The 101,995-nt window shown below is 60.3% G+C and carries 98 protein-coding genes, 3 tRNA genes and 9 pseudogenes; 50 read left to right on the top strand and 60 right to left on the bottom strand.

What is annotated here, in order from left to right; translation table 11 throughout:
• Positions 1 to 31 precede the first annotated feature (31 nt).
• From tnpB (KPG66_RS05820) to KPG66_RS05810, 3 genes are read left to right on the top strand one after another with little or no spacing between them, the layout of a single operon-like run.
• Positions 32 to 250, top strand: a complete 219-nt coding sequence (gene tnpB, locus KPG66_RS05820) for an IS66 family insertion sequence element accessory protein TnpB (RefSeq protein ID WP_442929412.1) — start codon at positions 32 to 34, stop codon at positions 248 to 250.
• A 32-nt stretch (positions 251 to 282) separates the two neighbouring features.
• Positions 283 to 1,848, top strand: a complete 1,566-nt coding sequence (gene tnpC / locus KPG66_RS05815) for an IS66 family transposase (RefSeq protein WP_237070241.1) — start codon at positions 283 to 285, stop codon at positions 1,846 to 1,848.
• A gap of 11 nt (positions 1,849 to 1,859) precedes the next feature.
• The gene (locus KPG66_RS05810; protein ID WP_049786369.1) at positions 1,860 to 2,453 is read left to right on the top strand and encodes a plasmid pRiA4b ORF-3 family protein; all 594 of its coding nucleotides are present in this window, start codon (positions 1,860 to 1,862) and stop codon (positions 2,451 to 2,453) included.
• A gap of 479 nt (positions 2,454 to 2,932) precedes the next feature.
• On the opposite strand, the gene KPG66_RS05805 is transcribed toward KPG66_RS05810, so the two are convergent.
• Complete coding sequence (locus tag KPG66_RS05805; protein WP_237070240.1) at positions 2,933 to 3,229, bottom strand: addiction module antidote protein; 297 nt, start codon at positions 3,227 to 3,229, stop codon at positions 2,933 to 2,935.
• Positions 3,230 to 3,613: 384 nt separating this feature from the next.
• Positions 3,614 to 3,877 (bottom strand): hypothetical protein, encoded by a 264-nt coding sequence (locus KPG66_RS05800; protein WP_237070239.1) that lies wholly within the window; start codon positions 3,875 to 3,877, stop codon positions 3,614 to 3,616.
• Between the two features lie 667 nt (positions 3,878 to 4,544).
• On the opposite strand from KPG66_RS05800, the gene KPG66_RS05795 reads away from it, so the two are divergent.
• The 4 genes from KPG66_RS05795 to KPG66_RS05780 all read left to right on the top strand — a co-directional run bounded on the left by KPG66_RS05795 (position 4,545) and on the right by KPG66_RS05780 (position 9,115).
• Entirely contained in the window at positions 4,545 to 4,697 is a 153-nt protein-coding gene (locus KPG66_RS05795) for a burhizin family lasso peptide (RefSeq protein ID WP_237070238.1), read from the top strand.
• A 124-nt stretch (positions 4,698 to 4,821) separates the two neighbouring features.
• Complete coding sequence (locus tag KPG66_RS05790; protein ID WP_237070237.1) at positions 4,822 to 5,562, top strand: lasso peptide biosynthesis B2 protein; 741 nt, start codon at positions 4,822 to 4,824, stop codon at positions 5,560 to 5,562.
• 65 nt (positions 5,563 to 5,627) lie between these two features.
• Positions 5,628 to 7,301 (top strand): asparagine synthase-related protein, encoded by a 1,674-nt coding sequence (locus KPG66_RS05785; RefSeq protein WP_237070236.1) that lies wholly within the window; start codon positions 5,628 to 5,630, stop codon positions 7,299 to 7,301.
• A 17-nt stretch (positions 7,302 to 7,318) separates the two neighbouring features.
• A complete protein-coding gene (locus KPG66_RS05780) occupies positions 7,319 to 9,115 on the top strand; it encodes an ABC transporter ATP-binding protein (RefSeq protein WP_237070235.1) in 1,797 nt (598 codons plus the stop codon).
• A 66-nt stretch (positions 9,116 to 9,181) separates the two neighbouring features.
• Here KPG66_RS05780 and KPG66_RS05775 read toward each other — a convergent pair.
• Positions 9,182 to 9,409, bottom strand: a pseudogene (locus KPG66_RS05775) (integrase core domain-containing protein); the annotation flags it as partial.
• A 104-nt stretch (positions 9,410 to 9,513) separates the two neighbouring features.
• Here KPG66_RS05775 and istA point away from each other — a divergent pair.
• The 4 genes from istA to KPG66_RS05755 all read left to right on the top strand — a co-directional run bounded on the left by istA (position 9,514) and on the right by KPG66_RS05755 (position 12,174).
• Entirely contained in the window at positions 9,514 to 10,548 is a 1,035-nt protein-coding gene (gene istA / locus KPG66_RS05770) for an IS21 family transposase (RefSeq protein WP_332415808.1), read from the top strand.
• Complete coding sequence (gene istB, locus KPG66_RS05765; protein ID WP_013435048.1) at positions 10,545 to 11,318, top strand: IS21-like element helper ATPase IstB; 774 nt, start codon at positions 10,545 to 10,547, stop codon at positions 11,316 to 11,318. The genes istA and istB overlap by 4 nt, the downstream gene beginning before the upstream one ends.
• A gap of 222 nt (positions 11,319 to 11,540) precedes the next feature.
• Entirely contained in the window at positions 11,541 to 11,960 is a 420-nt protein-coding gene (tnpB, locus tag KPG66_RS05760; RefSeq protein WP_442929411.1) for an IS66 family insertion sequence element accessory protein TnpB, read from the top strand.
• Entirely contained in the window at positions 11,920 to 12,174 is a 255-nt protein-coding gene (locus KPG66_RS05755) for a transposase (protein WP_237070234.1), read from the top strand. Before tnpB (KPG66_RS05760) ends, KPG66_RS05755 begins: the two co-directional genes overlap by 41 nt.
• Here KPG66_RS05755 and KPG66_RS05750 read toward each other — a convergent pair.
• Positions 12,163 to 12,238, bottom strand: a tRNA-Ala gene (locus KPG66_RS05750). The genes KPG66_RS05755 and KPG66_RS05750 overlap by 12 nt on opposite strands.
• Before the next feature lie 72 nt (positions 12,239 to 12,310).
• Positions 12,311 to 13,711, bottom strand: coding sequence for a glutamate--tRNA ligase (gene gltX, locus KPG66_RS05745; RefSeq protein ID WP_237070233.1), 1,401 nt, complete (start codon positions 13,709 to 13,711; stop codon positions 12,311 to 12,313).
• Positions 13,712 to 13,869: 158 nt separating this feature from the next.
• On the opposite strand from gltX, the gene KPG66_RS05740 reads away from it, so the two are divergent.
• Entirely contained in the window at positions 13,870 to 14,865 is a 996-nt protein-coding gene (locus tag KPG66_RS05740) for a patatin-like phospholipase family protein (RefSeq protein ID WP_157864356.1), read from the top strand.
• 43 nt (positions 14,866 to 14,908) lie between these two features.
• On the opposite strand, the gene KPG66_RS05735 is transcribed toward KPG66_RS05740, so the two are convergent.
• The 6 genes from KPG66_RS05735 to KPG66_RS05710 form a co-directional block, all read right to left on the bottom strand.
• On the bottom strand, positions 14,909 to 15,592 hold the full coding sequence (locus tag KPG66_RS05735) for a C40 family peptidase (RefSeq protein ID WP_013435042.1): 684 nt from the start codon (positions 15,590 to 15,592) through the stop codon (positions 14,909 to 14,911).
• A gap of 137 nt (positions 15,593 to 15,729) precedes the next feature.
• Positions 15,730 to 17,391, bottom strand: a complete 1,662-nt coding sequence (locus KPG66_RS05730; protein ID WP_237070232.1) for an ABC transporter ATP-binding protein — start codon at positions 17,389 to 17,391, stop codon at positions 15,730 to 15,732.
• Between the two features lie 72 nt (positions 17,392 to 17,463).
• A complete protein-coding gene (locus tag KPG66_RS05725) occupies positions 17,464 to 18,537 on the bottom strand; it encodes an ABC transporter permease (RefSeq protein WP_041754205.1) in 1,074 nt (357 codons plus the stop codon).
• Between the two features lie 46 nt (positions 18,538 to 18,583).
• Positions 18,584 to 19,624 (bottom strand): microcin C ABC transporter permease YejB, encoded by a 1,041-nt coding sequence (locus KPG66_RS05720; RefSeq protein WP_013435039.1) that lies wholly within the window; start codon positions 19,622 to 19,624, stop codon positions 18,584 to 18,586.
• Positions 19,625 to 19,630: 6 nt separating this feature from the next.
• Entirely contained in the window at positions 19,631 to 21,508 is a 1,878-nt protein-coding gene (locus KPG66_RS05715) for an extracellular solute-binding protein (RefSeq protein WP_013435038.1), read from the bottom strand.
• On the bottom strand, positions 21,505 to 21,645 hold the full coding sequence (locus KPG66_RS05710; RefSeq protein ID WP_237070231.1) for a hypothetical protein: 141 nt from the start codon (positions 21,643 to 21,645) through the stop codon (positions 21,505 to 21,507). The genes KPG66_RS05715 and KPG66_RS05710 overlap by 4 nt, the downstream gene beginning before the upstream one ends.
• Here KPG66_RS05710 and fabI point away from each other — a divergent pair.
• Positions 21,644 to 22,435: an enoyl-ACP reductase FabI gene (gene fabI / locus KPG66_RS05705; RefSeq protein WP_013435036.1), complete on the top strand. Its 792-nt coding sequence runs from the start codon at positions 21,644 to 21,646 to the stop codon at positions 22,433 to 22,435. The genes KPG66_RS05710 and fabI overlap by 2 nt on opposite strands.
• Before the next feature lie 208 nt (positions 22,436 to 22,643).
• Here fabI and KPG66_RS05700 read toward each other — a convergent pair whose 3' ends face one another.
• Positions 22,644 to 23,633 carry a LysR family transcriptional regulator gene (locus KPG66_RS05700; protein ID WP_013435035.1) on the bottom strand — a complete coding sequence of 330 codons (990 nt, stop codon included), beginning with the start codon at positions 23,631 to 23,633 and terminating at the stop codon, positions 22,644 to 22,646.
• A 126-nt stretch (positions 23,634 to 23,759) separates the two neighbouring features.
• Here KPG66_RS05700 and KPG66_RS05695 point away from each other — a divergent pair, with 126 nt between their 5' ends.
• The 4 genes and pseudogenes from KPG66_RS05695 to hemP all read left to right on the top strand — a co-directional run bounded on the left by KPG66_RS05695 (position 23,760) and on the right by hemP (position 26,003).
• Positions 23,760 to 24,677 (top strand): pirin family protein, encoded by a 918-nt coding sequence (locus KPG66_RS05695; RefSeq protein ID WP_237070230.1) that lies wholly within the window; start codon positions 23,760 to 23,762, stop codon positions 24,675 to 24,677.
• A gap of 61 nt (positions 24,678 to 24,738) precedes the next feature.
• Positions 24,739 to 25,062 (top strand): annotated as a pseudogene (locus tag KPG66_RS05690) (OsmC family protein); the annotation flags it as partial.
• A 65-nt stretch (positions 25,063 to 25,127) separates the two neighbouring features.
• A complete protein-coding gene (locus KPG66_RS05685; RefSeq protein WP_041754201.1) occupies positions 25,128 to 25,613 on the top strand; it encodes an SRPBCC family protein in 486 nt (161 codons plus the stop codon).
• Between the two features lie 120 nt (positions 25,614 to 25,733).
• The gene (hemP, locus tag KPG66_RS05680; RefSeq protein WP_013435031.1) at positions 25,734 to 26,003 is read left to right on the top strand and encodes a hemin uptake protein HemP; all 270 of its coding nucleotides are present in this window, start codon (positions 25,734 to 25,736) and stop codon (positions 26,001 to 26,003) included.
• Positions 26,004 to 26,503: 500 nt separating this feature from the next.
• Here hemP and KPG66_RS05675 read toward each other — a convergent pair whose 3' ends face one another.
• From KPG66_RS05675 to uvrB, 5 genes are all read right to left on the bottom strand, one after another.
• Positions 26,504 to 27,919 carry a 4Fe-4S binding protein gene (locus KPG66_RS05675; RefSeq protein WP_237070229.1) on the bottom strand — a complete coding sequence of 472 codons (1,416 nt, stop codon included), beginning with the start codon at positions 27,917 to 27,919 and terminating at the stop codon, positions 26,504 to 26,506.
• On the bottom strand, positions 27,916 to 28,761 hold the full coding sequence (locus tag KPG66_RS05670) for an FTR1 family iron permease (RefSeq protein ID WP_013435029.1): 846 nt from the start codon (positions 28,759 to 28,761) through the stop codon (positions 27,916 to 27,918). The genes KPG66_RS05675 and KPG66_RS05670 overlap by 4 nt, the downstream gene beginning before the upstream one ends.
• Positions 28,762 to 28,792: 31 nt before the next feature.
• Entirely contained in the window at positions 28,793 to 29,137 is a 345-nt protein-coding gene (locus KPG66_RS05665; protein WP_013435028.1) for a cupredoxin domain-containing protein, read from the bottom strand.
• 3 nt (positions 29,138 to 29,140) lie between these two features.
• A complete protein-coding gene (locus KPG66_RS05660; protein WP_041753392.1) occupies positions 29,141 to 29,707 on the bottom strand; it encodes an iron transporter in 567 nt (188 codons plus the stop codon).
• Between the two features lie 169 nt (positions 29,708 to 29,876).
• Entirely contained in the window at positions 29,877 to 31,967 is a 2,091-nt protein-coding gene (uvrB, locus tag KPG66_RS05655; RefSeq protein WP_041753389.1) for an excinuclease ABC subunit UvrB, read from the bottom strand.
• Between the two features lie 459 nt (positions 31,968 to 32,426).
• On the opposite strand from uvrB, the gene KPG66_RS05650 reads away from it, so the two are divergent.
• Positions 32,427 to 33,626, top strand: coding sequence for an amino acid aminotransferase (locus tag KPG66_RS05650; protein ID WP_237070244.1), 1,200 nt, complete (start codon positions 32,427 to 32,429; stop codon positions 33,624 to 33,626).
• A 269-nt stretch (positions 33,627 to 33,895) separates the two neighbouring features.
• The gene (locus tag KPG66_RS05645) at positions 33,896 to 34,741 is read left to right on the top strand and encodes a 23S rRNA (adenine(2030)-N(6))-methyltransferase RlmJ (RefSeq protein WP_013435022.1); all 846 of its coding nucleotides are present in this window, start codon (positions 33,896 to 33,898) and stop codon (positions 34,739 to 34,741) included.
• A gap of 441 nt (positions 34,742 to 35,182) precedes the next feature.
• On the opposite strand, the gene KPG66_RS05640 is transcribed toward KPG66_RS05645, so the two are convergent.
• Together KPG66_RS05640 and cueR are read right to left on the bottom strand one after the other, a co-directional pair.
• Positions 35,183 to 35,332 carry a DUF3563 family protein gene (locus KPG66_RS05640; protein WP_083813437.1) on the bottom strand — a complete coding sequence of 50 codons (150 nt, stop codon included), beginning with the start codon at positions 35,330 to 35,332 and terminating at the stop codon, positions 35,183 to 35,185.
• Positions 35,333 to 35,750: 418 nt separating this feature from the next.
• Positions 35,751 to 36,158, bottom strand: a pseudogene (gene cueR, locus KPG66_RS05635) (Cu(I)-responsive transcriptional regulator); the annotation flags it as partial.
• 352 nt (positions 36,159 to 36,510) lie between these two features.
• Between cueR and KPG66_RS05630 the strand changes: the two are divergent.
• Both KPG66_RS05630 and KPG66_RS05625 read left to right on the top strand, forming a co-directional pair.
• Positions 36,511 to 37,767: an MFS transporter gene (locus KPG66_RS05630; RefSeq protein WP_237070228.1), complete on the top strand. Its 1,257-nt coding sequence runs from the start codon at positions 36,511 to 36,513 to the stop codon at positions 37,765 to 37,767.
• Between the two features lie 339 nt (positions 37,768 to 38,106).
• The gene (locus KPG66_RS05625; protein WP_041753384.1) at positions 38,107 to 38,802 is read left to right on the top strand and encodes a phosphatase PAP2 family protein; all 696 of its coding nucleotides are present in this window, start codon (positions 38,107 to 38,109) and stop codon (positions 38,800 to 38,802) included.
• A gap of 39 nt (positions 38,803 to 38,841) precedes the next feature.
• Here KPG66_RS05625 and KPG66_RS05620 read toward each other — a convergent pair whose 3' ends face one another.
• The gene (locus KPG66_RS05620) at positions 38,842 to 39,093 is read right to left on the bottom strand and encodes a hypothetical protein (RefSeq protein WP_237070227.1); all 252 of its coding nucleotides are present in this window, start codon (positions 39,091 to 39,093) and stop codon (positions 38,842 to 38,844) included.
• Between the two features lie 391 nt (positions 39,094 to 39,484).
• Here KPG66_RS05620 and KPG66_RS05615 point away from each other — a divergent pair, with 391 nt between their 5' ends.
• From KPG66_RS05615 to KPG66_RS05600, 4 genes are all read left to right on the top strand, one after another.
• Entirely contained in the window at positions 39,485 to 39,937 is a 453-nt protein-coding gene (locus KPG66_RS05615; RefSeq protein WP_013435012.1) for an HU family DNA-binding protein, read from the top strand.
• Positions 39,938 to 40,193: 256 nt separating this feature from the next.
• Positions 40,194 to 40,988 carry an SDR family NAD(P)-dependent oxidoreductase gene (locus KPG66_RS05610; protein ID WP_041753382.1) on the top strand — a complete coding sequence of 265 codons (795 nt, stop codon included), beginning with the start codon at positions 40,194 to 40,196 and terminating at the stop codon, positions 40,986 to 40,988.
• Between the two features lie 189 nt (positions 40,989 to 41,177).
• Positions 41,178 to 41,615 (top strand): MbcA/ParS/Xre antitoxin family protein, encoded by a 438-nt coding sequence (locus KPG66_RS05605; RefSeq protein ID WP_237070226.1) that lies wholly within the window; start codon positions 41,178 to 41,180, stop codon positions 41,613 to 41,615.
• A 95-nt stretch (positions 41,616 to 41,710) separates the two neighbouring features.
• Positions 41,711 to 42,382: an RES family NAD+ phosphorylase gene (locus KPG66_RS05600; RefSeq protein WP_237070243.1), complete on the top strand. Its 672-nt coding sequence runs from the start codon at positions 41,711 to 41,713 to the stop codon at positions 42,380 to 42,382.
• Here the strand turns inward: KPG66_RS05600 and KPG66_RS05595 are convergent.
• Both KPG66_RS05595 and KPG66_RS05590 read right to left on the bottom strand, forming a co-directional pair.
• Positions 42,379 to 43,125, bottom strand: a complete 747-nt coding sequence (locus KPG66_RS05595) for a metallophosphoesterase (protein WP_041754193.1) — start codon at positions 43,123 to 43,125, stop codon at positions 42,379 to 42,381. The genes KPG66_RS05600 and KPG66_RS05595 overlap by 4 nt on opposite strands.
• A gap of 197 nt (positions 43,126 to 43,322) precedes the next feature.
• Entirely contained in the window at positions 43,323 to 44,105 is a 783-nt protein-coding gene (locus KPG66_RS05590) for a sensor histidine kinase (RefSeq protein ID WP_083813435.1), read from the bottom strand.
• 232 nt (positions 44,106 to 44,337) lie between these two features.
• On the opposite strand from KPG66_RS05590, the gene KPG66_RS05585 reads away from it, so the two are divergent.
• Complete coding sequence (locus KPG66_RS05585; RefSeq protein ID WP_041753377.1) at positions 44,338 to 44,679, top strand: FKBP-type peptidyl-prolyl cis-trans isomerase; 342 nt, start codon at positions 44,338 to 44,340, stop codon at positions 44,677 to 44,679.
• Positions 44,680 to 44,732: 53 nt separating this feature from the next.
• Here KPG66_RS05585 and KPG66_RS05580 read toward each other — a convergent pair whose 3' ends face one another.
• Positions 44,733 to 45,818 (bottom strand): chitosanase, encoded by a 1,086-nt coding sequence (locus tag KPG66_RS05580; protein WP_237070225.1) that lies wholly within the window; start codon positions 45,816 to 45,818, stop codon positions 44,733 to 44,735.
• A 386-nt stretch (positions 45,819 to 46,204) separates the two neighbouring features.
• The gene (locus KPG66_RS05575) at positions 46,205 to 46,672 is read right to left on the bottom strand and encodes a MarR family winged helix-turn-helix transcriptional regulator (protein ID WP_237070224.1); all 468 of its coding nucleotides are present in this window, start codon (positions 46,670 to 46,672) and stop codon (positions 46,205 to 46,207) included.
• Between the two features lie 302 nt (positions 46,673 to 46,974).
• Here KPG66_RS05575 and KPG66_RS05570 point away from each other — a divergent pair, with 302 nt between their 5' ends.
• The 4 genes from KPG66_RS05570 to KPG66_RS05555 all read left to right on the top strand — a co-directional run bounded on the left by KPG66_RS05570 (position 46,975) and on the right by KPG66_RS05555 (position 49,995).
• Positions 46,975 to 47,745: a class II aldolase/adducin family protein gene (locus tag KPG66_RS05570; RefSeq protein ID WP_013435003.1), complete on the top strand. Its 771-nt coding sequence runs from the start codon at positions 46,975 to 46,977 to the stop codon at positions 47,743 to 47,745.
• Positions 47,746 to 47,752: 7 nt separating this feature from the next.
• Positions 47,753 to 48,751, top strand: a complete 999-nt coding sequence (locus tag KPG66_RS05565) for a 2-dehydropantoate 2-reductase (protein WP_041753374.1) — start codon at positions 47,753 to 47,755, stop codon at positions 48,749 to 48,751.
• Between the two features lie 15 nt (positions 48,752 to 48,766).
• Positions 48,767 to 49,075: a hypothetical protein gene (locus tag KPG66_RS05560; RefSeq protein ID WP_237070223.1), complete on the top strand. Its 309-nt coding sequence runs from the start codon at positions 48,767 to 48,769 to the stop codon at positions 49,073 to 49,075.
• 134 nt (positions 49,076 to 49,209) lie between these two features.
• Positions 49,210 to 49,995: an ABC transporter substrate-binding protein gene (locus KPG66_RS05555; protein ID WP_237070222.1), complete on the top strand. Its 786-nt coding sequence runs from the start codon at positions 49,210 to 49,212 to the stop codon at positions 49,993 to 49,995.
• A 79-nt stretch (positions 49,996 to 50,074) separates the two neighbouring features.
• On the opposite strand, the gene KPG66_RS05550 is transcribed toward KPG66_RS05555, so the two are convergent.
• From KPG66_RS05550 to KPG66_RS05540, 3 genes and pseudogenes are all read right to left on the bottom strand, one after another.
• A complete protein-coding gene (locus KPG66_RS05550) occupies positions 50,075 to 51,553 on the bottom strand; it encodes an RNA polymerase factor sigma-54 (RefSeq protein WP_237070221.1) in 1,479 nt (492 codons plus the stop codon).
• A gap of 633 nt (positions 51,554 to 52,186) precedes the next feature.
• Positions 52,187 to 53,080, bottom strand: a pseudogene (gene ligD, locus KPG66_RS05545) (non-homologous end-joining DNA ligase); the annotation flags it as partial.
• Positions 53,081 to 53,126: 46 nt separating this feature from the next.
• Positions 53,127 to 53,288, bottom strand: coding sequence for a DUF1328 domain-containing protein (locus tag KPG66_RS05540; protein WP_041753371.1), 162 nt, complete (start codon positions 53,286 to 53,288; stop codon positions 53,127 to 53,129).
• Positions 53,289 to 53,679: 391 nt separating this feature from the next.
• Here KPG66_RS05540 and KPG66_RS05535 point away from each other — a divergent pair, with 391 nt between their 5' ends.
• The 3 genes from KPG66_RS05535 (at position 53,680) to KPG66_RS05525 (ending at position 57,453) form a co-directional block, all read left to right on the top strand.
• Positions 53,680 to 54,060 carry a DUF3175 domain-containing protein gene (locus KPG66_RS05535; RefSeq protein ID WP_041753368.1) on the top strand — a complete coding sequence of 127 codons (381 nt, stop codon included), beginning with the start codon at positions 53,680 to 53,682 and terminating at the stop codon, positions 54,058 to 54,060.
• A gap of 45 nt (positions 54,061 to 54,105) precedes the next feature.
• A complete protein-coding gene (locus KPG66_RS05530) occupies positions 54,106 to 55,422 on the top strand; it encodes a cation:proton antiporter (protein WP_237070220.1) in 1,317 nt (438 codons plus the stop codon).
• Positions 55,423 to 55,527: 105 nt separating this feature from the next.
• A complete protein-coding gene (locus KPG66_RS05525) occupies positions 55,528 to 57,453 on the top strand; it encodes a PAS domain-containing hybrid sensor histidine kinase/response regulator (protein ID WP_049786367.1) in 1,926 nt (641 codons plus the stop codon).
• A gap of 209 nt (positions 57,454 to 57,662) precedes the next feature.
• On the opposite strand, the gene KPG66_RS05520 is transcribed toward KPG66_RS05525, so the two are convergent.
• Entirely contained in the window at positions 57,663 to 58,775 is a 1,113-nt protein-coding gene (locus KPG66_RS05520; RefSeq protein ID WP_237070219.1) for a porin, read from the bottom strand.
• A gap of 391 nt (positions 58,776 to 59,166) precedes the next feature.
• On the opposite strand from KPG66_RS05520, the gene KPG66_RS05515 reads away from it, so the two are divergent.
• Positions 59,167 to 59,243: transfer RNA gene (locus tag KPG66_RS05515), tRNA-Pro, on the top strand.
• Between the two features lie 233 nt (positions 59,244 to 59,476).
• Here KPG66_RS05515 and KPG66_RS05510 read toward each other — a convergent pair.
• From KPG66_RS05510 to KPG66_RS05495, 4 genes and pseudogenes are all read right to left on the bottom strand, one after another.
• Positions 59,477 to 59,554 (bottom strand): annotated as a pseudogene (locus KPG66_RS05510) (lysis system i-spanin subunit Rz); the annotation flags it as partial.
• A 55-nt stretch (positions 59,555 to 59,609) separates the two neighbouring features.
• Entirely contained in the window at positions 59,610 to 59,945 is a 336-nt protein-coding gene (locus KPG66_RS05505; protein ID WP_237070218.1) for a BrnA antitoxin family protein, read from the bottom strand.
• Positions 59,932 to 60,198, bottom strand: coding sequence for a BrnT family toxin (locus KPG66_RS05500; protein WP_237070242.1), 267 nt, complete (start codon positions 60,196 to 60,198; stop codon positions 59,932 to 59,934). Before KPG66_RS05500 ends, KPG66_RS05505 begins: the two co-directional genes overlap by 14 nt.
• Before the next feature lie 79 nt (positions 60,199 to 60,277).
• Positions 60,278 to 60,493: pseudogene (locus KPG66_RS05495) on the bottom strand (lysis system i-spanin subunit Rz); the annotation flags it as partial.
• 524 nt (positions 60,494 to 61,017) lie between these two features.
• Here KPG66_RS05495 and KPG66_RS05490 point away from each other — a divergent pair.
• Positions 61,018 to 61,656, top strand: a complete 639-nt coding sequence (locus KPG66_RS05490) for an HD domain-containing protein (RefSeq protein WP_237070217.1) — start codon at positions 61,018 to 61,020, stop codon at positions 61,654 to 61,656.
• A gap of 86 nt (positions 61,657 to 61,742) precedes the next feature.
• Here the strand turns inward: KPG66_RS05490 and KPG66_RS05485 are convergent, their stop codons facing one another.
• The 9 genes from KPG66_RS05485 to KPG66_RS05445 all read right to left on the bottom strand — a co-directional run bounded on the left by KPG66_RS05485 (position 61,743) and on the right by KPG66_RS05445 (position 69,941).
• The gene (locus KPG66_RS05485; protein WP_041753364.1) at positions 61,743 to 62,153 is read right to left on the bottom strand and encodes a MerR family transcriptional regulator; all 411 of its coding nucleotides are present in this window, start codon (positions 62,151 to 62,153) and stop codon (positions 61,743 to 61,745) included.
• Between the two features lie 76 nt (positions 62,154 to 62,229).
• Complete coding sequence (locus KPG66_RS05480) at positions 62,230 to 62,631, bottom strand: integration host factor subunit alpha (protein ID WP_041753362.1); 402 nt, start codon at positions 62,629 to 62,631, stop codon at positions 62,230 to 62,232.
• A 57-nt stretch (positions 62,632 to 62,688) separates the two neighbouring features.
• Positions 62,689 to 65,157 carry a phenylalanine--tRNA ligase subunit beta gene (gene pheT / locus KPG66_RS05475; protein ID WP_237070216.1) on the bottom strand — a complete coding sequence of 823 codons (2,469 nt, stop codon included), beginning with the start codon at positions 65,155 to 65,157 and terminating at the stop codon, positions 62,689 to 62,691.
• 24 nt (positions 65,158 to 65,181) lie between these two features.
• Positions 65,182 to 66,204 (bottom strand): phenylalanine--tRNA ligase subunit alpha, encoded by a 1,023-nt coding sequence (gene pheS, locus KPG66_RS05470; protein WP_041754189.1) that lies wholly within the window; start codon positions 66,202 to 66,204, stop codon positions 65,182 to 65,184.
• Between the two features lie 145 nt (positions 66,205 to 66,349).
• Positions 66,350 to 66,709 carry a 50S ribosomal protein L20 gene (rplT, locus tag KPG66_RS05465; protein WP_013434982.1) on the bottom strand — a complete coding sequence of 120 codons (360 nt, stop codon included), beginning with the start codon at positions 66,707 to 66,709 and terminating at the stop codon, positions 66,350 to 66,352.
• Positions 66,710 to 66,737: 28 nt separating this feature from the next.
• Positions 66,738 to 66,935: a 50S ribosomal protein L35 gene (gene rpmI / locus KPG66_RS05460; RefSeq protein ID WP_041753359.1), complete on the bottom strand. Its 198-nt coding sequence runs from the start codon at positions 66,933 to 66,935 to the stop codon at positions 66,738 to 66,740.
• Positions 66,936 to 67,138: 203 nt separating this feature from the next.
• Positions 67,139 to 67,663 (bottom strand): translation initiation factor IF-3, encoded by a 525-nt coding sequence (gene infC / locus KPG66_RS05455; protein WP_083813434.1) that lies wholly within the window; start codon positions 67,661 to 67,663, stop codon positions 67,139 to 67,141.
• A 47-nt stretch (positions 67,664 to 67,710) separates the two neighbouring features.
• Positions 67,711 to 69,618: a threonine--tRNA ligase gene (thrS, locus tag KPG66_RS05450; RefSeq protein ID WP_237070215.1), complete on the bottom strand. Its 1,908-nt coding sequence runs from the start codon at positions 69,616 to 69,618 to the stop codon at positions 67,711 to 67,713.
• A 246-nt stretch (positions 69,619 to 69,864) separates the two neighbouring features.
• A tRNA-Val gene (locus tag KPG66_RS05445) sits at positions 69,865 to 69,941 on the bottom strand.
• Positions 69,942 to 70,482: 541 nt separating this feature from the next.
• Here KPG66_RS05445 and KPG66_RS05440 point away from each other — a divergent pair.
• Positions 70,483 to 71,850 (top strand): F-box domain-containing protein, encoded by a 1,368-nt coding sequence (locus KPG66_RS05440; protein WP_237070214.1) that lies wholly within the window; start codon positions 70,483 to 70,485, stop codon positions 71,848 to 71,850.
• A 227-nt stretch (positions 71,851 to 72,077) separates the two neighbouring features.
• Positions 72,078 to 73,412, top strand: coding sequence for a hypothetical protein (locus KPG66_RS05435; protein ID WP_237070213.1), 1,335 nt, complete (start codon positions 72,078 to 72,080; stop codon positions 73,410 to 73,412).
• A 164-nt stretch (positions 73,413 to 73,576) separates the two neighbouring features.
• On the opposite strand, the gene KPG66_RS17550 is transcribed toward KPG66_RS05435, so the two are convergent.
• From KPG66_RS17550 to KPG66_RS05410, 6 genes are all read right to left on the bottom strand, one after another.
• A complete protein-coding gene (locus KPG66_RS17550) occupies positions 73,577 to 73,711 on the bottom strand; it encodes a transposase family protein (protein WP_162145547.1) in 135 nt (44 codons plus the stop codon).
• 236 nt (positions 73,712 to 73,947) lie between these two features.
• Positions 73,948 to 76,173 (bottom strand): RelA/SpoT family protein, encoded by a 2,226-nt coding sequence (locus KPG66_RS05430; RefSeq protein WP_237070212.1) that lies wholly within the window; start codon positions 76,171 to 76,173, stop codon positions 73,948 to 73,950.
• A gap of 57 nt (positions 76,174 to 76,230) precedes the next feature.
• Positions 76,231 to 76,584: a RidA family protein gene (locus tag KPG66_RS05425; RefSeq protein WP_013434974.1), complete on the bottom strand. Its 354-nt coding sequence runs from the start codon at positions 76,582 to 76,584 to the stop codon at positions 76,231 to 76,233.
• 53 nt (positions 76,585 to 76,637) lie between these two features.
• Positions 76,638 to 77,570, bottom strand: a complete 933-nt coding sequence (locus KPG66_RS05420) for an alpha/beta fold hydrolase (protein WP_237070211.1) — start codon at positions 77,568 to 77,570, stop codon at positions 76,638 to 76,640.
• A gap of 168 nt (positions 77,571 to 77,738) precedes the next feature.
• Positions 77,739 to 78,380 carry a CoA transferase subunit B gene (locus KPG66_RS05415; RefSeq protein ID WP_041753355.1) on the bottom strand — a complete coding sequence of 214 codons (642 nt, stop codon included), beginning with the start codon at positions 78,378 to 78,380 and terminating at the stop codon, positions 77,739 to 77,741.
• A 19-nt stretch (positions 78,381 to 78,399) separates the two neighbouring features.
• Positions 78,400 to 79,098 (bottom strand): CoA transferase subunit A, encoded by a 699-nt coding sequence (locus tag KPG66_RS05410; protein WP_013434970.1) that lies wholly within the window; start codon positions 79,096 to 79,098, stop codon positions 78,400 to 78,402.
• 328 nt (positions 79,099 to 79,426) lie between these two features.
• Here KPG66_RS05410 and KPG66_RS17875 point away from each other — a divergent pair.
• A pseudogene (locus tag KPG66_RS17875) lies at positions 79,427 to 79,665 on the top strand (LuxR C-terminal-related transcriptional regulator); the annotation flags it as partial.
• A 108-nt stretch (positions 79,666 to 79,773) separates the two neighbouring features.
• Here KPG66_RS17875 and KPG66_RS05400 read toward each other — a convergent pair.
• Both KPG66_RS05400 and KPG66_RS05395 read right to left on the bottom strand, forming a co-directional pair.
• Complete coding sequence (locus KPG66_RS05400) at positions 79,774 to 80,187, bottom strand: acyl-CoA thioesterase (protein WP_013434967.1); 414 nt, start codon at positions 80,185 to 80,187, stop codon at positions 79,774 to 79,776.
• On the bottom strand, positions 80,187 to 80,969 hold the full coding sequence (locus KPG66_RS05395) for an SDR family oxidoreductase (protein WP_041753353.1): 783 nt from the start codon (positions 80,967 to 80,969) through the stop codon (positions 80,187 to 80,189). Before KPG66_RS05395 ends, KPG66_RS05400 begins: the two co-directional genes overlap by 1 nt.
• A 166-nt stretch (positions 80,970 to 81,135) precedes the next feature.
• On the opposite strand from KPG66_RS05395, the gene KPG66_RS05390 reads away from it, so the two are divergent.
• Positions 81,136 to 82,809: an electron transfer flavoprotein-ubiquinone oxidoreductase gene (locus tag KPG66_RS05390; RefSeq protein ID WP_237070210.1), complete on the top strand. Its 1,674-nt coding sequence runs from the start codon at positions 81,136 to 81,138 to the stop codon at positions 82,807 to 82,809.
• A 54-nt stretch (positions 82,810 to 82,863) separates the two neighbouring features.
• Here the strand turns inward: KPG66_RS05390 and aroC are convergent, their stop codons facing one another.
• From aroC to KPG66_RS17545, 3 genes are all read right to left on the bottom strand, one after another.
• A complete protein-coding gene (gene aroC / locus KPG66_RS05385) occupies positions 82,864 to 83,970 on the bottom strand; it encodes a chorismate synthase (RefSeq protein WP_041753350.1) in 1,107 nt (368 codons plus the stop codon).
• An 81-nt stretch (positions 83,971 to 84,051) separates the two neighbouring features.
• Entirely contained in the window at positions 84,052 to 84,510 is a 459-nt protein-coding gene (locus KPG66_RS05380) for a CBS domain-containing protein (RefSeq protein WP_041754186.1), read from the bottom strand.
• A gap of 128 nt (positions 84,511 to 84,638) precedes the next feature.
• Positions 84,639 to 84,761, bottom strand: a complete 123-nt coding sequence (locus tag KPG66_RS17545; RefSeq protein ID WP_013434962.1) for a hypothetical protein — start codon at positions 84,759 to 84,761, stop codon at positions 84,639 to 84,641.
• On the opposite strand from KPG66_RS17545, the pseudogene KPG66_RS05375 reads away from it, so the two are divergent.
• A pseudogene (locus KPG66_RS05375) lies at positions 84,708 to 84,841 on the top strand (alpha/beta fold hydrolase); the annotation flags it as partial. The gene KPG66_RS17545 and the pseudogene KPG66_RS05375 sit on opposite strands and share 54 nt — an antisense overlap.
• 2 nt (positions 84,842 to 84,843) lie before the next feature.
• On the opposite strand, the gene KPG66_RS05370 reads toward KPG66_RS05375, so the two are convergent.
• Positions 84,844 to 86,193, bottom strand: coding sequence for a YihY family inner membrane protein (locus KPG66_RS05370; RefSeq protein WP_041753348.1), 1,350 nt, complete (start codon positions 86,191 to 86,193; stop codon positions 84,844 to 84,846).
• Between the two features lie 49 nt (positions 86,194 to 86,242).
• Between KPG66_RS05370 and wrbA the strand changes: the two genes are divergently transcribed.
• Genes wrbA through KPG66_RS05355 form a run of 3 tightly spaced genes read left to right on the top strand, consistent with a single transcriptional unit; the run spans position 86,243 to position 88,715 of the window.
• Positions 86,243 to 86,851 (top strand): NAD(P)H:quinone oxidoreductase, encoded by a 609-nt coding sequence (gene wrbA / locus KPG66_RS05365; protein WP_013434960.1) that lies wholly within the window; start codon positions 86,243 to 86,245, stop codon positions 86,849 to 86,851.
• Complete coding sequence (locus tag KPG66_RS05360) at positions 86,848 to 87,273, top strand: DUF2069 domain-containing protein (protein WP_013434959.1); 426 nt, start codon at positions 86,848 to 86,850, stop codon at positions 87,271 to 87,273. Before wrbA ends, KPG66_RS05360 begins: the two co-directional genes overlap by 4 nt.
• Positions 87,270 to 88,715 carry an FAD-binding oxidoreductase gene (locus KPG66_RS05355; RefSeq protein WP_013434958.1) on the top strand — a complete coding sequence of 482 codons (1,446 nt, stop codon included), beginning with the start codon at positions 87,270 to 87,272 and terminating at the stop codon, positions 88,713 to 88,715. The genes KPG66_RS05360 and KPG66_RS05355 overlap by 4 nt, the downstream gene beginning before the upstream one ends.
• Here the strand turns inward: KPG66_RS05355 and KPG66_RS05350 are convergent, their stop codons facing one another.
• Complete coding sequence (locus KPG66_RS05350) at positions 88,716 to 89,657, bottom strand: LysR family transcriptional regulator (RefSeq protein WP_041753346.1); 942 nt, start codon at positions 89,655 to 89,657, stop codon at positions 88,716 to 88,718.
• Positions 89,658 to 89,815: 158 nt separating this feature from the next.
• On the opposite strand from KPG66_RS05350, the gene KPG66_RS05345 reads away from it, so the two are divergent.
• The 7 genes and pseudogenes from KPG66_RS05345 to KPG66_RS05315 form a co-directional block, all read left to right on the top strand.
• The gene (locus KPG66_RS05345) at positions 89,816 to 91,321 is read left to right on the top strand and encodes an efflux transporter outer membrane subunit (protein ID WP_013434956.1); all 1,506 of its coding nucleotides are present in this window, start codon (positions 89,816 to 89,818) and stop codon (positions 91,319 to 91,321) included.
• Positions 91,318 to 93,525 (top strand): FUSC family protein, encoded by a 2,208-nt coding sequence (locus tag KPG66_RS05340; protein WP_013434955.1) that lies wholly within the window; start codon positions 91,318 to 91,320, stop codon positions 93,523 to 93,525. The genes KPG66_RS05345 and KPG66_RS05340 overlap by 4 nt, the downstream gene beginning before the upstream one ends.
• The gene (locus tag KPG66_RS05335; protein ID WP_013434954.1) at positions 93,515 to 93,715 is read left to right on the top strand and encodes a DUF1656 domain-containing protein; all 201 of its coding nucleotides are present in this window, start codon (positions 93,515 to 93,517) and stop codon (positions 93,713 to 93,715) included. Before KPG66_RS05340 ends, KPG66_RS05335 begins: the two co-directional genes overlap by 11 nt.
• A 16-nt stretch (positions 93,716 to 93,731) precedes the next feature.
• Positions 93,732 to 94,619: an efflux RND transporter periplasmic adaptor subunit gene (locus tag KPG66_RS05330; protein ID WP_013434953.1), complete on the top strand. Its 888-nt coding sequence runs from the start codon at positions 93,732 to 93,734 to the stop codon at positions 94,617 to 94,619.
• A gap of 174 nt (positions 94,620 to 94,793) precedes the next feature.
• Positions 94,794 to 95,009 (top strand): hypothetical protein, encoded by a 216-nt coding sequence (locus tag KPG66_RS05325; RefSeq protein WP_041753344.1) that lies wholly within the window; start codon positions 94,794 to 94,796, stop codon positions 95,007 to 95,009.
• A gap of 270 nt (positions 95,010 to 95,279) precedes the next feature.
• Complete coding sequence (locus tag KPG66_RS05320; protein WP_041753341.1) at positions 95,280 to 96,644, top strand: hypothetical protein; 1,365 nt, start codon at positions 95,280 to 95,282, stop codon at positions 96,642 to 96,644.
• 328 nt (positions 96,645 to 96,972) lie between these two features.
• Positions 96,973 to 97,205 (top strand): annotated as a pseudogene (locus KPG66_RS05315) (transposase); the annotation flags it as partial.
• 85 nt (positions 97,206 to 97,290) lie between these two features.
• Here the strand turns inward: KPG66_RS05315 and KPG66_RS05310 are convergent.
• The 6 genes from KPG66_RS05310 to KPG66_RS05285 all read right to left on the bottom strand — a co-directional run.
• Positions 97,291 to 97,668 (bottom strand): hypothetical protein, encoded by a 378-nt coding sequence (locus tag KPG66_RS05310; RefSeq protein WP_013434948.1) that lies wholly within the window; start codon positions 97,666 to 97,668, stop codon positions 97,291 to 97,293.
• Positions 97,665 to 98,051, bottom strand: a complete 387-nt coding sequence (locus KPG66_RS05305) for a putative holin (protein ID WP_013434947.1) — start codon at positions 98,049 to 98,051, stop codon at positions 97,665 to 97,667. Before KPG66_RS05305 ends, KPG66_RS05310 begins: the two co-directional genes overlap by 4 nt.
• Positions 98,052 to 98,265: 214 nt before the next feature.
• Positions 98,266 to 98,841 (bottom strand): lysis system i-spanin subunit Rz, encoded by a 576-nt coding sequence (locus KPG66_RS05300; protein WP_013434946.1) that lies wholly within the window; start codon positions 98,839 to 98,841, stop codon positions 98,266 to 98,268.
• 406 nt (positions 98,842 to 99,247) lie between these two features.
• Positions 99,248 to 99,787, bottom strand: coding sequence for a glycoside hydrolase family 108 protein (locus KPG66_RS05295; protein WP_013434944.1), 540 nt, complete (start codon positions 99,785 to 99,787; stop codon positions 99,248 to 99,250).
• Positions 99,788 to 100,615: 828 nt separating this feature from the next.
• Positions 100,616 to 101,512 carry a hypothetical protein gene (locus KPG66_RS05290; protein WP_237070209.1) on the bottom strand — a complete coding sequence of 299 codons (897 nt, stop codon included), beginning with the start codon at positions 101,510 to 101,512 and terminating at the stop codon, positions 100,616 to 100,618.
• Positions 101,513 to 101,702: 190 nt separating this feature from the next.
• The coding region (locus tag KPG66_RS05285; protein ID WP_237070208.1) for a hypothetical protein at positions 101,703 to 101,995 on the bottom strand (293 nt) is incomplete at its 5' end.

Here is a 101,995-nt window from a genome sequence, read left to right as displayed (position 1 = left end):
GGATACGCGATGATCGCCACTTGCAAACGGTATGTTGAATGTCGTGTGGCTCGGTGACCTTATCAAAGTCCTATGGTGGAGCGGTGACGGCATGAACCTGTATGCGAAGCGTCTGGAGCGAGGACGCTTTGTATGGCCTCAATCGAGTTCGGGCAGCGTCCACCTCTCACCAGCCCAACTCTCCATGCTTCTGGAGGGCATCGATTGGCGACATCCCGAACGAACGTGGCAGCCCACACGCGCCGCATGAGGCGGTGCTCCGGCACTCACAAGTACACGAGCATGCTTTACACTGCCGAGCATGCCGGCCATCTGCCCGATGACATTGACGCACTGAAGCGCATCATCGCCTCGCGCGACGAAACCATTGCGCGACTGCTGTCCGAAATCGCACGCCTGAAACGCTGGCAGTACGGGCGTTCATCCAAGCGCGTAGCGGAATTGATGAGTCAGCTGCAGCTCGCACTCTGCGATCTGCCGATACCCGAACAAGACTTTGACGTTCCTGCCGCGGCAAAGTTGTCTGACGAAGACGCAGGCCTTGAGGCAACGGGCACACCAAAGGTTATTTCCCTGCGCCGCAAACCAAGGCAATTGCCCGCCCATCTGCCGCGCGAAACGATCGTGCATGCGCCGACGAATTGCGGCTGCCTGAAGTGCGGCGCAAAGATGCGCGCGCTCGGCGAGGACGTGTCCGAAATGCTCGACTACGTGCCGGACTACTTTAAAGTCCTGCGGCACGTACGGCCAAAGCTAAGTTGCTCACGTTGTGCGATGGTGGTTCAGGAGGCTGCTCCTTCAAGGCCGATCACACGAGGCATGGCTGGTGCTGGACTACTCGCCCAGGTGGTCACCGCCAAGTACGCTGATCACACTGCGTTGTATCGGCAAGCGGGTATCTATCGACGTGCCGGCATTGAACTGAATCGTGCAACCCTGGCCTCGTGGGTACGCGAGGCGGCTGAGTTGCTACAGCCGTTGGCTGATACACTGGGACGCTACGTGCGCGAAGGCGAAAAGATTCATACCGACGACACGCCCTTGCCTGTGCTGGAGCCGGGGCGCGGAAAAATGCGCACAGCACGATTGTGGACCTACGTGAGGGACGAGCGTTCCGCCGCAAGTCGCGCCCCGCCCGCCGTTTGGTATCGGTACTCTGCTGACCGCAAGGGTGAGAGACCACGCGAACATCTGATGGGCTACAGCGGAATCTTGCAAGCAGATGCCTATAGCGGGTATGACGCGCTGTATCGCGACGGCACGATCGTCGAGGCTGCGTGTTGGGCGCACGCTCGTCGTAAGTTCTACGATCTGTACGAGTTAGACCATTCTACGATCGCCGAGCAAGCGCTGCGCCGAATCGGCGCCTTGTACGCCGTTGGGCGCGAAATTCGCGGCCAGACACCTGACGAACGTCTATCGGTTCGTCAGCAACGCTGCGAGTTTTTGCTCCTCAGCCTGAAGGCCTGGCTCGAACATACACTGTCGCAAATCTCGGTGAAGTCAGGTCTGGCCAAGGTGATCAAGTACTCGCTGACGCATTGGCGAGCGCTCACGCGGTACTGCGAAGACGGACGCATCGAAGTGGACAATAATACCGCTGAGCGAGCTATCCGGCCACTCGTGCTCGGCAGGCGCAACTATTTGTTCGCGGGCTCGCACGCAGGAGGCCACAGCGCGGCGGTGATCTATAGCTTGATCGGAACGGCACGCCTGAACGGTGTCGAGCCATTTGCCTACCTGCGCGCGGTGTTCGAGCGCGTCGCCGATCATCCCATCAACCACATCGACGAGTTACTTCCATGGCGCGTGGTGCCCACGGAGCACGTCGAGCAGCAAGCCGCATGAGAGCGACTCCAATGGCCCCATCCCGCAAAAGCGCCTTACGTTCCATCACCTCGCCAGCCCCCGACTATGTGCTGCGTGTCGAGCTACAGCACATCAAACCGGCAATCTGGCGGCAAATCGTGGTGCCCGGTTCAATTAGGCTACGAAAGCTTCACGTCATATTGCTACTAGCGATGGGATGGGAAGGCGGCCATGCGCATGAATTCGTGTTCCGCAATACCCACTACGGCGAACCGGACCCCGACTACCCGAGCGATCCGCCGATGCTGGATGAAGCCAGGGTCACGCTAGTCAAAGCGTTGGGCGCGCTGAAGTCATTCACCTACATTTACGACTACGGCGACAACTGGCAGCATCGCATCAAGGTCGAAAAGGCGTTGCCCGCCAATGCGCAACTTCGCTCGCCTTTGTGCCTAGACGGACGCAACGCATGCCCGCCGGAGGACGTCGGCGGAGCCCCCGGATACATCGACTTCCTCGATGCAATCATCGATCCCTCGCATGAGGAACATAACCACTTCCTCAAGTGGTGCGGCGGGAGCTTCGATCCCGATGCGTTCGATCTCGACCTCGCAAATCAACGGCTTTTCGAAGTCAAATTCTGAACGTCAATGCGGCCTTGGGACGACGCTTACGGAGAAACGCCAACGAGAACGGAATCAAAAGGCGGTGTTGGAACTTATTAAGGCGGAACGGCTTGATGCAGTTCCTACGGAACAATGGGAAAAAGCGCTACCGCAGATCAAAACGCTTTTGGTCGTCCATTCTGCGCAGCCGGCAGAGCCGGTATAGTCTCTTTAGACGGCCCCAGTTGGAGAGCAAGCAGACGAGATTAGCGCACAATGTGTTTTTGCGCAGATTCACAGGCCTCATAGTCGTTGACTGCAATGCAAAAAAAATGGCAAGAGCCGGTGAATCCGGGCACGCGACATGATCCGCGCTGATGAGGTGTTCGGCGGCTAAAGCTAAGTTAGTGTAAATCGCACTTATCGCCACCTAGCTGCATCATGCACAAAGCCAAGCTCGGCGCGTGTTGCGCCGATTCCTTTGCGGGCGTGCAAGCTAGAAAGATACCGAATCGATATCAAGCATAATCGTAGGCAGGCGTGACGGTGATTTTCAGCCCAAGCGCACGCACGACACTTAGAATGGTCGCGAATTCTGGATTGCCTTGCTCATCCAGTGCCTTATACAAGCTTTCACGGCTGACCCCCGCCGCGCGCGCAATTTGCGTCATGCCACGCGCACGCGCGACGGTACCGATGGCCTCTTGAATGTCAGCCGCGTCGCCCGTTTCGAACGAGACGCGAAGATACTCAGATTGCGCTTCGGGCACGTCAAGGTAATCAGCCGCATCGAAAGGTGTCGTCTTGACTCCCATGCTAATCCCTCAATTTAGCAGGAAGCATCAAGGCTCGCTTAATGTCCCGTTGTTGCATCGACTTGTCGCCACCGCATAACAGTATGATGAGCGCTGGGATACAAAAAACCGAATCCGTACCTTAGCCATGCAAGGCGATGTGCCACCTGCCCTTGCTATCCTGAACCGGCTGGATCACTAGGCTGAGAGCCAGCACGCGGTACGGCGACCCATTGGGTATGCGTTGCTGGTTAAATCGAAACTACACTTTTCGGCCCGCACGGTAAGCTGCCGACGTAGCGTCTTGATCCACCCGGCCTGCTGCCGGACCTGTTCGGTGAGCGCCTCAGCGCGCTGGCGTCAATCTGCTAGCGCACCGCACCGTTTTGCACTTTGAGAAACTGCTCAGTGGCGGCCAGCCGGTGTCAACGCTTGCGCCGCGTGTTGGCCTGCGTCGATGGTCGCACGCAATGGCGCGACGTGCGCGTCGAGCGCGTGCTGGGCCGCTTGCGCCATGCCCTCGGTCTGCCCCAACTGCTGCTGCAACGCTTGATTGTCCTGCTCTAGCTGCTGCATACGCCGATACGCGTCGGCCAGCGCCTGCTCGGCGGTCTGCAAGCGCAATTTCAGTTGAATGTCGGCCGCCGGCTCGGTTGAGGGCACTGCCACCTTGCGCGGCGCCCACGGGCGCCGCGGGTAACACAACCCACGCCCGCACGTGCTCGATCACACGCTGGATCGTCGCGGTACTCGGCTGTCTAGCAATACCGGCGGCCGCATCTAGCCGCTGATAGGTACGCATGCCGTGCATGTCTACCGGTCACCGCGTATGCGGCGCGTAGAAACTGTGCCGGTGCGGGGCATCGGCGGCTCACGATAGGGCGAGGAGCGGTGTCTGGCCGACGAGAGCACGGAGCGTGTGATTGGTTGGGATCGCTTTCACCTTTTCTACGCTGTCGAGCCCGCACTTCTATCTTTGCGCGAGTTGGAACGCACGGCCGGATCTTGGTCAGCCCCGTACTGTCCTTTGCGCCACCTTTCTTATACCAGTAGAAAACCCCGTGGGCCTGTACGGAAAAATGGTCTTTAACGCAAAGCCCTCACAACATCCTTTCGTCTTGCCGATTGGCCGAGCGGGTCGTGATACCCCTCTGTCATTTTTGTTCTATTCCGCCTAAAAAGACGGACAGTCGGAAAAAAAATACCCCCGACCCTTTACTTAACTTCGCTTTCATTTTAGTTTTAAGTCACTGATGTCAGCTTGAACGACATCAGTTGAGGGGTCGCCTGCTGACTCGGCGGGCGGCTTTTTTCACGACGGAATCAAGGAGATGCTATGAACCAGCAACAACAAGAGTCGGGCCTGCTGTTGGCCGAGGAATCGCTGATGGAGCTGTGCGCGTCGTCAGAGACGCTGGGCGGTGCGGGACAGTACAAGGAAGTGGGCGTTGGCCGCTGGAGTGATCGCATTGACTCCGACGACGAATAAATAAACGTCGGCACCCAGCAACGGTCCGTCTGCGGTGCAGCATGGCGCTTGGAGACAAAGTCAGCTATGCGAGGCCATTACTGGGTGTTTTCCGAGCGCCACGAGATACAACTATCATACCCACATGCCGCATCATTTGATGCCCCATGTATTTGGGGCCTGTTTTGCTCAGCAGATTATCTTACTCGATGTGGTGCGCGATCGGTATGCGGTGCTCACCGAGCGGCAATCGGCAGCCTTGGCCCAGCAGCTTGGGCTAAGTAATGCGCGCTTTGCTCGAGTCGAGGCGGTTCAGTCGGCCTCTATTCTGGAAAAATTAAAGCGGGCGCAGTGGATCAGCGTCACTTCCTTTGCCGAGGCGGACGCGAAGCTGAACATGTTGAGCCCGTCTCCGACAACGGGTGGAATGTCGGCCAATGGCTGGAAGTTGCCTGAGGATGCGTTCGCGCGTCGCCCCGCCTGGACCCGCATCGTCAAAGCGCTGTTCCTCTTGCGATCCGTGCACCGATGCGCCGCGCGGCAGGGACTGGCTGGGTTATTGCAACTGTGCCATCAGGCGCACCGCGAGGCCAGCCTGCGTACCGGTCTGCCCGATGATTATGCGCCCTTCGTGGACGCGCTCAATTGGGCTTGTCTGTTTTACCCCCGCTCGACCAAGTGTTTAGAGTGGTCCGTCGCGCTGACCGTGTTGTGCGCGCGTGCCGGTTTGGCGCTGAAATTGGTGATTGGCGTGCAATCCTTTCCGTTTTATGCACACGCCTGGTCGGAAGCCGGCGGGGCGGTGATTGGCGATAGCCCGCTCAGACGCAAAGAGCTCGCCGTAATTCTGGAATGTCCCCATCCGCTGCTTGACCTGTCCGTATGACTCTACTCGGTGTCGCCTATCCCCAAGCGCAGGATGATTGGGCACAAAAACAGGATTGGACGCTCGTGCGCGATCCGTCCCATCGGACTGCGGGCGCGCTGTGGCATCAATCCGAGCCGTCCACACGCGTTCTATGCGGGCGCTTGGGCACGAGCGCCTACTACTTTTATGGTTCGGCGTTTTCGAAACAAGACCATCGCGAAATCCAGGAAGACGAGCTCCAAGCGATGGTGGCCGAAGGCCCAGCGCGTCTCATGGCGCAATGCTGGGGAAGATATCTCTTTATCAGCTTCGATCTGGCGGCCAAAAAACTGATCTGTTGCAGTGATCCGAGTAACCAATGGCCGTTATATTGGGCCTGGTCTAGCCGCGACGGCCTGCTTTTTTCGGATACGATCACGTGTTTGCATCAAACTTTGGTGGAACGCGGCGAGCAGCCCGCCTGGAATCACGCTTTTTTTACGACATGGTTACGTACGGGCACCATGCAAAGTGGCGAGCTGCCGTTCGATCGGATCCGAGAGCTTCCGGTAGGTTGCGCGCTGTCTTATACGGAAGGCCGTCAGCCGCAGATCGTGACCGTCTGGGATCCGCTCAAGCACGCGGTTAAGGATGGCACGCAAACCCCATTCGATATTTTAAGGCATTATCTAAACCGGTTCGTCTCCTTGGACGATCGGCCCGTGCTGGAACTCTCCGGTGGTCTGGAATCCAGCGCGGTGCTGCTGGCGATGCGCGCCGTCGCCTCGGAGGGCCAGCCGCTGTCTTGCGCGCATTATTACCATGCCGATGTGGCTTCGTCCAACGAGCTGGACCATGCCCGTCAAGTGGCACAGCATACCTACGCTCGCCTCCAGGAGGTCAATGAGAAGGCCTTAACGTTTGCTCCTGTTCAGTCGGAGCCGCCACGCATGGCGAAACCGAGTCTGCAGTATAGCGTGCTTGCGCGTGGTCAATATTGTGCCAGTCAATTTGAGCGGCAGGAGCACACCCCGCTGATCAGCGGGCATGGTGGCGATGCGCTCTTTTTGGCGCCGCCGCCTTGTAGCGTACTGGTCGATGCGGCACTCACCGGGCAATGGCGACGGCTCAGGCGCATGGCGATGGATCTGGCGCTCATGCACCGAGCGCCGCTGTTTCGCGTGGCCAAGCGCGCGGCGCGGTCGTTGTTTGCTAGCGATCCTTCCGACCATGTCAACGGCACATTCAAGTTGCTCTCTGAGGATGCACAGCACGTACCGTTTGATCGACGCGCGTGCCTACATCCGCTCTTCCAGCACACCCAGGTTCGCCTACCCGGCAAGCTTTATCAGCTGTTTATGGCTTTTTTGTCGCTCGATGATGTTAGGCTTCCAACCTATCCCTTTACCCAACCTAAGCATTATCCGTTTCTGTGCCAGCCAATGGTTGAGTTCGCGCTGTCAACGCCCAGCTACGATCATTTCGAAGGCGCGCACAATCGCATTGTGCTGAGAAAATCGGTCGCGGCCGCCACCGGCTACCCGAACCTATGGCGACGCAACAAAGGCGAGACATCGGGCATCGATTTGTTGGGTCTTCGAGACCACCGGGAGCATGTCATGGCAGTCTGTCTCGAGGGATGGTTGGCCAAAGCAGGCTACATCGACGTAGCGCGCACCCATGACGCGATTCAGCAGAGCAGTAAGGGGAACAGTAAACATTTCATGGACCTCCTTCACCTCTATGCTGCCGAGCTGTTTATTCAAAGTTGGCAATAACCTGTGGGTGAGGCGCGATGCGGCACGGTCTTTTTAAGACGATCTTTTTTCTGCTGGGTTGTTTGTGGACGCGCGAATGGAGAACGCGTCTTCAGCTCATCGCCGCCATTGGCTGTACCGGATGCTCGGTCGGGCTAACTATTGTCTCTCCGATGCTGCTCAAGTGGCTCATCGATGGTTTGTCCGGCGCGTCGCTCTCGGCGACGAGCGTTTATCTGCTCTGCGTAGCGTACGGCGGGGCATGGTTCCTGTCGCAAGCGACGCACCGTTGCGAAGAGTATCTGTTCGTGGTGGTCAATGAGCGGATCAAACGCACGATTACGCTGAACTACGTCAGCCGAGTGCTCGGTCAGCCCGCTGCGGCATTGAGTGCTCACCAAACGGGCGCCTCCGTGAGCGAGCTCACGCGCGTACAAGACAGTGCGATGCGGGCAATTATCGGACTCTTTTGGAGCCTCGCGCCGATTTGCGTCGAAATCGTGGTCGTCGGCATCGTCGTTTGTTCGTTGTTTGGCTGGGTTTATGCAGCAGTCTTGCTGGGAATTTTGACCCTTTATCTTTACTTGAGCGTCGCGACGGCGAAGCGCTGCGAAGTGCTGCAACGCAAGAAAAACCGGGCGTCGGATCGCGCTTCGACACGACTCGTCGATACGCTCACGCATGCCGACACGGTCAAAGCGTTTTCGAATGAAGCCAGCGAACTCGCGCGGCTCAACCGTGTGTTCAAAATGCGGGCCTGGGCGAGTATCCATATCGCGCGCAAGATGGAAATCGTCGGCGCTGCGCAATTACTGATTGTCGGTATCGGGTTGACTGCGCTCACGGCGCTGGCGGGACGGGATATTTTGGCGCACCGGCTCACCATCGGCGATTTCGTGCTGTTGAACAGCTACCTGCTGCGATTTACGCTGCCGCTTAGCACGTTCGGCTATATGTTGCGGGGCATCCAGATCGGTTTATTCAATCTGTCGGAATTGCTGCATACCATCTGTGTCAGATGGCGCTTCGACCCCTTGGGTCAGCCTTTGTTCGAGCAGGCGCCGTCAATCGAATTTCGCAACGCCAGCTTTTGTCATCCGTGCGGTAGACGGGTATTGCGCCACGCGAATTTTTCGATTCCTGCCGGCGCTTTCTGTGCGCTGGTGGGCTCGAGCGGCGCGGGTAAGTCCACGCTCATCAAACTGTTACTGCGCCTATATAAGCTCGATGAGGGGCAAATCCTCATCGAAGGTCAACCGATCGAATCGTTTTCCGAATCGCAATTGCGTCAGTCGATCGGTTACGTGACACAAGAGGCGCATTTGTTGGATCGCTCAATCCGAGAAAACATTTGTTTTGCCTATCCGCAAGCTTCCGACTCGGAGCTTGAAAGCGTTATTCAGACCTGCGCGTTAACACCGGTCATCGCGGCGGCAAGCCAGGGCCTAGATACGTCGATTGGCGAGCGAGGCAACAAATTGTCAGGCGGTGAACGGCAACGTGTGGGGCTAGCTCGCGCTTTATTGCGCAATAGTCCTTTACTGTTGCTGGACGAACCGACTGCCGCACTCGATGCACACACCGAAGCGGATATCTTCAAACATCTCTATGAGCGTTATCGCCACACCACACGGCTCGTGATTGCACACCGGCTTGCCGCGATTCAGCAGGCAGACCTCATCTTGGTCATGCAAGAGGGGGCGATCGTGGAAACTGGCACGCATCGGAGTTTGCTGGCGCAACAGGGCGTTTATGCCAATCTGTGGCATAAACAAGCTCATTCATCGGCAGCACGACCTGACCGCATCGATTCGGCAGAAACAGTCGATGCGTAGATGAAGTCTAGCGATATGCCTAAAGCGAGGCGCAGCATTGTTGAATCGCCCCGGTTTTTGTGGAGGCTATGGCAAGGAAGTAAAGGTTGAGGGATTGGACTTTTGCATGAGTTGCCGATAGTAGTTTGCCTCAGCTTTATCTGGCGGAATATAGCCCAGCGATTCCTGCAATCGATGATGGTTGAACCAGGCGATTCATTCGAGCGTGGCTAATTCGGCGTCAGCTTTGGTTTTCCAAGGTCCGCGTTTATGGATCAATTCTGCTTTGTAGAGGCCATTGATGGTTTCGGCCAAGAGGCCACGCTTTTGCAGTGTTGCGCGCAAAGTAAAAATGAGCCACTTCGCGCAAAGTAAATGTGAACCACCTTTCAGTACAGTCAGCCTTTTTCGCGCGAAGGCTGGCGATGCTTCAGAAGGAACAGTGGATGCAAGTCCATGTACTCAAAGCCCAAGGGTTGTCGTTGCGAGAGATCGCGCGGCGCCTGGGCGTGTCTCGCAACACTGTGACGCGTTACTTGGCGTCGCAGGACGTGCCTCGCTACAAGCAGCGTGAACCACGGCCGAGCAAGCTTGATCAGTTTCAGGCGTACATTCTTGAGAGGATGCAAGCGGCCTGGCCCGAGACGATCGCCGCTCCAGCGTTGCTGCGTGAACTGCGCGCGCTGGGCTATGAAGGGCAGCTGCGCAGTATTCAAGCTTTTATGAAGGCGCACAAACCTGTGCCGGCACCTGATCCGCTCGTGCGCTTCGAGACCGAGCCGGAGCGACAGATGCAATGCGACTTCGTCGTATTTCGTCGCGGCGCTGATCCGCTGTACGCGTTCACCGCCACGCTCGGTTTTAGCCGTTGGCGCTGGGCACGCTTTGCCACCAACGAGAAGGCCGAAACGCTGATTGCTTGCCATCACGCTTTATTTGAAACGCTCGGCGGGGTGCCTTGCGAGATCCTGTACGACAACGCCAAGACGATCGTGCTCGAGCGTGATGCGTACGGTAAGGGTGAACATCGATGGCATCCAGGTCTACTCGATCTGGCTAAGCGCTACGGCTTCATGCCCAGACTCTGCCAGCCCTATCGCGCGCGCACGAAGGGCAAGGTCGAGCGCTTCCATCGGTATCTGCGCGGCAACTTTTATGTGCCGCTGTCCAGTTGGCTCAAGCAGTCGGGTATGGTACTGGACGTCGATACGGCCAACGCCGAGGTAGGCAAATGGCTGCGAGACGTTGCAAACCAACGGGTGCACCCGGTCACGGGAGCGCCACCAGCAACGCTTCTCGAAGAGCGCGAACGAGACACGCTGCGCAGCTTGCCCGCGTTTGCAACACAGCTATGGGTAACCACGCCGGTCGGCAGACCGTCGGCACCTTCAGCCATATCGTTGCAGCATCCCTTGTCGGTCTACCAGCAATTGCTGACCGAGGTGCATGCATGAATCTGCAGCAAGAACGTATCGACGATCACTGCCAGAGTTTAAAACTTGAAGGGCTCATGCAACGCTATGTCGCGCTGGCCAGCGACGCCGCGGCCAAGCAGTGGAGCTTCCTCGACTTTCTTGAGCACGTGCTGGCACATGAACGCGAGATACGGCAGGTTCGATCGCGACAGACACTGGTACGCATGGCGGCATTTCCGGCGATCAAGACGCTGGACGATTACGACTACAGTTTCGCTGTGGGCGCTCCGCGCAAGGCCATTGACGAATTAGCCACGCTGCGCTTTATCGAACGTGGTGAGAACGCCGTGTTGCTTGGTCCATCCGGTGTCGGCAAAACGCACCTGGCGATTGCAATCGGATACGCCGCAACACAAGCGGGTATCAAGACCAAGTTCATCACGGCGGCCGATCTCATGTTGCAACTCGAAGCAGCACGGCGCCAGGAACGCTACGACGCCGTACTTCGACACAACGTCCTCGGCCCAAGACTGCTCATTGTCGATGAAATCGGATACTTGCCCCTCTCGGAAGACCAAGCCAGCCACTTCTTCCAGATCGTGGCAAAGCGATACGAGCGCGGTTCAATGATCCTCACCAGTAACCTTCCGTTCACCCAATGGGACGAAACATTCGGGCGCAATGCAACGCTAACTGCGGCCATGCTTGACCGCATCCTGCACCACGCCCATATCATTCAGATCAAAGGAGACAGCTACCGACTTAAACAACAACGAAAGGCCGGCCACGTCCTGGCACCAAAAATGTAACGATTGGCTCACTTTTACTTTGCGCGATCACGCGCGAAATGGCTCAAATTTCAGATGCGCTTGACAGCAGCCTGACCAAACGTTTATTCCTGTGCAGTTGCCGGTGCCTGCACCGGCAACATCGGCCCTGGTAGTCGAGAGTGGCAGTGTTCGGGTTCGCTTTGATGGACCGCTGGACCTAGGCGTGCTCAGGACGGTGCTTTCGACGTTACGTTCAGCACCGTGATCAGCCTTCCCACAAGAACGCGCGTGTGGCTGGCCGCGGGCGTAACTGATATGCGGCGTGGAATGGATGGCCTGGCTGCGCTGGTCCAATCAACGCTCGAGCATGATCCCTTCGCCGGGCATGTGTTCGTGTTTCGCGGACGCCGCGGTGACCTTATCAAAGTCCTATGGTGGAGCGGCGACGGCATGAACCTGTATGCGAAGCGTCTGGAGCGAGGACGCTTTGTATGGACGCAAGCGAATCGGGCAGCGTCCACCTCTCGCCAGTCCAACTCTGCATGCTTCTGGAGGGCATCGATTGGCGACACCCTGAAAGAACGTGGCAGCCCACACGCGCCGCATGAGGCGGTGCGCCGGCACTCACAAGTACACGAGCATGCTTTACGCGGCCGAGCATGCCAGCCATCTGCCCGATAACATCGACGCACTGAAGCGTATCGTCGCCTCGCGCGACGATACCATTGCGCGACTGCTGGCCGAAATCGCACGCCTGAAACGCTGGCAGTACGGGCGTTCATCCGAGCGCGTAGCGGAGGGGAATGTAGGAACCGTAAAATTAGAAAAAGCCTTGATTTCCCAAGGCTTTCTGGACTACTTCGGCTTTCTGTTGACTATGTCTTGGTGGAGGTAAGCGGGATCGAACCGCTGACCTCTTGCATGCCATGCAAGCGCTCTCCCAGCTGAGCTATACCCCCGACAGAGAACGAGATTCTAGGGACAAACCGACCATTTGTAAAGCCCCTTTACTCAAAATTTTGTCACCGCGCTCAAGACAGCACCGCCCTCAGCCGCTCGAGCACCGTCTCGCGACCGAACAGATGCAACACCGCATCGATCGACGGCGTATGCGTCGTCCCAGCGACCAGCAGACGTACCGGCATCGCCAGCTGAGGCATCTTCAGCTTGTGGGCTGCCAGCACCGCCTTCAACGCCGCCCCGATCGCGTCCTTCGTCCAGTCGATCCCCGCAAGGGCTTCGATGAACTCCTCAAGCGCGGGACGCACGGCATCCGTCAGATGTTGCTCAAGCTCCTGCGCTGCCGGCGCCGGCGTCCGGTAAAACATCACCGCGCTCTCGGCGATCTCCTTGACGGTGTTCGCACGGTCCTTGAACAGCGCGACGACGCCGTCCAACGGCGCCCCCCGCGTCGCATCGACACCAAGCGCGGCCAGCATCGGCAGCGCGAGTGATGCCAGCCGCGCGTTGTCGGCTTCCTTCAGATAATGGTTATTAAGCCATTTCAGCTTATTGGCATCGTACTGCGCCGGCGACTTGCCCAGGTGCTCGAGGTCGAACCATTCGACAAACTGCTCGCGCGAGAAGATTTCCGCATCGCCGTGCGCCCAACCAAGCCGAGCAAGATAATTCAACACCGCCTCGGGCAGGTAGCCCTCATCGCGATACCCCGTCACGCTCATTGCACCGTTGCGCTTGCTCATCTTCTCGCCTTGCTCGTTGAGCACCGTGGGCAAATGCGCATACACGGGAGGCGTGCCGCCCAGCGCACGCAGGATATTGATCTGGCGCGGCGTGTTGTTCACATGGTCGTCGCCACGGATCACGTGCGTGATCGCCATGTCCAGGTCGTCGACCACCACGCAGAAGTTATACGTGGGTGTGCCGTCGGGCCGTGCGATGACCAGATCGTCAAGCTCGTCGTTCGAAATCTCGATGCGCCCTTTGACCGCATCGTCCCATGCTACCGTGCCGCTCAGCGGATTCTTAAAGCGCACGACGGGCTGCACGCCGGCGGGCGGCATCGGCAGCACCTTGCCCGGTTCGGGCCGCCAGGTGCCGTCATAGCGCGGCTTTAAGCCCGCCTCGCGCTGCCGTTCGCGCAGTGCATCCAGTTCCTCGGGCGACATGTAGCACGGATACGCGAGGCCCTGCTCGAGCAGTTGCTTGATCACGTCGCGATAGCGGTCCATCCGCTGCATCTGGTAGTACGGCCCTTCGTCGAAATCGAGCCCGAGCCACTGCATGCCATCGAGGATCGCCTGCGTGGCCGCGTCGGTCGAGCGCTCGACGTCAGTATCCTCGATGCGCAGAATGAACGTGCCGTGATGTTTGCGGGCGAACGCCCACGGATAGAGCGCGGAGCGAATGTTGCCAAGATGGATGAAGCCGGTCGGGCTCGGCGCGAAACGGGTACGTACGGAGGTGGTCATTGCAGATCGGATAGTTCGAGGCAAGGCCCGCGATTCGAGGCAAGACTCGCGGTTCAAGGCAAGACTTGCGGACCGGGCAAGCCGTCATTATACCGGTGCGGCCGCGACGCCCCGGGCAATGTCAGGGCAATGCGCCTAGTCAAGGTAATGCGCCTATAATGCGCGCGGGGCACCGTCGTTGCCGTGTCACGGCAACACCGACCTGTGCGCCCATCGTGCTGGAGATTTCGTTGAAGCTGTCCGCTGTTTCGCCCGCCCGCCGCCGCTTGCTCGGTGCCGCGACGGCCGCGCTGCTTGCCGCATGCACCGGCCCTAAGACCCGCTCCAATATGGCCGCCCCTTCGCTGCCGCCCGCCGCGCCGGCCCGCCCGCTAAAGATCGGGCTGGCGCTCGGCGCAGGCGCGGCGCGCGGTTTCGCCCACATCGGTGTCATTAAGGCGCTCGAGGCGCGCGGCATCGATGCCGATATTGTTGTCGGCACCAGCGCCGGCTCAGTCATCGCAGCCTTGTACGCGTCCGGTATGACCGGCCTGCAGATGAACAAGCTTGCGTTGACGATGAACGAGGCGGCGATCAGCGACTGGGCGCTGCCCTTGCGCTCACGCGGCTTCCTCAAGGGCGTCGCACTGCAGAACTATATCAACACCACGCTGAACAACCGGCCGATCGAAAAGATGGCCCGTCCACTGGGCATCGTGGCCACCGACCTGAAAAGCGGTCAGCCGATCCTGTTTCAGCGGGGCAATACCGGCATCGCGGTACGTGCTTCGTGCAGCGTGCCGTCGATATTCGAGCCGGTGCGCATCGGTGATCGCGAATATGTTGACGGTGGCCTGGTCAGCCCGGTGCCGGCCGTGTTCGCCCGCAAGATGGGGGCCGATTTCGTGATCGCCATCGACATCTCGCAGCGCCCGGAAAACGGTCTGACACACAGCTCGTTCGACGTGCTGATGCAGACTTTCACGATCATGGGACAGTCGATCAAAGCCTACGAACTCGACAAATATGCGGATGTCGTAGTCCATCCCAATCTCGCCGCGATGAGCGGCAGCGATTTCGGCCAGCGGAACGCGGCAATTCTCGCCGGAGAAGAGGCCGTCAATCGGATCTTTCCGCAATTGCAGCAAAAGCTGGCGCTGGCCCGCCCGCAGTAACGCACAGGCATGTGTCACCCGGCCGGCGCGCGGCCGGGAGCGTTCAGTCCGACGTCGATGCGCTGACGCGTTGCCGCAACGCGTCGGCCTTCGGATAAGCGGCGTCAAGCCGACGCGCGCCGGTAAACCGTTTCTCCCAGTATCCGCTATCCAGTTCATCGACGCGAATCGTACTGCCGGTCGACGGCGAATGCACGAACTTGTTGTCGCCGATATAGATGCCCACGTGCGAGAACGTGCGACGCATCGTGTTGAAGAACACCAAGTCGCCCGGCTTCAATTCGCTCATCTTGACCTTCTCGCCGACGCGGCTCATTTCCTCCGCACGACGCGGCAACGTCAGGCCAAGCGTGTCTTGGAACACGTAACGGACAAAGCCGCTGCAATCGAGACCCGAACTGGGCGAGTCACCCCCCCAGCGATAACGCACCCCGATCATGTTAAGCGCGCCGACCACCACGTCACCGGCCTTGGCGGCCATGCCGGAAAGAAATGAATGGGTGTTTGAAGAAAAAGTCTGGCTTGCGCTTTGGTGGGATTCCTGGGCACCGCCCTGCGTCGTGCCGTTTTGTGCCGCCAACGGCTGTAAACCTAGCCCTATGTTGACGTTTTGCTTGCGGCTACCTGTTTCGTCGGCGTACGCCCCACTTACTCCAGCCATCAGCGCGCCGAGGAACACGCTAGCAACAATTCGAGCGCAAGCTTGCTTCAAGTTGATATGCTGCATCGGGTCGGTAGTATTTTCTGGGAAGCCCTGAAAAATCAGGGGGATGCGGAAAAGTTGGGACGATACTAACCAGTGTTTATTACGCTGTCAAAGAAAATAGACAATTTCAATTATTCTTATATGTTTATTAGTTTCCACTAGTCCGACTGCGCATCAAACTTGGCAGCTTTCAATAATTTACGGGTGTAAGGATGAGTCGGCCCATGCAGCAACGCGTCGGTGGGCGCGGTTTCGACAATCATGCCGCCCTGGATGAAGACAACCCGGTGTGCGATCGCTGCGATAACCTCCAAATCGTGTGAGATAAACATATAGCCGAGGTTGTACTTTTGTTGCAACCGAGACAGCAAATGCAGCACCTGCTGCTGAATTGACACGTCAAGCGCACTAGTCGGCTCGTCCAGCACCAGGACCTGCGGCTCGACGATGAGGGCGCGCGCAATAGCGATCCGCTGACGCTGCCCGCCGGAGAATTCATGCGGATAGCGTAACAATGCGGTGCGATCGATGCCAACCTCCCGCAATGTGGCGATCACCTTTGCGCGCCGTGCGGCCTCGTCCAGGCCTGGCGCATGCAGCGCAAGTCCTTCGCCGACGATTTGCTCAACTGTCTGGTGCGGCGAAAGCGAATTGAACGGATCTTGAAAGACGACCTGAATCTGCGCACGCAACGCACGCCGCTCGCGTCCACGGAACGAGCCCAGCGGTCGGCCGCGGAACTCAATCGTGCCGGTATCGATGTGCTGCAGGCCAAGCAACGCCATCGCCAACGTCGTTTTTCCGGAGCCGGATTCGCCCACCACGCCTAGCGTCTCACCCTGGCGCACGGCGACGCTGGCGCCATCTAGCGCCACGAAACGGCGCGGCGCGAACCACTCGGCGATGGTGCGACGCCGCTTGGGGAACGACACGCGAATGTCGCGCGCCTCCAGCAGCACCGGCGCGATCGGCAACACCGGCAAGATGTTGCGCACTGGCCGACTCGCCAGCAACCGCTGCGTGTACGGATGCTGCGGCGCGGAGAAAATTTGCTCGACAGCGCCCGTCTCCACGAGTCTGCCCTGCTCCATTACCGCAACGCGCTGCGCAAAGCGTCGCACCAGATTCAGGTCATGGGTGATCAGTAGCACCGCCATGCCGTGGGGATGAATGTCGCGTGTCTGCTGCAACTCGAGTAGCAACTTTACGATCTGGCCACGAATGGTCACATCCAGTGCCGTAGTCGGCTCGTCCGCGAGCAGCAACTGGGGCCGGCACGCGAGCGCCATCGCGATCATTGCCCGCTGCCGCTGGCCGCCGGAGAGCTGGTGCGGGTAGTCGTCCACCCGCCGAGGCGCGTCGTCGATGCCGGTACGGGCGAGCAACGCGATCGCTCGGCGCCGCGCCTGGCGCTCGTCCACGCCGTCATGCCATCGGATCGATTCGATGATTTGCTTGCCGATCGTATACAACGGATTGAGCGCGCTCATCGGCTCCTGAAAAATCATCGCGATCTGGGCACCGCGCACACCGCGCATGCGCCTTTCGCTCAACGTAAGCAGATCTTCGCCAGCGAAACGGATGGCGCCGTCCAGTTGCGCGTCGTGCAGCAGACGCAACACAGACAGCGCGGTCACGGTCTTGCCCGATCCGGATTCGCCGACCAACGCGACCCGCTCCCCCCGGCCAATGGCCAGGCTTAGGTCATGAACGGCGATCGAGTCGCCGAAACGCACCTGCAAGTGCTCGATCGACAGCAGCGGCTGCGACTGAACCGACGGAGCGGCCACCTCGCCTGTCGGCGGGAATGTTTGCGTCATTGTGATCGTAGGGTTCATTTCATCAGGCCGCTACCCGGGCAGCGCGACGACACGGCGCCGGCGGGCACCACGTCACTGCCCGCCCGCCACGCCCAGCGCATCGGCCAGCCGGGCATCGAGCGCATTGCGCAACGCATCGCCCATGAACGTGAGTAGCGTCAGCGTCAGCACCAGGACACCGAACGTCGACATTGAGATCCACCATGCGTCCAGGTTCGCCTTGCCTTGCGCAAGCAACTCACCGAGGCTGGGCGTGGGTGACGGCACGCCAAGACCGAGGAAGTCCAGGCTCGTCAACGCCAAGATCGACGCGCTCATGCGGAACGGCAGGAACGTGATGACCGGCGTCATGCTGTTGGGCATCACGTGCCGGCGGATGATTTGCCAGTGCGACAGCCCCATCGCGCGCGCCGCCTTCACATAGTCGAGCGTGCGGTTGCGCAGGAACTCTGCGCGCACGTAGGCGGCCAGCCCCATCCATCCGAACAGCGACAGCAGTACCAGCAGCAGCGTGAGGCTGGGTTCGAAAATCGAGGCGAAGATGATCAGCAAATACAGCTCCGGCAACGAACCCCAAATCTCGGTCAGCCGCTGCCCCGCCAAATCGATGCGTCCGCCGAAGTACCCCTGCAGTGCTCCGATTACGATGCCCAGCAGCGTACCGATCGCCGTCAGTGCCAGTCCAAACGATACCGACACAGCAAAGCCGTACAGTAGGCGCGCGAATACATCGCGCCCCTGGCCGTCGGTCCCGAGCCAGTTCTCGCGCGACGGCGGCGCGGGATTGGGCACTGGCGAAAAATAATTCAGCGTATCGTACGAGTAGTGGTTCAGTGGATAGAGGGCGAAATGACCTGGTTGCTCGAAACGCGCGCGAATATACGGGTCAAGATAATCGGTCGGGGTGGGAAACTGCCCGCCAAACGTGGTTTCCGGATACGTCTGAAACAATGGGAAATACAGTGCATGCTGATAGCGCACGATCAAAGGCCGGTCGTTCGACACGAAAAAGCCGCACAGGCTAAATGCATACAGCGCGACGAAGACAACCCAACTCCAATAGCCGATGCGGTTGCGCTTGAAGCGGCGCCACAGCCGCTGGTAAGGCGACGGCGACGCGAGCGCCGGCACGGCGCCGCGCACCATCGCATCCGGGCCGGCCCCGTGGCCAGACTTTGCACGCAATCTCACGTCAACGCTCCAGATTGTCAAATTGGATCCTTGGGTCAACCAGCACGTAGCACAGGTCGGAAATCAGCTGCGTGATGAGCCCAATTAGCGTAAAGAGATACAGCGTGCCGAGTACCACCGGGTAGTCGCGCCGCAGCACCGATTCATAGGACAGCAACCCCAGGCCATCGAGCGAGAACAGCGTCTCGATCAACAAGCTGCCAGTAAAGAATGCGCCAATGAATGCTGCGGGAAAGCCGACGACGAGCGGCAGCATCGCGTTGCGCAGCACGTGCGTGAACAGCACGCGGCGCTCGGGCAGGCCCTTGGCACGCGCCGTCAGCACGTACTGGCGACGGATCTGGTCAAGAAAAGCGTTCTTGGTCAACATCGTGACCACCGCAAAACTGCCGACCACCGACGCGGTCACCGGCAGCGCGATATGCCACAGGTAGTCAGCGATCTTACCCAACATGCTGAGCTGCGACCAGTTGTCCGATGTCAGCCCGCGCAACGGAAACCACTGCAAGAACGTGCCACCGCCGAACAACACCAGCAGCAGCACACCGAGCACAAAGCCGGGAATCGCGTAGCCAACCAGCACGACGATACTGGTCCACAGATCAAAGCGCGAACCGTTGCGCACTGCCTTCGCAATGCCCAGCGGCACCGATATCAGATAGGTCAACAAGAACGTCCATAGCCCGATGCTGATCGACACCGGCAGCTTGGAGACCACCAGCGACCAGACGCTTTGATGCCGGAAGTAGCTGTCACCGAGATCGAATCGCGCGTAACGCGATAGCATCAACGCGTAGCGCTCCAGAGGTGGCTTGTCGAAACCATATAGCTTCTTCAATTGCGCGATCTGTTGCGCGTCGACGCCGGCGTGCGCCCTCATGCCGAACGGCGCGACGCCCTGCTCCTGCCCCTTGCGCAACTCGCGCACGGTCTGCTCGACCGGGCCGCCGGGCACGAACTGGATCACGACAAAGGTCAGCGTCAAGACGCCGAACAGCGTCGGGATCATCAACAACAGGCGCTTCAGGATGTAGCTCCACATGCCGGTTCAGGGTGCGTCATTCGAGGATGGGCGGTCCTGCGGCGCCTGCCACCACAGCGAGCGGACCCACTCCTCGGCGGTGTAGTTAGGCGGCCCGCTCCGGGGATACGCTAGCGTGCGGCGATAGGCGATCCGGTGTACCGAACTGTACCATTGCGGCACCACGTAATAGCCGTGCAACAGCACGCGGTCCAGCGCGCGGCTTGCCGCCACCAGCTCATCCATCGTGCGCGCGGCCAGCAGCGCGTGCAAGATGGCATCGATCGCAGGCGATTTCAGGCCGAACAAATTGTCCGAGCCCGGCTCGTCAGCCGCATGGCTGCCAAAACGCGCTAGTTGCTCCGAGCCCGGCACCGCGACATCTGGATAGCGCAACGCGGTCATGTCGAAATCGAATGCGTCCAGCCGCTTCTGCAGCACCGCATAGTCCAGCTGCCGGTACGTGACCCGGATGCCGAGCTTTTGCAGGTTGCGGATATACGGCGCCGCGACCTGTGCCATGCCGCCGCCCGAATCGTCAATGATCTCGAATTCGAACGGCGTGCCGTCGCGTGCGCGCAATGCACCGTCGCGGTACGTCCAGCCCACCTGGGCGAGCAGTTCACGCGCCTGAAGCAAATTGGCCCGTAGCGAGTGGGGAGGCGGCGCGGTGACCGGCTGCGCCGGCAAAGGCCCGAACACGGCCGGATCGAGTTGCGCGCGCAACGGCGCGAGGATGGCCAGCTCGGCCGCATCCGGCGTGCCGCGCGCGGCCAGCACACCATTGGCAAAATAACTGTTCAACCGGGTGTACTGTCCATAAAACAGTTGCCGGTTCAGCCATTCGAAGTCAAGCGCCAGATCGAGCGCGCGCCGCACCCGCACATCGCGGAACAGCGCACGCCGCGTGTTGACCACGAAACCCTGCATGCCCGCACTATTGTGATGGCGGAACTCGCGCTTGACCAACTCACCGCTGCGCAACCGCTTGCCGACATAGCCGCGCACCCATTGGCGGGCAATGTACTCGACATTTACGTCAAATTCTCCGGCCTTGAAGGCTTCGAGCTTGGCGACGTTATCCGCATAGAGCTTGTATGTGATCCGCTCGAAGTTGTACATGCCGCGCCGCACCGGCAGCCCAGCTGCCCAATAGTGCGGGTCCCGCTTTAACGTGATGGTGCGGCCATTGTCGTAGCGCTCGATCAGGTACGGGCCGCTGGCGATCGGTGGCTCGAACGCCAGCTGGTCAAATGGAATACGCGAGCCATCCACGCGCAGTCCCCACTTACGCGAGAACACGGGCACACTGCCGGCCAGCAGCGGCAATTCCCGATTCGGACGCTTGAACTCGAACCGGACCGTCGCGGCGTCGACCACCACCGCGCGCGTGATATCGCCGAACACTGCGGCAAATTGCGGGGCGGCCAACGGGCTCTTGAGCGTATCGAACGAAAACTTGACGTCCTCCGCCTGCACCGGGTCGCCGTTCGAGAAGCGCGCCTTCGGATTCAAATGGAACGTCGCACACAGCCGGTCCGGCGCAATCTGCACGTTATCGGCCAGCAGGCCGTAGGCCGACGCTAACTCGTCCGCGCTGCCGGTCATCAGCGTCTCGAACATCAAGTCGATGCCGGGCGCGACGTTGCCGCGCAGCGTGAACGGATTGAACTTGTCGAAACTCGTGAGCCGGTTCGGGTTGGCCAACGTCAGCGTGCCACCCTTCGGGGCGTCGGGATTGACGTAGTCAAAGTGCGAAAAACCCTGTGCATACTTCGGCTCGCCGTACTGTGCGATCGCATAGGCACCCTGCGCGGCGGGCGCGGCCAGTCCAGAGGTGACCAGTAAAGCGGCGATGAGACAAGACTGCAATCGACGATGGAGCCATCGCGGGCCAAGGGTCATGGAAACGGTCCAGGGTTGCGCTGTGCGACAATTCTATAGAAAATCGGGCGCCGCACCGGCATCGGGCACTGCTCACCGTTGCGCGACATGCCGCCGACGGCCCCGATCGGCATACGATTGACATAGGGAGTATTCATGGGTTTTCTGGCTGGCAAACGCATCCTCATCACAGGTCTGCTGTCGAACCGCTCGATCGCGTACGGTATTGCTCAGGCTGCGCACCGCGAAGGCGCCGAGCTTGCGTTCACCTACGTGGACGAACGCTTCAAGGAGCGCATCACCGAGTTCGCCGCCGGATTCGGCAGCGAGTTGGTCTTGCCTTGCGATGTGGCCGACGACGCACAGATCAACGCGCTGTTCGCGTCGCTGAAGCAGCACTGGGACAGCCTGGACGGGCTCGTGCACTCGATCGGCTTCGCGCCGCGCGAGGCGATCGCGGGCGATTTCCTGGACGGCCTGTCGCGCGAAGGGTTCCGCATCGCGCATGACATTTCCGCCTACAGCTTCCCAGCCATGGTCAAGGCTGCTGCGCCGATGCTGGCGGACACCGCGTCATTGCTGACGTTGACGTACCTGGGCGCCGAGCGCGTGGTGCCGCACTACAACACAATGGGACTTGCCAAGGCCTCGCTGGAAGCCAGCGTGCGCTACCTGGCGGCCTCGCTCGGGCCGCGCGGCGTGCGCGTCAACGGTATCTCGGCGGGTCCGATCAAAACGCTGGCGGCCAGCGGCATCAAGGACTTCGGCAAGATCCTGCAATTCGTCGAGCATAACGCGCCGCTGCGCCGGAATGTGACTACCGAGGAGGTCGGCAACGTGGCCGCGTTCCTGCTCTCGGAGCTGTCCTCCGGGATTACTGCCGAGATCACCTATGTTGACAGCGGCTTCAACGCGGTGGCCGGTGGGTTGCCCAGCGCAGGCGAATGAGCTGAGTCACGTGAACCGCACGCGTGGCGCCTAGGCGCCCGGCGAAACAAGAACCGCCGGGTCCTTGAACCCAATACCGGGATCCGCCGATCGGCGCGACATGGAGCGGTCGCGGCCCCCCCACGAGGAGGGCCTTGCGCTTACGGCGCCTTCGGGCAGTGGGGCATGACGTCGCTCGATCGCAAATGCGTGCTTCAATGCCGACGCGCTAACCCTCGGCCGCACGCTCCCGATCATGTCGCGTCGAATCTAGGTACAGCGCGTCAGCCGGGCCATCATGCGGCGTCCCCGTGCCATTCTCAATCATTTCGACCAGGAAATCGATGAACGCGCGCACCGCCGGCAGCAATCCCTGCCGGGACAGGAACACCGCGTACAGCTGCGGCGGCGGCAATGTCCAGCCGGGCATCACCGGCGACAATTGCCCGGCATTCATCGCCGCCTGGTAGATATTGTCCGGCAGCACCGCAATACCCACACCGGCCAATACCGCCTGGTGGATCATCAGCAAGTCGGCGGTCACTAGCCGCGGTTCATGCTCGTAGTCGTGATGCGAGCCATCCGGCGCAATCAGCTTGAACACGTACCGGCCGTCGGCACTGGGCACCGACAGCGTCGCATAGCGCGCCAGGTCAGCCGGCACCATCGGCGGATGGTTCGCGTCCAGCAGGCTCGGCGAGCCGACCAGCATCTGCTCCCTACGCCATAGCGGCCGCACGACGATATTCGCGTTCGCGTGCGGCTCCGAGCGCACCCGCAGCGCGACGTCGATCTCGTCCTCGAACAAGTCAATCACACGGTTCGTGACGTGTACCACCACTTTCACGTCTGGATAGCGGCGCAGGAACTCTGGCATCCAATGCGCCAGCATCGTTTGGGAGACAGTCATCGGCACGCTGACACGCACCGTGCCGCGCGGTGTCGAGCCAAGCTGGTGAACCGCATCCAGCGCGGCCCGCGCTTCGCCGAGCATCGCCACGCAATGCCGATGGAACAGCGCACCCGCCTCAGTCAGCGCGAGCTTGCGCGTCGAGCGTTGCAACAACCGCACCCCGAGCGCCGCCTCCAGGTCGGACAACCGTCGTGACAAACGCGATTTGGAAATACCCAACGCGCGCTCAGCAGCAGAAAAACCACCGTATTCGACCACCTGCGAAAAGTACAGCAGGTCGTTCAGATCATGATGACCTAGGTTCACGTCGTCGTTCCATCAGTAGAACAATTCGTTGCAGCACGGCCCACTGGCAGCCAACGATACCCTGCCTATAATCATCTCATGTTGCATAGATGCTGCAAATAGCGCAATTGAATCACGGAGATTCTGATGATCGATCACCCCAGCCATACCATCGCGGCAGCACGCTCGCAGGACGTGAGAGCCCGCGCAGTCCAGCAAGTGGTTCCCGCGCAGCGCACCGTGGAGGGTGCGGGATTTGTCGTGCACCGGCCGTTTCCGACGCGGACGCTGACGGACTTCGATCCGTTCTTGCTGCTCGATGAGATGGGCCCGGTTGACTACGCGCCGGGCCAGGCCGTCGGCGCACCCGCGCACCCCCATCGCGGCTTTGAGACGGTCACGTATATGCTGGAAGGCGAGTTCGCTCATCGGGACTCCGCAGGCCACGCCGGTACACTTGGTCCGGGCGACGTCCAGTGGATGACGGCCGGCGTCGGCGTGGTCCATAGCGAAATGCCGGCCGCATCGCTGCTCGAACACGGCGGGCGCTCGCACGGCTTCCAATTGTGGGTCAATCTGCCGCGCCGTGACAAAATGATGGCACCTCGCTACCAAGAATTGCCCGGCGCGCGCATTCCGGTTGCACGCACGCCGGACGGGCACATCGACGTCAAGGTCATCGCCGGGGAGGCACTCGGGGTGAGCGCTGCAATTCAGACGCGCACCCCGATCCTATTCCAGCATTTCCGGATGCAGCCTGGTGCAACCCTGGTGCATCCGGTACCGGATGGCTTTCGCATGTTCGCCTATGCGCTTGACAATGGTGGTCGCTATGGCGCCCAGCAAACAGCGGCCGGCGCACGGCAGATGGTAGTGTTTGACAACATCGGCGATACGATCATGATCAGCGCCACCGACCGGCCACTGCAATTTCTGCTGATCGGCGGCGTGCCACTCAATGAACCTATCGTGCGCTACGGCCCGTTCGTAATGAACACCGAGGACGAGATCCGCCAAGCCGTCGCGGACTACCGCGACGGCAAGTTTGGACACATCGCTGCCTGAGCAGTGGGCGGCGAACGCCCTACGGCACCGTTCACGCATAACGGCCAAGACGTGATGACGGCTGGCGGACGAGCTGGCGTCAGCCGGCGGCGGCAACCGCGGGCCCACGCCCGTGTCGCTGCTGCTGTCCAGCCTGGGCGCGTGCACATCGATCACGCTGAAGATGTACGCGCAGCGCAAGCAATGGCCCCTAGCCGATGTCGATGTTTCGCTTGATATCGAGCAGAACGACGAGGGGACCACTATCCGCAGCACGATCGTGCTGCACGGCGAGCTGGATGACGAGCAGCGGGAACGCTTGTTGCAAATCGCCAGTACGTGCCCAGTCCATCAGCTGTTGACGCATCCGGTCGCCATTCAAAGTGGACTGGCGGTGGCCGCGTGAACCGGCGCCGATCCGCGCTATCATCACGGCGCACGGCACCTTGCCTGTTGGAGGACACTGCTGCTTTGAACTTTGAACACCTGATCCAGGTCAACGACCCGCTGAACCCGTTGACCACTACGCTGACCCGCGACGAACTGTGGGCCGGCCTTGTGCTGCGTGCTGAACAGCCGCAGTTGTTCGTGCTCGGCCTGGACAGCTGCACGATCCTGTCGCGCCACGGCGATACGTTGGAACGCGAATTGCACTATGGACCGGCCACCGTGCGTGATCGCGTGACGCTAAGCCCCGGGCATCAAGTCCGGTATGACATCGAGGCAACCGAGGCCCACGTCGGCGGATCGCTGACGATGACGATCGAGCAGCCAGACCCGGTGCAATTGTTTGTGCGTTTCGAGTACCGCACCACGCTGCCAAGCGCCGTGCAAGGTTCCGATGATGAGCAAATGACTGAAATCGTCAAGTCGGCCTATCGCGAGGCGGATCTCGATACTGTACGGCTGATCCGCGAATACGCGGGCAACGGTCGGCTGTCTACACACGTGCATTGACACACTGCACTGACCCGCGGCATGGGCTATCGACTTGCTGCGGTGATTAATAGACGCAATTGCAAATAAGAATAATTATCATTTAAACTCGTTGTCAACGATCAACACACCGCATCTTCGATGACGACCGCAAACCGCTCTCTCAGCACCCTGCGCCTGCCTTCCGGGATGGCCCGCCCGATGCGCAGTTCCGCTGCCCAGCCCGGGGACCGGCGTGCTGCGCCGGCGCTCGCCACGCCGACCCCGCAGCCGATGGGCACGACCCATGCCGCGCATGCGTTGCAAAGCGACGACTTGCTGCAAGGTCGCACGCACGTGAGCATTCTGCACAACGGTGAAACGTATCAGCTGCGCGCAACGCGGCTGGGCAAGCTGATCCTGACCAAATGACCGGCATGCTGCCCGGCAACTACCAGGCAGCATGCTCCAACCGAGTATTGTGGGGACCACCTCGATCCGAGGTGTTTGGCACTAGCCAGCCTTGGCGGCATCATCGCGAGACCTAGACCCCTTCGCGCCTGATAAGCCTGCCGCCATAGCCAGTGAAGCCGTTTTTTTGCGGGATTCCCCGCCCAATCTCCGAACTCTGATCTCAGCGTCGACTCGGGCTTCGTCACAAGACAAGTTCAAACGTCATCGAGCCGCTCCAGTCCGGCCTTCAGAGGGCAGCCTTGTCGTAGGACAGACACAGGGCAGACCTTGCCGCAGGCACATCTTGCCGCAACGTCATACCTTGCCGCGCGCCGGACGACCTTGTCACATGCCGGACCTTGTCACAGATCAAACCTTGTCACAGGTCGAAGCTCACCATAGGCTGGACCTCTGCACCAGCCGGGTTTCGCCATCCATTCGGATTTCGGCGTCAATTCAGGCCTTTGCGAGGTCCATGCTCAGGCCCAGCCCCAGAACATCAGCCACCATGCGCTGTCAACGACCGCCAACGCCGCGACAAAGCACAGTAGTGCACCTACGCCCCGTGCAACACCAGCACTGATACCATAGACATGCTTGACGATGATTTTCACCGCGAGATAAAGGCTTGCCGTGTTGGCTATCGCCAGCAACGCGAGCCGCACGTCTGGCACCCAGCCAAGGGGCAAATGCTCGGCGCGCAACAGCGACACGGTAGTGGCTGACAAACCGAGGAACACGCCCATGCCGGCCAGCGGGATCAATGCCTGCGCAAAGTGATGCAACCGCGACGTACGCCACCGGCCGAGCAGCAGGTTGCCCATTGCGACGCACGCCAGCAGCGCCGTGCCATACAGCAAACCCGTGGTGACGATATAGCCGATCACCAGGCCGCCGTCGAGCCACGAAAACGCATCATTTTGCTGCGGATAGTGCGTGAAAATGAACCATGGGGCATTGGTCTGCAGCGGCCACATAATGTCGTGGTCGATCAGCCACGCGGCCAGCGATTGCTTGATCGAGACAAACAGCGGACTGACGGTCCAATGAAACGCGCCGATCGCGATGCCGAGCAACCCGTACAAAATCAACGCGGTGTCCCAACGGTTCGCCGCCTCCTCGCCCAGCTCCACGACTTCCTGCGCCGGCGAGCGCCACGTCAGCGCGATTGCATCGCGATGGCCGCTGCAACGGCCACACATATGACAGGCCGACGCGCCCTTCATGTTTCGCAACGGCACGAGCGGCGCGCAGTTCACCGGGATCACACGGTGCCCATGCTCGCCCTGCGTATATGAACGACGCCACGCCTGCTCATCCACCCGATAGCGCAACGGGGCGAGCCGCGCCAGCAGCGCGAATACGCCATTGACCGGACACAGGTACTTGCACCACACCCGTTTTTCCCGGCCGTACAACAGGCCAATCACGATGGCGGCAACAGTCGACCCGCCGAGCACCAGCAGCACCGCCTTCGGATACTGGTACACGCTGACCATTTGCCCATAGATCGTCGTAAGTCCGAACGCGACGAACGGCCACCCGCCCCAGCGCATCCAGCGCGGAATCGGGCGACCCAGCCCGTGCTTGCTCGCGAACTCGGACAATGTACCTTCCGGGCACAGCACGCCACACCATACACGCCCGAGCATCACCATCGACAGCAGCACAAACGGCCACCAGATGCCCCAAAACACGAACTGCGCGAATACCGTGAGGTTCGACCAGATATGCGCGGTATCATCCGGCAGCGGCATGAACGCCGGCACCAGGATCAACAGCGCATAAATGAGCACGACGACCCACTGCACGTTGCGGATCACCGTCTGATGGCGCTGCATCCAGTGCCCAGCCTCGGCCAACCAGCCGGAGCGTGGAGCCAGCATCACACTCATGCGGGCTTCCTCTGCGCGCACGAGGTTTGGCGCTGCCGGATCCGGCGCAGCAACACCCAGACCACCAGCCAGAACAACGCATACGCAATGAGGTTGGCCAATGCCGGATGGGCCCGATAGCCGGTCAGCGTCGCCACCAGCGAGCCGACTGTACTGGAGTCGTCCAGGATGTGCGACGTGTTCCACACCACATCGATACCGGTCGGCACAATTTCCTTGTCGATCAACTTGTCGATGCCCGCTTCGAACAGACCGGCGCCGAGGAATAACAGCATGACCTCGGTGACGCGGAAAAACGCACGCCACGAGAATATTCGGCCACCCAGTTGCAGCAGATAGAACGTGAGCAACGCGAGCGCCAGACCGATCAGCACGGCCAGCCATTGCGTCACATCGACGTGGCCCGACTGACCGAACCCCAGCCCATACAGGAAAATCACCGTTTCACTGCCTTCGCGCGCGACCGCCAGTGCCGCGAGCACTGCGACACCCCACCAGTTTGCATTGCGCCGGCTCTCGGCTAACGACATTTCCATGTCGCGCTTGAGCGTGCGGCCATGCCGCTTCATCCACAGCACCATCTGCACGATCAGCACGCACGCAACCAGCACCATCGCCGTCTGGAAATAATCCTGCGCATCACCGGACAGCACCTCGGTAAAGCCGACCAACGCGGCACCCAGGCCAACCGCCGCCAGCAATCCCGCGCCGACGCCAAGCCACAGCCACGGCAATCCTTTGCGCGCAGCGGCGTCGCCATTGTTCAACCAGGCATGCAGGATGCCGACCACGAGCAGCGCCTCAACGCTCTCCCGCCATACGATGAACAGAATCTGACCCATTACATCTTCCTTCGCGCGGCTGCACGGCCCGTCACTTTGCCACTATCACGCCTTGCGCGCTCTGATGAAAATCATCGAAAAACTTGTACTCGCCCGGCGACAGCGGCGCGATCACAACAAACGACTCGGCACCCGGCGCCAGCACCTTCTCCTTGCGCAACTGCACGCTTTCGAACTCGACAGCGCCCTTGCCGGTGTTGTGCACCTCGATCTTGATGCGCTGGCCGGCCGGTACCTCGATGCGCGCCGGATTGAGCTTGCCGTCCGCCATCTCGAGCCGGAACGTGGGCAGGTCCGCAGCGTGGGCGACGCCGCCGAACGCGGCGCTCCACGCAAGCAGCCACGCCGTACCCTGCAATTTGAGCGTACGCTTCATCGATTAGTAACCACCCTTTTTGCCAATGCCGGCGAACGGGAAGTCGTAGTTCAACTCGAACGGCTTGAACCACGGACCGACACCGGTTTCCTTGTCAACATGGCGGCCGAACGCCATATGCCCAGTCTGCGCGGGCGGCGCGATAAACAGCTTCAGGTGATACTTGCCCGGACCCGCGAGCTTCACATTGTCGCCGTAGTGCGGGCCATCGCTCGCCACCATCGCCATCAGATCACCCTGTTGCACGTAGTTCGAGCCGGGCTTGGTCAACTCGTAACGCACCTGCAGGTACGGCATCCAATCGCCTTCGGCAAAGCCGGTCGGGTTGTTCTTGACCGCATGGATGTCCGCCTCCAGGTGGATGTCCGAGTCGGACGCCTTGCGCATCATGCCTTCCGGGTCCATCGTGATCGGCTGCAGATACACCGCGCCGACTTCCATCCCGCCCTGGATTTGTGGCTTGCCAATCGGATACTCGGCCGCCGACGCCGCGCCTGCCGCGCCCATTACCAGTGCAAATGACGCCACGGCGGTGGCGGTACGAACTAGACGAAAACCTGTCATCGACATTCCTCGTTGTAATGTGTGTGAAAACTGGAATAAGAACAATTCTCAATACACCGCCAGTGTAGCACCGATCCGCGCGTTGTCCCAAGCGGCAATATGCGCCGCATCGACACATCTTGTCGCCGCGACGCCACGACGCCGCCCGGAGCGCGAGCCCGCGCGGCGACGCGGCCTAGCGCAGCTCCGGCACGTGGTCGCCGACGCTCGCGCCGAACGCGCGTTGCTTGAACCGCGCCAATTGGTCGCGGGTCTGCGCCGCCTTCTCGAACTCGAGGTTCTTGGCGTAGTCCAGCATTTGCTTTTCGAGCTTTTTGATTTCCTTCGCGAGCTGCTTGTCCGACATGTCCTCGATCTTCGCGCGCTCCTGCTGCGCGCGCAGTTCAGCGCGCGCGTCGTCCACGTCGTAGACGCCGTCGATGATGTCCTTGATTCGCTTGACGACGCCACGCGGCACGATGCCGTTGCGCTCGTTGTATTGGATCTGCTTACGACGGCGCCGCTCGGTCTCGTCGAGCGCGCGCCGCATCGAGTCGGTGATCGTGTCGCCATACAGGATCGCATAGCCGTTGACGTTGCGTGCGGCCCGTCCGATCGTCTGGATCAGCGAGCGCTCGGCGCGCAGGAACCCCTCCTTGTCCGCGTCCAGGATCGCCACGAGCGACACCTCCGGGATATCGAGCCCTTCGCGCAGCAGATTGATGCCGACCAACACGTCAAAGGTGCCCAGCCGCAGGTCGCGGATGATCTCCACCCGCTCGACCGTATCGATGTCGCTATGCAAGTAGCGTACCTTCACGCCGTGGTCGGCAAGAAACTCGGTCAGTTGCTCAGCCATGCGCTTGGTTAGCACGGTGACCAGCACCCGTTCGCCAGCCGCCACGCGCTGATTAATTTCCGACAGCACATCATCGACTTGAGAAATGGCGGGACGGACCTCGATCTGCGGATCCACTAGCCCGGTGGGCCGCACCACCTGCTCGACGACCTGGCCCGCGTTGCGCTGCTCGTAGCCGGCCGGCGTCGCCGACACGAACACCGCCTGGCGCATCTTGCGCTCGAATTCATGAAACTTCAGTGGGCGGTTGTCCAGCGCGGACGGTAGCCGGAACCCGTACTCGACCAGGTTTTCCTTGCGGGCCCGGTCCCCGTTGTACATAGCGTTGAGCTGGCCGATCAGCACATGCGACTCGTCCAAAAACATCAGCGAATCGGCCGGCAGATAGTCGCACAGCGTTGGCGGGGGCTCGCCAGGCGCGGCACCCGAGAAATGCCGCGAATAGTTCTCGATGCCCTTGCAGAAACCCAGCTCCTGAAGCATCTCAAGATCAAACCGGGTGCGCTGCTCGAGCCGCTGCGCCTCGACAAGCTTGCCTTCCTGGTGGAAAAACGCGAGCCGCTCGCGCAACTCCTCCTTGATCGTCTCAACCGCTCGCAACACCGTATCGCGGGGCGTTACGTAATGCGACGACGGGTAGACGGTGAAGCGCGGGATACGTTGCCGCACCCGCCCGGTCAGCGGGTCGAACAAATGCAACGATTCGACTTCGTCATCGAACAACTCGACGCGCACCGCCATTTCGGCATGCTCGGCCGGGAACACGTCAATGGTGTCGCCCCGCACGCGGAATGTGCCACGCTGGAAATCGACATCGTTGCGCATGTACTGCATGGCAATCAGCCGGGCGATGATGTCGCGTTGGCCGACGCGGTCACCGTCGCGCAGCGTGAGGATCATCTGGTGGTATTCCGACGGATTGCCGATCCCGTAGATCGCCGAGACCGTCGCGACGATCACAACATCACGTCGTTCCAGCAGGCTCTTGGTAGCCGACAACCGCATCTGCTCGATGTGCTCGTTGACCGATGAGTCCTTTTCAATAAATAGGTCGCGCTGCGGCACGTACGCTTCGGGCTGGTAGTAGTCGTAATACGACACGAAATATTCGACCGCGTTGCGCGGAAAAAACTCACGGAACTCGGAATACAGCTGCGCGGCCAGCGTCTTGTTCGGGGCGAATACGATCGCCGGGCGGCCGAGCCGGGCGATCACGTTGGCCATCGTGAACGTTTTGCCGGAGCCGGTCACGCCGAGCAGCGTCTGGAACGCGAGGCCGTCCTGGATACCCTCGACCAACTGGCGAATGGCCTCCGGCTGGTCACCTGCCGGTGGAAACGGCTGGTACAGCTGGTAGGGCGATCCATCAAAGACAACGAATTTGCTCTCGTCGAGCGCGTGATCGTTCTCGGTGTGCAATGCGGACATGGGTCGTTCCTTCCGGCCGGGACAAGCAAACGTACATTTTAGCGTTTTGGCACGACACGGGGCCGAGCGGGATCTCGGGGCGAAACCGCCACGCCCGGCCGCGCACCGGCACGCGCACCCGTTCGAGTTCCGGCACTGACATCGTGACCGGCCCGACTCGGGCGGCGGCACGGCCATACATTGGCGTGAGCCGCGCGCCGGAGCAGGTCATACGCCGGAACAGGCCATGCACCGAAGCAACCTATGCACCGAAGCAACCTATACGCCGGAGCAACCTATACGCCGGAGCAAACCATGCACCGGAGCGGATCAATGGCGCATAGTTCACTGCTGCCCGCCGACGCGGAACAACGCGGCCGGCATTGGTTACAATGCAGGGGTGGGTGGTTGCACGGCGTTGATCCCAACCATGCCATGGCCGCCGCCCGCCGTCTTTTCGAACTCATTGCCGATACGATCATGTCTCTTTTCTCCGCCGTCGAACTCGCGCCGCGCGACCCGATCCTGGGCTTGAATGAAGCTTTCAATGCCGATATCCGTCCAACAAAGGTCAACCTGGGCGTGGGCGTCTACACGAACGAGGAAAGCAAAATTCCGCTGCTGCGCGCGGTGCGCGAGGCTGAACGGGCCCGGCTGGAGCAAGCGTTGCCGCGCGGCTATCTGCCGATCGACGGAATCGCCGCATACGACACGGCCGTGCAAAAACTGTTGTTGGGTAACGACTCGCCGCTCATCGCTGAGGGCCGCGTCATTACCGTGCAAGCGCTTGGCGGAACCGGTGCGCTGAAAATCGGCGCGGATTTCCTCAAGCGCATCGAGCCGAATGCGAAGGTGGCGATTAGTGACCCGAGTTGGGAAAACCATCGCGCACTGTTTGAAAGCGCCGGCTTCGAAGTCGTGGCCTATCCATACTACGACCCGGCGACTCACGGTGTGAAATTCGATGCGTTGCTCGCCGCGCTGAGCAGCTATCCGGCCGGCACGATCGTGGTGCTGCACGCCTGCTGCCACAACCCGACAGGTGTCGATCTGGACGAGGCGCAGTGGCGGCAGATCGTTGACGTGGTCAAGGCACGTGAATTGGTGCCGTTCCTGGATATGGCTTACCAGGGCTTCGCGCAGGGCATCGACGAAGATGGCGCAGCGGTACGCCTGTTCGCGTCGGCGGGTATCGACGTATTCGTCTCCTCGTCGTTCTCCAAGTCGTTCTCCCTGTACGGCGAGCGGGTCGGCGCGCTGACGGTCATCACGCGTAGCGGCGAGGAAAGCGCGCGCGTGCTATCGCAATTAAAGCGTGTGATCCGCACCAACTATTCGAATCCGCCGACACATGGCGGCGCGATCGTGGCGGCGGTGCTCGGCAATCCCGAATGGCGCGCCCTCTGGGAACAAGAGCTTGGCCAGATGCGCGAGCGCATCCGCGCGATGCGCGGCGGCCTGGTACAAAAGCTCAAGGACGCCGGCGTGCAGCGCGATTTCGAATTCGTCAACCGGCAGCGCGGCATGTTCTCGTATTCAGGACTCAACGCCGCGCAAGTCGAGCGTCTGCGCGAGGAGTTCGGTATTTATGCGGTCAACACCGGACGTATCTGTGTGGCCGCGCTCAATACGCGCAACCTTGACGTGGTGGCCAACGCAATCGCGCAAGTATTGAAGTAACCGGGGCGGGCGATGGCACGGTGCCCGCCATGCCATCGCACCGTCCGGTCGCCGACATTGAACGGCGTCTACTCGACGCCCATCGCCACCGGCAAGCCAAGCACGAGCTGGTAGAGCGCATGCTAGGACCCGCGTAGCGCGGCCAGTCGCCGCAGCGGCGCAGCGGTGTATTGCCCACGGTGATCGTAGTATTGAGCGCCGCCTTGCAACACCCATGCCACCGTCTCGTATGGCGGTATATCGTATCGACGAAATTCTTTTAGGGCATCATGCTCAGCTACCGTCACGCCTTTCACGCCGGCAATCATGCCGACGTACTCAAGCATTGCGTCGTCGTGCACCTTCTGCGCTATCTTGCGCAGAAAGACAAGGCGTTCTGGTATATCGACACGCACGCGGGCGCCGGCGCATACGCGCTGCACGAAGGTTACGCGCAGAAGCGGCTCGAATTCGAGACAGGTATTGCGCGGTTGTGGAAACGCTCCGATCTGCCGGCGCCGCTGGCCGATTATGTGGATGCCGTGCGCGCATTGAATCCGGATGGCGAATTGCGTTTCTACCCCGGCTCCCCCTATCTCGCTTGGCAGAGGCTGCGCGAGCAGGACCGGATGCGGCTGTTCGAGATGCATACGACAGAGATCGACGTGCTACGCAGCAATTTTCGCGATGCCGGGCGGCGCGCGATCATCGCCGGCGGTGACGGCTTCGAGGCAATCAAGGCACTGCTGCCGCCTCCGCCACGGCGCGCCTTGACACTGATCGATCCTTCCTACGAGGACAAGCGCGACTACGCGCGCACCCTAGGTTGCGTCCAAGAGTGCCTGAAGCGCTTTGAGACGGGCGTCTATGCGATCTGGTACCCGCAGGTCACGCGGCTCGAAGCGCAACGCTTTCCCGCGCAACTCAAGCGCTTGCGGCAAGACCGTTGGTTGCATGTGGCACTGAGCGTCGGCGCGGTACCGAAAGACGGTCTGGGACTGTACGGCAGCGGCATGTTCGTGCTCAATCCGCCGTATACTCTGGCTGCGGCGCTGCACGAAACCCTGCCCTGGCTTGTCGACGCACTGGGCGTTGACCGGCAAGCCCGCTTCGTACTGGAGGTAAGCGACGACTGAGGACTAGAGACTGACAGCAGTGCGATGCGGCGCAGCGAACCGCGCGCCGTGTTGCGGCATCGGCATAGTCCATGCAGGTTGCCCTAGATCAATGGGATATCGTTTCGCTTAACTGCGAACGGCAGCGCCGTCTCACGTCACCGCAGCGAACTAGGATCCGACGGTTGACAGCCTCAGCAGTTTCGGTAGGCTGGGCACCATCGACGGCTCCATTCGGGAGGGATGGGATGGCGGCGGATGAACGCCGCTGGTCGCGGGCGGCAGCGAAATGTCACGTTGCGCGTCGTTCGACGGCAAGTCGGACGGTAAAGGATTCGTCGGTGACGAGCCTAGGTCGCGTAGAATACGCGATCCACGTTGGTTGGCCGTCGTCATCAACCCATCAACGCACAGACCAACCCTAACCCGACACGGCGGCTCCCCCCACCGTACAGCGTAGGATTAGAACGAGCGGTAACCGTGGTTTTCCAGCGCACGAATGCGCCGCTCGAGTTCGAAGATATCGGCCGACTGCGCCAAATAAGCTTCGCGACGACGGCGCTCGGCGTTTTCGAACCAGTTCGACAAGGCCATCATCAGATAGGTCAGCATCACAGTTCTCCAGGAATCGGGGGGACGTCCCGCCGGAACGACGTCAGGGATTTCCCTTAATCGGGTTAACCCGAGTATAGAAATCCGCCTCAAAAAAGTCCAGCGAATTGCACGAATGATGGGCATGCCTGTTTGGCCAAGAACGCGTGGTACACCAAGCTGCAGGAACATACGCCGGACTACGTGAGCGGCCCATCCGGCATCGTCACCACACCTGTTCCGGGGCATGCAGTGGCGCAGCACGGCCATACTGATCGACTCGCCGTACAAAACAATAGGTAACTAGCGTTCAGCCTCGCAAACGCGAACGCCAGCTTTGGGGTAATGCTGCCGCGTCAGTGAGCGCGCCCTCAACATGCTGCCCGCGTGCTGCACGGCGGCTGCGGGCAGCGTCCGCATCGAGCGGTAGCGATGCACCATGCGCGCATGGGCCGCTGTCGGCCAATGCCAGATGTTCGATGATCGGACAATCCGCTCGCTCGTCGCCATGGCAATGCGCGGCCAGATGCGCCAGTGTGTCGCGCATTGCCGACAGCTCCGCGATGCGCTGCTCGAGTTCGGCGACGTGACCCAGCGCGATCGACTTGACCTGTGCGCTGGCACGCTCGCGATCGTTCCACAACGCCAGCAGTCGCCGGATATCGACAATCGAAAAGCCCAGCCGCCTCGCATGGCGCACGAACCGCAGCGCGTGAACCTCCTTGTCGCTATACACGCGATAGCCGGCATCGGTGCGACTGCGCGGCGTCACGAGCCCAATGCTTTCGTAGTAGCGGATCATCTTTGCGCTGACGCCTGACGCGTGCGCGGCCTGGCCTATGTTCATGATTGTCGATGCACCACTGCGTGCGGTTCGATACAGTAAAAAAACGCTACACCTTGCTACGACAGGAAGCCCAAGCATAAGCTGATTCCTCGGCCCTCGTGGGGCCGCTCATCCGCTCTACGACACTGCGATCGACTCGCTTGCATTCGCGTCAACTCGGCCTGACAGGAAGCGAGCCAGCGGCTTTTTCGGTCACGGTGCATGCAACGCCGATGCGGCCCGGCGAGCTTGACCGATTCTCGACAATAATTGTCCTGACAGCGTGTTTAAGCCAAATTAAACTCAACGTCGCACCATGATGGTACGCCCGCATCGGCTACCGCAGCCCTCGACCCACAGACGAGAAAAATCGATGTCCACGCTCGACAAACAGACCGCGGCCGCCGCAGGTAATTCCGGTGGCGCTACACTCAGCGCCACCACCACGCGGGCTGGCGCAACCGTGTTCTCGGTGCTCGGCGCAATCAGCGTCTCGCACCTGCTCAACGACATGATTCAGTCGTTGATCCTGGCAATCTATCCGATGCTCAAGGCCAACTTCCAATTGAGCTTCGGCCAGATCGGGCTGATCACGCTGACCTACCAGGTCACGGCCTCGCTGCTGCAGCCGCTCGTGGGCCTGTACACCGACAAGCACCCGAAACCGTTCTCGCTGCCCATCGGCATGGGTTTCACATTGTGTGGATTGCTTCTGATGTCCGTGGCCGGCACTTTCCCGATGCTGTTGCTGGCCGCATCGCTCGTCGGTTGCGGCTCGTCGGTGTTCCATCCCGAGTCCTCGCGCGTCGCACGCATGGCCTCTGGCGGCCGTCACGGACTCGCACAGTCGCTGTTTCAGGTCGGCGGCAACTTCGGCACCTCACTCGGACCGTTGCTGGCCGCTTGGATCATCATCCCGCACGGACAGCCGAGCATCGCCTGGTTTTCGCTCGCGGCGCTGGTCGGCATCGTGATCCTGTTCAATGTCGGACGCTGGTACCGTAGCCATCCATCCACGAAAAAGTCCCGCTCCAGCACGGCCCACGTGGCGTTGGCGCGCTCGCGCATCGCCACCGCCATCGGTGTGCTCATGCTGTTGATATTCTCGAAATACTTTTACTTGGCCAGCATCAACAGTTACCTCACCTTTTACCTGATTGACAAATTCCACCTGTCGGTGCAATCGGCACAGGTTCATTTGTTCATCTTCCTCGCGTCAGTCGCCGCCGGCACGGTGATCGGCGGCCCCATCGGTGACCGGATCGGTCGCAAGTATGTGATATGGGCATCGATTCTCGGCGTCGCCCCCTTCACATTGGCGCTGCCGTACGCCAACCTGTTCTGGTCCAGCGTGCTGCTGGTCATCATCGGCGTGGTGATCGCATCGGCCTTCTCCGCGATCCTCGTGTATGCACAGGAGCTGATCCCCGGCAAGGTGGGCATGATCGCCGGCCTGTTCTTCGGCTTTGCGTTCGGCATGGGCGGCGTGGGCGCCGCCGTGCTCGGCTGGCTGGCCGACACCACCAGCGTGCGGTTCGTCTACCACGTGTGTGCGTTCCTGCCATTGATCGGCATCGTCACCATCCTGCTGCCGAACCTGGAGCGTCCGCGCGCCGGCCAGTCGGCATGATCCACGCTTGCCACGGCCAATAAGGGAAACCCTGACCCGCGCGAGGCCGCTCGCCCGTTCCGTCTTGGCTGCGCAACAGCGGCGCATCACGCGCTCGCTAAGCGGTCCGCCGAGGTATCGTCTGACGCTCTCTAGCATGAATCGCTCCTCCACGATACGCATCGGTCAGTGGCGCCGGTCAGGTCAGCGCCGGCGCATTTGTGTATTGCGCCATATCACTATTTCTCAAATGCTGTTGGCAGCCGACCGAATGTCGTGGCCAAGGCACGCCATGCACGCGGTTATACTTGTGCCATACCGCAACCCGCCCCTTGTCGATTTCGCGTCATTGCCCCAACCATGCCAGACCTTGCGCCGACCACCTGGGCCCTCATTACCGCGTTTGGCGGGGCGGGCGTCATGCTGCCCGTCGCCGCGGCCATCGCGCTGTGGCTCGGCGTGAGCCATACCTGGCGCAGCGCGCTCGCGTGGTCCGGCCTTCTCGGCGCCGGTATCGCGCTCGTGCTGGTCACCAAGGTGGCCTTCCTCGGCTGGGGCATTGGTATACGCTCACTGGATTTCACCGGCATCAGCGGCCATTCGATGCTGGCGACCGCGGTACTGCCGGCCGCAGCGTTCCTAAGCACGCGCGGCGCACCGGTCATGCTGCGACTGGTGGTGCTGGCCGCGGGCCTCATCGCGGGTGCCGCCATCGGCGTATCGCGAGTCGTGCTGGATGCTCATTCGGTATCCGAAGTAGTTGCCGGCTGCGCGCTTGGCGCGGCTGTGTCGCTGGGCTGGATCGCATGGGCAGCACAGCATGAGCCTAACCCGGCCGCGCGCGTGTCGCGCTGGGTCGTAGCCGCGAGCCTGATCGGGCTCGCCCTATCGCTGCACAGCTATCATGCACCGACTCACCGGTGGGTCACACGGATCGCACTTCAACTGTCCGGCCACGAGCGGCCATTCGTGCGAGCACGCTGGAAAGCCTACCGGCCACCGATATCGAGCCAGGCGCTTGACGTGCAGCTGATCAACATGCAGCCGCGCTCATAGCAACGTTTTAGTGCCGTGAGCCGTCTTAGCCGGCTTCGGCTATTTCAATAGGGACAATCGCCGACCTGCGGCAGCCGCATTGATCGACTGGCCCGTCACCGCATAGTCGCGGATGAACCCACGTTGCATGTCGCCGAGCGGCAGCCGTGCAGCCCGCTGCAACGCGATCACCGCGTCATTGCCGGCGCCAACACAATCACCACAAGTTGCCGATGCCGTGCGATGCGTTGCTCGCAAGCCAGCAGCCTGCTTCAGTGCAATGCACCGTTGTCCGTGTCGAAACAAGTCCACGCCACGTTCGCGCTCACGTCGATGACCTGTGCAAGCCATGAGAGCCGAAGAACGGTTCGCAGATGGGCATCAGCCGGACAGGACACGTCAGCTCGATCACAGGCGCCCTGCGATGACACGCTGTTAGGCGGTGACCGCGGCACGACCACGCAGCGCTGCGCCGCGGCCGTCCCCTCTTGGATGCAGGATATCCCGGTGCTAAGCGTGCAGCATGCAGGTACGCGCCTCATCGCCGCATGCCGCACCGAGTCCAAAGACGTCAACAATGTTGCGCTTAAGAGAACGTAGCTAGCGACAAGTCCATCAGCCAACGTAGAATAAGCCACTCGTCGGATAAACGCGTGACGCGCGGCTCCGGCGAGGGTTCTTAACTACCGGGCATTTCAATACGATGGCCACAAAAAAACCGACGACGAAAACCTCTGCAAAACCTGTAGCGAAAAAAGCTGCTGCGACAAAGGCCCCTGCCAAAAAGGCCCCTGCAAAGAAAGCCCCTGCGAAAAAGGTGGCTGTCGCCAACGGCGTCGCTGCCCCGATCAAGGAGACTTTCACGAAGGCCAGCCTCAGCGCCCATATCGCCGAACGCGCACAAGTCGAGCCCAAGGCCGCTAAGGCCGTGCTCGCCGCGCTGGAGCAGACGGTCCTCGGCGCCGTGCACAAAAAGGGCGTGGGCGAGTTCACGCTGCCCGGCCTGCTGAAAATCACGGTGCAAGCCGTGCCGGCCAAGAAGCGCCGTTTCGGCAAGGATCCGTTTACCGGCGAGGAACGCTGGTTTGATGCAAAGCCGGCCACGGTTCGCATCAAGACACGTGCGCTGAAGAAGCTCAAGGACGCTGCAGCGTAAGCGAGCAACACGTGCCGCGCTCGGCGCGCGCACGGAGCAAAGGCCGCAACCGGGGAACGTGCCCCGAGTTGCGGCATTTTTTTGTGGCGTGACACGCTCACCGGGTTCTCATGTCGGCGGCGCATGCGCTACGATTGAGCGCATGACGACGCGCACGGCATCGTGCCGGTCAGCACACCAAGCTGGCCCGGCAAGCTTTCGCTACGATGACACTCCCGACGACCTCCTTTCACTGTCAACAAGTGGAGCATTCGCGATGAAAATCGATCTGTCAGGAAAAACCGCCGCCGTCAGCGGCTCGACCGCCGGCATTGGACTCGCGATCGCGACAGGTTTGGCCGCAGCCGGCGCGCTCACGATCGTCAACGGCCGCAAGCAGGATTGCGTAGACAACGCATTGCGCACGATCCGCGCAGCCGTGCCGGACGCCGCGCTGCGCGGCTTCGCCGCGGACCTGTCGTATGCACACGGTTGTGATGCGTTCAGCGCCACGTTTCCCGACGTCGACATCCTGGTGAATAACCTTGGCGTGTTCGGGCCCGGTGACATCTTCTCGACGCCCGACGAGGATTGGCACCGCTATTTCGAAGCGAACATCATGTCCGGCGTGCGGCTGACACGCAGCTACCTGAAAGGCATGATGGAGCGCCGCTGGGGGCGTGTGGTGTTCATCTCATCGGAGTCGGCGCTCAACATCCCACCAGACATGCTTGCATACGGCTTCTCCAAGACCGGGCAGTTGTCGATCGCGCGCGGCATCGCGAAATACGCAGCCGGCAGCGGCGTCACCGTCAATTCCGTACTACCGGGGCCAACGCTGTCGGCGGGCTTTCGGGCGATGCTCGAACAACCGGCGCGTGAACAAGGTAAAAGCGTCGAGCAAGCCGCCGACGAATTCGTCGTGACCCATCGCGGCAGCTCGATCCTGCGTCGTGCGGCCACGCCCGAGGAAGTCGCGAACATGGTCGTGTACGTGTGCTCGCCGCAAGCCAGCGCCACAACCGGTGCCGCATTGCGCGTGGACGGTGGTGTGGTCGATACGCTCGCATAACCGCGACCGGCGTCGTGTTCCCGTTGATAGGCATGACGTTGATCGCAGTGTGGCTGGCAGATCGCCTGCTGTTCGCGCGCCTGGACGAGCACGGAGTGCCAAGCAAGTGAATTAGCCGTTTGGCCGACTTGTAAAAATCTTTGTATGGACTATATTAGCCTAATAGTTCACACTTAGATGAGGTACCCGATGAGCCGTCCAATTCGAGTCGCTGACGGGGCCGCCGCGCCGATACCGCCCACCAGCCAGCCAACGCTGGCCGAAATGTCCACCGCTGGACTGCGTGCGTTCTTCAATATTGCCCATGACTGGCAACTGTCGGTCGATGAACAACTCGTGCTGCTGGGCTCCCCGGGGCGCTCGACGTTCTTCAAGTGGAAGGCCGCGCCCGATGCGGCACGGCTGTCACGCGATACGCTCGAGCGGCTCTCGCATTTGCTCGGCATTTACAAGGCGCTGCAGATCCTGCTGCCGCAGCCGGATCTCGCCGACGGCTGGGTCAAGCGACCCAACAGCGCGCCACCGTTCAACGGCAAGCGCGCGCTGGACCGGATGCTGGCAGGCAATCTCAGCGACCTGGTCGCCGTGCGGCAATACCTTGACGCAATGCGCGGAGGTTGGGCTTGAACGACGAGTACAGCACTGCTCAGCCTTCCGGCAACACCCAAAGTGAGGTCCGGGAGCCACCCCTTGCGGCGCTACGCGACCCGGGCTGCTGGCCCATCGCCACGCTCCAGTGGCAGCCTGCCTACCGGGTCGTGCCAACACGCTTGCCGGCGATCAACCTGTTCGATCGTATCGCATCAGCCAGCGACTTCGACGCGCTGTACGCGCTCGAGGCGATCACCAACGATCGCCTGCGCACTGAAGTCGGCGAAATCGACCTGGTGCCCCCCGAGGAGCGCCGCTTCGGTCCAGGCTACGGTCCGATCATGGCGGCGCTCACCCATCTGAATCCCGCTGGCAGTCGCTTCTCGCCGGGCACATTCGGCGTGTTCTATTGCGCGCGCGACGCACGTACCGCGATCGCCGAAACGCGCTATCACACCGCGTTGTTCCTGTCGGCAACGCATGAGCCGCCGATGCGCCAGCCAATGCGACTCTACACGGTTAACGCCCAAGGCAGCGTGCTGGATCTGCGTGAGCAACGCGATGCCCTCGCGCCGACCATCCTGCATCCGCATGACTACACATTCGGCCAGGCGCTCGGCACAGCCGCCCGCCATGCGGGCCATGCGGGCATCGCGTATCCTTCCGTGCGCGACCCGCAGGGCGAGTGCCTGGCAGCGTTCCGGACCACGCTGCTGCGGCAATGCCACCATGCCGCCTATCTGGAATACAACTGGAACGGCAGCCGCATCGACGTCGTGTTCGAACTGACCCAGGTCGGCTAACCGTGCGTGGGCCAGTCCAACGACGCGGCACCCCGCCGCAGCGCCTCGTGAGTCGAGATCGCATGGATGCGGCCGCTATGCACATTCACTATCGACAGCACACCATGCGGCAAGAACGCGCCTGTATCGACGAACGTCTGCGCGCCAACCGTGCGGACCTCGGGCACCGGCGTATGTCCGCAGTAAGTATGCGATAGTCCCCGCTGCACGCGCGGGTCGCCCCGGCCTGTGATCAACTGCCGCCCCCATAGTAGGCGCGCGCGCGTGCGCTCATCAAATTGCGCGGCATCCAGCGTGAGGTCGTCGCCGAAGAACTCAGCATGCAGCACGTTGAAGCGCCGCTCGCCGCTGCCTACGACACGCGCCAGCGGCAAGCGCCTGACGTGCGCCGCGTAGCGGCTCAGCATCTCGGCCGGCAGCGCGCGCGCCCACGCACCGCCTACCGAGTCCCAAACCGTCTGTGGCAACACGCCGTCGGCCACGTCGCACATCACCGCCTCGTGATTGCCCTTGACCGCGAAGAACCATGGCATTTCTAACAACGTGAGCGCCTCAACAGGATGCTCCCCACGATCGACCAGGTCTCCCACCGAAAACAGACGGTCGTGCGCCCCATGGAACCTCACCTGCGCTAACAGATAGCGCAGCGCATCGGTGCAGCCGTGCAAATCCCCGACGACGAAGTCGCGCCCTGTGTCATTCCACGGATGGAACGCGACAAAACGGTCAGAAGCCTCGTTCATGATGTCGATGATAGCTCCGGCGCGCCGTCTCCGTATGCGTCTGGTGTCACGTAGCAGATGCGGGGCAGCCCAGCTGCACGGCATCACGCGCCGCCCTGGGTACGCTGCACGGCAACGCGGCCGACGAGGCGCGCACGCCGCACGCGCCATGATCGCAAGCGGGCCTGCGGTTGACAGCGCGACGCCCGGCGGCCTGCTCATCCGCGCTCGGGCAACGTCAACGCGATCGAGGTGAAACCATCGGTCCCGCTCGCCGCACTCGATTTGCCGCCGTGCGCCAGCACGACGCGCTGCGTGACGGACAGGGCGAGCGGCATCCCGTCGGTGCCCTGCACCGGTGTCGTCCCGCGCAGGAATGGTTCGAACGCATGGGGCAAGTCCGGGTTAGTCAGCGCATCGGACGGCTGGAACCGGATACTCGCCCGCCATACGCCGTCCTCAAAGACGTTTTCCATGCTGACCGCCCCGCCAGGACGCGATGCGTCCACGGCATACGCCAACGCCGCCCACAGCGCCTGCGCAATGCGCGCGCCGTCCGCCACGATCGAGATACGCGACGGCGGCCAACGTACCTCGATCGCCGTGGCGCGTTCGCGCGCGAAAGTCGCATCCAGACATTGCACAACGTGCGCGACGATACGTTCGACGTCGAGCATCATCTTGTCCAGCGGCAGCGCCTTGCTTTGCGCGCGGGTAGCATCGATGACATCTTCGATGATGCGTACCTGCTGCTCCACGCCCGTGCGCAAGCCGGCCAATGCTCGCGCAATGGTGGGCTCGGCCTGCCCCACCTTGCTCTCCAAGACGTAGATCCAACTGTGAATGCCGTTGAGCGGACTGCGCAAGTCATGCGACGCCACCGACAACACGCGATCGCGCGCAAATAAGGCGGCAACGGTCTGCAGGTAGGCCGCGCGGGCGGCCAATGCATCGTCGGGCTCACCGTCAAAGTTGCCCGATGCAGGAATAGAGCGACTCAATACAATTTCTCCATTTGGCAAAGCACGGACCGGAACGCCAAGCCGTGACGGGTATTATAGGCATCGCGCTGGCGCTGTCACGATCCGCGCCGACAAAGGATCCGGCTCACGCCACTGCCTGTGCAAGTCGGAGCCAGACCTCAGCAAGGCTCCCCTTCTAGCAAGGCTCGATCCCGCTGGTGCCCGGCCGTTTGCGCTACGATGTCGGCTTTTGACTCAAGGAATTCCCGCCATGGCCACTGTAACGACCGCCTCCGGGCTGCAATACGATGATTTGACCAAAGGTGCCGGCGCGCAAGCTCAAGCAGGCCAGACGGTCAGCGTGCACTACACCGGCTGGCTTATCGACGGACAGAAGTTCGATTCCAGCAAGGACCGCAACCAGCCGTTTTCGTTCGCACTGGGCGCCGGCATGGTCATCCGAGGCTGGGACGAAGGCGTGCAGGGAATGCGCGTGGGCGGCGTGCGCCGGCTGACGATCCCGCCGCAATTGGGCTATGGCGCACGCGGCGCAGGCGGTGTCATCCCGCCGAATGCAACGCTCGTGTTCGAGGTGGAGTTGCTCGGCGTCTAAGCCGCCCGCCGCGCACGACGCGCCGCGGCTGACGGCCCTGTGACGCCCGACGGCTAGTGCAATTGCCAGTTCGTGACCTTGACGATCGCCGCGTCGGCGTTCTTCAAGTCCGTTTCGCCTTGGTCCATCAGCTTGCTCCATTGCTTGACCCGGTTTTTACCGTTGGGCGAGGTATTGTAGTCGTGCGTGTCGACGACCTTGGCCCGTTCGGCATAGAACCGCGTCATAAAGGTCTTCTCGTTCGGGCTATCGCCGGAGCGCGCGAGCAGCGCCTTCAGCGAGTCCCCGCCGCCGTCCGCCCCCTGGTTCAATGCCGTGTCAACGAACGATCCGATCGTCAGCGCGCTGTTAAAGCCGCGCTGGCGAGCCTGTTGCACGCTGTATTGGATGTCCACGTTATAGAACGTGCGCCACATCGCCTCGCGCCACGTCGGGTTGTTCTGTTGGGCTTTGACCTTGCTGCAAAAAATCTTGCTGCTGTCCGAGATCTTTAAAATCGAGCCGGACATCTTGCCATGCGCGCCAATGCGGGTCAGTCCGCCTTCCGCAGACGGAATCTTGGCACCACTGAGCGCATCGAACGTCTTGAATAGCTCGGGACCGTCAGGTCCGGTATCGTTCGAACCGCCCGTGGTCGCGCCGAAAATCCCGATCGTATAGCCACGATCATCATGGATGTTCTGACAGTACCCATAGTACTTCGTCCATTGCAGCGAGTCCTGCTCCGGCTTGTTGATTAGCTTCATGATGTTGTTCCACTGCTCGCCGTCCAAACCCGTGTTCTTCTTCAAGAATTGCAGTGTCGCAGGGGAGAAATTGGCGTCCGGATTGCCGCTAGCCACGTTGGCGACCGCATTGCAAGTTTGCCCGACACGCCACGGCTGGCCAGTATTACCGTCGCCACTGTTCAGGTCTGGCGCGTTGCCCTGCGTCCAGTAGGCCGCAGTGTAGTTTCGCCCGGCGTAACTGACTACCTCACCGCCCTGGTAGATCGTCTTGGCGTCCCAAGGCGCGTCGCAGGGTTCGCTGTTCGGCTGCGCATCGTCGGCGCGTGCCATGCCAGAGACGGCCAACAGGCCAAGGCCCATAGCAACGGCACAAGACATGCGCGTCAACGTCTTTGAAATCAATTGGTTCAAGGCAGACTCCATATTGTTTATGCGTTGAAGATTGCAAGCGTGCCGGCGACGGACAGCCGATACCGTAAAGCAAAGCGGGATCCGCGACGCGCCCAGGCCGAAGCGCGCGGTCACTTGCACGAACCAGGTCCGCCATTTTTGCAATCTCGTCCACTACGACGGTTACCGGCGAGCGGTCGAGCCCAGTGTTGGGCCATCGGAGTCGTGACAAATCGATAATAGGCAGACCTGTCTGTCTAATTTACGCGGAAAAACCCTCGAAAGGATCGAGCAAACATTCCAATGACTGCGCACGGCGCTTATGCGATCATCGCGGCAATTTATCCCAGCAAGAATGGGGCATTGGCGTCTCGGATGTGTGCCGGCCCGGATGCCCGCGCCACACGTTATCCTTGCAGCACACTCGCGAAAATCTTGTCTAGCGCCTGGTCCAGCGCCGCGCGTTCAGCCTCGGACAACGCCGCGAGGATCGCATCGTTGCGTTCGCGGGAAATCGATGCGGCCTTGCGAAACAACAAGGCTCCTTTCGTCGTGAGCACGATGCGCACGCCACGACCGTCTTCCTCGTCCGCTTCTTTAGTCAGCAAACCCTTCTTGCCAAGCACGTCGGTGGCGCGACTCGCCTGACTGCGATCCAAGTTCGACGCGCGCCCGAGATCCGATACCGACAACGGACCGAACGAGCCGACGCTGAGCAGCACGCGCGCCTCGGTCAACGGCAATCCCAGGCGGGCAACAAATGCGTCGTTCATTACCTTGTCGGTCAGCTTTTTGAGCCAATGCAGCCGATAAGTGAAAAGCTGGTCGATCGGGCTCGGAGCAGGACGTCGGGTACGCATGGACGATCGGGACATTGACAATCGATGGTGAAACGAGCATCCAGCATACCATTGCTACCCCGGCGCTCTGCTTACGCTGCCTGCTTACACTTTTTGGCGATACCCTCTGTCAATCCACTTTTCCAGTCTGCTCCATCAAGCCGCACCACCACGGCCCCCACCCAGCCCCGCTGCCAGCTCTCTGCGTCATCCGGCAACCGATATGATGCGTGCGCACGCATCATATCGGTTGCACTCACATCGATAAGCCGTTACGATAGTCACCGATGCCCGATCCGGCACGACCGGCATGATGTGCCGGCCACAAGGAGACGAACATGGCCACACCGCAGCATACGGCGCCCCCGTCCTGGTGCACTGCCGACGAATGGCACGCCCGCGTGCAACTCGCCGCCACCTATCGGGTCTTCCACCTGCTCGGCTGGACCGAACTGATCTTCAATCACATCACGCTTCGTGTGCCGGGGCCAAACAAGCATTTTCTGATCAATCCGTTCGGCCTTACCTATGATGAGGTGACTGCGTCGAATCTGGTGAAGATCGACGTGGACGGCAACATCCTGAGCACCAGCGACTATCCGATCAACCCGGCCGGCTACATCATTCACAGTGCGATCCATCGCAACGTGGACGATGCACATTGCGTGATGCACGTACATACATCTGCCGGGCTGGCGGTCGCCTGCATGCACGACGGATTGTCGTATTCGAACTTCTATGCGGCACAGCTGCACGATATGGTCGCCTATCACACATTCGAGGGCATCACCGTGCATGCAGATGAACAGCAGCGGCTATTGGCTTCGCTCAGCGACAAGCGCCTGCTAATCCTGCGCAACCACGGATTGCTGTCGCACGGGCGCACGCTGGCGCACGCGTTCGTCTTGCTGTGGACGCTAAATCGCGCGTGCGAGATCCAGGTTTTGACTGAGTCGATGCGCGGTGACGTGCTCCCCATCCCCGCGCACGTCACTGCGCGCGCCACGCGCGACGCGTTGCAGTTCTCGCCGGACACCGGCGCCGGCGAGGCCGTGCTGGCTGCGTTGATCCGCCGCGTCGAGCGCATCGATCCGTCCTACAAGGCGTGACACCGTGATGTCCAAAAATATCACCATCGTGGGCGCCGGCGCGGTCGGCGGCCTGCTGGCGGGCAGGCTTGCACAGGCCAGTGTTCCGGTCAAAGTGCTGGCCCGTGGCGCGCAACTCGAGGCGATTCACTCACGCGGACTGACGCTGATCGAGGATGGCGAGCCCACGATCGTGCACGCGCACGCCACAGACGATCCCGCCGCGCTCGGCGCCCAAGACATCGTGTTCGTGTGCCTGAAAGGCCATGCACTGGTCGATGCAGCAGCATCGCTGGCGCCATTGATCGGCCCGCACACGCGGATCGTGTCGGTCATGAACGGCGTGCCGTGGTGGTTCCTGCACCAATTCGGTGGCGCATGCGCCGATCGGCGGCTCGAATCGGTAGACCCTGGCGGCGTCGTATCCGCGGCGCTGCCCGTGGCACAGGCCGATGGCCTCGTCGTGCACCTGGCCGCATCGGTGCGCGAACCCGGCGTGATCGTGCGCAACAAGGGGAACCTGCTAATCGCTCGGGCACCGCACGACACCGGCGACGCGGTCCAGCATGAGATTGTCCGGCTGCTACGAGACGCTCGTTTCGACGTGTCGCTCGCCTCTTCGATCCAACATGAGATTTGGGCGAAGCTGTGGGGCAACATGACGATGAACCCAATCAGCGTGCTCACCAGCTCAACCGCCGACGTGATCCTGGACGATCCGCTCACCGCACGCCTGGTCGTCGAAGTGATGCGGGAAGCGCAAGCCATCGGTGCGAAGCTGGGACTGGACATGGGCATGAGTGTCGAGCAACGCAATGCTCAGACGCGCCAACTCGGTGCGTTCAAGACATCGATGTTGCAAGATGCCGAAGCCGGCAGGCCGATGGAGATCGATGGAATCGTCGGCGCGCCGTATGAGCTTGCCCGGATGAGCGGCGTGCCAACGCCCTATCTGGACATGCTGCTTGGCCTGATACGGCTGAAGGGTCGTAGCATGGGGCCCTACGTCGGCGGCGCTGTCGGGTAGCGGCAGGCTGGGTCTATGGCATCGGCGACGGCCAACGTCCAAGCACTGCCGCGCAACGTGGTCGCCGACGGCACCGCGCGGCGCCTAGCGCCTGACTGGTTGATTCAGGCTCGCAAAGTCAAGCGCAGCACCACATGCGTGTTCACGCTCGGCGGTCGCTGGTTTAGTTCGTTGACGGCCTGCGTACGGGACTTTACGCAGGCCGCTGCACACTTGTCCCCCGTCATCCAGTCCAACGCACGGCCTTTCGACGGTCAAGATCCGACAATCCCGTCCCTATTAAATACATACTTGAGCGCCACCCTCTCGACGCAGCGTGTCTAGACTGTTACTCTGCGCGGCGCAGAGGCAGCACGCGCGGCTCACCGGTTCATGCGTGGTGCACCCGCCAATACGTTCCTCTTACAGGAGGGATGCATGCAAATCCACAACCCACCAAGGCTCAAAGGAGGCTAAAAGTGAAAAAACTATTTGCCGCTATGTCTGTCGCGGTTGTCGCCTTCGGCGCATCCGCCGGCGCTTATGCCAAGGACTGGTCCACTATCCGATTCGGCGTCGACGCGAGCTATCCGCCTTTCGAATCGAAGGCCGCGGACGGCAAGCTAGTCGGCTTCGACATCGACCTGGGCAACGAGATCTGCCGTCGCTTGCACGCCAAGTGCATGTGGGTCGAGAACAATTTCGACGGCATGATTCCCGCCCTCAAAGCGCGTAAGTTTGACGGCGTGCTGTCCTCGATGACAATGACGCCGCAGCGCGCCAAGCAGGTCGCGTTCTCGGCCAAACTGTTCAACACGCCGACGCGGCTGGTAGCCAAGGTCGGCTCGAGCATCCAGCCGACGCCAGAATCGCTCAAGGGTAAGCGCGTGGGCGTCGAACAAGGCACCATTCAAGAAACATACGCGAAGACGTACTGGGCGCCTAAGGGCGTCGAGGTTGTCCCCTACCAGAATCAGGATCAGGTCTATGCCGACCTACTCGCTGGCCGCCTAGACGCGGCGCTGCAGGACACGGTACAAGCCGACGTCGGCTTTCTGAAAACGCCGCGCGGCAAAGGATACGCATTCGTCGGCCCTAGCCTGCAAGACGAAAAAACGCTGGGTACCGGTGCGAGCATCGGCCTGCGCAAGAAAGACACCGACCTGAAGGTGATGATCAACAAGGCCATCTCCGACATGCTCAACGATGGTACTTATAAAAAGCTCGAGCAAAAGTACTTCGATTTCGACATATACGGGGGCTGAGCAACGCGGTGCGCGGTCACGCGGGGGCAGCCACGCCCGGCTTCCAAGCGCCGCGCTGCACAGGCCGCCAACGACGGCTTTACGCCTGCCGGCGCAAGTCTGCCGGCGGCACCTTCATTTGCTGCCGATACTTCGTCACGGTACGCCGGGCCACCTGGATGCCCTGCTGCGTCAGCATCCGCGCAAGCGTGACGTCGGACAATGGATCGCGTGCATTCTCGGCATCGATCATTTCCTTAAGCAATGCCCGCACGGCCGCCGCGGAACACGTTCCGCCGCTCTGGGTACACAGTTCACGGGGGAAGAAGTGCTTGAACTCGAATATGCCGCGCGGCGTCGCCATGTATTTGTTGCCCGTGGCGCGCGAGATCGTCGACTCGTGCAGGCCAAGCTCATCCGCGACGTCGCGCAGCACTAACGGCTTTAGTGCGATTTCACCGTATAGGAAGAACGCCTTTTGGTGGGCCACGATGCATTCGGCGACCCGCTGGATCGTATCAAAGCGCTGCTGCGCATTACGCAACAGCCAGCGCGCTTCCTGCAATTGCTGCCCCAGCGGCGAGCGGTTAGTACCCGATGCTTGCGCAAACAAATCCGCGTACATCCGGTTGATCCGAGCGCGCGGTAGCACGGCGGGATTCACGGTAACGACAAACTTGTCTCGCGCCTGCCGCACGATCACGTCCGGCACAACATAGTTGTCCTCAGCCCGTCCATAGGCATTGCCGGGCTTCGGATCAAGCTTGCGGATGAGCGCACAGGCCTCGTGCAACGCGCGCGTGCTGCAACCGATATGCTTCTGCAATTCACCGAATTCGCGCCGCGCCAACCGCTCCAAGTGATGCACGATGATCTCACGTGCAATGTCGCGCCGTGGCGTGTCATCCGGCATCGCATTCAACTGCAACAGCAGGCACTCGGACAATGAGCGGGCGCCGATACCAGGCTTGTCCAATGATTGGACAAAACGTAGCGCAACCAGCAACTCCTCGTCCGTGGGTGGCGTACCAAGCTCGGCGAGCGCGGCCAGCTCCGACAGGGGTTGGCGCAGGTAACCATCGTCGTCCAGCGCCTCAATCACCAATTGAGCCAACTCCTGGTCGCGCTCATCAAGGCGATACAGGCACAACGTGCCCTGCAATTGCTCGCGTAGCGACGGCTGAATGCGTAACCAGGCAGTCGGGTCGCTGTTGTCCGCGCCACTGTACTCACGAATTGGGCCGTGATCATACGGATCGCCAGCAAAATCCGTTGTGGCCGTATCCGAATAGGGTGTTTCCGCAGCCACACCGGCGGCCTCCGTGCCGCTGGTGATGGGTTCGGCGCAGGACGGCAATACGCCGTCCCCACTATCACAGCCAGCGCTGGTCAGCGTATCCGGTACCGCATCTTCGACTCCGTTCAACGAGTCGTCCTCGAGAAAAGGATTAGAGTCCAGCGCCGCGCGCAGTTCTTGCTGGAACTCGACGGAAGACAGCTGCAAAAGGCGCACCGACTGCTGCAGCCGCGGCGTCAATGCCAGCGACTGACGCATGCGTTGTTCCAGTAGTTGGGGCATTTTCGGTAATCCTTCAATTTTGAAAAACAAGCGCGACCGCACACACACAATGCGGCGCGGACCGCTGTCTCATGGACAAGCAACACCCGTGCCAATTGCGTGATGGGCCGCCATGCGGTGAGCACATGCCGATCCCGGCGTGCGGTGGCTACGGCCTACCCGTGCCCTTTTTACAACGGTGCGGGAAGACATTCATCGTCGGATGTCAGGCGAGGTCGCTGTTGTGCCTGCCACGATGCCTGCCACGATAACCGTCTGTACCTGCCCGACAGTCCAGGCACAAACCCACTGACCCCGTGGCTTCCGGCATGCCAAGTGCGGTGTTCGAAGGCTGCATCTCGCCAAACACGGCATGCATGCTGAGCCATCCGCTAAGAGTTCATCATGGCAGCTATGCCGCCGCTCTCAGGATGAGCGTGATGACGGCACGCAAGCACGAGAAGCAGTGTATCCAGAGCGTGCTGGCGGATTCATGGCTGTTGATGGCACCAAGCTGGGCACAGAGCACAGCAACGATGAACTGGCCAAACAAGGCAAGCCCGCGGAGTGCCAAGCACAGGCATAGACCGCGGCGGTCAGGCATAACATCCGATAGATGCGTGTATGGATTGAGTGCCTCGCACGCGGGCGCGCTCAGGCGCTCTCGTCGCCCGGCTCCAAGCGCTCAAGCATCGCCGCTGTGATGCGCTGGCGCGTGCTCCAATAGCCAGCCCAGGGGTCCGCGCCTAATCGGTCGAGCCGCTCGGCGATGTTGCGCAATGTCCATTGCGCCGCGCTGCTCGTGTGAGGCACCTCGTCCCATGTGAGGGGCATCGACACAGCCCCCCCTGGCCGGGCGCGCGGTACGTAGGCGGCGATCGTGGTTGCGCCGCGGCTGTTGCGCAGGTAATCGACGAAGATCTTGCCCCGGCGATTCTGCTCGCCCATTTTTGCACCAAACTGCGCTGACCAGACGGTGGCCATATGGCGGGCAATGCGCTGCGAGAACGCCTTGGTGTCGTCCCAACTGGCGTGTGAGTCCAACGGGACGACCACATGCAACCCCTTTCCGCCGCTGGTTTTGCACCAGCACCGTAAGCTGAGGTCAGCCAACACAGTGCGCAAACGTTCGGCGGCCTCAAGCATAGCGCGCCACGGCAACGCTGGATCGGGATCAAGATCAAAGACGACCCGGTCGGGATGTTCGATGGCAGGAAGCTGTGCGTTCCATGTATGGAGTTCGATTACGTCCATCTGGGCGGCCCCCACCAGCGCCGCCGTATCGTCGATGGTAATCAGTGGCTTGTGTCCAGGGTCCAGGCCTTCGTGCTGCGTGACATGCGGTATCGCAAGCCGATCGCTATGCCTTTGGAAAAACAACTCTGCATCGATCCCGCCCGGTGCGCGCAATAACCCGACAGGCCGTGCGCGCAGATGAGGCAGCAACACCGGGGCCACCCATTCGAAATAGCGAACCAGGTCAATTTTGCGGGTACCGGTGTGCGGATCCATCACCCGATCGGGATGCGAAATCCGCACACCCGCCACCGTCTCATGCAAGTTGCGTTGCTCCGAGTCTTTCATACAGCAGCGGTTATCGCCTGATCAGGCCAAGCAACAGCGTCGCCAGAAAAATCACGAGGAAGATGAAAAACAGTATTTTTGCGATTTCAGCTGCGCCCGTAGCGATCCCGCCAAAGCCGAATACGGCAGCGATGATAGAAATGATGAAAAAAATAACAGCGTAACGAAGCATGGCATTTTTCCCCAAATCAAAGGCCGGCAACGGCCATCGGCACATGACTAGACCCCTTGCGCGCGTGCCAGTCGCACAAGCAGATGAAAACCGTCAGACGATGGGACACGGCGGCACGACGGTAGCGCGATTCATTGTGGTTTCGCGTCGGCAGCAAGCTTGCGGATCGCCTGTCTGTCCCTCAGCGATGACATCCGTGACATGGCGTACTCCGTGTGTGGGCAGGGTGAGTGATACAGCCAGACGTAACGGCTCCGTTGTTTCGACTCTCTTCGGCATTGCATCAATCATGCCTGGCTAATCTGCTGCCGCCCCGACCCGGGGCCGCTAAGTCGGCGACGCATGGGCATGAAGCTTGCGAAAGCGCGTTGTCGCATACCGAGAGGCCGCCATGACAAGCAGCACCCGTTCCCATCCCTCCACCCGGCACCGTAATGGCCGCCCGCCGCGCCAGCGTCACGCGACAGCGCGCGCTGCCCATTGCGGCAACCGTGCAAAACGCTGGTCACGCGACGTGACCCAGCACAGCCACGCGTTGGACTTGGAGCCGGATGTCTTCAAGCAGGGCACGGCGCAGCAAATCGCTGAATCGCTTAAGCGCGCGTCGATGCACAGCACACGGCGTCGCGGCACGCCGTTCCAATCGGCCATGTCGATGCTAAATTTTTACATCAACCGAGCCGGAAAGCACTTACCTGTGTCGCGCCGCCAGGTCCTGGAACGATCCAAGCAGGCATTGCGGGACACATTCGGCCGGCGCCGAGGATCGTGACAATGCGCGCCCGAGCGTCTATCCGACCCAGCGCGCCCATGCATCATGTGTGAAACAACCTGGTTCCTCATCGTAGGCGGCATCTTCGTCGTAATGGGCATCGCCGGCTCGCTGCTCAAGCGCCTGCCCTGCAGCAGCGCGATGCTGTATCTGGCAATAGGCGCTGCACTCGGCACGCCCGGAGCCGGAATACTCGCGCTGGATATTTTTCGCGACGCGCATTTGCTGCGAGTGTTGACTGAGGTGGCCCTGCTCGTGTCGCTATTCGCCATTGGCTTGCGGTTGCGGGTGCCGCTGGCCAATCCACTTTGGGGCTTGCCGCTAAGGCTCGGCGTGCTGGCGATGCTCGTCACGATACCGTTATTGACTGCGTTCGGCATGGTAGTACTCGACCTACCAGTCGGTCCCGCACTGTTGATAGCCGCCATCCTGGCCCCGACCGATCCCGTGCTGGCCCACGACGTTCAGGTACAAGACTCACGCGATCAGGACCAAATGCGTTTTGCGCTGTCCGGCGAAGGCGGATTGAACGACGGGGCGGCCATGCCATTCGCGCTCCTAGGCATTGCCTTGTGCATCCAACCGGATAGGCCGATCGCCGCGGCACTGTCCCCGACCTTCATGGCTCATGCGCTCTGGGGCGGCGTCGGTGCAATCAGCATCGGTGCCACCCTCGGATGGGCAACGACCCATGGAGTGGCATGGCTGCGCACACGGCACGCACAGGCACTGGGCCTGGAGGGCTTTTTTGCCCTCGGGCTGATTGTGTTGTCGTACGGCGCCGCAGAACTCGCCCATACATACGGATTCCTTGCAGTCTTTGCCGCCGGTGTCGCGATGCGCCGTGTCGAGCATCGTGCCAGTGGCGAGCGCACGGCGCAGGCGACGATCGGCACACTCGACCCACAGAACGTTCAGGCGACTGCGGCACATCCGGACAAGGCTCACGCCTACATGGCCGAGTCCATTCTCGGCTTCACGATCGAACTGGAGAAAATCGCGGAAATGGCCACGATGATCGTCATCGGCAATGTACTAACTACCTTGCCAGCGCCGTTGTTAAGCCAGCGCAATGCGATGGTGGCGGCCGTGCTATTTCTACTTGTTCGCCCACTCGCGGTGGGCATTTCACTGGCCGGCTCCCGCGCCTCGCCGGCACAGCGTCGCCTGATGAGCTGGTTCGGCATCCGTGGAATCGGTTCGTTCTACTACACCGCCTTCGCAGTCGAGCACGGTGTGCAGGCTAGCACGGCGATCGTGTCCACTGCATTGTTCGTCGTCACTGCATCAGTTGTAGTCCACGGCATTTCCGCTACGCCGTTGATGAACTGGTATCAGCGATGGCGGCAAGCTCATCAATAAAATGCCAAACTGGAAATCCCTACCGCCATAGCTAAGAACCCATACTGCCATGCAAGACAGACCCCCAGTGCTGCCAGCCAACCTGTGGAAACAACGGTGACCACGATGTCAGGGCGAGCTGTGCTGCATGATCCTGCCGCTTTCGAACTGATGGTCCAGAACATCAAGGACTACGCGATTTTCATGCTTGATCCGGAAGGCCACGTCGCGAGTTGGAATACCGGTGCTCAGTACATTAAAGGATACCGTGCCGAAGAAATCATCGGGCGCCACTTTTCAGTGTTCTACAGTCCGGCCGACATCGCGGACGGCAAACCCGAATATGAATTGCGGCATGCCGCCGAATTCGGCCGCGTTGAAGATGAGGGTTGGCGCGTCCGTCGGGACGGATCGAGATTCTGGGCCAATGTCGTGATCACAGCGCTGCGCGCGCCATCGGGCGAATTGTACGGCTTCGCAAAAATCACCCGCGACTTGACCGAGCGACGTGCAGAGGAGGACAAGCTTCGCCAGAGCGAAGAACGGTTCAGACTGATGGTCGAATCGGTCAAGGACTACGCCATTTGCATGCTGGATCCACAAGGCCGCGTGGCGAGCTGGAACGCTGGCGCCATGCAGATCAACGGGTACCGTTCAGAAGAGATCATTGGCCGCCATATGTCTGTCTTCTATCGCGACGACGATAACACCGACGGCATGCCTGAGCAGCAGTTGCAAGCCGCCGCGAACACGGAGCGTGTCGAGGACAATGCATGGCGCGTGCGCAAGGACGGCACATTGTTCTGGGCCAATGTTGTGATCACGGCGGTACGCGACGCCGCCGGCGCACTGCTTGGCTTCACCATGGTGACGCGCGATATGACCGAGCGCAAGCGTCTGGAGGAACTAGAGCTGTCCAGCCGCCGCATGAGCGAATTTCTCGCGATGCTCGCGCATGAATTGCGCAATCCGCTTGCCCCCGTGCGTAATGCAGTCAGCGTGATGCAGCTGGTCCCGAATGTCGATGCGACGATGCGTCATTGCCGCGACGTGATCGATCGGCAGGTCAGCCATTTGACGCGGCTTGTCGACGATCTGCTGGACATCGGGCGAATCACCACCGGCAAGTTGGAGCTGCGCCTGGCCTGCATCGACATGGCGGAAGTCGTCGCCCGCAGCGTGGAGGCTGCCCGCCCGTTCATCGACGAGCGTTGGCAGAGTTTGCACGTGCAATTGCCGCCCCAACCGGCCTGGGTCCGTGGCGACATGACACGATTGGTCCAGGCAGTGCAAAACTTGCTGGACAACGCCTCCAAGTTCTCGCCCAGCGGCGCTCGGATCAGCATTGAGGTCACTGTCGGAAAGCGCATGATCTTCCTGCGCGTGATCGACCAGGGCCGGGGCATCTCGCAGGAGGGTCTGAAGTCGATCTTTAACCTGTTCGTGCAAGAAAACCACGCACAGAATCCAACCGATACTGGCCTGGGAATCGGCCTGACGCTGTGCCGCTCGCTGATCGAGCTTCATGGCGGAATGATCGACGCGTCCAGTGATGGGCTCGGCAGCGGCAGCACGTTCACGATACGGTTGCCGATCGCCCGGCATCAAGCACAGGCGGATCCGCCGGCATCGTCCAGCGTCGTCATGTCTACACCGTCGATACCCCTACGGGTGCTCGTCGTGGACGACAATCGCGATTCCGCCGACAGCCTCGCCGTCCTGCTCGAACTCAAGGGCCACATGGCCCGCGTGGCCTACGATGGCGCGCACGCGATCGAGATCGCCCGCGTGTTCCTGCCGGATCTCGTGCTGACCGACCTGGCCATGCCCAATGTCGACGGGTTCGGCGTGGCGGGCGTATTGCGCTCGAGTGTGGACCTGTCCGGCTCGACGCTTGTTGCGATGTCTGGCTTCGGCCAACCAGGTGACCGCGCCCGATCGTTGGCCAGCGGTTTTGACGCGCACTTGGTCAAGCCGATTAAACCAGCCCAGTTAGATGCGCTGCTCGAGCGCAGCATGCGGCAAGCCAGTAAGGACTCCTTGCAACGCTGACGACGCAACGCTGACGACTCGGGCCTCGACGTACGGTGCACCGTGCTTTCCTGCTCCCCGCTCGATGCTCAGTGCCCAGTGCGCAATGCCCAGTGCCCAGTGCCCAGTGCCCAGTGCCCAGTGCCCAATGCCCAATGCTCAGTGCTCAGTGCTCAGTGCGTCTGTACATCATAGATCGGCTGGACCGCTGGCGGGTGATGGCCGGTAAATCAGAACCGGTGGCGAACGCCTGCGGCGATCAATAGCTGGCTCCCACCCGATGCGGGCTCGGCGGTATTGATCATGGCTGGCACGCCAGCCGATGCGTGCTGGTAAATCGCCTCCATGTAGGTGTCGGTACGCTTGGAGAGCGCATAATCGAGTTGCACGGCGCCCTGGTGCCAGTGCGCATCGGACGCCTTCGTGTACGTGTATAGGCCAGCCAGCGTCAATGCGGGCATGAGTTGATATACGCCATTGACCTCGTAGTTGCTGAATCCGATTGAACGGGCACTGGCGCTCGCGTCGGCATCCGCAACACCTGTATAGGTTGCACGAGACCACGCGGCACCCAGCGTCAAGTCTCCCAGCGCGTAGTTCGCGCCGACGCCGTAGGTATTCTGCGCACCGACAGTGGCATTGAACGCGTCGCGGTTCGAGCCGGGCAGCGCCGCGATATCGTAGGCGCCGGCTGCCGTCCTGCCGCGGCCGCCCACGTGAAGGTATGCGGCGCCCGCATTGAACGGGCCGTTCTGGTAGCTCGCCCCGACGCTGTACGCACGGTTGTTTGCGAATTGTCCCGCCGCGTTCGAGAACGCATACATGCCGCCCGCGCTGAAACCCGCGAATTGGGCACTGGTGTACTTGATCGAATTACGCGCCAGGTATGAGTTGTTCGCATTATCGTTGTCGAACGGATGGGCGAACGCAGTGCCGCCCGCCCCGCCCGTTAGCGTAACGGGTGCAAAGTAGTCATGGACTGCATCGTATTGGTGACCCAGCGTGATCGTGCCGTATCGCTCGTTGCCTAAACTGACGTAATACGGATGATCATTCAGTGACTGCCCGGTGGTCACCGCGAAGCCGCGCTCGAGCCGAAACACCGCCTTGTTTCCGCCACCGAGATCTTCCGAGCCTTGTACTCCCCAATAGCTGCCGTCGATCAAGCCGCTGGTCGCCTTGTACTGCGCATGGTCGGCGACATTGCTCAACCATGCGACACCAGTGTCCAATTCACCGTACAGCGCTACACTGCTCTGTGCGTGCGCTTGGGTTACGCAGGCAGCTAACACGATTAAATAAAGGCGCCTGTCGACCAGGCGCCGATTTTGTTTGCCAGACATGGGTATGGGTCACTTGAAAAGAGGAAAGCTGCGAAGTCGACTTGTCGGGACGGCCGCAGTGGCGACTATAGCCTCGTCGTTCGGGCCGCCATGATGGACAGTGCGCCACGCGCTCTAATGCTTCGCATCTATTACGGTGAGCGGGCCACTGGAAGGCCTTGTAGGCATCGCTCGGCAAGACGCTGTTCGTGCACAAGCCCCGCGGCATCGTGTCGCCACAGCACGACGCCATGCTGCTCGGTTTCACCCGGCAGGTGCTGCATTGCGCGACGCAATCCGGTATCTCGGCCGCCCGATGCGCGTAGTGGATCAATATATCCGACTACACCACACATTAGCCAGCCGGATGCAGTTCGCAATCGTGCACATCTCTGCTATACTCCATCGCTTTCGGGGCGTAGCGCAGCCTGGTAGCGTACCTGCATGGGGTGCAGGTGGTCGGAGGTTCAAATCCTCTCGCCCCGACCAGTTTCAAACCCGCGTCGGCTAAGGCTTTCGCGGGTTTTTTGTTACTGCCTGTTTGTTGTGCAATGGGGGGGGCGATATTAGAAGATTTCTAATATGTCTCATGCCTTCGGTACCGCTCGGCACTTTCAACGTCCGCTAGTTCGACGACGCACTGGCCTACCGGCCAGCACCACGTCGAGCTAACGAGCGGCGCGTCATCGGCAGCATCTCCGACCCACCACACAGACGTAGCTTTAGAGCGCACGCAGCTTGTCTATCTCCCGCTGGTCGTCGTTGGCAATGGCAAAAACGCGTTGCGCCGGAGTCAGATCACGCCCCCCTTGTCCCGCTTGGGCGTTTTTTGCGTTGCAGAACGAAACCGGAGCTTCAGTGAGCAAGCGGGTGCTCGGCCAAGTACTGGCGCAGGGCCGCATTTACGCGAGTTTGCCAGCCTTTCCCGGTAGCCTTAAATGCATCTACTAAGTCAGCGTCCAGGCGTATGGCTGTAAATATCTTGGTCTCTTCAGCCTTCGGGCGACCGCGAGGGCGTTTGGCGACCAGCGCGGCATATACTTTGGACGGCAAGACCTCGCCTGCGGGCTTCGCCTTGGCAAAATCCTCATCAGCCCACTCGTGGGTGTCCGGGTCAGCCGCAATGCCAGTGTTGATAGCAGCGTCTTCTTCCGGGGTGGGACTAATGTGCTCGGCTTTAAGTTTCGGCATATCGCTTTTCCTCACGCTTGTTGGCCTTACGCAAACTGATGACACGGATGACATCACCGCGAAAGCAGTAGATCAGCACATGCAAGCGTTCACCGATGTAGCCCATTGCTTCGAATCGTTGCTCGGCGTACTCCTTGCGTGTGTCCCCACGAACTACGGCCGTTTCCCACTCAAAGAACTCGGCGTCAGCGAGCGACAATCCATGCTTGTCAAGATTGCTGTCATCTTTGGTTGGGTCAAATTCGTAGTCTATGAATATTATTGTATAAACAAAAAACAGGAGTTTCAAGTGTTTTTTGTTTATACAATAAATTGTCGATCACAAGCGAGGTTCACTGACAGGCTGTCTCCGGTCGCACCGCACATACGTAGCGCCGAAGCGCACGCAGCTTGTCTATTTCTCGCTGGTCGGCGGCGGCGACGGCAAAAACGCGTTGCGCAGTCGCTGTGTCGAGGTCTGCGTAGACGGCGGTTCCATGGCCTACGCAGGTAGCGCTGGACACGTCATCGCGGTTGGCTGAGCCGTTACGGACGGCGACGCGCAGCCGACTTGCCCAGCCCACTCGCCACGCGATGGAGCTAGCCTATTTGACCGGACAGCGGCCGGCGGATGTGCTTAAGCTGATGTGGGCCAACGTGCGGGACGGCGATACCGTTCACCGACCGCCTCTATCCATTCCCGTCGTGTTGACATACTGAGCCTGCTCGCCATAAGTCGTCCCCGCCAGCATTCTGACGGGTCACACATTACATGAGGCAACAGGCTCCGCTCGGTAGCAAAAAACCTGAGTCAATGCGACCGGCCAAGATGATTGTCGCTGTCCACCAGTCAATGCGAGGACGTTCTCGAAAAAAGTGAGTTCGCCCGCGCAGCGCTGGGAAGTCGTGCAGCAGTTTCTTAAACAATACGACTATTCGGAGCGCCGGGCGTGCGCGCTCGTTGGTCTGAATATCCTTGCACAGGATGAACTATGCCGAGGCAATCCACTCTTTCTATCCAAGACGAGCATTGAGCGCATCGAACCGATCCGGTGGATAAAATGCTAGATCACTGTGTTTTCACCATTCCTGCATGACGCCAGCCTTCGCTCCATACCAGCACCTCGCGTCAATCCTTCTTCCGTTTGCAACGGAAGGGGACGACGGCGCTCACGACGTAGCCCACCTTCAACGCGTGTGGAAAAATGCGTTCGCCATCCAGTCAAAGGAGGGTGGCGACGCACAAGTGCTGTTCGCCGCCGTCCTGCTGCACGACTGCGTTCAGGTGGAAAAGAACTCGCCGCTGCGCGCGCAAGCCTCTCGGCTGGCTGCCCGACGCGCTACGCAAATTTTGCGGCGACTTGGATGGCAAAAAGAGAAGATTGAATCCATCGCTCATGCAATCGAAGCGCACAGTTACACGGCCGGTATCGCGCCAAACACGCTCGAAGCCAGGATTCTGCAGGACGCCGATCGGCTGGACGCCATCGGCACACTCGGTATCGCACGATGCTTCTACGTCGCTGGACGCATGGGATCGCAACTCTATGCACACGCCGATCCGCACGCACAATACCGGCCGCTGGATGATGCGCGATACGCGCTTGACCATTTTCACGTGAAGCTATTAAAGCTCTCCGCCCATTTTCAAACGCCGGAGGGTCAGCGCCTGGCCAAGCAGCGTCACGAACGACTAGCGCGCTTCGTGGATGAATTGTCGGAAGAGATCTGAAGGCACGGTAACCGCCCCGAACCACGAGGAATCGGTGACACGCCTATCAAGTAGATCAGCAAGGGAAGAATGCGCCCGTCGATGGGTCAAGACCGCTTGCCGTCCGTCAGTAAAACGATCACCTGACGGATTTCGTCGCGCAGTGCGCCCACGTCCACGGCAACAAGCCGAAGATCCGCTGGCTGCACGCCCGCCTCGCCCGTCGGGACCGCACCACCCGGCTCGTCCGGCAACAGCGCACCGCGTGAATCGAGTCGGTTACGCGCACCGTTGATCGTGAATCCTTGCTCATACAACAACTCTCGGATCCGTCGGATCAGCAGTACTTCATGATGCTGATAATAACGCCGGTTTCCGCGGCGCTTGACCGGCCTTAACTGCGTGAATTCTTGCTCCCAATATCTGAGCACGTGCGGCTTGACGCCGCACAGTTCGCTGACTTCACCGATCGTGAAATACCGCTTCGCGGGTATCGGGGGCAACGTGACTTTGTCCATCGTCACACGCTCGTCATGTCGGTCTTGGATGCGTCCAGGGGGCTAACACGGCCAGCGGACCCTGACACGGCTACATTCAGCGTGACTGCAGGTTCGCGGCGCCGGATTCGACCTGCGCCTTCAGCTTTTGGCTCGCATGGAAAGTCACCACGCGCCGTGCCGCGATTGGAATGGCCTCGCCGGTCTTCGGATTGCGTCCCGGACGTTGCGGCTTGTCGCGCAACTGGAAGTTGCCGAATCCAGATAGCTTGACGCTCTCACCATTTTCAAGCGCATCGCGAATTGCCTCGAAGAACGCTTCGACCATGTCCTTTGCCTCGCGCTTGTTCAGACCGACCTGATCGAACAGCAACTCGGCCAGCTCGGCTTTTGTCAACGTCGGCGTCTCGGATGAAACCGGATTGCTGTAGGCCGGATTATCGCGACTCATCGCACTGCGTTGCGCAGACAGAAGTGCTTCAAATTCACTCGAGTTCATTGGATGCTTATCGTATAAGAATGGCCCCTGGTTTCTTTCGGTCAAATCGGATTCGATTTAGCCGCGCAACCTTGCACCAAAGACTCGAGCCAAGCGCTCCACCAGGGTTTTGACGGCGAGATCAACCGTCTCGTCCTGAAGGGTCCCGCCAGTATCTTGCAAGGTTACCCGGAACGCAAGGCTTTTCTCGTCAGCCGAGAGCCCCCCCGAAACAGCGCCAGAACCGGTTTGCTTCGCGTCGAATTTCGGCCGGAATTCGTCGAATAGCACCATTTTTTGCACGAACCGGAGTGCATCGTTGCCAATCCGCGCCTGCGCGAACTCATCGAGTATTGATTGGACTTCGACATGCTGCGGCACGACCAACGCGATGTCACGGCGCACCGGCGGGAATTTCGAGATCTCAGTCACGACCGGTAACGCACGCCCGGCCACCGCGTCAGCCTCGACCTCGAACAGTACCGGCGCATGCGGAAGATCGTATTTTTGCAGCCAACGCGGATGCAGCTCGCCAATCCAACCGACAATGCGACCATTGATCTCGATTTGCGCACTGCGCCCCGGGTGCAATGCCGGATGCGAGGCCCGTGTGAAGCGAGGCACCGTCGGTGCAAACAGCGCCTGCACATCGCCCTTCACATCGAAAAAATCGACATGTCGCACCGATACCCCCCATTGTTCGCCGACGACCGGACCATAGGCCAACGCACCGATCATTTTCGGTTGGGCAAAGCCTTCCACCGTCAATTCGCCATCCTTCACTGTCGGGTCCGCGCGAAAGACCCGACCAGCCTCGAACACGCGCACGCGCTCCGCACGCCGATTCAGGTTATGCTGCAGCACGCCGATCAAGCTGCCGAACAATGTCGAACGCATCACCGACAGCTGGCTCGCGATCGGGTTGAGCAGCGCGACGGGCCGCTCATTACCGGCGAAATCCCGTTCCCACTCAGCATCGACAAAACTGAAATTGACCGTTTCCGCATAGTCGCGCGCCGCCAGCGCACGACGCAACGCATGGACCGAGCGCCGCGCCTCGTTCGTCGCGTGCATCTCGTTCGTCGCGATTGGCGCGCGCGCCGGGATCTTTTCGAATCCGTGGATGCGAGCCACCTCCTCGATCAAATCCTCCTCGATCTCGATGTCGAAACGGTAGGTTGGCGGCGTCACAATAAACGTATCGCCATCCGCCGCACGCTCGAATGACAAATTCAAGCGCGTGAAGATGCTGGCAATCTCGTTCGCCTCAATCGGCACGCCAATGATCCGGTTTGCCCGCGACACGCGCATCGAGACGGGCTTGCGCTGCGGCAGGTTGACGATATGATCGTCCACCGGACCGGCGTCGCCACCGCAGATCGTCGTGATCAGGTGCGTCAGGTACTCGATATGCTCAACGGTGGTCGCGTAGTCCACGCCTCGCTCGAAGCGATGCGCGGCATCGGTCGAGAAGTTGTATTGGCGAGCGCGTCCACGGATGCTGTCCGGCCACCAAAATGCCGCTTCCAAATAGATATGCCGCGTATCGAGCGTCACCGCAGTACTGTCGCCGCCCATGATGCCGGCCAGGCTTTCGACACGTCCCTGATCATCCGCAATCACGCCGACCGTTTCGTCCAGCTCGATCGTATTGCCGTTGAGCAGCTTCAGCGTCTCGCCACGCTTGCCCCAACGCACGTGCAAGCCGCCGTTGATCTTGTCCAGGTCGAATATATGCGACGGACGCCCAAGCTCGAGCATTACATAGTTCGAAATATCAACGAGCGCCGAAATGCTGCGCTGTCCCGCTCGCTCAAGCCGCTGGACCATCCATGCAGGCGTGCTGGCCCGCGCATCGACATTACGGATCACGCGGCCGGAGAACCGTCCGCAAAGCTGCGGCGCCTCAATACGCACCGGTAACCGTGCATCGCAGGTGACCGGAACAGGGTGGTAGGACGGTGCGTTGAGCGGCGCCCCGGTAATCGCAGCCGTCTCGCGTGCGATACCGAACACCGATAAGCAATCGGCCTTGTTCGGCGTCAGCTTGATCTCGAAAATGATGTCGTCGAGCTGCAGCACGTCGCGGATGTCGCGTCCGATTAGCGTATCGTCCGGCAACACTAACAGTCCGCTGTGGTCATCTGACAACTTCAGTTCGCGAGCCGAGCACAGCATGCCCTGGCTTTCGACGCCGCGCAGCTTCGACAGCTTAATCTCGAACGGCGCACCGCCCGCTTGCGCGGGTGGCAGCGTCGCGCCGACCAGCGCGGTCGGCACCTTGATGCCGGGCACCACGTTCGGCGCACCGCACACGATCGTCAACGTCTGCCCCGTGCCCGCGTCAACCTGACACACGTTCAGCTTATCCGCATTCGGATGCTTGACGACCTCGAGCACCTTGCCCACCACGATCTTCGAGGTCGGCGGCGCCACCGGCGCCCATTCCTCGACCTCGAGCCCCGCCATCGTCAGCGCATGCGACAGCGCCTCCGTCGACAATTGCGGATCAACAAAGCTTCTTAACCAGGATTCAGCAAATTGCATGGGGTGTCGATAAGGAAAGTCAGGTCACGCAAACTGGCGCAGGAAACGCAGATCGTTCTCAAAGAACGCGCGCAAGTCGTCCACGCCGTAGCGCAGCATCGTCAGTCGCTCCAGGCCGCTGCCAAATGCAAAGCCAATATAGCGTTGCGGGTCGAGCCCCATATTGCGCACCACGTTCGGATGCACCTGCCCCGAGCCGGAAATTTCGAGCCAGCGCCCGGCGTTTCTGCCGTGCTCGAACTTCATGTCGATCTCGGCGGACGGTTCGGTAAACGGGAAGTACGATGGGCGAAAACGCACGAGGATGTCGTTGCGCTCGAAAAACTTCTTCAAAAAGTCCGTGTAGACGCCCTTCAAGTCTGCAAAACTAACGTTCTCATCGATCCACAGCCCCTCGACCTGGTTGAACATCGGCGAATGTGTCGCATCGCTGTCGACACGATAGGTGCGCCCGGGGACGATGACCTTAATCGGCGGCTTATTCATCCGCGCATATCGGACTTGCATCGGGCTCGTATGCGTGCGCAGCAACAACGGCCTGTCTTGTGCGTCCTTCGCGTCGAGATAAAACGTGTCCTGCATCGAGCGCGCTGGATGGTTTTCGGGGCTGTTCAGCGCGGTAAAGTTGTACCAGTCGGTTTCGATCTCCGGCCCGTCGGCCACGTCGAAGCCAATTGAATGAAAAATCTGCTCGACGCGCTCCCACGTCTGCATCACCGGATGCAGACTGCCCACGCCCGCGCCGCGCCCGGGCAGCGTCACGTCGATCGCCTCGGCAGCTAGCCGCTGATTCATCAACGCATCGGCGAGTGCCTGGCGACGTGCGTTCAGTGCCGCCTCGACCTGCTGTTTCGCGACGTTGATGCGAGCGCCCTCGCTCTTGCGCACCGCTGGATCCAGCTTGCCCAAGCCTTTCAGCAATTCGGTCAACGCACCGGCCTTGCCGAGGAAGCGCGCCTTTTCGTTTTCGAGCGTCACGGTGTCCGCAGCATTCGCAAAGGCACGCTGCGCGTCGGCGACGATCTGCTCAAGATCGGGAGATCCCATCATTTCAACGTCTGTCAGTGGATCAAAAAGGCTTGCGGCCAACAAAAAAACGGGGGCTCCAGCAAGAGCCCCCGTTCAAGTCTGCCGGTCAGCGTGCGGCCCAATGGGCGCGATACGACCGACCCGGCACCGACTGTCCTTGCGGTTAGCGGGCAACGGCGGCTTTCACCTGTGCCACGATGGCAGCAAAAGCGGCCTTGTCGAACACGGCCATGTCGGCAAGCACCTTGCGATCGAGCTCAATCGACGCCTTCTTCAAGCCGTTCATGAACACGCTGTAGGTGATATCGTGTTGCCGCGCCGCTGCATTGATACGCGCAATCCACAGGCGCCGGAACACGCGCTTCTTATTGCGGCGATCGCGGTATGCGTACTGACCGGCACGCATGACCGCCTGCTTCGCGATCCGGAACACATTATTGCGACGGCCACGATAGCCCTTCGCAAGGTTGATAATCTTCTTGTGACGGGCCCGTGCGGTAACCCCACGTTTGACTCGAGGCATGTTTCTCTCCTATGAGTTCGATTCAGGGTTACGCGAACGGCATCATCGCGCGAACGGAATTGACGTCCGACGCATGGACATCCGTGCTGCCACGCAGTTGGCGCTTGTTCTTCGTCGTTTTCTTCGTCAGGATGTGACGCTTGAAGGCCTGACCGCGCTTGACGGTACCGCCCGGACGCACGACAAAGCGCTTGGACGCGCTTTTCTTGGTCTTCATCTTAGGCATTGCTACCACTCCAGTTTTTTATGGCCACAGGTGTGCGGCTCAACACTCCGCCCTTGCAAGACCCGGGGACCACTTGTCGTCGGCGCGCATTGCGATTGCATCACGCGCCGCCTTTTCGGAAGACGCCGTACCGGCCGCCTTCGAAACCCGCATCGTGCGCTGCATCGCAAGCGGCAGCATGCCGCGCGCGCAACGCACGCCCATCACTTCTTCTTTTTCGGCGCCAGCACCATCACCATCTGACGACCTTCCATCTTTGGCATTTGTTCGACCTGACCGTACTCGTCCAGATCCTGGCGCAGACGGTCCAGCATCCGCATGCCGATTTCCTGGTGCGCCATCTCGCGCCCACGGAATCGCAACGTGATCTTCGTCTTGTCGCCTTCGTCGAGGAATCGCGTCAGGTTGCGCAGCTTGACATGGTAATCCCCATCGTCGGTGCCCGGGCGGAACTTGACTTCCTTCACCTGGATCACCTTCTGCTTGAGCTTCGCCTCGTGCTGCTTCTTGGCTTCCTGATACTTGAACTTGCCATAGTCCATCAGGCGGCACACAGGCGGCTGTGCATGCGGAGCAATCTCGACAAGGTCGACATCGTGCTGTTCCGCCAAACGGAACGCCTCGGCCAGCTTCACGATGCCAATGGGTTCCCCATCGACCCCAACCAGACGCACCTCCGGCGCGCTAATTTCACCGTTGATGCGATGCGACGACTTATCAGTAGCGATGTTACGTTTCCTCTAAAAATCAAAAAACTAGCCGCGTTGCTGATGGCTCACCCAAATACCCGCACTTCATTGTGCAGGCGCTCGAGGAAGGCTTCGACCGGCATCACGCCCAGATCGACGCCGCCACGGGCACGCACGGCTACCGTTTGCGCATCGCGCTCCTTGTCGCCGACAACTGCCAGATACGGGACTTTTTCGAGCGCGTGTTCTCGTATTTTATAGCTAATCTTTTCGTTACGCAAATCCGCTGCCGCCCTAAACCCTTGTTTTTTCAATGATTGGGCAACAATATTCGCGTAATCGGCCGAACTTTCTGCAATATTCATCACCACGACCTGCGATGGCGCGAGCCACAGCGGCATAGCACCAGCATGATGCTCGATCAGAATGCCAAGGAAGCGCTCCATCGAACCCACAATCGCACGGTGCAGCATCACCGGGCGACGACGACTATTGTCTTCGGCCACGTATTCCGCGCCGAGGCGCTCCGGCAACACAAAATCCAATTGCAGCGTGCCACACTGCCACGACCGCCCCAGCGCGTCCTTGATGTGGTACTCGATCTTCGGACCATAGAACGCCCCCTCACCATCGAGCTCCTGCCACTGCAGGCTGCACGCAGCCAGGGCTTCTCGCAAGCCCTGTTCTGCGCGGTCCCACGTCTCATCCGTGCCCGCGCGCTGCTGCGGCCGCAACGCCAGCTTGATGTCGATCTGCTCGAAGCCGAAGTCCTTGTACACGCTCATCGCCAGCGAATTGAACGCGATCGACTCGGCAATCACCTGGTCTTCCGTGCAAAAGATGTGCGCGTCGTCCTGCACGAACCCGCGCACCCGCATCAGCCCATGCAGCGCGCCCGAGGCCTCATTGCGGTGACATGAACCGAACTCGGCAAAACGCAGCGGCAGATCGCGATACGAATGCAGGCTATGATTGAACACCTGCACATGCCCCGGACAGTTCATCGGCTTGATCGCGTAGTCGCGTTTCTCCGATTCCGTCGTGAACATGTTCTCGCGATAGTTCTGCCAGTGACCGGAGCGCTCCCACAGCGAGCGATCCATGATCATCGGCGTCTTCACCTCGAGGTAGCCGGCCTCGCCGAGCCGGCGCCTGAGGTATTGCTCGACCTGCTGCCACAGCGCCCAACCCTTCGGGTGCCAGAACACGAGCCCGGGAGCCTCCTCCTGCAGGTGGAACAAATCCAGCTGCTTGCCGAGCTTGCGATGGTCACGCTTCTCAGCCTCTTCAAGCATGTGAAGGTACGCGTCCTGCTCCTCCTTGCGCGCCCACGCCGTGCCGTAGATCCGCTGCAGCTGCTCGTTGTGTGAATCGCCACGCCAATACGCGCCGGCCAGCTTCATCAGCTTGAACACCTTGAGCTTGCCCGTGGAGGGCACATGCGGTCCGCGACACAGGTCCGTGAATCCGCCATGCGAATACAGCTTGATCTGCTCGCCTTGCGGAATCGACTCGATGATCTCCGCCTTGTAGCGCTCGCCGATGCGTTTGAAGTAGTCGACTGCCTCGTCGCGCGACACCACGCGCCGTGACACCGGCTCGTCCTTCTTAGCGAGCTCGTGCATGCGCTGCTCGATGCTTTGCAAGTCTTCGGGCGTGAACGCGCGGTGATAAGCGAAATCGTAGTAGAACCCGTTGTCCACGACCGGCCCGATCGTCACCTGGGCCTGAGGAAACAGCTCCTTGACCGCATAGGCGAGCAAGTGCGCCGTCGAGTGGCGGATGATCTCAAGCCCCTCCGGGTCCTTGTCCGTGACGATCGAGACATTGGCGTCGCGCTGGATCACGGCCGACGTGTCCACAAGCTCGCCATCGATCTTGCCGCCAAGCGCCGCCTTCGCAAGACCCGGACCGATCGACGCGGCCACTTCGGCCACCGTCACCGGATGATCGTATTGCCGGATAGAGCCATCAGGCAGTCGTACCGAAATCATTGCGTTCTCCTGGCGCCGTGCCATATACGGTTAAGTCGGGGGCCGGAAACAAGGCCAAAAAAAATGCGGCCCTATCGAGGGCCGCATTTCAGATTCAACACAAAACAAAGGTCGAAACAGGTCCTCGACTAGCGTCGCTCCGGAAAAGTCCCGGTCAACGTTCGCGGTGTCATAACCATTTCGCCCGATGGCCGCCGATGAGCGGCCTTTGCTTTGCATTGGATTCCGCTAGGAATCCGTATTCGTTGGTAGGCTCGATTGGACTCGAACCAACGACCCCCACCATGTCAAGGTGGTGCTCTAACCAGCTGAGCTACGAGCCTGAAGAAGCCGTGATTATAGGGAGGTTTTCATCTGTTGCCAAGTGTTTTATGCAAGGGGTGTCGTGAGTCCGTGCATTTATCCGGGTTTGTAGCACGGCATGTGTCCGGTTTTGGGTGTCGTATGAAGCCACCCGTGAGCCAGGCAGCGCCTTCGTGTCTATATTGGCAACGACTTAGCAGACACTTTGTGCGAACACTACGAGCGCGTCGTGGGCAACGACAACTGCGTGACGTTCGGGCGGCTCAAATTACAGAGTCCAGTCGAGTGCACACGGGCTCACTACGTCAAACGGCGCGTGCGGGTGCCTCGCTAAGCGGATCGATTGCGCTATATCGACGCAAAACGCCCTACTTGATGGGTTACAAAAGGGTTACAAAATTCGCCGCAGATCACTCGGTATTTTCAGCAATACTTCGCCTGCGCAAGCCAAAGTTGCTTACGATAAGCAACTTGCTGGGGCTGCCATCGAGGAGAGACTCAAGCAAAACAGTTTCCAAATTTCCGGAACAATTCGCAATACCACATTTGGCGTACTTACCCATGGAATTCGATCCAAACGTTGCATTCGGCAGCACTCAAGTAGCGCTATACGCTATGGAGAATCAAGCCAGTCGTCCTGCGGCAGCTACGCCGCCCCGCTCTGCGTGTCTGGTCGCACCGGCGCGCGCCAGCGTGCAGCACCTCCCGGTGGCAGGTCCTTCAACCCGCGGTGCGCTGAATAGTCTAGTGGAAAGCCGCTCGACGAGTTACCGCGAATTGCCGACAGAAATCCTTCAACTAGTGGCGAATTACACGCCATTTGACGACATTGGCAGCCTATCAGGTGTGGATAAGGGTACCTATCACGCGCTGCAGGAATGGCGGCTAAGCTGGCTTTGTCGTCAACGTGCCGAGCATGTCGCTGCGCTGGATCTCCCGTCGGTGCAACAGTTGCTCACCCAACTTGAAGATATTCGCGCCAAACCGATGCTGCGTATTCAGCCTCTTCAGGCACTGTGGCGCCGAGCAATGAAAGATTTGCCCGACGCACAACATCCAGCGGCATTTCAACAAGTTTTTGAGGCAGCGGGCCGTGTGCCAAAATACGGTCTGCCGCTACAAAAAGACATGATTGTATCCATATGTGATTTTCCATATTGGCAGCAACCCAATTTGTATCAAATTGCATATGCAGACGCCGAACGACGGAGTCTTGAACAGGGTAGCACCTGGACTGCCCTTTTATCGCTGCGAAGGCACTGTTCATTCTCTCCCAAGCCAGTAAGCGATTTTTTGGCTCGGCTTCCCACGCTGAACGTGGAAGATCAGTTCGATTTGCTCATGGAACTAACCGGACAGATAAGCGACTTTCGCTCTCGCAAAACGATCGTTGAATTCTACGAAGCATTGTTCCAAGGGGTGCAGCGCCTGCCCGAGTCTTACCGTGGTGCACCGATCGGCGCATTGGCCAAAAACATGCGGTTGTTACCGACGACAAAAAGATCCGTGCACTACGCCAATCTATGGCGCTTAACGTTGTCACTGCCCGATCATCAATTAGGTAGCGCGCTAGAGTATTTGCCATCCGCATTGGCAACACTGCCGCTAGCTCAGCATACGCACGAGCTTTCCCTGCTGGAACCCGTTATTCAGCGTGTGTTGCCCGAGCAGCGTGCACAGGCGGCGTTTGGACTGCTCTACGGCACACCGCATCTGAAACAAGGATGGCAGCGTGCACTGCACCTGCTTGATAACGGTAGCGAAGCGGACGCACTCCATATGTTCTCTAAATTGGAAAGCTTGTCTATGCGAGCACAGCTGCCTGAACAGCAATGGGAAGAAATCAAAACCGAGGTTAGGGCTTTCGTTGAGCGCAACCGGTTCAGCCAGGAGACCCGCGCCGCGCTCCTCGCCTATATTGCAGGATAATCGGGCGACCAAGACATGTATCAAGCCTTGCGGTCAAGCATTGTACCCGAAGCCTGCGCACCCAATCCCCGATCCTGGTCAGTAGTCGGTATTGTGCGTCGTTTTACGGCAACTGTGTTCGCGGCAAGCGCACCCAGTCCGGCAGATTGTATAGGCTTGTCTATAGTTACGTGGCGCTACGTTGTAGCGCCACGCCCCTATTTACCCTGTTATGCGGGAGACAAGTCATGCCATCGCCTAGACTGCAAAATCATTTTCAAATTGATGACGGATTTTACTCGACGCCGGCACAACAGCATGAAATACGGTCGGATACCGCATCGCAACGCACTGCGCCGAGCCGCGCCGCGACTGTAGTCTCGCCGTCACTGATGGAGCTTCGTGCATCCAGAGCACCCTCCCACCCGGCCAAAATTGTTGACAATGAGCTTGCCGTTGCAGCCTATATAGTCGGGCGAAATAGAATAAATGGAACACCTGCAGCTGACGAGCAGGTCCAAAAACTCAGAATAAGTCAGACTATTATTGATAAGACACGTCAGCGTCTCGCAGCTGGCCGAGGCAATATACATGAAGATTATGAAAGCAAGGGTTTCGATCCTTATGTGCGCACCAAGGTTTCACGTGCAATGGCAGAGATAATGGGATCCGTTTTAATTGGCGCACTAATACACAATAATTTTCCCACAGACGATAAAATCCATTATCTCAACTACATTCCTGCCGATTTTTCATTTCGGCTGCAAACTAGCTTGTTGCCAGATGAAAACCAACATTTGGCCGACTATATCGAACAGATATGCTCGTTGGCAGTTGCTCGCTTTGTTGGAGCCGGTTGTTGTGGTGAGTATGCACAAGAAGCAACGGTAATCGGTGCAAAAGACGCTTTTATTTTAAACAGCGAAATAAACCAAACTGCGCTTCTTGTAGGAGCCCCGCCAGAAAAATTAGATCATGCATGGTCTGAAATACGTACCCGTCTTCAACCCAGAGATGGTTTTACATTTCTCCCAGAAAACAATATCTTTTCGCCCCAAAATGATGACGTTATAGTAGACCCATGGGTAAATGGCCCGCCAGTGTTTAGAGAGGACTCACGGTACGCATCGACTAAGCCAGAGGAGTTTAGATTAAGCTACTTTCCACCGATAGTAGATCAACTTGCGCGGGAAGTAGAAATGACAATGAATAACAGCGAAAGTATAAAACTGGACTTTTACGCGTTATATTTTTATTATCAGCAGCAGCTTCCAAATCCTTCTCAATTCTATGGAGAACCTCCTTCGATCAGCGATGAATATGAAGATAGATACGTTAATAAGGTAGAGAATAGCCCTCGTATCACGGGAAAGGCTCCACTCGAGAAGTTACAACTTGAGGTTGCCGCTGTACAAGTCAATCGTGCTTTCGGCTTACCGTTGAGCGCAGCAATGAGAAAAGAGAATGTTACGCGCATCACGAAAAAATTTGATGAGCTACTAGAACCGCTTAGGCCAAAATTCGACGATGGCTCCGCCGGTGGGATTCGTCCACGCGCACTCGAGCCAATGCAGCGAGATTAATTGTGTGAACTGCTCCGGGATAACCTGTCTGATTTTCGGACCGGCCCAATCTTGGAAAACAGCCTTGATTGATTCGTTTGGGTTTTCCAAACTAGATTTAGAGCGAGTTTTCCGGCGTTTCGGGTCCAGCCACATCCGGCAAAAGCGCCAGCTGACGGGCAAATTCAGCTGGCACCCACTGCCAGTGCCTCCTTCGTAGAAAGATCCACGATCGTCAAGGTTTGCAATTTCAAACCATCAGCGAGCTGATAGACCATAGAAAAATCCATACTCCAAGCATCGTTCGGTTTGGCTAGCATGAACTTCGCCATCCGTGTCACCCCCCTCTTTCTTCACTTCAGCAGCTTCGAGCGCAATTGCAACTGCTTTTCGCAGTACAGCCGGTACGCCGGGTTCTTCCCCAACGGCCAGCCTTCGCGGTGCGACAGTGTTTTATGTAAAGGGGCGGATGCAATGCCAGCCTTTTATGCGATGCGATGGCTTGGACCGACACGATCCTCACGCCGACGTGGCAAACGACCTCCTTCGTCGGCATTCATTGACGCCGCTTCGCCCGGACCACACCTTGCACATCGCCGAGCAGCGTGGCGGCACGCTGCACCTGCGCGCTGTTGGACACCTCCACGGTGAATTGCATATACGCAACATTGCGGCGCGTCTGGGTCTTCACGCCCACCAGATTAATCTTCTCGCGTGCGAACACCTCGGTGATGTCGCGCAGCAACCCCTGGCGATCGACAGCTTCAACCGCCAAGTCGATTGGGTAGACGCTTTGGCCGCGGCCGCTGAGCACGTCGTTGGACCAAGCCGTAGGCAGCACGCGCTCCGGCACGCGCGCGGCCATGCGCAAAAAGCTTGCGCAATCACTGCGATGGATCGAGACTCCCTTGCCGCGCGTCACGAAACCGGCGATCTCGTCGGGCGGCGCCGGCCGGCAACATTTCGCCAGTTGCGTGAGCAACGCATCCACCCCCACAACCAGCACGCCGGTCGACGCCCCGGACGCAACACTGGCGCCGCTGCTGCGCCGCGCAAAATTCGCAGGCTCCAGCCCAGACGGCTCCGAGGTAGGCGCATCGCGAAGCGCCTGCTCGACCGAGCGCGGGCTGAGTTCGTCCTTGCCAACTTGCAGGAACAGTTCGTCCGGTGTCTTGAAGCCGAGCTTCGCAGCAAGTTCATCGAGATTGACCGACGTGCGCCCCTCGCGTTGCAGCGTCTTTTCGACAGCGGCCCGGCCTGATGCGATGGTCTCCTGCAACTCAATCGCGTTAAACCACGCCCGCACCTTTTGCTTGGCGCGCGCGCTATGCAGATAGCCCAGTTGCGGGTTGAGCCAGTCACGCGACGGCCCCCCCTGCTTGACCGCGACGATCTCGACCGTCTGCCCGTTTTGCAGCGGTGTGTTCAGCGGCACCATCGCCCCGTCCACGCGAGCGCCCCGGCATCGATGCCCGAGTTCGCTGTGCACGTAATAGGCAAAATCGACCGGCGTCGCTCCCTGCGGCAGCGCCACCACGCGCGCCTGCGGCGTCAGCACGTAGATATGGTCATCCAGCGGCGTCTGCCGTAGCTGCTCCCACGATTGCGACAGCGAGTCGCTGCCGGACACTTCATCCTTCCACGCAAGCAACTGCCGCAGCCACGCGATCTTCTTGTCGTACTTGTCACTGGCGGCGAACTGGCCGTCGTATCCGCGGGTTCCTGCCTCCTTGTAGCGCCAATGCGCGGCAATGCCATATTCGGCAAAACGATGCATGTCGTGCGTGCGGATCTGTACTTCGAATGCCCGGCCGTCATCGCCGATCACCACCGTATGCAACGACTTGTAGCCATTGGGCTTCGGCCGGGATATATAGTCGTCGAACTCTCGGGGCACCGGCTGCCAGATGTTGTGCACGATACCGAGCACGGTATAACAGTCCTTGACGTCCGGCACGATCACGCGGAACGCGCGTACATCGTTGAGTTCGGAGAACTCGAGCTTTTTGCCGCGCATCTTTCGCCAGATGCTGTAAATGTGCTTAGGGCGTCCGCTCACCTCCGCATCGATGCTCGCCGCCGCAAGCTCGCGCTTCAGGCGCGCGATCGCATCGCGCACGTACGATTCACGCTCGACCCGCCGCTCGTCGAGCAGCTTTGCGATACGCTTGTAGGTCGCCGGCTCCTCGAAACGGAATGCGAGGTCCTCCAGCTCCCATTTCAATTGCCAGATGCCGAGGCGGTTCGCAAGCGGCGCATAGATTTCCAGCGTCTCGCGCGGCAACTCCGCCGGCGGCGCCAGCTTGTGCGCCGCATAAAAGCGCAGCGTCTGCAGCCGCGACGCAAGCCGGATCAGCACGACGCGAATATCTTGCGCAAACGCCATTAGCATTTTGCGCAGCGCCTCGACCTGCGCACGACGATGTGCCTGCGCGTCGCGGCCCTTGTCGCTGTCAGGTGTCGTTGCCTGAATGCCAATGACGCCGAGCCGCAGCAGCTTGCGCACATCCGTGACCAGTTGCAGCACGTCTTCGCCGAAACGCTCGCCCAGCAAGCGTTCCGGCTCGCTCAGATAGGGAATCACCGGGAATAGCGCCGCCGCCACAGATGACGGAGGATCGACGTTCAGCGTATTGACGATCTGCGCGGTACCCTGCGCGTGCTCAACGAGCATCTCGCCCGACCCAAGTCGCACCCCACTGGCGTGCTCCCGCACGAAGGCAAGCGCGTCGTCAAGCGTCGCTGCCAGCAACTGGACGCGGGTTTCGGGTTCGGTACTCATCTGTCAAACTAGGACAGCGCCGGCGGCTGCCGCGCGGCGCGATAGCACGGGAAACGCTCAGCTTCGCTGCGCGGCAATCACTACGACTTCGACCAGGCATTCCGGATCGGCGAGCTTGGCCTGCACGGTGGCGCGCGGCGATGTATTGCCGTTGGGCACCCATTCGTCCCACACGTCATTCATTACGGCGAAATTCGCCATGTCGGAAAGGTAGATCTGCGTCGACAAAATCAGCGACTTGTCGCTGCCGGCCTCCGCGAGCAGCCGGTCAACGTGGCCGAGCACCTCGCGCATCTGTCCAGCAATGTCTTGCTTCGTGTCTTCGGCGATCTGACCGGCTAGGTAGACGGTGCCATTGTGCACGGCAATTTCGGATAAGCGGGGACCGACATGAAAACGTTGCACTGCCATGGTAAATATCCTGTGGAGTCGATGAAATCAAACGCGCGCCATCGCACGCCGGCTCATTGCAGCGTCGGCGCCGGCCGATGCACAAGCGCCGGCTCGCCGCCGCCAAAGAATGCTTCGGCGATCGCGATCTGCTCATCGTGCACAAATGTGGGCGCATGGCCGACGCCGGCAATCTCGGCGGCCGACACTTGGCGGCCACGCTGCTGCATCGCCTCGACGGTCTCGCGCGACAACAGATCGGACTGCTCGCCCCGCACCACCAGCGTAGGCCCTGGAATTGCCTCGAAGGCGCGCCACAGCAACGTTTGGCCGGTACTCGCGAGTTCCGCCTTACTGGCCTCAAACGGCATCGCGATGCGCGGGTCATAGTGCAACACCCACGCACCGGCATGATGCCGCAGCAACGGCCGATTCAACGCCCGCCATTCGTCTGGCGTATGCGCACCGAACCCCGCTAAGATCGAGGCCAGATAATCGTATGCCTGCTGCTCGGTAGCGAACTTCGGCGCGTTGCCGACGTACTCGCCGATCCGGCGCAGCGCATCCGGCTCCAGCGTTGGCCCGACGTCGTTAAGCAGCAGCTTGCGCACCGGACTGTTCGGCAGCCCGGCCAGCACCATGCCGATCATGCCGCCCATCGACGTGCCGAACCAATCCACGGTCTCGACATTCAACCGAGCAATCAGTGTCACCATATCCGACACGTACTGCGACAATGCGTATTGCTGCGCATTGTCGAGCCAGTCGGACAGCCCACGACCGGCGACATCGGGACACACGACGCGAAAACGGTCCGCGAGGCGGCTGGCCAGCGCATCAAAATCCCTGCCGGTACGGGTCAGGCCATGCACGCAAACAAGCACGCGCGGATTGGATGGGTCACCCCATTCGGTGTAGGCAATCCGGTGCAGGCCGGTGGGACTGATACAGCGCACGAAGCCCTGGCGCGGTGTACGGGGGTCGGGCGAAGCGGACGGAGCCGGCATGGATGTATCCTGAAACGTAATGACTCAATTTTAGCGTGCTTTGCGCACGCGGCCTGCCAGCTCCACGCATCATAGCCGATCGGCCGACGCACACGCGGCCGCAATCCCCCCTGACCGCCACAACCGTCACGATACGGCGGCGCGGGCGTGCCGCGGCTATCGTCCCGACTATGCGAGCGCGCTCACGTCGAGCGGCACACCGGTCTTGCGCTGGATTGCCTCGATGCTCACGCCGGGCGCGATCTCGACCAACTTCAGGCCGGCCTTGGTCACATCGATCACGCCCAGGTCGGTGACGATCCGGTTCACGACGCCGACGCCGGTCAATGGCAGCGTGCATTGCTCGAGGATCTTGTGCTGGTCGCCCTTGGCCACGTGCTCCATCAGCACGATCACCCGCTTGACGCCGGCCACCAGGTCCATCGCGCCGCCCATGCCCTTGATCATCTTGCCAGGGATCATCCAATTGGCGAGGTCGCCGCCCTGGCTAACCTGCATCGCGCCCAGAATCGCCAGGTTGATGTGCCCGCCGCGAATCATCGCAAACGAGTCGGCGGACGAGAAGATCGACGAGCCGGGTAAGGTCGTCACCGTCTGCTTGCCGGCGTTGATCAGATCCGCGTCGACTTCGTCCTCGGTCGGCGACGGACCGATGCCAAGCAATCCATTCTCGGATTGGAGCCACACTTCGATGCCATCCGGTACATGGTTGGCTACCAGCGTCGGCAGCCCGATCCCCAGGTTCACATAGAAGCCGTCCTGCAATTCCTGCGCGGCGCGCGCCGCCATTTCATCTCGATTCCAGGCCATCTCAGTCTCCTTTGCGCGCTTATTTCTGGCGCACGACGCGTTGTTCGATGCGCTTTTCCGGGTGCGCATTGTGCACCAGCCGTTGCACGAAGATGCCGGGCGTATGGATCGCATCCGGGTCAAGCTCGCCAGTCTCGACAATCTCCTCGACTTCGGCAATCGTGATCCGGCCTGCCATGGCACACATCGGATTGAAGTTACGCGCGGTACGGCGATAGATCAGATTGCCCGCCTTGTCGGCCCTCCAGGCCTTAACGAGCGCGATATCGGCGGTCAATGAGCACTCGAGCACATAGTGGTCGTCGCCGAACTGCCGCGTCTCCTTGCCTTCGGCGATTACCGTGCCGTAACCGGTATTGGTGAAGAAGGCCGGAATGCCGGCGCCACCGGCACGCAACTTCTCGGCCAGCGTGCCTTGCGGCGTGAACTCCAGTTCCAATTCGCCGGCCAAGTATTGACGCTCAAACTCTTTGTTCTCGCCCACGTACGATGAGATCATCTTTTTGATCTGTCGCGTTTCGAGCAGCAGGCCCAGTCCAAACCCATCCACGCCCGCATTGTTGCTGATACAGGTGATGCCTCTGACGCCCGAATCGCGCAGCGCGCCGATGAGCGCCTCTGGGATCCCGCATAAGCCGAAACCGCCGACCGCGAACGTCTGGCCGTCCTTGACAATGTCCGCCAGCGCTGCCTGGGCACTCGGATAAAGCTTGTTCATGTCGCTGTCCCTTTCTCTATGAATATCCCGCTTCAGTGCGAGGGGCTACGCGGGTCCGGTGCTACGGTCGCGGCACGGCGCCAAATTGGGTGTGCAAAGGTTACGCTGAGCGGAGGTTGCGGCACAATACACAAAAGCACATAAGCGCCGCACCGCACGGAACCGTCGTCGGTACTGTTCGCGACGGCCGTGACGCTCGCCGCAGCATGCCGGCATACGTGATTGATATAACCGATGCCTGAACTAAATTACCAAACTGCGTTCCACTTTGCGCCGCTCAGTCTCGAGCAGCGCGCGCCGCGGCCGGTAGTTCGGGCGCGTCGTGGCTACCGCGCGAGCGCGTGATCGAGGATTGCAACGAGCCGTTCTGTGTGATCTTTCGGCACCCGCGACGCGCCGCGTGGCCGTCAAACTGACGCCGCGCAATGAGTCACGGGCAAGACCAGCAAGCCAATCGGCCGCGCATTGGACGTCAGCTCGCGCACCGTAGACATCTATCGCGCCCGACTGATGCGCAAGTGCGGCAGCGGCAATACGACTGAACGAGTCCAGCGGTTGCTCGGCTGAGCACGCCGCGCGGATTGCCGATTACTGCACGGACCGAAAGCCGGCTGAATAGCGCGCATCCCGTGGACACAAACAGGAAGCGCGCGGGGGCCGCCCTGCCCAGCGTGGCTACTCGAGCGCTGCGAGCAGTGCCTTAGGCAACGGCACCGACTTGCCCGCGTCGTAATCGACCCAAACAATCTTCGCACCCCCTTGCGCGACGAGCTCGTTGGGCGCGTCGGTGCGCGTCAACTCGAAGCGCGAGTCCAGACTGCTGCGTCCCGGCTTGCCGATCCGCATCGTGCCGCGTACGTCGCCGGGATAGCGCAGTTGGCGCAGAAAATCCATGTGCGCGCTGACGATCACCGGGCCACACCCGCTCTCATCCGGCACAGGCAAGCGTAACGTCTCGAACCAGGAGACCCGTACCTGTTCCATATAGCGGAAATAGACGACATTGTTCACATGTTGAAACGCGTCCATGTCTGCCCAGCGGATCGGCAACACCATCTCGAACACGTGGCGATACATGTCAGAAGACATCAGACCAACCCCAATCCGTCGTCGGCGGCCATCACCGAGCCGTTGATAAAGTGCGACTCGTCGGCCGCGAGCAGCAACAACAACCCGTCCAGGTCCTCCGGCGTGCCGGCCCGCTTGCGCGGCAGCATCGCGAGCAGTTTCTGTTCGTGCTCCGTGGACGCGTGATGGTGGCTGAATTCGGTATCGATGTAACCGGGGCAGATCGCGTTGACATTGATGCCATGGCGTCCCCACTCGAGCGCCATTGCCTTGGTCATATGCACGACAGCGGCCTTGCTCATTGCGTACAATCCGATTTGCGGCAACGCGCGCAGGCCGGCAACCGATGCAATGTTGATGATCCGATAGCATGGCTTCGCATCCGCTGCGCCATTGCCCCGCATGATCATGCGCTTGGCGACCTCTTGCGCCACGAAAAATGCGCCACGCGTGTTGGTGTCAAACACGTATTCGAAATCGGCCGGTGTCACATCGGCCAGTTTCTGCGTCGTCGATACGCCGGAATGGTTGACCAGGATGTCGATGGTGCCTGCTTCGGTTTCGGCGTGCGCGACCGCGGCCTTGATGCTGCCATAGTCGGTCACGTCCAACGCGACCACATGCGCCGCGCCTCCCGATGCCTCGATCTCGGCGCGTAGCTCCTTGAGACGCTCAGTGCGGCGGCTCGCCAACACCACTTTCGCGCCCGCGCCCGACAGCACCTGCGCGAAACGCTTGCCCAGACCGCTCGACGCACCAGTAACCAGCGCGACCTTGCCTTCAAGATTGATCGAACGACCCATTGGAATTCCTTGTTCAGGTGAAGAGGACAGACCGTATCGCACGCTGCGCAATACGTTATCATAAAACAGAACGATCGTGCTAATTCACTGCCCTTCGGTTGCGGCCACCAGTCGCTTCCCGGACAATGGCACCCGACTAAAACGCATTCTAACGGAGAGAACGTCAATGACCCCGCAAAGCTGGATCGAGCAGTACGGGCCACGCGAGTCGATGGAGTACGACGTGGTAGTGGTGGGCGGCGGGCCGGCGGGGCTATCGGCGGCGATCCGACTCAAGCAGCAGGCGGCGGAGCAAGGGGTGGAGCTGGCGGTGTGCGTGCTGGAGAAAGGCTCGGAGATTGGCGCGCACATCTTGTCAGGAGCGGTGATGGACCCGCGCGCGCTGGATGAGTTGATTCCGCAATGGCGTGAGCGAGGTGCGCCGCTGACGGTGCCCGTGGTGGAGGATCGGTTCCTGTTTCTGAGCCGTACGGGGACGTTGAAGACGCCAAACTGGGCGTTGCCGGAGAACTTCAAGAACCACGGCAACTACGTGGTGAGCCTGGGCAACGTGACGCGCTGGCTGGGCCAGCAGGCCGAGGCGCTAGGGGTGGACCTCTTCCCGGGCTTTGCCGCGGCCGAGGTACTGTACAACGAGCGCGGCGCGGTACGCGGAGTGGCCACCGGCAACCTAGGAGTGGGCAAGGATGGCCAGCCCACGGAGCACTTCCAGCTAGGCATGGAGCTGCATGCGAAGTACACACTGTTCTGCGAGGGCGCGCGCGGGCACCTGGGACGGCAGCTAGAGGAGCGCTTTGGGCTGCGCGAAGGGGTGGATCCGCAAGTGTACGGCATCGGCATCAAGGAGCTGTGGGAGATGGAGCCGGCGCGGCACAAGCCGGGGCTGGTGATCCACACGGCGGGCTGGCCGCTAGATGCGAAAACCTACGGCGGCTCCTTCCTGTACCACCTGGATAACCGGCAGGTGGTGGTGGGGTTCGTGGTGGGGCTGGGCTATGAGAACCCGTACCTGTCACCATTCGAGGAGTTTCAGCGCTACAAGACGCATCCGGCAATCCGCGCGTTCCTGGAAGGGGGCAAACGGGTGTCGTACGGGGCGCGCGCGATCACCGCGGGCGGGCTGATGTCGCTGCCCAAACTCACGTTTGCAGGCGGGGCATTGGTGGGGGACGAGGCGGGATTTTTGAACGCCTCGCGCATCAAGGGCAGCCATGCGGCGATCAAGACCGGGATGCTGGCCGCAGAGGCGGCGTTCGAAGCGTTGCAGGCAGGCCGTGGGCACGACGAGCTGCTTGCGTACCCGCAGGCGTTCGAGCGCTCGTGGCTGTACGAGGAGTTATACCGGGCACGCAACTTCAAGCAGTGGATGAGCAAGGGGCTGTACGTGGGCTCGCCAATGGTGTTCATCGAGCAGAAGCTACTGGGTGGCAACGTGCCGTGGACGCTGCATCATCGGCATGCGGATCACGAAATGCTCAAGCCGGCGTCGCAGTGCCAGCCGATCGCGTACCCGAAGCCGGACGGTAAGCTCACGTTCGATCGGCTCTCGTCGGTGTTCATCTCGAACACGAATCACGAGGAGAACCAACCAGCGCACCTGACGCTCAAGGACGCGAGCGTGCCGGTGCGCATCAACCTGCACGAGTACGCGGGCCCAGAGAGCCGCTACTGTCCGGCGGCGGTGTACGAGTTCGTGCGCGCCGAAGAGGGCGGCGAGCGGCTGGTAATCAACGCGCAGAACTGCGTGCACTGCAAGAGCTGCGACATCAAGGATCCGACGCAAAACATCGTGTGGGTCACGCCCGAGGGCGGCGGCGGCCCAAACTACCCGAACATGTGACGCCACGCAGCGGCGCACGACGCGGCGCCGTCGCCAGCCGGGGGCACTCCGGAATCACGCGCCCGGGGCGCGCGCGGCGATCGCCGGCGTCGACGTCTTGACGTCCGCGCATTGCGCGCGGTGCCGCAACGCATGGTCCATCAGCACCAGCGCAAGCATCGCTTCGGCAATCGGTGTCGCTCGGATTCCGACACATGGGTCATGGCGTCCGAACGTCTCAACCATCGCGGGCTCGCCAGCCTTGTCGATCGAGCGGCGCGGGGTACGAATGCTCGAGGTCGGCTTGATTGCGATCGACACGACAATATCCTGGCCGGTCGAAATGCCGCCCAGCACGCCGCCGGCGTTGTTGCCCGCAAAGCCGGCGGGCGTCAACTCGTCGCCGTGCAGCGAGCCGCGCTGGCGCACGCTGTCAAATCCGGCGCCAATCTCCACGCCCTTTACCGCGTTGATCCCCATCATCGCATAGGCGATGTCCGCATCCAGCTTGTCGAACAACGGCGCGCCCCAGCCGAGTGGCACGCCGGAGGCGATCACCGAGATCCGGGCGCCGATCGAGTCGCCGTCCTTGCGCAACGCATCCATGTACGCTTCGAGCTGCGGCACGATTTGCGCATTCGGTGCGAAAAAAGGATTGTCGGCCACGTGCGCCCAATCCACGAACGGGATGTCGATTTCGCCCAACGCGCTCATGTAGCCGCGCACCTGGACGCCGAAGCGCTCCCGCAGCCACTTCTTCGCTACCGCCCCTGCCGCGACATTCGGCGCAGTTAGCCGCGCGGACGCGCGTCCGCCTCCACGGTAATCGCGCACACCATATTTTTGCCAGTATGTGTAGTCCGCATGGCCGGGCCGGAAAGTTTCCGCGATATTGCCGTAATCCTTGCTGCGTTGGTCCGTATTGCGAATTAGCAACGCAATCGGCGTGCCGGTCGTCACACCGTCGAACACGCCCGATAGGATCTCGACCCGGTCTTCCTCCTGGCGCTGCGTTACGTGGCGCGACGTGCCCGGCTTGCGGCGATCGAGCTCTACCTGTATATCCGCTTCGGCCAGCGCCAGCCCTGGCGGACAGCCATCGATCACGCAGCCGATGGCCGGACCGTGCGACTCCCCGAAAGTCGTCACCGTGAAAAGCGTACCGAAAGTGTTGCCCGACATGCTGGTTGCCTGGAAATTGCTCAAGCCATCATTATGCCAGCGCTGCCGCGGCGCACGCCGTACACCAGCCCCGCCACGGCTTCAGCACGCCTCGCGCGCTCCTTCATCCTCCGGCCAGTCGCGGATATAGGCTTTGAGCATCCGGTTCTCAAACCCCTGCTCCTCGACCACCGCCCTGGCCACGTCATAGAATGAGATCACGCCCATCAGCGTGCGTTTTTCCATCACCGGCAAATAGCGCGCGTGACGCTCAAGCATCATGCGCCGTACCTCGTTGATATCTGTCTCCGGCGTACAAGTGAGCGGATGATCGTCCATCACTTTGCGGATCGTCACGGCATCGACCGAGCCGCCTCGGTCGCGCAATGTCAGGATGATTTCGCGGAACGTCAGCATGCCGACCAGATCGCCGAATTCAATAACGACCAGCGAGCCAATGTCGTGTTCGGCCATGGTCTGAACCGCTTCGCTCAACGGTGTGTCGGGAGTGACGGTGTAGAGCGCATTGCCCTTGACCTTCAGGATATCGCTGACTCGCATGGCCTCCTCCTTGCACTGCGCAGCTTCGTGCACCGATCCTAGCCGAAAGACCGGTAAAAGAAAAGCATAGCGCAGCGGCGCAGTCCACGCCACCGCCTCGATGCTGCGATACCGGCGCACCGCGTCGATCACGCGCGCGGCCTATTCGGCACGCCGGCCCGGTTCAGACGAACACCCGACAGCAGGTCCCACAGCGCGCGCAGCACGACCACAGCGTGTGGGCGCTCCAGTCGCGCGACTTCGCCGATCACAGTTTTTCGGTGCTAGCGCCGCACTTGCCGGGCCACAACCGTAGCAAAGGCCCCCTCTGGCGACCATCGAGGCGCTCGCGCGCTAAACGGCCGCCGCCGGTGAGGAGCACCCGCCGTTGGCCCGCTCAGTTTGGGCGCCGCGACGGCGGCGCGCGGCCAACAACGCAGCGAGCGACACATCCAGGCCGCGATGGTCGAGCGCAGCGAGCAGCGTCGGGCCATCGACGTGCGCGGTGTCGAGATTGAGTTGATAAGTGAACTCGTTGCGATCGATGACGAACAGTGGATAGAGTTGGCGCAGGCTCGCGTGCCGCGGATTCACTAGAAGCACATAGCGATCTGGATCGCGCTCGCGCCGTATCCGGGCGACCCATTCGATTGCCTCGAGCTTGTCCAACAGTCGGGCAGCCGTGTGCAACCCGCAGCGCTGCAACTGCGCAAGTTCATGCAGCGTGTAGCCGGCACGACCCGCATCGCGAGCGTCGTTGAGCCACGCAAGCAGCTCCAGCGCATCAAGCAAGTCGCTGCCTGCGTAATCGACGCGATGAAAGTGCCCGAGCCGGATCTCTGGCAATGCAGACGTCACCATCGCGCCGAACAGCGTGATTAACCAACTCAGGTAAACCCACAGCAGAAAAATCGGAATGGTCGCAAATGCGCCATACACGGCCGTATAGGTCGGAATGCGCCGGATATAGAGCCCGAAGCCTCGCTTGGCAAGCTCAAACGCGATCGCCGCACACAGCCCGCCAACGAGCGCGTCGCGCCACGCCACCCGGCAGTTCGGTAAATAGACGTAAGATAGCGTGAATGCCAGTACCGACAGCGTCAGCACCGCGCCGGTCAGCGCCCATTCGGCGAACGCCGGCATCGCGCGCGACGCGGCGCCCGATGCCGCGCTGGCTGCGCCGGCCACGTTGGCGACCGTGCTAGCAAGCATTGAGTGCGTAAGCAGATAGGACGACACCGATAGGCTCACCCCGATCAGCAGCGGCCCCAGCGTGATCACTGCCCAATACACCAGAATACGCTGCGCAAGCGGGCGCGACTTACGTACACGCCAGATCGTGTTAAACGCCGATTCGACGATCATCATCGTCATGACCGACGTGACCACAAGGGTGATCATCCCGACCGTCGTCAGTCCCTTCGCCTTTTCCGCGAACTGGTTTAAATATTTAAAAATTTGGCTGTTGATCTGCGCCGGCATCAGATGGTCGGCCAGGAAACCCTGTAGTGACTGTTGGAATGACGCAAAGATCGGAAACGCGGTGAACAGCGCAAAGGCCACCGTCACCAGCGGCACTAGCGACAATACGGTCGTGAACGTGAGGCTGCCCGCCACCTGCGGGATACGGTCCTCGGCGCTGCGAGTCGCGACAAAGCGCGCGAGCCGCTTCAGCGCATCCAGATCGATATCGAACTTCTTCAAGGGCCAATCCTCCTTACGTCTTCTATAATAATGGTTCACCGCACAGGCCATGAAAGACATACTCGTTCTCTACTACAGCCGCAACGGCGCCACCCGGGAACTCGCGCGGGCCATCGGCCGCGGCGTGGACAGCGTGCCCGGCACACAGGCACGCATCCGCACCGTGCCGCCCGTTTCCACGGTCTGCGAGGCCACCAGGCCGGATATCCCCGACGATGGCCCGCCGTACGCGGAGTTGCGCGACCTAGCTGAGTGCGCCGGGCTCGCGCTGGGCTCGCCGACGCGCTTCGGCAATATGGCCGCGGCGCTGAAGTACTTTCTGGACGGCACAACGCCGCAATGGCTTAGCGGCGCGCTGGCGGGCAAGCCCGCCTGCGTCTTCACGTCCACCGGCAGCCTGCACGGCGGCCAAGAATCCACACTGCTATCCATGATGCTGCCATTGTTACATCACGGCATGCTGATCGTCGGGCTACCCTATACCGAATCCGCACTGATGAGCACGACGAGCGGCGGCACGCCGTACGGTGCCTCTCACGTCGCCGGGGTGAGTGGCGGAAACAATCCGACCCCGCTGTCGTCGGACGAGAAGACGTTGGCGCACGCACTCGGCGCGCGGCTCGCCCGCGCGGCGCTCGCGCTGGCCGACAGGCAATGAACCGGCAGCCCGGCAACCCGGCGCTACGAACCGCGCAGCGGTTGCATCGGCTGTTGATGATCGCGATTGCCACGCTGCTCGCACTGGTCATACTGGCCGTGAGCTGGGAAATCTGGCTCGCGCCGCTGCGTCCCGGCGGCTCGGCGCTGGCCCTCAAGGCGCTGCCGCTACTGCTGGTTGTGCCCGGGCTGCTACGCGCCAGGCTATATACGATGCAATGGTCAGCCATGCTGATTCTGGCCTATTTCGCGGAGGGAATCGTGCGCGCAACCAGTGATGCGGGCGCCGGTGCGCACCTAGGCTGGATCGAGGCAGTGCTCGCCCTCGTCTACTTCGTCAGCGTGCTCGGCTATCTCGCGCCATTCAAGCGCGCTGCCCGGCACGCCACTGCTGCCGCTGACGCCTTGGCTGAACACCGATGACGCCTCACGACACCGCCGCACTGCCCGCCTTTCTGCAAGCTTGCAAGCACGCCATCGGCGCAGACCAGGTATTGGATGGCCCGGACGACATGTCGCCCTACGTGACAGATTGGCGCCGCCGGTACGTCGGCCGCGCCTGCGCGGTGCTGCGTCCGGCGAACACGGCGGAAGTCGCCACGCTGGTACGATTGGCCACCGAATTCGGCGTCGCGCTGGTACCGCAAGGCGGCAACACCGGGCTGGCCGGCGGTGCCACGCCGGACGCCAGCGCGCGACAGGCAGTGCTCAGCCTGCGCCGCCTGGACCGCGTGCGCGCGGTGGACCCCATCAACGACACGATTACCGCAGAAGCCGGTTGCATCCTCGCACACGTGCAGGCCCGCGCGTCGGACGCCGGCCGCTTGTTCCCGCTCAGCCTGGCGGCCGAAGGCAGCTGCACGTTGGGTGGCAACCTGGCGACGAACGCCGGCGGCACCGCGGTGCTGCGCTACGGCAACGCGCGCGAACTGTGCCTGGGCCTGGAAGTCGTGACTGCGAAAGGTGAGATTTGGAATGGCTTGCGCGGGCTACGCAAGGACAACACCGGATACGACTTGCGCGATATTTTCATCGGCGCCGAAGGCACGCTGGGCATCATCACGGCAGCCGTGATGAAACTTTATCCGCAGCCGGCTGCGCGCATCACCGCACTGGCCGGCGTTGCATCGCCGCACGCCGCGCTACAGCTCTTGGCACTGGCCCGCGACACTGCCGGCGCGCTGCTAACCGGATTCGAGTTGATGTCCGACTTCTGCCTACGGCTGGTCACCCACCATTTCCCGTCGCAGCGATACCCGTTCGCCGCCCCGCATGCGCAGATCGTGTTGCTCGAGTTATCCGACGGCGAAAGCGAGGCGCACGCAAGCCAACTCATCGAGCGATTAATGGAGCGTGCGTTCGAGCGCGGTATCGTCGACGATGCGCTCGTGGCGCAAAGCCTGGCGCAGTCGAACGCATTGTGGGCACTGCGCGAGCACATCCCGCTCGCGCAAGCAAACGAAGGGCTCAATATCAAGCACGACATCGCAGTGCCAAGCTCGCGCATCGGCGAATTCATCGACACTACCGATGCGGCGATTGCCGCAGCCGTGCCCGGCGCGCGGATGGTCACCTTCGGGCATCTAGGCGACGGTAACCTGCACTACAACGTACAGGCGCCCGTGGGAGTGGATCCGCGGGCCTTTCTGGCCGAGCACCAGGCGCGCGTGAACCGGATTGTCTACGATAGCGTCCATGCGCACCACGGCACGATCAGCGCCGAGCACGGCGTCGGGCAGTTAAAGATCGAGGACGCGGCACGCTACAAGTCGCCCGTGGAACTCGAATTGATGCGTGCATTGAAGGCTACACTCGATCCCGGCAATGTGTTCAATCCCGGGAAAGTGCTACGCTGCGGTCCATGACTAGCGCACCCCGAAGGTCTGCAACGCGGCCTCGTCGGCCGCGAGTGCCTTCGAAATATGCTCGCGCAGGAATTCGACCCAAGTCCGGATCTTCGCATCCAGATATTGCCGCGACGCATACATCGCGTAAATTGTCATCTTTTGCATCTTGTGGTCTGGCAACACACGCACCAGCGTGCCATTGCGCAGCGCCGGCAACGCTGAAGGCGTGAGCAGCGCGCCAATGCCCATTCCCTCGCGCAGTGCCACCGCGAGCGCGTCCGACACATTGACCTGGAACGTCGGCGCCGGCAACTCGATCGTCTCAATGCCGTCCGGCCCGTCGAAGCGCCAATGATCACCGGGAAAGATCGATGTCACGATGCGCAGGCATGTATGGCCGGCCAGATCCGAAACGCTTCGGGGCGTGCCACGCTTTTCCAAATAGGCCGGAGAAGCGCATAGCACGCTATACGAGTCGCCAAGCCGCTGCGATACCAATCCGGAATCGGGCAGTTCGTTCGCGCTGACCTGCAGCGTAACATCGTAGCCTTCATCGAGCAGATCCGGCACGTGCTGCGACAGCGTCAGATCGACCGAAACAGCGGGATAACGCTCCTGATAGCGCGTGACGGCAGGCACCACGTAATACTGGCCGAAGCTGGTGGTCGCATGGATTCTGAGCCGGCCAGCGGGTCGCGCGTGCGCGTCGGCGGCTTCGGCTTCGGCCTGATCGACGTAAGCGAGGATCTGCTCGCATCGCAGCAAGTATCGCTCCCCCGCCTCCGTCAGCGCGATACGCCGCGTCGTGCGGTTTAGCAAGCGGGTACGCAGGTGTGCCTCCAGGTCCGATACGGCCCGCGAGGCGTACGCCGTCGTCGTATTCATCTGCTGCGCCGCAGCCGTGAAGCTCTTCGCCTCCACCACGCGGACAAACACCCTCATGTTCTGCAGCGTATCCATAACGAACTTCCTGTGCAGTTCAAGAAATTGTTGCACAGTTCGCAACAGCGATTATTGCTTATTCGGTAAAAAACTATCTCAAAGCGGTCGGTTATTCGGAAAATGCTTCAAAAATATAATCGTACCGACCCGTCACTTCGGAGTGCTCCGAGATAGCCGTGCGATCCGTCCGACGTTTCACCACGCTGACTCCCGCAATTTTTGCAGGCTACTTGATTATTGCGGGCTGTGCGAGTACCCAGGGCATCGCGCCTCGCGCCAAGCCGGTCGACGCCGGCCAGCTCGATGCGTCCCAAGCCGTGCGTGCGGCAAGCATCGATGCACAGTGGCCAAGCGAGCAATGGTGGAAAATGTACCGCGATCCGCAGCTCGATCAGTGGATCACCGACGCGCTGGCCGGCTCGCCCAGCTTGGCGATGGCCCGGGATCGCGTACGGCAAGCGCGGGCAATGGCCGGCGTCGCGCGGGCCGATCTCGCGTCGCAACTCAACGGCAATCTGTCGATGACGCGGCAGCACTGGCCCGACAATGTGTATTACGGTCCTGGGCCGCTAGCCAACGCCGATACGTGGAATAACACGATCGGACTGTCGTTGTCGTACAACCTAGACCTATGGGGACACGATGAGAAGGCCGCCGAGCGCGCACTCGATGCGGCGTGCATGCAGGCGGTCGATGCCCGGGCCGCGCAACTCGAACTCGAGGTCAACATCGTACGCGCCTACATCAAGCTGTCGCTCGCGTTCGCGCAACGAGACATCGCCGCGCAAACGCTGGCACACGAGCAGTCGATTGTCGACATTGCACGACGGCGGCTGCAAGGCGGTATCGGTACTCAATTGGAGCTTACGCAAGCGCAAGCTCCGCTGCCCCGACGCGAACGCCAAATCGCGGCATTCGACGAACAGATCGCGCTTTTGCGCAACCAGCTTGCCGCGCTGGCCGGTAAAGGCCCGGGAGCGGGCGCCGCGCTGCAACGTCCGACGCTCTCGCTCCAGACGCCGGTGAGCCTGCCATCGAACTTGCCTGCCGAGTTGCTCGGTCATCGGCCGGACGTGGTCGCCGCGCGCTGGCGCGTGGCCGCCAACGCGGCGGGTATCGACGTTGCCAGGACCGCCTTCTATCCGAACGTCAATCTGCTGGCCTCGGTCGGCGGCATGTTCGTCGGTGGCGGGCCGCTGGCCTTTCTGCTGTCCCAGGCGCATGCTGCCACGGTGGGGCCGGCAGTATCCCTGCCGATCTTCAACGGCGGGCGGCTGCGCGCCCAGCTGGATGCCGCCAGCGCCGGTTATGACCTGGCCGTCGATCAATACAATCAGACGCTGGTTGACGCATTGAAGGACATCGCGGACCAGATCGTCACGTTGAAATCGCTCGATGTCCAACAGGATGCGGCGCAGCGCGCGGTCGCTGTTGCCCAGCGTAGCTACGATCTGGCCTCCACCGGCTTTCGACGCGGCTTGACCGACTACCTATCCGTATTGAGCGCGCAAACCCAATTGTTGCAGGCACAACAGGACGCCGAGATCATCCATGCGTCGAAGCTGGCGGCCCGTGCGTCGCTGACGGCCGCGCTGGGCGGCGGACTGGTCGGTCCGGGCGATGGCCCATCCGACGAAGATCCGCGCGTGCCTAAGGCCGTCGCCCGGCAGGCATCGCCATGAGCAGCGCTACATCCGTGCTGGCCCGGTTGACGTCATCATCCGCATGGCGCGACACAGTGCGCGACTGGTTACGCATCGACGGCCGGGTATGGATTTATATATTCAAGACCGTCGGCGCCGCATTGCTTGCGCTGGGCGTGGCCATGAAGCTGGACTTGCCGCAACCGCGTACCGCGATGACGACCGTGTTCATCGTCATGCAGCCGCAAAGCGGGATGGTGCTCGCCAAAAGCTTTTACCGGATCGTGGGGACTGTGATTGGCTCGGTCGTGACGATCGCGCTGGTTTCGCTGTTTGCGCAACAGCGCGAGCTGTTTTTGCTGTCCGTATCGGTCTGGGTAGGCATTTGCACCTTTGGCGCGGCACGCAACCGCAACTTCCGCTCGTACGGGTTCGTGCTTGCCGGCTATACCGCTGCGCTAGTGGGCATTCCGGCCGTCCAGCATGCGGACGGTGCGTTCATGGCCGCCGTGACAAGGGTCACGGAGGTCACGCTGGGCATCCTATGTGCCGGCGCGGTCAGCGCGCTAGTGCTGCCCCAGCACACCGCCGACGCGCTTCGCTCCACAGTCCGAGCGCGATACCTCGCGTTCGTCGAATTTGTATCGGACACGCTGGCGGGCCGGATTGACCGCTCTCGTGCCGAACGCACCAACGCGCGTTTTGCCGCCGATGTCGTCGGGCTGGAAGCGATGCGCAGCTTCGCAGTGTTCGAGGATCCACGCAGCCGAATGCGCAGTGGCCGGCTGTCGCGGCTGAACACCGAGTTCATGAACGCGTCGACACGCTTTCATGCGTTACACCAGTTGATGAACCGTATCCGTGCAAGCGGCCAGGCCCAGGTCGTCGAGGCAATCGAACCGTATTTTCGGGAAGTTGCGCCGCTACTGCTAAAGAAAAACGGCGAACCCGTGCGCAACGCGGAGGATGCACAGCACGTGGCGACACAGCTGCAGGCGTTCAAACAGGCCTTGCCGCGTCGCATACGCGATACCCGAGCGCAGCTCGAACAGCGTGAAGGCATCGCGCTGCTGGACTTCGATACCGCAGCCGAGTTGCTGTACCGATTCGTCGACGAGATGCACGCGTACGCGCTCACGTACGCGTCGCTGAGCACGGACCTTCATGAACGCGAGCACGAGGCACAACGCTACATCCCGCGCACTCATACCGTGGCGGCGGGCGTAGCCGGCGTGCGGGCGGCCATCGCGATGCTGTTGTTCGCCGCATTCTGGATTTGGACCGCCTGGCCCAGCGGCGGCATGGCGGTGTTGAACGCAGCAGCCACGAGCGCGCTAGTCGCGTCGATGCCGCAGCCCGCCAAGGGTGCCGCGCAGATGGCGATGGGTACGATGGCCGCGGTGCTCGCCGGTTCCATCGCGGTGTTCGGCATCTTCCCTCACCTGGACGGCTACACGTTGCTGTGCGCCACCCTTGCCCCCTTGCTGATGTTCGGCGTACTGATGTCCACGCGTACGGGCTGGGGCGCGTTTGGCATGGGCTATTGCGTATTCTTCTGCTTCCTGGCTGGCCCCGACAACGTCGTGCGCTACGACCCTTCGTCGTACATGAACGATGCCATCGCGCTAATTGCCGCGATGCTCGTCGTCGCGCTGATCAGTGCCGTACTGCTGCCGCCGGCCAGTCCGTGGCTGCATAAGCAACTGCAGCGGGCCTTGCTGCACCAAGTCGTAGACGCATGCAACACTCGACTGAGCCGAGCCCGCCAATACTTAGAAAGCGGCACGCGTGACCTGCTGCACCAAGCCAATGCAGTCACCGCGGATCGTCCGGACCTGCAGATGCGGATGTTATCGTGGACCTTTACCGTGCTCGAGGTCGGTCATGCCGTGATCGAATTACGCACGGAACTCGACCGACTCCCCGCCGACCCCCGCTATTCGGCCAACATGCCGTGGCGGCAGGCCACGCAGCACATGCTGAACACACTGGCCGCCTTGTTCTCCGCCCCCAGCCATCGACGGCTCCTCGACGCACGCGAGGCAACTGCGACCAATATCAACGCGGCGCTAGTCATGCTGCACAGCGTCGCTGGGTCGCGCGATGACCGGCACAGGTTGCAACGTACTTTGAGCTATTTGCATTTCATCCGGACCGCTCTGCTCGATGCCCAATCCCCGCTCAGCGAGTTGACGCCCGGCCCGCAAGGCCCTCACCGACGAGATATCACCCATGCCGCGTGACATCGCATTGTTCGACGCCTACGTACCCATGCTCCTGCTCACCACGCTGGCCGGCACCGCATTGACGTGGGCACTCGATCGCGTATTGGCCTACTTTGGCGTGTATCGTCTGTTCTGGCACCCGTCACTCGCCCGCGCGAGCCTGCTCACCTGTATTGTCTGCCTGTTCGGGCTCGCCATTTATCGTTGAATCCAAAGAGTCGGACATGAAACTTCGCCGTATCCTCAGCTTCTTTGCGACTATCGCGATCTTCGCCGTTGCCGTGCTGCTTGGTCGCGCGTTGTGGGTCTACTACATGGATTCGCCCTGGACCCGCGATGGGCGCGTCAGGGCGGAGATCATCAATATCGCGCCGGACGTGTCAGGGCAGATTGTCGAGTTCCCGGTGCGGGACAATCAGTTCGTGCATCGCGGCGACGTCTTGATGCGCATCGATCCGGGCCATTACCGCATCGCCGTCCAGCAAGCCGAGGCGTTGGTCGCGGCACGCAAGGCGGATCTGCAGATGCGCCGTAACGATGCCGCACGACGCCGGGATTTGGACGCGCTGGTTGTTTCGAAGGAGAACCGCGAAAATGCCGTGATTCAGGCCGCCAGCGCCCAGGCCCAGTATGAACAGGCGCTCGCGCAGCTCGCCGCGGCGAAGTTAAACCTGGAGCGCACGACCGTGGTCGCGCCAGTGGACGGCTATGTGACAAACCTCAATGCCTATCGCGGCGATTACGCCATCGCCGGGCAACCTAAGCTGGCGCTCGTTGACAGCCACTCGTTCTGGGTCTACGGCTATTTCGAGGAAACCAAGATCCCGCTGCTCAAGATCGGCGACTCGGCTGAAATGCGACTGATGAGCGGCGCAGTATTAAAAGGCCATGTCGAAGGGATCTCGCGCGGCATCGCCGACCGCGATAATCCGATGAGCCGCGAACTGCTTGCCGACGTCAATCCAACCTTCAATTGGGTCCGCCTCGCACAGCGTGTTCCAGTACGCATCCATATCGATCAGGTGCCCGACGGCTTGATCCTGTCTGCCGGCACGACCTGCACGGTAGTGGTCAAGCCGGCCGCGGCAAACGGCGCCGAGCCACGCACGTAGCCAGACGGTGGGCGGCGCCGACCCGCTCACCGCATGTCATGCAGCCAATTGCCGAGCTGCCTACCAGCCATCACGCAACCCACGCGAACCTCTTTACCGCACCTCACGCAGCCAACGCAGATCCGCCGACGTGCCGTTTCAGCTTCGCTTTGCCGATTCAGCAGATATCCTGGCATGTCACGCAGACTGATCGGCTCAATGACGATGGTGATGCCATGCACTACAGCCTCGCCGGCCGCACGGCGCGCGTGCCTGGGCGAGCTGATCCAGATTGACGGCAGCGAGCATCTGTGGTTTGAGAAGCGCGCGTCACAGTGCACGCTGCTTGGTGTACGTGGACGATACGACGAGCCGGCTGCATTCGAGTTTGGCGGATCAGACGCCAGTTGAGGCATACTTCGACGCTGCCTGCGATCAAATTGGTAGCGTAATCGCCCCGGACGTTCCACTTAAAAATCTTAGAACACTGTCTGAACGAGTGAAGCTACCTCTGAGTCCACCCCTTTTCGCCGAGCATCGCTTAGCGCTTGATCGTCAAGTACATCGACGATACATTACTTTGTATCAGCGTAAAAATCTGACGCAAACTTGCGAGCGCAGTTTTTAAGCCACGGCCGGGCAGCGGAAAGCGATACATCGTCGCCTCTACTAGGAGTGGAAATGAAGCGAAAACGGACATACTCGGAGTCGGAACCGATACACGCCTTACCGAATAAACGCGCTCGACACTGGACAGAGCGGAGTCGGCAACGCAAGCTTTCGGAGCCTACGCTGGCATCGGATGCGCTACAGGATGCGCAGCAGCGCGAGTTTCATCTGCGTACCATCGAATTAATCCACAAAAGCCTAGCGGGTTTCGCCCAGCCACCGCAGCGTCGATTACCCGAGCTAGAAGAAAAGAACTTCTATTATGATGATCAGCACGATGCTAACAGGCCTGATATCATTTACCAAGTAAAATATGGGCCTGCGGCCGATATCAGTGATGCGGATAAGCAGTGGCTTAAGCAATATTATGGCGAAGATGTTACTAAGCGCTACACTCAATATAACTCGAAGCGACCCTTTTATGCCGAGGCAGCACAACAAACGGGCCGCCCGCTAACCTACCAGGAAGCTGCGGTAAATGAAGGCAGGGACCCTGGATCGGCAAGCATTAACCACCTCATCGCGAGCGCAACTGGTCAGCATTTGATAAATCAAATGACATTACTGCACAGAGCGGGGGCGCAACAGTTTGAAGAAGCGAAAAAAGCGCAAAGTCAACAAGGTGATAATATCGGAGAGGAGGAAGCTGAATCTCTCTGGAAACAAAAACGTACGGGGCTGGCAAAGCAGGCGGCAGCGATGGGCCGGCTACGCGGGTTCGGCCGTGCAATTTTGGCCGATGAATATGCTCGTCATGGTTATGGTACTGAATTACGCGATGTGTGGGTTGCCACCGATTACAATGCCAATACCCTAAAACGCAACCGGATGGCTGCCGACATCCAAAGGGCTCTTGAGGGAAAGACGAAGGCGGATCGACTCCAAGCCTATAAAAATTTCATGGCTAATACATTCGACTCGACCGGCAATCTCCGGCTCGGTCACGGCAAAGGAAATGGCCGGGTCTCTACGGGTTTCGATATGCCGATCACAGAGAAGGCAACACCGACACCTCGCGGACGGCGTTTATTTGAAGCGAATTACAATTATGGCCTGCCTGAAATGCAAGTATCGGGTAGGATGGACAACTTTAAACCCGGCATGTTTACCACTGTTCAAAAAACAGGAGAGCCCGAACAAAATTTAACGAGTAGCCGATGGGCGCCACGCCCGTCTAATGTATTTCAACAGATTGCACAGCACGTTGCTGCGTCGGGCACTCGTCTCCCACAGCCCAGCACAGCACGTGCAGATTTGTCCAACGCACAAACAGCCAACCGCTTTTGGTTCGCTACCCTACGCCAGAGGATGCAACCGCAAAAACTGCACGAGTTAATTGCGTGGACGCGATTTCACTCTTCGTCAAGTGATTTTTGATGCCAACAGGCCGCCGTGTATTGATAGACACCTCACGCGATCTTTATCATGTCGATCTGGATGCCACGTGTGAAGGTCACAAAATTGCTGAGGGAAATCGACGCTGAGACTCGACCGGTGCGATTTTCATCGTGGAACGAGGCTCAAACTTAAATTCCGGATAGATTTGCGCAAGCCAAAAACGTCAGAACCAGGGGTTGCAAAATTCAGAGCCTATCCGGTTTCTTGTGTGTGAGGCATAAACTATCGGCAAAGGGGCCAACATGCCTTGCAAACGAAAAGAAGAATCGACGATTGAGCCCGGCCGCAGGCTGAACCCAGACCCGAGCCGGAGATTCGGAAAAGTATCTACACGACCCATTCCATCGAATCGCTGCATATGCAACTGTGCAAGCTCATCAAAACGCGCGACCACTTCCCTAGCGACGAGGCCGCACTCAAACTGATCAGGTTGGCGCCGCGCAACGCCGTTGTCAAATGGAACGGTCCTCGACATGATTGGAAAGCACGATGACACAGTTCGCGCTGCTTTACCCTGAGTGCTTCAACACCAGGCTGTGAGCCTTAATCCGCCTCACACACAAAATGCCGGATACGTCCTTGAGATCTGTGTTCACCGATTTTGTTGAATCAAAGAAAGTGTCCGCTACATCTGCTTACGCTCACTTAATACATTCCGGCGTGCCTTGCGCGTCTGACGCAACGCCTCGGTGATTACGCCAACATCTCCACGCGCCATTATCGCAAAACCCAGTACCAAAGCATTGACCGCCACATGCGTCGGTTCCACCGGTGTGGAATACCACCCTGCACATACACGTACCGCCAAAATGCCATACACCGCGACCAACCAAAATCGTATCGCTCGCTCATACCAATTCAACGGACTGCGCCGAGGTACTGGCGCACTAAAGGCAAACAACAGAATCAGAAAAATCGCACTTGCCAATACCCCATTCATCAACAGCAGCAGCAAGTCACATACGCTGTAGGCATTGAAGTACACTATTGCCGCTTTTATCATTTTTCTAACTCGCTATTCTTAGTGTCATTAACAGGCGTACTTCTAATAATCCGGTAGGTCAACTGAGTCAACAGTTCCGGCACCATTTTCTCCGACCAATCCAGCAGTGCATTGGCCAGCGTCACGATCGCCGCCGTAGACAAAAACGCTGCAAGCCATTCTGGTAACCCCACGTACTGCTGCACTGACGAAGTCACCGAAAGTCCGCCAATCACTGATACGCCGAAATATGCTATCTTGCGCGGCCACGACGGCTCACGACTATGCAGCAAAAATATCAATGCGCCGCACACTACCCCACTCACCAGGGTAAGGTCATCTTGTGTCCAGGTCATTGAATTGAACACGGATGGCACACGCAATAGTTCAAACCACCACGTCATGCTTTACCTCTGCTATACGTTCGCGCATCCGGCATCCAGTTGATCGGACCGTGTATGCTATGCTTACAACTGTATCGCATGGACATTTTTGGGCCGGCCATCTCGGCAACCAACGCATTTCGCTTAAGTAGTTGTTTAATCGCCGTACGCTTGAATTTACACTACAGACTTGCGTTGATACCTCCTTTGGTGACCAGTCGTTTAAGACACTTGGTCATGGTCCCGCCGACTGAAAACCATTTACGGAACACTCTGCGGTTTCAGGTCGCACCGTGCACACGTAAGCTTGTAAGGCTTTGAGCTTATCTATTTCTCGCTGGTCGTCGTCAGCGACCCGGAAAACGCGCTCTGCAACCGTTGGGTCGAGCTCTGCGTAGGTGGGGGAGCCATCGCCCATTCCGGTGGTGGCGGCAAAGCCGGACATGTCACGGCTACGGGTTGAACAGTTGACGACGGCGACACGCAGCCGCTCAGTGCCGGCAGCAAGAGCATCGCGCAGACGTTGATTTTCATTCTCATGGACTTGACGCTCCTGACTCAGTTGTGCATCCAGCGTTTCGATCCGGCGGGCCTGGACCTCACGCATAGCGGTCGCTTTCTGTTGCGCGGCCAAGGCTGCGTCTGAAATCGCTTTCATTTGTTCGGCATGCTGCTCATGATCCCGGGCTCGCGCAGCTTGTTCTTCAGCCAGCCGTCTACCAGCGATAACCGAGCTCATGCCCCAACCTAAGGCGATCCCCACAATGAATAGAGCACCATAGGGCGCGATCCATCTCAGCAAGTGCTGCATTGCACTCTCCCTGACCCGCGGCAGCTGTGTTCCCCGCCTAAGGCACGTCGCCTGCTATATCAAAAATTCCTGCTCCTGCCTGTGTGCTAAACCCATCCCATGTGCTCCTGCAGCCGGAACGCTAGACGGACTGCAAAGGCAAAAACACTATATACCGCATTTATTTCATCGTCCAAACGGACCATGACTTAAACCGCCATTGTTGAAAGAATTCGCAATGCAGGCACAATGACCCTGCTTTAAAAACAAGCCGCCGCGAAACAATGCACTTGCCATCGCTCAATTAAGTGCAACCATGACGTCATCATGGATACGTTGGCGATGCACACAACAATGAAACAATCATTGCGCATTGCGCTGCCTTGCATCCAATTTTGAAAAAATAGTTTGGATCGGGAAACACCTTTCATAGTCGGTTCATTACCCAGCCAAACACGAATGCCTCGTCTTTCTCTCGTCTCTCCGCCAACTCAATGTAACGTGCCCCTTGTAGGCTATTGAGTGCCTTGAGAAGCGTCATTTGCCCTGGCTCTTTGCGTTTGTCCAGAAAAGCTTTGAGCGCTGCGATTGTTTTGGGGCCTATCAAACCATCCACCATCATATCGGGGTAATCGGTCTGCCGACGATTAAACGCATTGAGCACACGCTGCAGAAACTGCGCTGCCACCTGCGTGCCCATATTGACACCGGTATCAAATAATTCAAGCGCAATCGGCACCGATAGCATGACAACGTCCTCCAGATGCAGCGGCTCCCAATAGCGGCGCCGATAGATGGCTTTGGCGGTCGCTAAGGGCAGCAAGGCCATCGTACCCAGATACCCTTCTGCTCGTGCCACCGCCTCAGTAATGCCATAGGACGTTTCGCCGCCGCTATCATCAACGTGATTGGAATAGCCTCCTTCTCGGGCCACCGTCTTTTCAAATGCGTCATCAAACGCTGTCATGGCCTTGCCCCTCTTAACAAGCTCGTGATACGCATCCTCCTTGAAAAATTCATTTGAATCAACAGGCAGATTTAGATGATAAGCTGTTCAAAAACACAAAACCATCAAACGCGGCGGATATCCGTCCCATTTGCCACGGCGACCACTGCGATATCACGACTGACGGGTCGTCCCCCAATGTCGCGCAGGCTCAGGTTGAAGCGACCGTACCATCGAACCGCGCAGCGGATGATCATCGCCGGAAAACAATGAGCGTGATAGAGCGATTCTGTCTTCTTTAGCCCGCGAACTGACCGGATCTCATACACAACACAACGTGAAAAAGCCGGTGCTCGATCGCCGACATGCATTTCTGTTAAGACAAACCATGACAACAGTCACGAAGACAAAGCTCCAAACGTCATTGGTCGCGAGTGGACACCTAAAGGTGAAAGGTTTGATGGCACCATCGTGCTGATCGTTTCCCTCTATCCGACGCGTGCAAGGACAGCGAGAATGCGTGCCGAAGATCGGGTCGAGATGCCAGTGCCTGTCGTCGGCACAGGGGGCCGCTGTGGCAGCAGTAAAGTGCGCGCCCTCCTCGGGTTAATCGCTCGAATCGTGCGAAATCTGGCGGTAATAACTTGACGAGGCGCTCGCAATAGATCTTGGCAGCGTCACGGCTTGCGCGCAATTGAAGGATGCTTAAACTGTTGTTCTATAAAGATTTTTATGGTCAAACCGCCATAAATTGCACGAAAGATACGTTTACCCCGTAATGAGGCCGGCCTACCGGCATTTTTTCACCCTTGACTTTAACGATTCCAATGAGGGCGGATCGGCGACGGCTCACTTTGGCCTGGGTGGGCGAGCGCTGGTCAACCAGCTAGCATGCCAGTAACTTTGCTTGGGCCGGTACATTTGCTCATAATCGGGGCCAAACCGCCATTTTTTCTGGCTGAAGATCTCATCGTGCGGGACTTCTCTGTCCTCCTTCCAAAACCGCACATATTGCTTGACCTGCTCGGTTTTTTGATGCCGATACAACCATCTTAGTTCACTAGACGTAATACTGGTTCCATGCCCTATCTTGCCTGCTACCGCACTGAGGTTTTCATCAATACCGTCCACAATAAAATGAATGTTTTTTTGCCTGACCAGCAACTGGTATTCAAGCCCCGCCTTACTGGTTTTCTTCCATAACGCCTTACTCGCCTCTAACGTTAGCTGTTGGCTTGGCGACACTTCGCTGGCAACATTGTAGCGGGCGTGGCGTGACAAAAATGTCTTGAATGCAATACCCCGCTGGGCATCGGATAATGCCTTTTTGATGCGCTTGTCGGACTGGTAAACGTAGGGCTTATCCAGCGGGTCCCATACCGCATTTGTCAAATCATTTTGAATCAGAATTTTTTTAGGCGGCAGCGCTTCCCGCTTTTGCGTGCCGCCGCTGCCTTGGTCCAAATTACTAAACCCGGCTTGCTTTAACGTGTCCAATGCACGCTTTCTCGGCGCATCCAGACCATAAACAATATCCCCCTCTTGAAAAACCTCTGCCAATTGTTGATACGGAATCCATTCACCCTCGTGGCTCGTTTGCGAAGCAGGCGAAAGCCTAGCCAACGCGGCTTGAACTGGCGCTAGGTCAAATGCTGGCGTTGACTCATCCCCCCTCTCGGACGGCTGCCTACTCGACCGGCGCGAGGATTGACGCATTGCGTACTGTTGAACGACGCTTGTTTTCATTTTCCGCTCCTCATGGATACGCTACGCTTGGCACCCACGCCAATGGAGAGTTACTCCCCCACCGGCTCAAACCCGATTCACATCAAGCGAGCTGGCCCGTTCGTCGGTTTCAACACACGGGAAGACGGTACGCGCATAGGCTAAACTGTACCGCTGCATAGGATATGGCCCTTTAATGTTAGTATGCCGGTCATGCACATCCCTCATCCCGATGCGCCGACGCGTTCAAGGCGATCGAATCGGTCATGTCGTGGGAAGCCTTCACTTGGAGCGTCGGCGAAGCCGAGCAACTGGCCCAGCCTGAGGCGTTCGATTTTCTGCATAAAATCAGCGACCATGATGCGACGTTGCGCCGGCGACCTTTCCCCACGGGAGTATCCCACTGTAAAGTTAGTGGCAAGGTCGCAGGAGAAACCGTCTCATGCAGCAGTGGCGGTTCAGCGAAGAGCCAATCATCGGCGTGTTGAAGGAAGTCGAGGTCGG

Origin of the sequence: Mycetohabitans sp. B2, assembly GCF_021733735.1 — a bacterium.
GTDB classification, from domain to species: Bacteria; Pseudomonadota; Gammaproteobacteria; order Burkholderiales; family Burkholderiaceae; genus Mycetohabitans; species Mycetohabitans rhizoxinica.
This window is presented reverse-complemented; position numbering and strand designations above follow the sequence as displayed.

Coding starts and splice junctions, on each gene's coding strand:
- KPG66_RS05610 (WP_041753382.1), top strand. CDS start 40,194: ATGAAAATCGATCTGTCAGGAAAAACCGCCGCCGTCAGCGGCTCGACC.
- pheT (WP_237070216.1), bottom strand. CDS start 65,157: ATGCAATTTGCTGAATCCTGGTTAAGAAGCTTTGTTGATCCGCAATTG.
- KPG66_RS05650 (WP_237070244.1), top strand. CDS start 32,427: ATGTCTCTTTTCTCCGCCGTCGAACTCGCGCCGCGCGACCCGATCCTG.
- tnpB (WP_442929412.1), top strand. CDS start 32: ATGTTGAATGTCGTGTGGCTCGGTGACCTTATCAAAGTCCTATGGTGG.
- KPG66_RS05350 (WP_041753346.1), bottom strand. CDS start 89,657: ATGGATACGCTGCAGAACATGAGGGTGTTTGTCCGCGTGGTGGAGGCG.
- KPG66_RS05740 (WP_157864356.1), top strand. CDS start 13,870: ATGCGCGCGGGGCACCGTCGTTGCCGTGTCACGGCAACACCGACCTGT.
- KPG66_RS05440 (WP_237070214.1), top strand. CDS start 70,483: ATGGAATTCGATCCAAACGTTGCATTCGGCAGCACTCAAGTAGCGCTA.
- KPG66_RS05675 (WP_237070229.1), bottom strand. CDS start 27,919: ATGAGTGTGATGCTGGCTCCACGCTCCGGCTGGTTGGCCGAGGCTGGG.
- KPG66_RS05340 (WP_013434955.1), top strand. CDS start 91,318: ATGAGCAGCGCTACATCCGTGCTGGCCCGGTTGACGTCATCATCCGCA.
- KPG66_RS05525 (WP_049786367.1), top strand. CDS start 55,528: ATGTCAGGGCGAGCTGTGCTGCATGATCCTGCCGCTTTCGAACTGATG.
- KPG66_RS05595 (WP_041754193.1), bottom strand. CDS start 43,125: ATGAACGAGGCTTCTGACCGTTTTGTCGCGTTCCATCCGTGGAATGAC.
- KPG66_RS05390 (WP_237070210.1), top strand. CDS start 81,136: ATGACCCCGCAAAGCTGGATCGAGCAGTACGGGCCACGCGAGTCGATG.
- KPG66_RS05615 (WP_013435012.1), top strand. CDS start 39,485: ATGGCCACAAAAAAACCGACGACGAAAACCTCTGCAAAACCTGTAGCG.
- wrbA (WP_013434960.1), top strand. CDS start 86,243: ATGAAAGACATACTCGTTCTCTACTACAGCCGCAACGGCGCCACCCGG.
- KPG66_RS05550 (WP_237070221.1), bottom strand. CDS start 51,553: ATGCCCCAACTACTGGAACAACGCATGCGTCAGTCGCTGGCATTGACG.
- rplT (WP_013434982.1), bottom strand. CDS start 66,709: ATGCCTCGAGTCAAACGTGGGGTTACCGCACGGGCCCGTCACAAGAAG.
- KPG66_RS05395 (WP_041753353.1), bottom strand. CDS start 80,969: ATGGGTCGTTCGATCAATCTTGAAGGCAAGGTCGCGCTGGTTACTGGT.
- KPG66_RS05420 (WP_237070211.1), bottom strand. CDS start 77,570: ATGCCGGCTCCGTCCGCTTCGCCCGACCCCCGTACACCGCGCCAGGGC.
- thrS (WP_237070215.1), bottom strand. CDS start 69,618: ATGATTTCGGTACGACTGCCTGATGGCTCTATCCGGCAATACGATCAT.
- uvrB (WP_041753389.1), bottom strand. CDS start 31,967: ATGTCCGCATTGCACACCGAGAACGATCACGCGCTCGACGAGAGCAAA.
- KPG66_RS05695 (WP_237070230.1), top strand. CDS start 23,760: ATGATCGATCACCCCAGCCATACCATCGCGGCAGCACGCTCGCAGGAC.
- KPG66_RS05320 (WP_041753341.1), top strand. CDS start 95,280: ATGAAGCGAAAACGGACATACTCGGAGTCGGAACCGATACACGCCTTA.
- KPG66_RS05480 (WP_041753362.1), bottom strand. CDS start 62,631: ATGAACTCGAGTGAATTTGAAGCACTTCTGTCTGCGCAACGCAGTGCG.
- KPG66_RS05295 (WP_013434944.1), bottom strand. CDS start 99,787: ATGACAGCGTTTGATGACGCATTTGAAAAGACGGTGGCCCGAGAAGGA.
- KPG66_RS05330 (WP_013434953.1), top strand. CDS start 93,732: ATGAAACTTCGCCGTATCCTCAGCTTCTTTGCGACTATCGCGATCTTC.
- KPG66_RS05725 (WP_041754205.1), bottom strand. CDS start 18,537: ATGGTGCGCGGCGCCGTGCCGGCGCTCGCGTCGCCGTCGCCTTACCAG.
- KPG66_RS05535 (WP_041753368.1), top strand. CDS start 53,680: ATGACAAGCAGCACCCGTTCCCATCCCTCCACCCGGCACCGTAATGGC.
- KPG66_RS05630 (WP_237070228.1), top strand. CDS start 36,511: ATGTCCACGCTCGACAAACAGACCGCGGCCGCCGCAGGTAATTCCGGT.
- KPG66_RS05425 (WP_013434974.1), bottom strand. CDS start 76,584: ATGGCAGTGCAACGTTTTCATGTCGGTCCCCGCTTATCCGAAATTGCC.
- KPG66_RS05780 (WP_237070235.1), top strand. CDS start 7,319: ATGCGGCACGGTCTTTTTAAGACGATCTTTTTTCTGCTGGGTTGTTTG.
- KPG66_RS05380 (WP_041754186.1), bottom strand. CDS start 84,510: ATGCGAGTCAGCGATATCCTGAAGGTCAAGGGCAATGCGCTCTACACC.
- pheS (WP_041754189.1), bottom strand. CDS start 66,204: ATGGGATCTCCCGATCTTGAGCAGATCGTCGCCGACGCGCAGCGTGCC.
- KPG66_RS05710 (WP_237070231.1), bottom strand. CDS start 21,645: ATGAATACTCCCTATGTCAATCGTATGCCGATCGGGGCCGTCGGCGGC.
- KPG66_RS05335 (WP_013434954.1), top strand. CDS start 93,515: ATGCCGCGTGACATCGCATTGTTCGACGCCTACGTACCCATGCTCCTG.
- KPG66_RS05560 (WP_237070223.1), top strand. CDS start 48,767: ATGGCATCGGCGACGGCCAACGTCCAAGCACTGCCGCGCAACGTGGTC.
- aroC (WP_041753350.1), bottom strand. CDS start 83,970: ATGTCGGGCAACACTTTCGGTACGCTTTTCACGGTGACGACTTTCGGG.
- KPG66_RS05805 (WP_237070240.1), bottom strand. CDS start 3,229: ATGGGAGTCAAGACGACACCTTTCGATGCGGCTGATTACCTTGACGTG.
- rpmI (WP_041753359.1), bottom strand. CDS start 66,935: ATGCCTAAGATGAAGACCAAGAAAAGCGCGTCCAAGCGCTTTGTCGTG.
- KPG66_RS05400 (WP_013434967.1), bottom strand. CDS start 80,187: ATGTCTTCTGACATGTATCGCCACGTGTTCGAGATGGTGTTGCCGATC.
- KPG66_RS05670 (WP_013435029.1), bottom strand. CDS start 28,761: ATGGGTCAGATTCTGTTCATCGTATGGCGGGAGAGCGTTGAGGCGCTG.
- KPG66_RS05730 (WP_237070232.1), bottom strand. CDS start 17,391: ATGACGCAAACATTCCCGCCGACAGGCGAGGTGGCCGCTCCGTCGGTT.
- KPG66_RS05790 (WP_237070237.1), top strand. CDS start 4,822: ATGCCGCATCATTTGATGCCCCATGTATTTGGGGCCTGTTTTGCTCAG.
- KPG66_RS05735 (WP_013435042.1), bottom strand. CDS start 15,592: ATGCAGCATATCAACTTGAAGCAAGCTTGCGCTCGAATTGTTGCTAGC.
- KPG66_RS05795 (WP_237070238.1), top strand. CDS start 4,545: ATGAACCAGCAACAACAAGAGTCGGGCCTGCTGTTGGCCGAGGAATCG.
- KPG66_RS05720 (WP_013435039.1), bottom strand. CDS start 19,624: ATGTGGAGCTACATCCTGAAGCGCCTGTTGTTGATGATCCCGACGCTG.
- KPG66_RS05530 (WP_237070220.1), top strand. CDS start 54,106: ATGTGTGAAACAACCTGGTTCCTCATCGTAGGCGGCATCTTCGTCGTA.
- KPG66_RS05570 (WP_013435003.1), top strand. CDS start 46,975: ATGGCCACACCGCAGCATACGGCGCCCCCGTCCTGGTGCACTGCCGAC.
- KPG66_RS05660 (WP_041753392.1), bottom strand. CDS start 29,707: ATGTCGATGACAGGTTTTCGTCTAGTTCGTACCGCCACCGCCGTGGCG.
- fabI (WP_013435036.1), top strand. CDS start 21,644: ATGGGTTTTCTGGCTGGCAAACGCATCCTCATCACAGGTCTGCTGTCG.
- KPG66_RS05810 (WP_049786369.1), top strand. CDS start 1,860: ATGGCCCCATCCCGCAAAAGCGCCTTACGTTCCATCACCTCGCCAGCC.
- KPG66_RS05625 (WP_041753384.1), top strand. CDS start 38,107: ATGCCAGACCTTGCGCCGACCACCTGGGCCCTCATTACCGCGTTTGGC.
- KPG66_RS05355 (WP_013434958.1), top strand. CDS start 87,270: ATGACGCCTCACGACACCGCCGCACTGCCCGCCTTTCTGCAAGCTTGC.
- KPG66_RS05485 (WP_041753364.1), bottom strand. CDS start 62,153: ATGGACAAAGTCACGTTGCCCCCGATACCCGCGAAGCGGTATTTCACG.
- KPG66_RS05505 (WP_237070218.1), bottom strand. CDS start 59,945: ATGCCGAAACTTAAAGCCGAGCACATTAGTCCCACCCCGGAAGAAGAC.
- KPG66_RS05410 (WP_013434970.1), bottom strand. CDS start 79,098: ATGAACAAGCTTTATCCGAGTGCCCAGGCAGCGCTGGCGGACATTGTC.
- KPG66_RS05310 (WP_013434948.1), bottom strand. CDS start 97,668: ATGATAAAAGCGGCAATAGTGTACTTCAATGCCTACAGCGTATGTGAC.
- KPG66_RS05540 (WP_041753371.1), bottom strand. CDS start 53,288: ATGCTTCGTTACGCTGTTATTTTTTTCATCATTTCTATCATCGCTGCC.
- KPG66_RS05565 (WP_041753374.1), top strand. CDS start 47,753: ATGTCCAAAAATATCACCATCGTGGGCGCCGGCGCGGTCGGCGGCCTG.
- KPG66_RS05325 (WP_041753344.1), top strand. CDS start 94,794: ATGTCACGCAGACTGATCGGCTCAATGACGATGGTGATGCCATGCACT.
- KPG66_RS05640 (WP_083813437.1), bottom strand. CDS start 35,332: ATGCTGACCTATCTGATGATGGCCTTGTCGAACTGGTTCGAAAACGCC.
- gltX (WP_237070233.1), bottom strand. CDS start 13,711: ATGACCACCTCCGTACGTACCCGTTTCGCGCCGAGCCCGACCGGCTTC.
- istB (WP_013435048.1), top strand. CDS start 10,545: ATGAATCTGCAGCAAGAACGTATCGACGATCACTGCCAGAGTTTAAAA.
- KPG66_RS05435 (WP_237070213.1), top strand. CDS start 72,078: ATGCCATCGCCTAGACTGCAAAATCATTTTCAAATTGATGACGGATTT.
- KPG66_RS05575 (WP_237070224.1), bottom strand. CDS start 46,672: ATGTCCCGATCGTCCATGCGTACCCGACGTCCTGCTCCGAGCCCGATC.
- tnpC (WP_237070241.1), top strand. CDS start 283: ATGCTTTACACTGCCGAGCATGCCGGCCATCTGCCCGATGACATTGAC.
- KPG66_RS05415 (WP_041753355.1), bottom strand. CDS start 78,380: ATGGCCTGGAATCGAGATGAAATGGCGGCGCGCGCCGCGCAGGAATTG.
- KPG66_RS05585 (WP_041753377.1), top strand. CDS start 44,338: ATGGCCACTGTAACGACCGCCTCCGGGCTGCAATACGATGATTTGACC.
- KPG66_RS05430 (WP_237070212.1), bottom strand. CDS start 76,173: ATGAGTACCGAACCCGAAACCCGCGTCCAGTTGCTGGCAGCGACGCTT.
- KPG66_RS05645 (WP_013435022.1), top strand. CDS start 33,896: ATGCTCAGCTACCGTCACGCCTTTCACGCCGGCAATCATGCCGACGTA.
- hemP (WP_013435031.1), top strand. CDS start 25,734: ATGACGACCGCAAACCGCTCTCTCAGCACCCTGCGCCTGCCTTCCGGG.
- KPG66_RS05665 (WP_013435028.1), bottom strand. CDS start 29,137: ATGAAGCGTACGCTCAAATTGCAGGGTACGGCGTGGCTGCTTGCGTGG.
- KPG66_RS05520 (WP_237070219.1), bottom strand. CDS start 58,775: ATGTCTGGCAAACAAAATCGGCGCCTGGTCGACAGGCGCCTTTATTTA.
- KPG66_RS05605 (WP_237070226.1), top strand. CDS start 41,178: ATGAGCCGTCCAATTCGAGTCGCTGACGGGGCCGCCGCGCCGATACCG.
- KPG66_RS05360 (WP_013434959.1), top strand. CDS start 86,848: ATGAACCGGCAGCCCGGCAACCCGGCGCTACGAACCGCGCAGCGGTTG.
- KPG66_RS05305 (WP_013434947.1), bottom strand. CDS start 98,051: ATGACGTGGTGGTTTGAACTATTGCGTGTGCCATCCGTGTTCAATTCA.
- KPG66_RS05290 (WP_237070209.1), bottom strand. CDS start 101,512: ATGAAAACAAGCGTCGTTCAACAGTACGCAATGCGTCAATCCTCGCGC.
- KPG66_RS05715 (WP_013435038.1), bottom strand. CDS start 21,508: ATGACCCTTGGCCCGCGATGGCTCCATCGTCGATTGCAGTCTTGTCTC.
- KPG66_RS05490 (WP_237070217.1), top strand. CDS start 61,018: ATGACGCCAGCCTTCGCTCCATACCAGCACCTCGCGTCAATCCTTCTT.
- KPG66_RS05300 (WP_013434946.1), bottom strand. CDS start 98,841: ATGCAGCACTTGCTGAGATGGATCGCGCCCTATGGTGCTCTATTCATT.
- KPG66_RS05755 (WP_237070234.1), top strand. CDS start 11,920: ATGCTTTACGCGGCCGAGCATGCCAGCCATCTGCCCGATAACATCGAC.
- KPG66_RS17550 (WP_162145547.1), bottom strand. CDS start 73,711: ATGCTAGCCAAACCGAACGATGCTTGGAGTATGGATTTTTCTATGGTC.